Source organism: Psychrobacter sp. NPDC078409 (genome assembly GCF_050268505.1).
Classification (GTDB): Bacteria; Pseudomonadota; Gammaproteobacteria; order Pseudomonadales; family Moraxellaceae; genus Psychrobacter.
The window spans coordinates 173,015-288,357 of record NZ_JBNNGW010000002.1; the positions used below are offsets into that span (position 1 = coordinate 173,015).

Sequence of the window (115,343 nt, forward strand, 5' to 3'; positions counted from 1 at the left end):
TTTTGAGAGACGTTGGAATGGCATTAATGATTGCTTCACGAATCTTGAATAGACTCAGTAGTACGAAGATACAACCAGACAAGAACACCGCACCTAGCGCTGTCTGCCATGCATAGCCCATACCAAGCACCACACCATAGGTAAAGAAAGCATTAAGACCCATACCTGGTGCCAGCGCAACTGGTAGTCGGGCGTAGATACCCATAATGAAACAACCCACTGCTGCTGCTATACAGGTCGCTACAAATACGGCCCCTTTATCCATACCCGCATCGGCTAAGACGTTAGGGTTGACAAAGATAATATAAGCCATCGTCAAGAACGTGGTTATACCAGCGATGATTTCTGTTTTGATCGTGGTATTTTCACCATTAATCCCAAAATAGCGTTCAATTGCATTCATAAGTGTCGCCCCCGACTGGCTAATAAAAAGTCATCATTACCTAAAATTAAACATGACCTCAGCGAAAAAATAACGATGCCACAATAAAAATAATGTAGTAACAAAGCGTAACATATTAGACCAGTTATCTTACAAACTCAATCGTTGATAATGTCTATCTCGTACAAAATAGAATTTTGAGAGACTTCCACACTATCGGTCAAAAAAGCTATATATAGTCATGCTGCCCTACGCTATTCGAAAAACTACTTTCTATTCGCTGTTAATTTAACATTCGGTTTGAGTCATGAGTTTTAAGTAGTAAGTTTTTGCTCTGTCATTATTCATGTTATCCAACTAACTATTGAATGAATCAGTAGCAGCCCAACTAAATAGTCGTTTAACACATTAATAATGACCTTTCTCTCATTTAGAAGTAAACTAGGGGGTTATTATACCGATACCTAAATCGCGATACTTACTGTTGCAGCATTTTTCTAAGCACAGTTACAAATTTTTAGTGAAGAAACGTGCTGCGTATTAATAATAAAAAGTAAATAGTGTTTGTTTAGAGGTTGTCTGGTTCGGATATCACTATTCCAGCCAGCTGTTATCAATTATTCGTGAGTCCATTACATGCCTGAATCATTAAATATTGTCGATCTTATTACCCAAGCCAGTCTATTGGTGCAGATTGTGATGGCACTATTGTTATTAGCCTCTTTGCTCAGCTGGGTTATTATCTTTCGCATGAGTGCGCGACTTGGTACAGCCAAAAACTTTGATCAACAGTTTGAGACTTGGTTTTGGTCAGGCGAAGACTTGGCCAAGCTATACCAAGGCATTCAGGGCTCTCCTGATCGTCAGGGGCTAGAGCAGATTTTTTATGTGGGCTTTTCAGAATATCTGAGAATGCATAAAAAGCGTCAACCTAAAGACGACATTATCGATGGTGTTGAACGCAAGCTACGCGTCGGCCTAGGTCGCCAGCAGCAATTACTAGAGTCAGGACTGACGACGCTAGCCAGCATTGGCTCCGTTGCTCCGTACATCGGACTGTTCGGTACAGTGTGGGGCATTATGAATGCCTTTTTGGGACTGTCCCAAACTGAGCAAGCTACCCTCGCCTCTGTCGCTCCCGGGATCGCTGAAGCACTGATTGCCACAGCCATGGGTTTGTTTGCCGCTATCCCTGCGGTATTGGCATACAACCACTTCACAGCAAAATCGAGCCGCTTGTATGACTCGCGTGCCTTATTTTGTGATGAGATGACAGGCATGCTACAGCGTGAGACCAGCGTACAAGCACCTATTAGCAAAGAAACCCAAGTTAATGCAGGTCAGGTGACAGGGCTATGAAACCAAACCCCTACGGCCGTGAGAAAAAAGCCCTTAATGCAGAAATGAACGTCGTGCCTTACATTGATGTCATGCTGGTGCTACTGGTGATATTTATGGTAACAGCGCCAATGCTAATTACAGGTGTCGATGTTGATCTGCCAAAAGAGCAAACCAATACCATGAGTCAAAGCCAATTGCCTGTGATTGTCTCGTTGACTGACAAGGGTGATATTTTTATCAGTTATGAAAGCAATGTCGACGTACCAGTAAGTGAGCCTGAGCTAATTAATACATTATCTAACCTGCAGTCTCAGAGTGATAATAGTAATGCTGAACCAGTACAGGTAATGATCAATGCCGATCAAAACAATCAGTACGGTGCCATCATGACGCTCATGGCAACCTTGCAACAAGCAGGTATCGAAAAAGTTGGATTACTGACTGGTGCACCACTACCCACGCCTTCTTTATAGTGATAAATGTTTCTTAGTAAATGTCTTATATCATAATAGCCAATCCTAGTAATCATTCTGACAAATCACGTTCATGAGTATCCTTACCATGCATAATGCTCCTGCCGTCTATGTACCTACCGAACCAGAAAGCAACGGCCTAACACTGCCGACATTGCTAAGCCTACTAGCGCATGGTCTTGTCATCGGCATACTGGTTTACAACTATCAAACCACTGAGGTTGAGACTGCTGGTAGTATCGAAACGGTCATGGTATCTCCTGAGCAGCTTGCTGAAATGCAAGGACAAATATTGGCCAACCGTGCAGCAGCCAGTGCAATGCAGATGGATAGTAGCACTAGCGACTCGTCCAGTAGTGCTCAACCAGAAGTGTCTGGCAGTAGCGTCGGTGCGCAAAATTCAAGTCAGTCAAGCTCTCAGCGCGTGCCTGTATTTACACGATCTGAGGAGCCAGCTGGTCAACCCATACTGATGAGCGAAGACCATCAACAACGTCTGCTTGAGCAAAATCAAGAGTATGAGCGCAAAATGGCTGAGTGGGCAGCACAACTAGACGAGTCAGCCATGGAAGAGCTTGACCAAGTCGATCAAAGCAAACGCGATCAGCTCATAGAAGAACAAAAAAGGCTGGGAGAGTTTCGTCAAAAGCAAAATAATCCACCAAAGATAAAACGTCCTACTGCTACTGATCGCAATATTGAGATTGATACTGCTGGCTCTGGCAATGCAGGAAAAAACTTTAGCCTATCAGATGGGCAGTCTACTATGTCTGGTGATACGTCAACCTCTAGTACATCCAAGGGCAGTAGTCGTTCTGCATCCAGTGGCAGTCGCGGTGCCAGCAACAGTGAAATCATCAACTTAATCAAGCGCAACTATACGCCGCCTACTGCTGCGCGAGGCTCTACTCAACGTGCCACCCTGACCATCACTGTCAATGCAAATGGCGATGTGATCAATGTGACCGCCTCTGGACCTGATAGCACGGTCAACGAAGCGGCCAGACAAGCGGTACTCAATACTGGCAGTCTCCCGATTGATGCTGATGACCCTAAATACCCGACTTTTACCATACAGTTTAAAGGCAGCAATTAATCAGTTGCTAGGTCCTTATAATGTTGGTAACGTGACGTTAAGCGGCTTGTCTCGCATAGGTTGCTGCCTCATCTAGATGCTTGTCTCATTAAATAAAAAATGAATATCATACTAATTTTAGGAGCTCCCTTTACTCATGCGTACCCACAAAAAATTACTAGTATCATTACTCGTCAGCACTTCAGCATTGCTGGTATCGCAAAGCGTGCTCGCTGCACCTGTTGTACTAGAACTGGACTATGAAATTCCTGTTCAGCAAAACCAAGTTGCGTTTGTGCCGTTTGCGGGTGACTCTGTCTTATCACCTATTATATTAAATGACTTGAGTAAAACCGAGTTAAAAGTAACCAATCAAGATCTGCCGCAGCAGCCGCACAGTAGTAAAGAGCTGACAGGTACATTACCTGTTTGGCAAAGCATGGGCATACCGTATCTGGTCGTCGGTAGCACGCGTACCAATCGTGGCAAAATAATCACCGATTATGAAGTCATCGATGTCAAATCTGGTCGCGTGATAGAAGGCAAGCAAAGCCTAACTGCTGACAACAATAGAGAAAGCATGCGTTATGCCGGTCATGTCATTGCAGACAAAGTATACGAGCTGATTACTGGTATTCCAGGAGACTTCTCAGGACGCATTGCTTATATTGAAGAAACAGGAACTGGCAAGCAAAAGATCTCGCGTCTCAAAGTGATGGATGCTGATGGCGAAAATGCTAGAACCATTACTGAAGTGACAGGCTCTATTTTTTCACCAGCATGGTCACCTGATGGCAACCGTATCGCCTACTCAGTACAACGTGAAAAATCATATCCTGTCATCTACGTGCAAAACGTCAGTGGCGGCGGCGCAACTGCCCTGACGCCTTTTTCAGGTAGCAACCTAAGCCCCTCTTTCTCTCCTGATGGCAGCAAGATATTATTCTCTAGCAGCTTTGAAGGTAGCGCTGATATCTATGAGATGAGCGCCAGCGGCGGTACACCTAGAAGGCTCACTAATTTACCGAGCAGTGAAGTGCAGCCAAGCTATGCACCAGACGGCAAATCTTTCGTTTTCGTCAGTGATAAAACTGGCTTTAACAAGCCGCAGGTATATCGCTACGAGTTTGCCACAGGACAAACAACTAAAGTGTCAAACGGTGGTTATGCGACCAGCCCGCAGTTTAGCAGTGACGGTACACAAATTGCCTTTTTGAGTGGGCGCTCAGCGGCTATTATGAATAGTAATGGTGCTGTTACTACCAATCTTGGCAATACAGGTATCGATGAAGCTCCAAGCTTCTCACCAAACGGTAAGCGCGTGGTCTACGCATCGACCCAAGGCGGCAAAGGCGTGCTGACCATCAAATCTCTCAATGGTGGCGAAGCGTTTGGTAAATCAGGGCAAGGTGTTATTCGCTCACCCGTATGGTCATCAAGTCCAAAATAACTGGTCGTCCACCAAAGTAGCAATTTTGGTTATAGTAGAATAAATATCAAGTAAGCAAAATTGAAATGCCCCAATCATAGTCGTTATGGTTGGAGCTTTTTTTTGTTTAAAAAACAGCAATAGAGCTGCCGATAGATCTTAGTACTTATTCGTTCTCAATGGTCAGTCAGTACTCCTCGTTTTTTCGATCTACTTTTCAATGTTACCTAACCCTCCCTATTTCGTAACAAACCTGTAAACGCACTAGTACCAAAAAAAACATTGCAATGACTTGTATTTTACCTATACCCTAAATAGACCTGACTAATTGGTCAGGTTGTTCAAATATTAGCCGACATATATTAGTTATTTTCATTGTTTATCTTACAGACGGATGCGTATCCCTATTGTTTACATCGATAAAAAAACAAATCAAAGATTAGGTTAAAACTTTGATCTCGTGATCTACCACATTGTCTGATATCTACAGTTAAGCGGGTACTAAGCAGTTATTTTAGGAGGAAACCACCATGAGTGAAAACGTTCCAGCGAATACCGATTTACTGTATAGACTGCATGACCGTCCTACCCCCATTAAAGCATTTTTAGGTGCTATACAGCACGTACTTGCAGCGTTTGTAGGTATCATCACACCCTCTCTTATCATAGGTGGCACATTAGGTTTAGGAGAGCATATCCCCTACCTTCTCAGTATGTCATTGATAGTATCTGGGGTCGCAACCTTTATTCAGACTCGTAAAGTAGGCCCTATTGGGTCTGGCCTCATGGCATTACAAGGCACCAGTTTTGGATTTTTGGCAGCGGTACTGACGGCAGGGTTTGTGGTAAAAAACCGCGGCGGTGGTCCAGAAGAGATTTTATCCGTTATTTTTGGTGTTTCATTTCTCGGTGCATTTGTTGAGATATTTTTGAGTCAGTTTATTACCAAACTCAAATCTTTTATGAGCCCTATTGTTACAGGCTGCGTGATTGTCACGATTGGTTTGTCATTAACCAAGGTAGGTCTGACCGACTTAGCGGGCGGGTTTGGTGCTGAAAATTTTGGTAGTATTCCGAACTTGCTTTTGGGTGGTGGTGTGCTGGCAAGTGTCGTACTGATTAGCATCATTAATAATAAAGTCATTCGCTCAAGCGCCATCTTTATCGGTTTGATGCTCGGCCTTGTCGCTGCCGTATTTATGGGACGTATCGATTTCTCACTGGTTTCTGAAGCCGCCTTTTTTACAGTGCCAATCCCTTTTAAGTATGGCTTTGGTTTTGACTGGCAAGCTTTTATTCCTATTGCCTTTATGTACATCATTACCAGTATCGAGACCTCAGGCGATCTGACGGCTACCTCGATGATATCAGGTGAACCGATCAAAGGCCCTCTCTATGAGAAACGCATTAAAGGCGGCGTACTAGGAGATGGTGTTAACTCGCTGATTGCTGCGGTATTCAACACCTTCCCTGTAACAACCTTTAGCCAGAACAACGGTGTGATCCAAATGACAGGTATTGCCAGTCGCTACGTAGGTTTCTATGTGGGCGGCATCCTATGCCTGATGGGACTGTTCCCTGTCCTTGGTGCTGTTTTTACGCAATTACCCAAGCCTGTCGTTGGCGGCGTCACGCTACTGATGTTTGCGACGGTGGCAACTGCTGGCATTCGTATTTTATCTACCGTGCAATTTACGCACCGAAATGTCTTAATCATTGCCACCTCACTGGGTCTGGCAACGGGTATCGCCTTTGTCCCTGACGTACTGTCACAAACGCCGCAGTTTTTTCAGAATATCTTTGGCTCAGCGGTGACGATGGCAGGGATTGTGGCTATCACCCTTGATATGATTTTACCCAAAAACTATGGCATCGAGTTTGATACCAAAGCACAGCATACTGACGACGGTTTAGAACCAACGCAGGAAGTCGCTTAAGACTAAACGCAAGCTAGGGTTAAATATATCGAAGTATTTAGCCGTAAACGAGGTGTGATAGACAAACAAATAGCAACAGTCTATGCACCTCACTTATCAAACAGCCACCATATCATCATTCAAGGCCACAGCCCTTTAAAATAAAAGGCACCAGAAAGTCTGCCGCACGCGCTTCATCTGCTGCGTCATAAGCGGTCTTATCCATCAATCCAACGATTTCAATTTCAAATTCAGCATAACGTTGGGTAGTCGCCCAAATCAAAATCAGTAGTTGTAGAGGATCAGTAATCCCAATTTTTCCTTGCTTGTGCCACTCTTTCATTACCTGTGCTTTATCGTGTACCCACTCCTTCATCGTGGTGGACATAAATTCATGCAAATGCGGTGCGCCGCCGATGACTTCAATCGCAAATAGTTTATGGCGACTTGGATTGACAAAGGCTTGATGTAGCTTGGTACGGACAAATTTTTCGATGACCGTTTTTGGGTCGCTATCTACCGTCATGGTTACCAAGCCTTCATTCCATTCTTGAATGATTGAGCGCAGCACTGCCATGTAGAGATTCTTTTTGTTTTTAAAATAATAGTGAACATTGGCTTTAGGTAAGCCTGCCCTATCGGCAATGCCCTGCATCGTAGCGCCGCGATAGCTCTGAAGCACAAACTCTTCTTCAGCTGCCGCTAAGATAAGCGCTTGATTCTGTGCGCGAATGGCTTGTTGGCTACGGTGCGAGGGCGTATCAGTCACTGAGGTTTCTTCCTTTTGATTGTTTTGAGTCATAGCAGTAGTATCTCACTCTAAGAGACAGATTCGACAAAATAGTCGCTATATTTCGCTGTGTATTCTTATATAAACACATAGATGTGATCAGCATAACCTGTTAAATAAAAATATTTCGCATAAAACAGTTGACCAATTAGTCAGGTTTTAGCAAAATGGGAACTGTAAATCAATCACGCTGTCATTAATCACTTCTTGCCAGACGTTTTGGACGGTCAAAATATCAGTGTTTCCTTAGCAAATCTGTTTCATATTGTCAGTTCACTATAACTTGAAATTATGCAAAGCGTATATAAGCGCCAAAGGCCTGACTACGAACACATCGATTATCGACTTTTGATTTTAAGCAAATTAATAGCTGCTAGCTTAATTAAATCAGCCATAAAGCTGAAGCAACCGCTACTTATCAAAATTACTGCTTATACCTATAAGTTTATGCAAATAATCATAAGGTATAAACCTTTATCAAACATTTATCGCCCAATACAGATAACGGGTTGTCATATTAGAAAAGGATGTCATCGTGAGCTTAACCTTAGCGCAATTCAACGATTTATCACAAGAAGTCGCCATCGCCCAATTATTGACTTGTTGCACCAGTAAAAACTGGGCCTATAAACTTGCAGACGCTCGCCCTTTTGCAGACTTTAATGCACTACTAGCAAGTAGCGACGCTATCTGGAACAAAGTACAAAATGATGAGGCTAACTTATTAGAAGCGTTTGATGGGCATCCACAAATCGGCAACGTGGCATCTCTAAAAGAAAAATACCGCAACACACAAAGTAGCGCTGCACACGAACAATCAGGCGCTAACGATGCAGCAGATGAGGTGCTCGAAGCACTTGCCAAAGGCAATCAAGACTATCTCGATAAATTTGGTTTTATTTTTATTGTCTTTGCGACGGGTAAAAGCGCGCAGCAAATGCTAGATCTGCTATTAGCGCGCCTACCTAATGATCGCGCCACAGAGCTTGCCAATGCAGCCACTGAGCAAAATAAAATTACGCGTTTACGTTTAAATAAATTGCTAGGTAATGCTTCGACAACCAAATAGTAGTCGCAGAGTTAGACTAGCATTTTCACCCAATTTATATTTTTCACAAATTTAAAGGAAGCATCATGTCTGCCACCCTATCGTCACATATCCTAGACACTCATCTTGGCAAACCTGCCGCTGATGTCGCCGTTACCTTACACCGCGTACAAGACAATGGTGTCGCCACATTACTAGCGCATGGTACAACCAATAGTGATGGCCGTGTCACACCATACGCTTGGCAGTTTGATACAGCCATCGATAGTACTGACCGTCAGCTAGATACCGGACGCTATACCGTAACGTTCGATACTCAGTCTTATTTTGATGCTCAGCAGCTGACAGCATTTTACCCGCAAGTGGTAATCGACTTTGTAGTAAACGATGCCAGTCATTATCACGTGCCGCTCCTGCTTAGTGCGCACGGTTATAGCACCTATCGCGGATCGTAGCTCTAGCGTTGTTTAGCTCTCTGCTTGGTTATTAGCTTACAGGAAATACTATCAAAAGAAATTACCAAGACATTTTATTAAGACACTGTCATATTAAAGGACATTTATTACATGGGCGCCTATCTTCTCGAATGGTTGAGTTTATTTTTCCGCTGGTTTCATGTTATCGCTGGGGTAGCATGGATTGGTGCATCGTTTTATTTTGTGTGGCTAGATCTAAGCCTACGCAAACCGCCACAGTGGAAAACAGACAAAGGCATTTCGGGTGATCTTTGGGCCGTTCATGGCGGCGGGTTTTATGAAATTGCCAAATACAAACTCGAACCAGAAGAGATGCCAAAGACGCTACATTGGTTTAAATGGGAAGCTTATACCACTTGGCTGACGGGTGCGGCGATGATGTCTATCGTCTATTATGCCAATGCAACTGCCTACCTAATTGACCCAAGCAAAGTGCCGTTTACTAGTATCGGTGCCATTGCCACCAGCTTGCTTTTCTTATTTGGTAGTTACTTCATTTACGAAGTGATCGTACGCAGTCATTTGGGTAAAAACGCCTTTATCTTTAGTACCTTGATTTTTATCTTGCTAGTCATCGCGAGCTGGGGTTCTTACCAGCTGTTTAGTGATCGCGCCTCATTTATACATATCGGTGCTATCTTGGGCACGGTGATGGTAGGTAACGTATTCTTTGGTATTATGCCGGCTCAGCGTGCACTCGTTGACTGTGTGCGGCGCGGTGAAAAACCGGGTAAAGAAGTGGCTGAATTGGCATTACAAGCCAAAAATCGCTCACTGATGAATAACTATTTTACCCTACCGCTCATCTTTACCATGATCAGCAACCATTACCCAATGATGTATGCTCATGAGAAAGGTTGGTTGGTATTGGTCTTCGTCGGTATCATTACCGCGACTGCCCGTCATTACTTTAACCAAAAGCACTTAGGTCATAAAAAACCACGCTACTTGGTCATTCCAGCCGTATTAACCGTATTGTTGATTATTTGGATGCGACCTGAGCCGATTGATCCATTGCCTGCAATGCCTGCTACTGCCTCCGTAGCACCTACAACGACTGATAGCACGCCGCCAGCTACAAGCGCGACTACTGACTCAAGCACTGATACCGTTGCTAATGCTAATAACAGTTCTAATAGTAATGCTACTAACAGTGCTAATAACAGTGTTAGTAATGATGCAGCTACTGCTGAAGCCGTACCCGTGAGCGCATCAGCAGATGACGCTATGATGGATGTCGTGCATACGCGCTGTAGTACTTGTCATGCGGTACAACCGACGCAGCAAGGCTTCGCCGCGCCGCCAGCAGGAATCATTTTGCAGACACCAGAAGACTTAAAAATTCATAAAGCGAAAATCGTCACTGCGGTACAGACTGGCTATATGCCGCTTGGTAATATTACTCAGTTGACGGATGTCGAGCGCCAACAGCTTGTGGCATATGCGTCATCACTTTAATTTTTGATAAAAAATAACTGTCCTTTACGAGCAACATTCAAATAAATATTTAAGGCTCTAAGCGATATAGGAATATAGATAATGAGCAAAAAAATTACCAGTGACTTTGATCTGAGCACATATCCCCGCGACCTAAAAGGCTATGCTGGAAATCCACCAAAAGCGAACTGGCCAGGCGGCGCAAAAATCGCCATACAGTTTGTATTAAACATCGAAGAAGGTGCAGAAAATAGCGTCATCCACGGCGATGGACAATCAGAGCGTTTCTTGTCTGATATCTTAGGCACACCAGAATTTAACAACCGTCACCAGTCTATTGAATCTGCATTTGAGTACGGTAGCCGTGTCGGTGTGTGGCGTGTATTAGATGTATTCAAAGAATTTGGCGTGCCAATCACCACGTTTACCTGTGCCGCCGCTGCTGAAAAAACACCGCATATTATCGAGCGTGTATTAAAAGACGGTCATGAGATTGCCAGTCATGGTCTACGCTGGATTACTTATCAGGATATGTACCGTGAGACGGAGCGTGAACACATTCGCTGCGCCACCCAGATATTTAAACGTATGCTAGGCGGCCAACCTCTCGGCTGGTATACAGGACGCGATAGTCCAAATACTCGTGAACTGGTCGCCGAGCAAGGCGGCTATACCTATGACTCTGACTCGTACGGTGACGAGTTACCATATTGGCTCAATGTAAAGGTCCAAGATGGCAATCTGATCACGCGTAAACCACATTTGGTCATCCCTTATAGCCTAGAGACCAATGACATGCGTTTTTCTTCTAGCCCAGGATTCACCCACGCTGAACCATTTTATCAGTATCTCAAAGACAGCTTTGATACCTTATACGAAGAAGGCGCACATACCCCTAAAATGCTGACCATTGGCTTGCATTGCCGCATTATTGGGCGTGCAGGACGTATCAAAGCGCTAAAGCAGTTTTTGCAATATATCACCAATAAGCCCGACATATGGATATGCCGCCGTGATGATATCGCTAAACACTGGTACGAAAACCATCCTGCTACGTCAGACAACACTGCTAACTGGATGTAAGCTAGGCTATCGTCATAGCACTCGCTTTACTTAGCTAAGCGCGTACGAATTAGCATAGATTAATATATAAAATAAGCCATACGTTATTAATAAACACCATTATTAAAAAAGGAATCATTGTGAGTCAAAACACTTCAGAAGTTGGACAAATTATCTCCGCAAATAATCTACCTGATACCCTGCCAGCGTTTACCAAGAAATCAAACGTCGCTGACAGTCGCTTGGGCGCAAAATCGCTATTTGCTACCGATGACTTCTTTGCGGATAAAAGCCGTATTCTAAATCCTGATGCACCTATATTTGTGGTGGGTAAGTTCGATGACAACGGTAAGTGGATGGACGGCTGGGAAACTCGTCGTAAACGCCATTTGGGTTACGATTATTTAGTGATTCAACTGGCTCGCCCAACCAAAATAGCTGGTCTCGATATTGATACCAGTCACTTTACGGGTAATTTTCCCTCTTCCGCCAGTGTCGATGCTTTATACGCGCCCGAGCTGCTGCAGCAAGATGAAGCTGAACTTACTAGTCTAAGCAAAGAAGATTGGGACAATAAAAACTGGCAGGCACTAGTGGGTATGACCCCGCTTCAAGGTCACAATCATGAGCTTGTCGAGATTCATCATGAGCAAACAGTGACCCATATTCGTTTGAACATCTATCCAGATGGCGGCGTTGCCCGACTACGTGTCTATGGTGATATCCAACTTGATGCCAGCCTAAACATACAAGGCGAGACGCTTGACTTGGCGGGCGCGTTAAACGGTGGTCGTGCGATTGCTAGTAACGATGCACATTTTGGTGCGGCTAGTAATTTACTACTACCAACTAAAGCGCCTAACATGGGTGATGGCTGGGAGACTCGTCGTCGCCGTGAGCCAGGCAATGACTGGTGCATCATCGCGTTAGGTAAAGCAGGTATCGTTGATTCCATCGAGATAGATACTGCTCACTTTAAAGGCAATTATCCTGATAAAGTATCGATCCAAGCCGTCTACTCACCAAATACACCAGAGCAAACTTTAGTGACTCAGAGTATGTTTTGGGAGACCTTGCTTGAGCCGCAAAAAACCAATGCTGACGACGTTCATCACTTTGGTAAAGATAAGCTCCAACTTGATAAACCTATCACGCATATTCGGGTCAATATCTTCCCAGATGGTGGTATCAGCCGTGTACGCGTGTATGGCAAAATTGCTAAGGCTAATATTGACACTGGTACTGATGTTGATAGTAAAGAGGCTAAATAATGGGTGTCACTTTAACAGCTAAGCCTTTAACCAAGGCAAACTTTGCCCCCTATGGCTCGGTTATCGAGCGCTATAGTGATAATGAGCAAACAGATGACAATACTTATGAGATCAATAATGGCTATGCGGTTCGTCATCATGCACTTGCCGAAAGTAAGCTCGTCGGTGGCTCAGTTGGTATGAGTATTTTCCGGGCCAAGAAACGTGAGAACCCTATTGCACTCTCGGTCATGGAATACCATCCGCTTGGGACACAAGCATTTGTATCTATGGAAGGCCAAGACTATATCGTCGTTGTCGCAAAAGCTGGTGTGCCGCCGCAGTCGCCTGATGACTTAGTAGTGTTTTATGCAAAATCTAATCAAGGCGTACAGTACGATGCCAATGTCTGGCATCACCCACTACTCGCGCTTGGACGTGACAGTGATTTCTTAGTTATTGATCGTATCAATGGCGAGGGTGATAACTGTCATGAGATTGATATCACGGATTGGCATGTGTTTATTGAGTTAAAAGGCGAATGCAGTTAACTCAATAGAAAATAGTCGCATCCGACATGTACAAACTTAACGCCAGCTAATTTCTATTAGCTGGCTTTTTTATGTTTATTGAGTTGTTAAATCATATGCCTATCAATTGATTAAAGTCCGTCAGACGACCCAATTTGGGGCACATGGATATCCATTTTGGTGCTTTTATGGCGCATCTGATCCTTCGAAAAACATTGTTTGCCACATATATTTAAATGCACGGAAATTGGCCCTCTCATTTGAGAATAGTTAAGGACTATTTTGCTTATTTCTACCCTTACTAATGGCTAATAAGACTAAAAATTAGAAGACTCTGTAGATGACAGCCCTCTAGGTCATTTGTGGCACAGTTATTGAATGCTCTTTAGTAGTAAGCATTTAAGCACTATCAATCAACCGTTGTCTAAGAGCATTGGATTAATAGTTTGTTTACTAGCCAATAATAACGATACAGTTTTGGGGCAATCAACAATCAATTGTACATAATGGGGTCATATTTTGCGTTTTGATTTATTAACGAGCTTATCCTGTCATACCAAATCATCTAGCCAAAAGCTAGCTTTACTCAAACCTTTGTCGATGGCAGCTGTTGCTATCGCTGCTTTAGGTAGCATGTCGAACATCCATGCTAAGACCTTCTTTACTGATACGAGTGTCTCCGTACTTTACGGTGACGACTATGAACTTGTAGAAGACGGAGAGCTGACGACAGTTACATTAGAGCATGCCTCTGCGCATGACTGGGGCGGCGTATTCTTCTTTGTCGATCGAAACCAAGGTGCCGATGACATTGAAAACAATAGATTTAGAGAAACTTATGGCGAGCTGTCTCCTACATTCAAAATAGCCACTTTTAATGACAGTTTTATCAAGCAGGTTAATTTAGCCGCTACGTATGAATTTGGTTCGAACAGCACTGGCTTTGATCAAGATAATTATCTAGTTGGTATTGGTGCAGATCTCAATGTACCTATTCCAGGTACGACATTTGCTTCCGCGACGCTATATCATGCTTTTAACGACAATACTGACGACGATCAGCAAATTACCTTAACGTATGGTTGGGAGCGCAACAACTTCGTGGTGGATGGTTTTATTGATTATTCATTTAATAATGATGATATTGAAGATAATATTCATATCAATCCGCAAATTAAATACAACTTACAAGAAGTGCTCGGTATTGATAACCGTTTAGAAGTCGGTATGGAGTATAGCTATTGGAAAAATAAATACGGTGTTGATGGCGTGAATCAAAACTCCCCTAGTGCATTGGTAAAATTCCATTTTTAATACTAAATAGAAACTCACTTGGCAGTAATAAACCCTTGTTCCTACAATATAGGAACAAGGGTTTGTTTTTTATACCTGAAAGAAGTCTCACTTGTTCCTGATTTAGGTACAGCGTTTATTTACACCTATAAAGTTGATTTACGATAGCGACTTACGCCTGCGATGACTGTCTGATCAATTACTCTGTCATCGCCTAGCATCATTAGTACAAACAACTGCTCTTCCAGTGTTTTGGTCTGCGCCATACGTCGCTCAAGCAATTCCGTTGCACCCATATCGATGATCACAAAATCCGCTTCTTTATTTGGCATAAAGTTACCGATTTTATCGTCCAATAATAGCGACTGGGCATTACCCAACGTAATTTGATATAGCCCTTGATGAGCGGATAGTTGATTGCTTTGTAGTTGTTGGATTTTATACGCTTCTGACAGAGTCGTCAGCATCGACAGACTTGTCCCTGCTCCAACGTCAGTGGCGATACTGACACCGGTATAACTTAACGTCTTGGGTAAATCGAACAATCCACTACCCAAAAATAAATTGGACGTCGGACAGTGTGATATTTGTGTGCCAGTCGCGCGCAGACGCTCATACTCAGATATTTCAAGATGAATACCATGTGCCAAGGTGGTGCGTCGACCCAGTAATCCCATATCGTCATAGACATCGAGATAGCCTTTGTGATTGGGATACAGTTGTTTTACAAACGCAATCTCATCATGATTCTCTGCCAAATGCGTTTGCAGATAAACACTCTCGTAACTGGCATATAACTCGCCTGCCATGCGCAACTGTTTCGGTGTTGAGGTAATGGCAAATCTTGGCGTAATAGCCACATGTTGGCGGCCGCGCTCATGCCAATTATCAATGATGTTTTGGGTATCTCGAATGCCTTGCTCAGCAGGTACACATAAATTATCAGGCGCATTTTGATCCATCAGCACATTGCCTGTGATCATACGGGTATTGAGCCGATGACTTTCTGTGAAGAATGCTTCTGCAGATAATGGATGGCTGGTAGAGAACACCATGGCGCTCGTCGTACCATTGGCCAGCAGCTGATTTAAAAAGAACTGTGCCGTATCATGTGCTACTTTCGGATCGCCAAAATTGGCCTCAGTGACGAAAGTATAATTATTAAGCCAATCAAGTAATTGCTCACCGTAAGCAGCAATCATATCTACTTGCGGATAATGCACATGGGTATCAATAAAGCCTGGCATGATCAATTTATCGCGATAGTCGTGCACTTTGACTGCTGGCTCACCCTCTTCATTGGAATACTTTGACAGTATAGTTTCACTACGACCATACTCTACAATGCACCATGTCACATCATCTACAACAAGCGCACCATCAGCGATATATTCAGGATAAACCTGTACATCTTCAATCACTGGTAGCAACGTAATGTCTCGTTCCACAGCTAATGTCTGTGAATGATCAGAGGTTGCACGCTCAGTACGATCGCTTTCGGTCAAGTAGTGCAGCAGTCGAGCTTGATAAATATGTAGGGTCATTCGTAGATCTCACAATGGCTTGGTAGTCCTGAGCGTTTTGATAAATAGTACTGAGCGCTTTAATGATTTAATAAAAAGTATAAAAGTTATATAGAATGAGCCGTTCAAGAAATAGCCTGATGATACTGCTGTAAGAGCTGCGCCACGATAGAAACTGCCACTGCCATCGGCTCTTTTCCGCCAATTTGCAATCCAATTGGCATAACCAGTTGATTTACTAATTGCTCACTGTAGCCACGCTGAATCAAACGATCTCTAAAACGCTTAGCCTTAGTTGCTGAGCTAATGCAGCCGATGTAAGGTGCTGAAATATCTGAGCACTTATCATGAGGTGAGCTAGTATCAGAAATAGTATCTAATGCCGCCCGTACTAACTCAAAATCAAAACTATGGTCATGAGTCATAACCAGAATAAAACGCTGACCACCCTGCTCGATAAATGGGCGCACAAAATCTACAGGCTCATCATCGATATGCGGACGGATATGCGCTGGTAAGCTATAAATTTTGGATTGATTAGTAGTAGATTCATCAACTAAATAACGCTCAAACATCTCTGGGCGACTGTCCACCCAATCTACCTGACAAGGTAGCTCAGCGAGTATGGTCATTAGCGCTGATGCCACATGCCCTGCACCAAACACTAGTACTGACATCGGCGGCGTTACATTGAAGCATTCGAACATAACGGTGACGCTACCACCGCAACACTGTGCCAACTTTGCACCCAATGGGTAATGCTTGGTATAGACAGCATCACGGCGCACTGCTTTAGAAGATACTGACGCGCTTTCACTGTCAGTTTCAGAAACTTTTGGTTTGACTTCTTTTGAGACAGTTGATGCTATTTCACCGTTCAGTAGTTGCCGTGCCGTGTTGATAACATCATGCTCTAGACCGCCGCCGCCCAGCGTATCCACGATATTGTCTTGCGTGATGATCATCTTCGCCTGTAGCGCTCGAGGAGCAGATCCATTTACGGCTACGACCGTCGCCAACACGTGAGCGATACCTCGCTGCTGATATCGCGCTAGACCTTCATACCAAACGACTGGCGGTGCTAACGACTCATTCACTGTGCGCAGGACCTCTTGCCCCTGCTACATTTGGATGCTCTATCGCATTAGGCTGGTCATCGGTTTGTTTGCCTTCGACTTCTTTTGGATCGATATCTTTAGCATGACGTACGTCTTGCGGCATGGCTTTTTCGTTGTAAAGGTCGCTATTTTCTTTAGCGCCTTTGACTAAACTATCAACCGTATCTGTGTCTGCTTCAGTTGTTAAATCCCACGACGTGCCTTGCATACGCATGACTGCTTTTAACACTGCTTCTGGCGTCGCAGGCATGGTCAGCTCTGGATTCTTCTTATACTCCCCGAGACTAGCCACTGCATTATTGAGAGCGCACCAGACACTGGCTGCCAACATAAACGGCGGCTCACCAACGGCTTTAGAGTTATAGATAGTTTGTTCTTCGTTTTTGCGGTCGTACAGTTTGACATTCCACTGCTTAGGCAAGTCATGCGCCGTTGGAATTTTATAGTTGGCAGGACTATCAGATGCGAGCTTTCCTTTATCATTCCAGATCAGCTCTTCTGCTGTGAGCCAACCCATGCCTTGCACGAAACCACCTTCAATCTGGCCAATATCAATGGCAGGGTTGATCGACTGCCCTGCATCATGCAGCACATCACAGCGCAGCACTTTGTACTCACCTGTCAACGTATCAATCTCAACCTCAGCGCAGGCAGCGCCTAATGCAAAGTAAAAGAACGGACGTCCCCATGCTTTAGAGCGATCATAAAATATCTTCGGCGTTTTATAGTAGCCAGTAGACGACAGACTAATACGGTTCTGATACGACAGTTGAATCATTTCAGAAAAAGTGAGCGTTTCTTTATCACCGATATAGACGTGGTTTTTTTCAAAACGTATGTCTTCTTGTGCTACGTCGAAATGCTCAGCAGCGAACTCAAGTATGCGCGCTTTGATACTCAAGCAAGCGTTCTGTGCTGCCTTGCCATTAATGTCTGTCCCTGATGACGCGGCAGTTGGTGAGGTATTAGGTACTTTGTCTGTACGTGTCGCTGATACTTTAACTGTATCCAGATCAACGTCAAATTCATTGGCAACAATTTGGGCAATTTTGATATATAGCCCTTGTCCCATCTCCGTACCACCATGATTGAGATGGATACTGCCATCTGTATAAATATGTACCAATGCACCTGCCTGATTGAGCGTTTGCACTGTAAATGAAATACCGAATTTTACTGGCGTTAAAGCAAGACCCAAACGTTTATCACTGCCTTCAGCGGCAGCTTTTTGGTTTGCTTCTAGAATTTGTTGACGGCGATTGTCATAATCACAATCGTCTGCCAACTTAGTCATGATGGCGGCCAAATCGAAATGCTCAATCGTCTGACCGTAATGGGTACTTTGACCATCTTGATATAAGTTTGCCAAACGCACTTGTAGCGGATCTTGCCCTAATGTATAGGCGATATGATCCATCATATATTCAGCAGTCATTAACCCTTGTGGCCCACCAAACCCTCGATAGGCTGTATTGGATACCGTATGCGTCTTGCAGCGATGACCCGCTACATGAGCCGCTGGATAATAATAGGAATTATCACAGTGGAACATCGCTCTATCGACGATGGCATCAGATAGATCTGGCGCGTAACCACATAAGCCAGCCAGTTGCATATCGACGCCCAATATACGACCAGACTCGTCTAAACCAACCTCATAACGGTTGGCAAACTCATGACGTTTACCGGTCACCACCATATCGTCTTGGCGATCTAACCGCATACTGACGGGGACATTGTGACGTTTGGCAACGATACCGCACAGACACGCCCACGCCGCCGCTTGTGTTTCTTTACCACCAAAGCCGCCACCCATACGGCGCACCACGGTATTGACCGCATGAAATGGCAGATCTGTTACTTCGGCGACTAGTTGCTGTACTTCGCTTGGATGCTGTGACGACGTGTATACTTCTAGCCCACCATCGTCACAAGGCACGACATAAGACACTTGGCCTTCGAGATAAAAGTGCTCTTGCCCGCGCATATGAATATGGCCTTCAATGCGAATCGGTGCGTTATCAAGCGCAGTCGCCGCGTCACCACGCTTCATAAAATGACTCGGACGCACAAACAACTCTTGCTCTAACGCTTTATCAATACTAAGTACTGCTGGCAATGGCTCATATTCTACCACTGCCTTGGTAGCCGCTTTTTTGGCAGCGCGATGACTACTCGCTACTACTACAAATAACGTCTGACCCACATACTCTGTGATGTCATCCACCATCAATGGCTCACCGTCGAACACCGCACCGATATCCGTCTGCGCAGGCAAATCTTTAAAACTTAAGACATCTACCACCCCATCCGCATCTCTAACAGCGCTCAAATCCATACTCAATACACGTGCGTGAGCGTGGCTGCTTTTACCTACTGCTAGATGTAGCGTGCCTTGCGGTTTTGCAATATCATCCACATAAGTTGCCGTCCCCATGACATGGCTGATCGCACTATCATGCTTAGCCGAGGTGCCAATTTTGTTTTTTGGCGGACGCACGCGGCGGATACTATAACTGTCAAATAAGGACGAATGATGGCTCATGGCAGATCTCTTCTATTAGGACGCTTTGATTAATGCTCTTTTGTTCTTGGCAAATATAACGATAAGGCGGTATTAGCAAACAACTCTGCTAGTTAAGCGGTCTCGGTCTGTCTACCTGCTACCAATTGCTTGCCACACTTTGCCAGTAGGCGCTGTACCACATGTGAGCGATATTCACGGCTGGCTCTAACATCAGTCATGGGCGTAACGTCTGCAGACAAGACTTGTGCTGCTTGCTCAAAACTCGCAACTTCAGCTGCTTGCCCAATGAGCGCTTGCTGACAGGTTGTGGCTAACAATGGTATGGCAGCCATGCCGCCAAGCCCAAGCCTTGCATTCTCTATCGTCATGCCATTTGCTGATACATCGATTCGCGCCGCTAGTAGACACGCTGAAATATCATCTTCGTAGCGTTTGCTAATTTTATGAATAAATAAGTGCTGATTGTCATGCATCAGAGGAATATGGATAGCAACTACGTAACTGCCTGCTTGCAGTTTGGTCTTTTTATAATCTAAGAAAAATTCTGATAAAGGTATGATCTCATCCGTATAAACCGAATCACTACTATCTAAATCGTTACCTGATTCTTCACGATTAGGCGCGCAATGACGCAGATGAATTGACGCATCTAACGCTAATAAAATCGGTGGTAAATCACCAATTGGAGAAGCATTGGCTATATTGCCGCCGATGGTGCCCATATTACGGATTTGCGGAGAAGCAATACGCTCAAATACTTGCGCAAAGCTTGGAAAATACTGCTCAAGCACAGGCAACATCTGCTGATAGCTCATGCCAGCACCCAGTATTAGTGTTTGGCTAGGAGCTTGCTCGTTATTCGAGTCTTCATGGCTTAAGTCAGACTTTGCGTCAAATAGTGACCATGATTTTAATGCCTCAACACCTGAAAGCTGGATAATCACCTCATGGTCGACTAAGTGCTGCGTCACGCTCAATCCTAAATCCGTACCACCTGCCCAAATCGTAGCCTGCGGATAGGCCGCTAATACTTGATTAAGTTCATCTAATGACTTAGGCATATACAACTGTCGCCCAGCATCATTAAGTGCAGGTGCAATCGTTTTCAGCTCTTCATTGTTCAACTTAGCTTTAGCTGGCACATGCTCAGATACTACTGACTCCTTTGTACTGCCCATCGCATCTGTCGCTAGACTGATCGTCAAGTCTTTCACCGCCGACTGCTCTGCTTCTCTCTGCTGACCGATATCGCTCATCAGTAGGCCCGCCTCGATAATCGGACGATAACCTGTACAGCGGCATAAGTTGCCAGATATTGATGCAACCACTTCATCGTAACTTAATTGCTTGGCATCGTTCTGACTTGCTGCTTCTGGACTTGTCTGCATACGATTGTTTTCGTAAACACAAGCCAGCGACATCACAAACCCAGGCGTGCAAAAACCGCACTGCGACCCGTGACATTCAACCATCGCTTGCTGCGCTGGATGCAGCAGAGCACGTTCTGGATGATGCTCAGGATTATCTGCCAAATAAGAAGCCGTCATCAGATGATGACCATCCATGAGCGACACTAGCGTAATGCAGGAGTTGATCGTATAGAACGGTGGCGTAGCATTTTTTTCGTCGCCATTTTCATCATTAAGCGCTGGCTGGCTAGCGTTAGGCAGGCGCTGAACCATCACAGTACAGGCACCGCAATCACCACTACCACAGCCTTCCTTCGTATCCGTCTGGCCTTCATGCAATCGTAGATACTCAAGCACCGTCGTATTAGGGTTAAGCTGGGTTAGCTCGTGGCGTTTCCCATTTAAGTAAAAACTAATCATAGCAAGACTCGGCTAAAATAAAATAATGAAGATAAGCATAAGGCTTAAGGAGTTTGTCGGCTTAAATACTGAAAGTAAGCACTTGGTTTACATCATGCTGCAACCGTTTAAGTACGGTCATTCTGTCTTATTTTCTAATACATTCTAAGAGATAAAAAATCAGGACAGCGCACTTTTTATATCAGGTAAATCGGTTGCAAATATCAGCAAGTATCAAACAATTTTGTTAGAAAACTCGTACTATAGGATACTTGACTATTTGGTCAGCTTTCAACATATTATCACTATTCTTATTTATAACACAACCCGTTAAAATGCCTATAGATACTATCAAACAGTTGGCGAATAATTGGTGAATAATTTAAATCTAAGTAAATACTTATACGTTTTGTAGATTTTATTCGTTACTCAGCCACTCAAAATCAGACACTGTTTTTATAAATATTTCTAATTTTATACATGACAAATCAAACGAAGCGTTAGATAAGCCATACTATAAACAGCGAGATAGCCTGCGTAAAAACAGTACCGAATACATATATCGCCTTTAAACTGCTATCAGCAGCTGATTTTTATATATAATGTCTGCAAATAAGCCTGACTCTTCACTGTTGTGACTTCTAATGATAAGTAATCGTGACATATCGTTGGGCTAAAATCGTTTTTGAGATATTACTATGAAGTCATTTGCCTTTACCTATTTGCTAATAGCAACGATGCTGTTAGGAGGTTGTCAATCATTTCAATTCGTTGACAGTCCTATCCCCGTGAAGCCTGCCCCTACTAAGCTTGTTGCTCAATAAAAGCCTAGCGCTTAATAGCACTTATCGTTCAATAAAAACTGGCACAAAAAAAGCAGACATCAATAATGTCTGCTTTTTTATTCGATTGCTCTGTCGGTTCTAGCTGCTTTTATAGCTTAGCATCAGCTGGTTGATGCTTAATAATCGTTTTGGCTAGATGATCACCAAACCAAATAGCAGTATCAATATCGCCCGAACCTGGTGTCTCTTCAGGTGGGCCATCAAGCGACTGAGTCATCAAACCCAAAAAGCTAGACAGACGGTTTAAGTCGTGAGCCTCATGACCTGTCGGCATCAATGGCAGACCAATCCAATTCATACCATGTTGCATCGCATATAGGGAAATCTGCTGCAATACAGCAAGTTTATCACCACTCAGGCCGCCCGAATTGGCAAACGCTGCTGCCCATTTACCCTCCCATTTGCGATGATACCAACGCTTGGATGTCTCATCCATAAAGGTTTTAAACTCAGCTGTCACGCTACCCATATACACTGCACTACCGAAAACCAGCAAATCTGCCTGATCTAAATAGTCCCAATCAACATCATAAACATCGACAGCCTTGGCTTGCGCTTCTGGCAATTGCTGATGCGCACCTTGTACTATCGCCTCAGCGACACGCTTGGTATGACCATAATTACTATGGAAGATAACAGCGATTGAGACATTAGGCGTGTTATCAGTAGGTGTAGAAGTGTTAGACGATTTAGCAGGTGTATTCATACGTACTCTAATAATAAATAATTGGTTGAATATAAAACTTACAAAATATTGGATACTTAGCCACAGTCGATAGCTAGTGACTTCACTTTCACTAATAAGTACTTATCGATAGCTCAAGCCCTTAAACTATCAGGCGATATAACAGAATCAAGAAATGCTTCTTTGAGTGAATTTAACTGGCAGAAATATCAATGGTGATGGAACAATCGCATAGTCTTTAATTACACTGTCTTTAACTGCACAGTCTTTAATTACATAGTCTCTATACGGCAGCATATACATACCAGTATATATGCGATGAACTTCATTGAATTCAAGCCCATTGTATCAGACGTATTTTCGTTTTTAAGTTATTTATTAAAGTCTGACTAATCAGATCACATATACTTTTAATATATTTTGTATAAATGGGTAAGTCGCGTTAACTGATAATATGAAACAAACAACTTCCTAATAACTGATAAACCTATAATTATCAGCTCCATAGATAACTATTAATATAAGCTCATATACATAGCAGTCCATTTATTCCATATAATCATATACTAATTCTATTTCTTCTAATCTCTCCGTATTTACATTAATGACAATAGGATTATGATGTAACGCTTCTTACTGCTTAACCAAATCAATCGAATTAACAGAAATACAGTTTCCAATTCTGCAAACCTGCGTAACTATACTCATATAAATTCTTATAAAAATGATATCTGATAACATCATCGGATAAGGAAGCTATTACCTTGACTACTCTTGTTCAACCTGTAAACGACACAAAAGATCCTATCATTAGAGATGATCTGGCCCTAAATGCACCACAAAAACCCTTAATTATGGGTGGTGGCATCGTAGGATTGATGGTGCTTGCGTATCTATTAGCCACTCAACATATCTCCCAATCATTGCTACTTGGGATAGGTCTTTTGTTAGGCTATACCCTTTTTCATGCCCGCTTTGGCTTTACCTCTGCTTTTAGACGTATGATGGCAGTGGGCAACGGTCAAGCGATGCGCTCTCACATGCTGATGTTGGCAGTTGCTGTCACGCTGTTTGCGCCAATACTTGCTTATGGCACGACGCTATTTGGCGGTCCTGTCGCAGGTTATGTCGCGCCGTTAGGGGTCAGTCTAGTCGTAGGCGCATTTGTATTTGGTATCGGCATGCAACTGGGTGGCGGCTGTGCCTCTGGTACGCTCTATGCGGTAGGCGGTGGACGCTCTGTTATGTTCATCACCTTTATTTTCTTCATAGTGGGCGCCACGATTGGGGCTTATCATTTGCCATTCTGGACAGAAGAGATGCCCGCTTACGCACCTTTCTCTTTGGCAACCTCTACAGGTCTTGGTTATACAGGGGCGTGGCTGGTGTCGCTTGCTATATTCGGCATTATCGCATGGGTAACATTAGTCGTTGAGAAAAAAAGAAACGCACCAAAGATGGCACCCGTACCTTCTGAGTCTGGCTGGAAACGAATCTTTCGTGGTTCTTGGCCGCTATTTGCTGCCGCAATCGTCTTAGCTTTACTTAACGGTCTGACATTACTTACACGTGGTCAACCGTGGGGCATTACGTCAGCATTCACATTGTGGGGCTCTAAAATTGCAAGCGGCTTTGGCATGGATGTGGCTAGCTGGGGCTACTGGCAAGGGGCTAATGCAGCGGCGCTTGAGGCTTCTATATTTGCAGATTCGACCACTGTATTAAATATCGGCATTATCATTGGCGCGTTTATCGCCTCTGCTGCGGGTGGTTTGTTTAAGTTTACTAAGATTACTGCCGGTAACTTTGCAGCATCAGTCATCGGCGGATTGATGATGGGGTACGGTGCACGTCTCGCGTTCGGTTGTAATATCGGCGCTTACTTTGGTGGTATCGCTTCTTTTAGCTTACATGGTTATATCTGGGGCATACTGGCAATGGCAGGTACGTTCTTGGCACTATATTTACGTCCTCTATTTGGCCTATCAGTACCAAAATCTAGCGACTCCGTTTGCTAATACAAATTTCGTGTTAATACAGACCTTGTGTTAATAAAAATGTAGCACTCAAACAAAAAAACAGCAGAATAATCTGCTGTTTTTTTATTGTTTATCACTTCGTTTCCACTACCCATTATTATATAGCCAAAGAAATCTAAAACAGCTACAAGGCAGCCGACCGTAGATTGTACATATAGTACATCTAGGGAGGGTAACACCGTAGCGGTTTAGTAGTTCGCTGACTATAAAGCTGCTAACGACGGACGATGACTAGTGCCATCCGACCTGTGGCAGGCTGCTGCATATGAGTCTGGCGGCGATACGAGTAATAGTGAGTATCAGCGTAACTACAATCAACAGGCAAGTCATTCACAACTGTAGCACCAGCAGCTTCTAATTGCATGGCAGCAAGCTTCGGTAAATCCAACTTTATCTTGTCGTCATAAAACGATATAGAAAATAACGACACAAAGTTATCGATATGCTTCTGTGACAACGTCTGATTCGTTATACACCCAGCCAATAGCTTATCGCGAACGTCTGTATTTACTTCATAGTTTCCCTGACTGATACAAACGCCTATCCAAGCTTGTATAGGGCCTGAATCAGTAAAGCGATTAACAGTCTCTTGTATCACACCACAGGCCAATCCTTGCCAGCCTGCATGAATCGCTGCGATTTTGCCACTGGTTGGCTGATATAAGACAATCGGTACACAGTCCGCCGTCATGATTGCCAGACCGCGACCACTTTGTTGACTGACCATCGCATCAGCAGATAGTGGCGCCATATTCAACGTAGTAGCATCGACATCATGAATATGTTTACCATGAACCTGACTGACCCAATGTAAGCGATTAATGGCCGCATGCTGCTCGTTCTGTGCAGACTTATCGATCAGCTGCTCATTGATAGCAGCCAATAGACTCATGCGGTTATCTAATACTTGCAGTGCATTATCATTGACATGCAGACCTAGATTCAGCTCGCCGTAATTTGACTGACCCTCAAACCCTGTACGCTGGTTTTTGGTAGCAGAATCATCCATATCACCATACGCAAAAGCAGCCGTCTGAAAAACAGCCACATCATCAATTTGCGCAATCATTGTCATCGGGAACGTGTTCGTCATGGCTGCTCGCTCTCACCTCTCATCTAGTAGACATTAGCGTTTACTCTTCATAATAACCATCGCTTAGTACGGCCATCAGTTTTTGCATATCTTCAGGTAGTGGCGTCGTCACCTCAATGTCCTCACCTGTCGTCGGATGCACGAATCCTAACGTATAGGCATGCAGTGCTTGGCGCGGGAAATTATTGATAGCTTGGCGCTGGGCTTCTGTCAATCCAGAGCGTAGCTGACGACGGCCACCATAGACACGGTCACCGACTAGTGGATAAGTAATGTGACTTAGATGCACACGAATTTGATGCGTACGTCCAGTCTCAAGTCCGACATCTAGTAGACAGTAATTTTCGTTCAATGGCGTGACATTTAGCAGATGCGTTACCGCTTCGCGACCAGCGGTCATCACCGTCATCTTAGTACGCTGATTGCGATGTCGGCCAATCGGTGCATCGATACGACGATGACGAGATAGGCTTGCTTGGTCCCCTGCTACCACACACTTATAGTGACGATAAACAGACTTGTCTTTTAGCTGCTCCATTAGTGCCATCTGAGCAGGTTTGGTTTTGCCAATCAATAGCAATCCAGAGGTGTCTTTATCAATACGATGCACGAGACCTGCACGCGGTAAATGATGCTGCTGAGGATAGTGATATAGCAATGCATTGACCAAAGTGCCGTTTTGATTACCTGCGCCAGGATGAACCACCATACCGACAGGTTTATTGATTACTAATACGTCATCATCTTCATAGACAACATCGATATCTATATTTTCTGGTTGGTCTTCGCCATGCTGCTGTAACGTCGTTGATAGATGCAATACGTCATCTGCTTTGACACGAACTTTTGGTTTTTGGACACTGCCGTTATAGAGTAGACTACCATCAGTAATCCAGTTCTGGAGTTGCACCCGCGAAAAGTCTGAAAACGCTTGTGAGGCGACCTTATCAATACGCAGACCAGCTTGATCTTCTGTGACTACATGCGTCATATCTACAATCACTGGTACAGCTTGACCCGCTACTGGGGCTTCATCGTCATCGCCGTCCATGTCGCTGTCATCAATATCATTATCATCAATATCGCTATCGTTCAGATCATTACCATCATCGATGAGCAACTCTTCATTATCAAGCGCATCATCATGCACTTGATCACTCATCATTGGTTGATTATCAGGTAACTTATTATTGTTCAAAACATCATTTGGCATTGGTGACTCTTGTGCTGATGAATCAGTATCTGGAGATTGATTCGGTGATAAATTGGTAGTCATGGCATCATTATTCATAGCGGATTGATACATTGATACGTGGCAAAGTTCCTGACAGTGTTTTGTGAGGCGACTTCGAAGATAGTATTATAAATAGCAGTATAAAAAATTGTCGTTTTTTGATTATAGTTTTTTGCCTATAAATGGCAGATAACCACCTTTAAGGTACAAAAAAGCAAAGACAATACTACTCTAGTGTATCATGTCGCACGCATAAGCCCTATAGAAGCTGCATGCTATCTGTTAATTTTTGAGCATACCTTTGGGCTGTAAGATGCCTCGCTTAACTCTCTAGAACATGACATTGCTGTAATTTACTGTATATTTACTCATGCTAGCGACATTCGATATCGCTCGTAACAGCCGCTCATGTTAAACTGCCTATACAATATAGATGGCGAAAAAATAGACGTAGCAAATGTTATTCTATAAAGTATAGCCATGTTTTGCTGTATGCTATGGCACTGTATGCGAATGCCGTATTTAGATACAGTATGAAAATAGCACTGGGTTTCGTTGACCGTGATTGCCATTTAAACCGTTTGATTATGGCTAAATGCATGTGGTCTATGACTGGCTTACTATACAAGCGCTATGCATCAAACCCAATCTATCAGTACAATACGTCATAACAAAAACTGCATTCGATAAAAAATTTTTGCTGGTGGACCGCTGACTATTTAGCGTCGTTTTTTATCACTAACCTTTTATATAGCATGATAGCGCCGCTGCTATTATGCGTCTTGTGTCGGAGAAGAAGTATGCAAGCTGTTGGCAATACGTTTATCAAACTGTCCTCAATAACCCTACTGGCGCTTAGCGTCAATCTAGTGGGTTGCCAGACTTTCAAAAATATAACTGGCGCCAAAGATGGTGAGGCAGTAGAAACAGCTGAAAAATCAGAGCAAGGGTATTATAACGAGGCCGTCAATCAGATTGACAAAGGTCACTATATCCAAGGCATCGAAGAGCTGACCAATCTGCGCACATTTTATCCAACCGGACAGTACGCTGAGCAAGCCTTGCTTGACATGATGTATGCACAATACGAAGGCGACAAGTATGAAATGGCGGCAGCAAGTGCTGAGCAGTTTATCCGTCTGTATCCGTCTAACCCACAAGTCAGCTACGCCTACTATGTGCGCGGTGTTGCTAATATGGAAGGCTCATCTGAAAGCCTAAAGCTATTTAAACTAAACCAAGCTGAGCGTGATACTGCGTATTTGCGTATTGCCTTTGCCAACTTCCAAGAGCTTATCAATAAATATCCAAACAGCCCATATGCACCAGATGCCGCTCAACGTATGACGTTCATCTACAATCAGTTTGCTGAGAGCGAAATGAGCGCAGCCAACTGGTATATCGAGCGTGAAGCTTATGTAGCAGCGGTCAACCGTGCCAAATGGGTATTCCAGTACTACCCGCTGAGTGAGTCAACCCTAGATGCTCTTGCGGTACTAGCTTATAGCCATGAAAAACTTGGTCTAACCGATTTGGCTAATGAATACAAAACGCTGTTGCAGATCAACTACCCAGAAATGCTAACCAGCAATGGTAGTGTGAAATTGAGCACCAAACGTGATCGTACTTGGCTCAATAAAATTACCTTTGGCAAGCTTGGTCGTTCGAACACAACTGACAAATCAGTCGCATCTGGTGAGTATAACGGCGCAACCAAGACACAAATAATTCGTAACGCAGCCCAGTTGAGACTAGCAGGAACAAACACGACGCCTGTTAATACTCCAGTCGCCAATAATGCTGCTGCACGTAATGGTATTAGCGTAGGCTTAGGTCTGCCTGAGGCATCAGCTGAGCGCGTGACCAGCCAATCAAGTACTGGCTCGACTGCAAGAGAAGCCAACGTCGATCCTCTAAATACCAATCCAACACGCCGCACTACGTTAAATGACGACAGTGTGAGTGATATGGATAATAATTGATTACGTGAAGTCTCTTCTTAGCTTAGCCTAACTAACACAGTCTGTATTCATTGATAATAAGGCCAACATTATGTTGGCCTTATTTTTCTAGCAGTACCTTATTACCTCTGCCCCAACATAATCGACCTATGGTAAACTGTTTTTTGTATGAGCATTCCTAACCATATTCTTGAACAACTAAATAGCCAAGCTGACCTGATCAGCATCATTGGCAAACACACCACGCTTAAACGCGCTGGTAGTGAATATAAAGGCTGCTGCCCTTTTCATGGTGAAAAATCGCCTTCTTTTTATGTCAATCCACAAAAAAACATCTATCACTGCTTTGGCTGTAGCGTCGGTGGCAATGCCATCAGTTTTTTGCGTGATTATGAAAATTTGACGTTTATTGAAGCGGTCAATGAACTATCAAAGCAAACAGGCATCGAAGTACCGAAAGAAGAGCAGCAAAACGTTAGTTATCAACGTCACGCACCCAAACCTATTGCGCCGCCTGTGCACAATGTGCCTAGCCCAACTGTAGAACATAACAAAGTAAGCCAAGACGGTGCAAATCAAGACAACCATCAAAATAATCGTCAAGACAGTCATCAAAACAATGTCGCCCAAAGTGACCAAAACTGCATCGACCAGCCCATTTATGATGACAATCAAGGCTACGAGGATTTTCCACCGTTAGAGGCGTATGATTCAGCGTCCTATTCGATGGACTCATATTCCTCAGAGCCGTATTCACCAAACCATGCAAATGACAGTGGCTATCCGCCAGCATGGCTAACAGATACCGATACTAGCGCTGGTATGCAGGACGCTCATGGTATTGACCAAAACGATGATAAAGATGGCAATCTATATGAGCTGCTAGAGCAAATCCAACAGTTTTATCAGCACAATTTGACCACGCATCCCCATGCCAAGCACTACTTTTTATCACGCGGTATCACCGAAGACATCTTTGAGACCTTTGGTCTTGGCTATGCGCCATTTGGTTGGCAGCATCTTGAGCATCAATTTCCGCAGGATATTGAGGGTCTAAAAGCCTTAGGATTGGTACGTCAATCAGAGTCTGGCCGCGACTACGATCTATTGCGCGACCGAGTCATCTTCCCAATTCGTGATAATCAAGGCCGCACCATTGGCTTTGGTGGCCGGGCGCTCGATGACGAAGTAAAGCCTAAATATATCAACTCCTCAGACTCGCCCGTCTTTCATAAGCAGCATGTACTATACGGCTATTATGAATCACGTCAGCAGCGCGCAGACAGCTGGCTGGTGGTCGAAGGCTATATGGATGTGATCGCCCTTTATCAAGCGGGTATCTATGGGGCAATCGCCTCGATGGGTACAGCGATTAATGAAAGCCAAATATCGCGTCTACTGACACTCAATCCAACGCTTACTTTGAGCTTTGATGGGGATAGTGCAGGACAAAAAGCCGCTTGGCGTACACTTGAAGTTGCGCTGCCTGTACTAGCCGATGACAAAGAGCTGCGGTTTTTAACCCTGCCGAACAATCATGATCCTGATACTTTTATTAAGAGTCAGGGCAGCGATGCCATGCGTGAGCAAATCGCTAATGCCATGCCACTATCACAGTATATTTTTGCGTATTTGAGTGAGCGTTATGACATGAGTCTGGCTGAAGGCAAAGCCAAGCTCATGTCCCAAGTACGCTCGTTGACGACCGCCTTACCCAAAGGCAGTAGCTTTCGCTATTTGCTCAACAATGACGTTTATCAAAAGCTTGGCGGTAAACGCAGTCAGAATGTCGAGGCCAAAGATGCGCTGCTAGATTTTGATGGTGATATGACCATCAGTCAGCAATTGCAGCTGTGCTTTTTGTTTCAGCCACGCGCGTTAATCGATGACCCTATTGAGTCGATTTGGCAACAGTCAGGGATTAATGGCTTACACCTACCTGCTCATATCAAACAAAAAGCATCGCCTGATACGCTACGTCCGCTTGCGTGGGAAGACTTGCAAGATGCTGCTCTGCTAGATATCGTAAGCACCATCAAGCGCTGTCTTAACTACCTACCAAAAGATGTCAATGCAGCGGCGCATTTTATCTTATCAAACGTAAAACCTGCGACCCAAGACATGCTTAGCCGTAATTGGGGCGGCTTCTATAAAGCGCTAACCGCACGCAATATTTTGGGGCTTGATGGCCTAATCGAAGAACTAGTCAGTCAGCTACTTGAGCGTAACATGAAGAAAAAAATACAAGAGCTGATACAGAACCCAGATCATATTAAGCTTGCGATCGTCCGTAAACAAACCCAATTATTAAATGATTGGCTACGCGCACAGCAGGCAGAGCAATCTGCCCAGATGGTCACTGTGCAGTCTTAATGTTTAATTTCAAATGTTGACCCTTTAAAAGTCTAGCAGCTGCCCCCACTACTAATGATTATGCCCAGTAGCATGAGTCGCTCCTAAATCATTTAGCTGATGGCAGATAATCAGTAAAAAATGGTTGGTAGCTATCACTAGCTCGTGCTTGACCACTGTGGTCTGTGTTAAACTGTGTCGCTGTATATTGACAGCACTGCTTGGTGAATGATTGTGAGCATGCATCGTTAAGCACAAACTTTAGGTATTATTTTTACGTATCCGCTTTTAGATACTATTTTTGAGTATTAAATTTTAAGTACTATATTTTTTTAGGTACTGTATTGAAGTCTTTTTAGCTTTTCTAATTTTTAGCTGTTTTTCAGCATTGTTATTGTAGTGTTTTGAGCCTTTATTCATATCAACTCATTTTTGATATTATTGACAACCTCTACGCCATATTTTGATCAATCGATTGATAAGATCAACGCAAAGAGCGAGCGATAGCGAGTCACAATATAAAAATGTCCGATGCAAGTAAGCGAGTATTTATGAACGATAAGTCAGTTTCTAAGTCCACATCTCAACTGGCCACCTTAATCCAAATGGGCAAAGAGCAAGGGTATCTTACCTACGCTGAGGTGAATGACCAGCTGCCCGACTCTATTACCGAAAGCGATCAGATCGAAGACATTGTGCAAATGCTGACCGATGTCGGTATCAAAATCTTTGAATCAGCTCCTGATGCCGATGACATCTTGATGAACGATGATTCAAGCGATGATGATATGGCAGCAGATGAGGCAGCGGCAGTACTCGCCTCTGTTGAAACTGAGCCTGGTCGTACCACTGACCCTGTACGTATGTATATGCGTGAAATGGGTACGGTTGACCTATTAACTCGCGAAGGCGAGATTGCCATTGCGAAGCGTATCGAAGAAGGTATTCGTGATGTGCAGCATGCTATGTCTTACTGGCCTGGTACCGTACAATTTGTCCTTGACGAGTATCAAAAAGTACAAGATGGCGAAAAAAAGCTATCTGACGTCATCACTGGTTTCTTAGACCCTGAAACCGAAGAAGACAAAATCGCAGCCCAAGAAGCAAAAGAAGCGGCGAAAGAAGAACGTGAGCGCATCAAAGAAGAAAAAGAAAACCCACCAGTTATCAAAGCTAAAGTCAATGCGAAAGCAGCTGCGCTTGATGATGACGACGAAGACGAAGATGACGTTGAAGACGAAGCTGAAGAAGAAACCAGCGGTCTTGATCCAGAAGAAGTTCGTTTGCGTCTAGAAGAGATCGAGCATCTATTTATCAAAGCCAAGCAAGCATTGCTTGATTATGGCCGTGGTAGCGTACAAGCTGATACAGCGTATGCTTTACTTGCTGAACGCTTTATGATGTTAAAGCTAAACAACCGCTTGTCAGATCAGGTCATGGCCATCATGCATGACGTCTATGACGACGTGCGTAAGCAAGAACGTCAGATTATGCGTCTGGTGATTCGCCGTGGTCGTATGCCGCGTGAAGAGTTCCGTAAGACCTTCCCTAGCAATGAAACCAATGTTGATTGGTTGATTGAACGTATCAAAGGTAAGCCTGCATTTGCTGGTACGCTAGAAAAAGTTACTGATGACGTCATTTTACTTCAACGTCGTATCCGTGATTACGAGCAACAGCTCGACATGAAAATCCACGACATGAAAGATGTGGCACGTCGTATGGCGGTTGGTGAAGCAAAAGCTCGCCGCGCGAAAAAAGAAATGGTTGAAGCTAACCTACGTCTAGTTATCTCTATCGCCAAAAAATATACTAACCGTGGTCTACAGTTTTTGGATCTTATCCAAGAAGGTAACATCGGTCTGATGAAAGCCGTTGATAAGTTTGAATATCGCCGTGGTTATAAGTTCTCGACGTACGCCACATGGTGGATTCGTCAGGCGATTACCCGCTCTATCGCTGACCAAGCACGCACCATCCGTATCCCTGTGCATATGATTGAGACGATCAACAAGATAAACCGCGTTTCACGTCAATTGCTACAGGAAATGGGTCGCGAGCCAACACCTGAGGAATTAGGCGAACGCTTAGAGATGGACGAAGTTAAAGTCCGTAAAGTGCTGAAGATTGCTAAAGAACCGATTTCTATGGAAACCCCTATCGGTGATGATGAAGATTCGCACCTAGGTGATTTCATCGAAGATGGTACGATCTCAAGCCCTGTCGATGATGCAACAGCTGCTGGTCTGCAAGAAGCGACGCGTGATGTATTGGGTAACCTGACTGAGCGTGAAGCGCGTGTCCTAAAAATGCGTTTCGGTATCGATATGCCAACGGATCATACTTTGGAAGAAGTCGGTAAACAGTTCGATGTAACGCGTGAGCGTATTCGTCAGATTGAGGCAAAAGCATTGCGTAAATTGCGTCATCCATCACGTTCTGAGCACTTGCGCTCTTTCCTTGAAAATGACTAAATTTTCAGAGAAATACTGAGCCTAGCTAATAGGTTTCAGATAGCTGTTAAAAATAAAAAAGCTGAGTATATCTCAGCTTTTTTTGTGCCTGCTTTTTAGTTCTAGAATTTATTAATCACTGTGTTTATTAATTACAATTTTTTTAATTGCAAAGCTGTTTAATTATAAATCTTCTTAATTACAAAACCTCCTAGTCATAAAACCATTCAATCTAAGAGCTCCTCGTTCAATATATCCCTATTTTCTTGACCCTCTACTGTCTTATCTTATTCAAAATTATCCAAGTTTAGATAGACACACTCCTTCAAAAACCATTTTATAGTTGACACTGTCAACCTTATTCTATATAGTTGCTTCTATCAACTATATCAAAGAGTTTTTATGTCTAACAATTCATTGAGCGAAACACTACATCAATTGATGCATACCTATACCAATCTACTGCTAGAAGGCATTCGTCAGCAAGGTGTCGAGTTGTCCGTGACCAATATCAGAACCTTAAAAGGTGTCTGTTATAACCCAAATAGCACTGCGCTATCTATCTCTAAACACATGCAGCGAGACAAAGCGCAGATTACCCGTGCCTTAAATGACCTATTGGCGGCTGAGCTAATCTTAAAGACAGACAACCCGCTTGATGGTCGTAGCCAATTACTACAGCTGACCTCTAAAGGCGAAGAAGTTATGACAAAGCTTGATGCAGCGGAAGAATGGACAAGACAGCAATTAACGAAAGATTTAAGCCTCGTAGAGCTTGCGTTATTTTTCCGTGTCAGTCGCACCATGATAGACAACGTTAGCAGCAGCAAGACTACCGATAAATAAGTAAGGACAGATCCATATGAATAACACAATAAATCAAAAACCAGTACGCGAGATCATGACCTTGGCTCACAAGCAAATGATTACTCCGCACTACATCCGTATATACCTCACAGGGCAAGCAGATACTATTGCCAATATTGCGACCATGACAGTTGGCGCAAACAATAAAGTACTTATCCCTGTCGATAAAGCTCAGCCAATTGACCTAAATGACAATACTACATTCGTTGTCCGCACTTATACTCACCGCGGCGCTGATGTGGCAAAACAACAGATCTGGATTGATTTTGTCGCTCATGGTGACGAGGCGCCTGCTTCAGGCTGGGCCACTCATGCTGAGGTTGGCGACGAGATTGGTATCTTAATGAAGCCTAAAACCAAAGCGCTTTGTCCCGATGCAGATAATTTTCTACTGATTGGCGATGCCACAGCGATACCAGTGCTCGGCTCGATATTAGAAAGCTTGCCCGCCAGTGCGACTGGTCAATGCATCATCGAAGTGCACGGTGCAGAAGATGAGCAAGAATTGCCGACAGCAGCCAACATCAACATGACATGGTTACACAACCCAGATCCAACCCAAGGCAGCCAATTAATCGACACAGTAAAATCTCTCGATTTGCCAACTGCAGAGCAGAGCCGTTTTGCTTATATTGCTAGCGAATTCTCATCTGTCAAAGCCCTTCGTCATTATCTAAAGGTCGAGCAACAGTGGTCTAAAGACGAACTATATGCTTTTTCTTACTGGAAAGCAGGTGTTGCAGAAGACCAATCTGTAAGCGATCGACAGGCAGAAAAAAACACCGACTAATTAAACGCTCTTTATGATGATAGGAAAATAACTATGGCTCCAAATACTATGCCGGCAAATACTAAGACCCTGCTCATTGATGGCTCTAAAAGTGGTGGCGCTAAGAATGATGGCACTAAAAAAACACCGTTGCTCTACAAAGTGTTGTTAATACTTGCCTTAATGACTGTCATAGGTGGTCTCTTAACAGGTGTGATGACCTATATGAATGTCGGATATTCCGATACATTTTTTATAGACTGGTCTAGAGCGCTACTGGCAGCGTATGCGATCATGCCGATTGGCTTCTTACTGATGGGTCTGGTCACAAAATTTATTAATCACAAGTTACCTAATACCAAAGAGTACAAGCGTAATCTCATCACAGGTATATTGATGGCTTGTATCATGGAGTCTATGCTGGCCTTTAGCACCGCCTCGAAGACGATTGGTTTTGCCAATCAAACAGCATTTTTGAATGGCTGGTTAGAAGGGTTTCTAGTTGCATTACCAGTAGGATTGACGTTAATGGTCATCATTTCTATGACTATCAAACCAAAAATTGAAGCATTTCTAAAAAGCTAAAATATCACGACGATGTTTATTAGATTTTTTGGCACTCTGACGCGACGCTAACCAGATTAATAAAAAAGCTTAATAAAATTGAAGAACATAAAGCATCAAGGGCGTGTTGAATATTCAACACGCCCTTGTCATGTCAGAAGCTTTCTAATACTATTTTACTACTGGTTCGGCAAAGAAATAACGTGTATTTAATAAGTCAGTCGTAACAACGTTTGGTGTTAACTTCGATTTGAAACAGTCTTTTTTACCCGTCATATATTGTTACTATTCGACAATATTCCGATGACTAGACAGTACAACTGTCATAATTAATCTAGTTTTGGCTGTATACTCTACTGTTATAGCAACGTATAGTCAGAAGATAAACGCTAGTTATAAGCAGGATGCTACTAGTAGCCGTTTATTTGTATATGGTTGACACATTAGCGGTAGATAGACTCTACTCATCTATGGTGTTTATACTCATAATGAGTAAGCTAAAAATCTAATGTTCCACTCTGACAGTTGTTGATTATTAACTAGGTATCGATATCACACATTTTATGAATACAGAAAACATAATATCTGCACTTAACAACCCCATGCGTCGTCAAATCATAAAGTGGTTGAAGGACAGGTCGAACTTTCCAGCGTCATTACCAGAGCATGCTAATCTGGATGGGGTATGCGTCAGCTACATCCAAGAAAAAGCTGGATTGTCGCAATCAACCATTTCAAACTATATGGGTGTGTTAAAAAAAGCAGGATTGGTTACGTCCGAACGCCATGGACAATGGACGTTTTATCAGCGTCATGAAGCTAACATCGAAGCATTTCTCAATGAAGTTGAAAAAGAGCTGTTGAAACTTTAAAAAATTCTCATAATCTTTAGAGTTATTTTCCTTTGTTACAAAACATCTAGATATTTCAATATAACGATTAACTATCTCAATATCACACCATTTTCTAAATTATCATCCTCTTCTCTTCTAGCTATCCCTTCTCTTCTGCCATCCTATTAGCTTGTAAAATACTTATCCATAATAGAATATAGTCTTCTAATCAGTTTTTAATTTGCATAAAAAAAGCCAAGGTACACTCAGCTTTTTTGTATTTATCAATATGACACTACTAATCCATAGCTAACTAATGCGCGCCTAAGCTTTGCTCAGCATCTGGCTTATCATGCACACCGAAATTGTCTATCATCGCTTGGCTCGCCTCGTTCAAACCTATGAGCTCTACTTCAGTGCCTTCGCGGCGAAATTTAATAATCACTTTATCTATGGCAGCGACTGCTGTCACGTCCCAAAAATGCGCGCGCGACACGTCAATGACCACGTTAGAGACAGATTCTTTAATATCAAAGGAGTCAATCATACGCTCTGCTGATGAGAAAAATACTTGGCCATCAACTTGATAATAACGCGTTTGCACTGCTTCATCCATGTGACTATGCACACTCATATAGCGCTCAATCTTATTGGCAAAGAACAATGCTGATAGCAGCACACCAATCAATACGCCATAAGCCAAGTTATGCGTCGCGACCACCACAGCAACGGTCGTAATCATAACCACATTACTTTGCAGCGGCTTGGTTTTTAGCTCTTTAAATGAACCCCAGTTAAAAGTACCGATAGACACCATAATCATCACAGCGACCAATGCGGCCATTGGAATAATCTTTAGCCAATCGCTTAAGAACACAACCATCAATAATAAAAACACGCCTGCTACTAAGGTAGAAAGACGTGTATAACCGCCTGACTTGACGTTGATGATCGACTGCCCAATCATCGCACAGCCTGCCATCCCGCCAAAAAAGCTACTAACCACATTGGCAATACCTTGGCCTTTGCATTCTTGCGTACGGTCGCCTTTGGTATCAGTCAAATCATCTACGATTGTCATGGTCATCATAGACTCAAGTAAGCCCACTATCGCCAAACTGATAGAATACGGAAAAATAATAATCAACGTATCTAAGTTCAACGGGATATCAGGTATCAAAAACATCGGCAGGGTATCAGGTAGCTGCCCCATATCATTGATGGTTCGAGCCTCTGCACCCAATAAAATCGCTATAGCCGTGACCAGTACAATACTGACCAATGGCGATGGAATCACTTTACCAATCTTTGGAATATATGGATAGCCATAGATAACGACGAGACCTAGCGCTACAAGACCGTAAACATGTACTAGGTTTGAACCTGCCTGCGGCATCAGCTCAGGAACCTGCGACATAAAAATCAAAATAGCCAAGGCATTGATAAAGCCGAGCACTACGGATTGCGATACATATTTCATCAGATTCCCCAGCTTTAAGAAGCCAAAAATAATCTGTATAACACCTGTCAGCACACTGGCTGCTAACAAATACTGCAATCCATAATCCTTGACCAGCGTCACCATTAGTAGCGCCATCGCACCTGTCGCCGCCGAAATCATCGCTGGACGACCGCCGACAAACGAAATCACTACCGCGATACAAAACGAGGCATAAAGCCCTACTTGGGGATCGACACCGGCAATGATAGAAAACGCAATCGCTTCAGGGATAAGCGCCAAAGCGACGACCATGCCAGCCAAGACATCGCCGCGCGCATTGGATAACCAATGCTCTTTAATTGTATTCAACATATTTAACTCAGTTTTGGGGAACTGCTATAGTCTGTCAATAAACGAGGTATCTGATAGTTATTTGGAAAGTATCCAATGGTTACTTAGGAAATATCTAAAAAGTAGTTAAAAACCCGCTCACATCAAAAGTCTGACACATCTCTATCTAGGTACCTTGCCCATTACCTGTCAGGTAATAAATATAAGGATGTGAACGATCATAGTTAGCGAGTTATCGTCATAACATACTTTTAGTGGGATAATCTTTAGGATCCACTAGATATATCGAATAGTGATACAAACGTTAAAGCAGTGCGTGCGCACAAGAAAAAGCGTTAGACGCTTTATGAGAGTAATTGCTATAGGAAGCAATCATTACTGAGGAGGGGTACAGCTAGGGTGGCATATTCATCTTTGTGGTGGCAGCTTTTATAGAGTTAAGAAGTGATATTTTGCGTCATTTTAACATACATAAAGTAAATTAATAAAAACATCTCCCTTTTGGCGAGGATTTAACTTTTTGGCTATCCCAATTACCGAGCTCAAGTAACCACCCTACGCTTCTGTTTGAATAAATTTATAGTCTTTTGGGCTTTACAGAACTCGATTCTATATTAGAATCACATGGGACATTGAATAGTGTCCCCATATACCCCATCGCTAGGAAACTGACATGATTGTCCGGCAAACACCCAATGCCCTTAAGATATTTTTTACCCTACGTGGATCAATCATTCCAAAAATCTATCCGCAAATTTTGCTGATTACTATTCTTAGTACGCTTATCACGATTATTCAGCACTGGCTTCCTGACTCGTTTCCCTATTATGGTATGGCAACGTTTACCTTGCTTGGAATTGCGTTATCATTGTTTCTTGGGTTTCGAAACAACGCCAGTTATCAGCGTTGGTGGGAAGCGCGCGGACTATGGGGTCAGCTGGTATATGACTCTCGTAGCTTAACGCGCCAAGTGCTATCCTTTATAGACGAGGACGATGCGACTGGTATAGAAGATGACGAGGATAACAATGCAACTGGACGAGATACTCAGCGAACAATGGTATATCTGACCATTGCTTTTGCCCATGCGGTGCGCCACCGATTGCGTGGTACGCCACCTTGGACGGATATCGAGCCTCTTGTCGCAGCAATACATTATGACCGTATGCGCCAAGCGAAAAACGTACCTGATTATATAATGCGCCTGATGGGTAAGCAGCTTGGCGATATTCGGCGTCAGGGACTGGTATCGGAGCAAGTCGTACAAAACATGGACGAGCGCCTGACCTCTATGACAATTGTACTGGCAGCTTGCGAGCGTATTCATAACACCCCGCTACCCTTTGCTTACATGCTGCTGGTACATCGCACCACCTATCTGTATTGCATTATGTTGCCCTTTGGCTTGGTGGCATCACTCGGTTGGGCGACCCCGTTGATTTGTGCGGTAATTGCTTATACCTTTTTTGGTTTGGACGCGCTTAGTGAAGAGTTAGAAGAGCCTTTTGGCTTGGCGGCTAACCAGTTACCTCTAACTGCCTTGTCACGCACTATCGAGATTAATCTGCGAGAAGCATTGGGAGAGACGGATATTCCGCCTGATATCACTCCTATCAATGGTTATTTGCAATAGCTTCTATTAACAGCTATTAATAAAAGCCATTTGGCTTACTGTTTCGCGATAAACCTGACTAAATACAGACTTCACTTGAATAATCGTCCATAGACCACTATAAACAGTGCATATATTCTCTGCCTAATATAGCCATTCCACTATAAAAGTATGACAGCGTTAACCTCGCTTGAAGTATCACATGTACATCTACACTCGGTTGCCTTGTACTACTTTTGAATTGAATCGACTATAGCTTGACTGATTTAAATGCCACTTACGACCATACTGAGCCTGTCTCAGATTTTGGTGTTATGCTTTTGGCATCATTAGAGCAAATGTCTGACTAACTAAATGTCTATAGCAGCGATTTTCGAATGACTTAATGTTAGTTACTTACTACTAATGACTGATTAACTTTTACCTATTTACCTATAAAAGCGAGGCTCATATCATGAGTGATGATTCAAAAGACAACAATGATAACAATTCAAATAACCCAACTAGCAATCAGCCATCAGTCAAAGTAACTGACCTGACGCCAAATAAAGGCGCATTGGTAGGCAAAAAGACCGATATTCAAAACCCAGAGCTTTGGGAGTTCCCAATGAACTACCCATTAAGCATTATCGGTCATGAAGGCGAGCGTGAGAGTTTGCTTAATGAAGTGAAGCTAATTTTGGGTAGCCAGTTCCCTGATTTTGATTTGGCGTCTATCGAAGTTAAGCCGTCTAAAACAGGTCGTTTTCACTCAGCACGGGTTAATTTGTACCTAACGGCTGCTGAGCAAGTAAATGCGCTTTATGCCTCACTTGATAATGCAAAAACGGTTCGTATTGTTTTATAAGTCGCATAAAAAACTTTAACGCCTTTTTGGTCCAAGTCGTCACTCGCTAGTAATAAGTTATGGGTGGCGATTTTTTGTGGTTTGATGTACAATCTGCGCCCGCATTATTGCCGCCATGACTCGCAATATCAGTCGACAATAACCGAGAGAATGAAAAGTAAATCTCACGATATTTTTACAAAAATTTTATTATTGACCGCATTTGCGTCTAACCCTTATCCCATCGTCCTTTGCCAAAATTTGGACTGCCTACAACCTTGTAGCAACATAGTTTTATTCTAAAATCAATATAGTATTTTCAAAATTTTCCCGCTATATTGTGCCTACCAATTAACAAACACGCTATATGTAGTACTCAGTGATTTTAACCGTCACTATGAGTAGTGGTAGCTTTTTGCCCAAAAAAACCAGCTAGCACAACCCCGCATAATAGCGTTATAAAGAATGTCTGCCGCTGATTCAGCGCGCAGCATCACAATAAGCAATCAAAATAGAGGCCAGCATGACACATATTGACAAAATCCAAGTAACCAAACGTGATGGACGTTTAGAGCCTATTGATTTAGACAAAATCCACAAGGTAATAGCGTGGGCAGCTCACGGCTTGGACAACGTGTCTGTGTCTCAAGTTGAGCTAAAGTCGCACATCCAGTTTTATGAAGGTATCAAGACTCGTGACATTCACGAAACCATCATCAAATCTGCCGCCGACCTAATCTCTGAAACCACGCCTGACTATCAATATCTGGCTGCGCGCTTGGCTATCTTCCATCTACGTAAGATTGCTTATAACAAATTCACCCCGCCGCATCTATATGACCATGTCAAAACTTTGACAGACGCTGGCAAATATGATCAGCACATCCTAGCTGACTATAGCCGTGCTGAATTTGACGAGTTGGAAGAGTATCTTGATCACTGGCGCGATATGAATCTTGCCTATGCAGCTGTTGAGCAAATGGCAGGTAAATATCTAGTACAGGATCGCGTGAGCAAAACTGTTTATGAGAGCCCGCAGTTCTTATATATGCTCGTTGGTATGTGTTTGTTTAGTCAATACGACAAGTCAGATCGTCTTGATTTCGTCAAACGCTTCTATGATGCGACCTCAGAATTCAAAATCTCACTACCAACGCCTATCATGTCAGGTGTGCGTACCCCGTCGCGCCAGTTTAGCTCGTGCGTATTGATCGAATGTGGTGATAGCCTAGACTCTATCAACGCGACCACCAGCGCCATCGTACGCTATGTGTCACAGCGTGCTGGTATCGGCATCAACGCAGGTCGTATCCGCGCCCTTGGTAGCCCTATCCGTGGCGGCGAAGCGCAGCATACTGGTTGTATCCCATTCTACAAACTGTTCCAAACGGCGGTGAAATGCTGCTCACAAGGTGGCGTCCGTGGCGGTGCTGCGACCCTGTTCTACCCACTATGGCATTTAGAAGTTGAGTCATTACTGGTACTGAAAAACAACCGCGGCGTCGAAGACAACCGTGTCCGTCATATGGACTACGGCGTACAGTTAAACAAGACAATGTACACGCGCCTCATCAAAGGTCAAGACATCTCGCTATTCTCACCAGGCGACACGCCAGGCCTATATGATGCATTCTTTGAAGATCAAGACAAATTCGAAGAGCTATACACCAAGTACGAAAATGATCCTAACGTTCGTAGCCGTCAAATCCCAGCTGCTGATTTGTTCAGCCTAATGATGCAAGAGCGCGCCAGCACAGGTCGTATCTATATCCAAAACGTCGATCATTGCAACACGCACAGCCCATTTGACGCGACGGTTGCGCCGATTCGCCAGTCAAACCTATGTATGGAAATCGCGCTACCGACTAAGCCACTGGATAACATCAATGACGAAGAAGGCGAAATCGCGCTTTGTACGCTATCAGCGGTCAACTTGGGTAAAGTTGAAAACGTCAGCGATATCGAAGAGCCAGCCGAGCTAATCGTCCGTGCGCTTGATGCCCTGCTCGACTATCAAGACTATCCAGTAAAAGCGGCTCAAAACGGCAGCATGCGTCGCCGTACGCTCGGTGTTGGCGTGATTAACTATGCTTATTACTTAGCTAAGAATGGCGCACGCTACTCTGACGACAGCGCGCTTGGTCTGACTCATCAGACGTTTGAAGCGTTGCAGTTCTATCTCTTGAAAGCGTCAAACAAATTGGCAAAAGAGCAAGGCGCGTGCCCTGCGTTCAATGAGACCACGTACTCACAAGGTATCTTGCCGATTGATACGTACAAAGCTGACTTGGACAAAATCTGCCAAGAGCCGCTACATCTCGATTGGGAAACGCTACGCGGCGAGATCACTGAGCACGGTCTACGCAACTCTACCCTAACCGCCTTGATGCCGTCTGAGACCTCTAGTCAGATCGCCAACGCGACCAACGGTATCGAGCCACCACGTGGTCTGGTCTCTATCAAAGCGTCAAAAGATGGCATCTTAAAGCAAGTCGTGCCTGAGATTGATAAGCTAAAAGATCAGTACGAGCTACTATGGCAAATGCCAAACAATGACGGTTACCTAAAGCTGGTCGCTATCATGCAGAAATTCGTCGATCAAAGTATCTCTGCCAACACCAACTACGATCCAGTTCGTTATGCAGGTGGCCGTGTACCGATGAAGATATTGCTAAAAGATTTGCTAAACGCTTATAAAATGGGTGTGAAGACGTTGTACTACCATAACACTCGTGATGGTGCGAACGACGCCCAAGCGGATATGGAAGATGATTGCGCTGGCGGTGCGTGTAAGATCTAAGTTTTGTTGGATGGCGGGTTTGGCTCTTGGGTTAAGCTCGCTATTCGAAATTGGCGATAAGACAGTGTTTTATCTAATATATGAAATGATTTAGGTTTAGTATTTTTCTGAACTAATATTTAACCAGCTTTTATCATTCAATAAGAATAGGTAAGTAATGTGACTACTGATAGTATAATTACAATGGTTGGTTCATTAGTAAGTGTCATATCTATGGTAGTAGCTATAATGCAAGCTTCAAATGCGAAAAACTATCGTGAACAAATCAAAGCAGACATAAGAAAAATAAACTTAGCCAAATGTACTCAAAAAATTGATCGTATCTTAGAGATTTGCAACCAATTACCAACTAGCCTGAATCAGCAGCCTAGAGGTAATAAAGTTCCAAACATAGTTAAAGATATTAATAATCAATTAAGTCACTCAATCAGTATATTGAGTGAACTCGGAGCAGACAAAGAAATACGTGAGAATCTAGTAAATGCCCAAAACAAGCTTCATTTTTATGAGAAAAAATATACGCAGGGTAGTATAGATAGTGACGACGTTCTGAAAATTAGATCGTATATTCAAGACTCAATATCTACCTCAAATACTATACTATATGGAATTGGAGAAAAATAATGAATTTAGAAGAAAAGGTTAATCTACTTCAGTATCATGTAACCCTTCTTGCAAACTGTATTGATTCTGATGAACATCCTGTAGAAAATTTAATACTGACTATGAACTGGAATGAAGAACAAATCGAAAAGGCTCACGATATATTTCAAAAATATGATGAATTAATTGATCTTAAATCAGATATTGTCTGGAGTAGGTTTGAGCATGAATTAAGAGATCAATTTTCAATAGGATATCAAACTGTAAAGCGAATTGTACTCGCATTTTATAGGAACCATCAATGGGTAGATGTTTGCTATCAGTACGCAATGAGCTTTGAGCCAACTACTCCGATAGAATTTCATCAAATTACTCGTCGTAATAATTTTTAAATTTTAATAAAATAGCTATACTAAAAATGTATTACGTATTCAAGGTGAAATTATGATCTTAGATGCTGCTATTATTTCTAAAGCTATTATAGCTGTTATATCTCCTATTGTAGCAGCAGCTATAAAAATAATTTACAAGCCAAGAAAAAGGATATCTTGTGTAATATTTCTTGATAAAAACCTTAAAAATACAGAGTTAGAAACTGAATCGAAACAGTGTATTACTCTTGAATTTCATAATAGTGGTAGTAAATCACTTACCAAAAAAGACTTTCACAAACCAGTAGTTTTAGATTTTAAGAATGGTTCTAAGATAATCAGCTATCAAATTTATGATAAAAATCCATCCAATGTAGAAGTATATACTCGAAAAGAAATTAACAAAATTCTAATCTTACCCGATCTAATGAATAAAAATGAAAGTTTTAAATTAAATATTACTTTGAAAAGATTTGAAGAAAACAGTTTAATTATTTTGCATAGAATGATTGATGTAGAACTTAAGGTATCTAAAAAATCTGATACTAATTTTATAGACTTTATAAGAATCTTATTATCTCTTATAGTCTTTTGTCTGATTATGTTCTGGATATACAACTCTATAGGAATACTGGAAAATAACTCAGATATATTCAAGGAATTTGTAATTGCACTTTCCAAGTCTTTATTTATATTACCTATAGTTTACTTTATCATTCACATTCGTTTGCCTAGAAAGAAAATTGAGTATGTATTTTGATTTTAAATTTAACAATTTGTTGGGTCTCATTCTTCGACACCAACCTACGTTTAGATCGTAGCGGATGTTGTAGGCTGGGTTTTTAACCCAGCCTTTTAATTCTGCAAAAACAGGATGCTGGGTTAAAAACCCAGCCTACGCAAAAACATAGCCAACTTTATAGCTTATGTTGGCTCGTGATGTAGGGTGCGCCCCGCGCACCAACAGTTTGAAAGTGTTTAACGGTGCTTAAAAAGCACCCTACGCAATAAGCATAAATAGCGATACTTGTAGGCAAGATCAACCATGTCCTAACAAGGTCGTTTAGCCCCGACTATAGCGGTATCCTGCTGACGACGATGGCGATGCAGTCCGTGACTGAACGTAGTATCGAGGCAACAGGAATGCGGTCAGACACAATAGACTGCACGCCAGCGGCAAGGCAGATACAAGCGGTAGGCGGGATTAGCTACTGTTATAATTAAAACATACAGATAGAACTAAAACGACGGAGGTCATGTGCAATATACCGCAATCATCAAAGACGGTGGTTTGTTTATCCCAAACGTATTTTCAGACCTAAACGATGGTGGCTCGCATATCGTACAAGTCGAGGTTGATATTGCAGAGGTGCGTCAGCAGTTAGGTATGGATGAAGCACCAAAGACAACTGTCGCCAAAAAAAGCGTGGCAAAAGCAGTCAAAAAACCAGCATCGAGAGCGGCTAAAAAAGACTTAAAAATAGCAGCAGAAGAGTCTGATGTGAGTACCCTACGCAAAAGCGCACTTGATGAACTAGAAGCACTCGATGATAGTGAGCTGAGCGAAATATTCAAAGCCTATATGAACGATGGGCAAGAGTCGTCGCAGATATCGCTAGAGAACCTCTAAGCTAAAACGCTATAATCCAAAAACGTGTCATAACCTCAAATCAAAACCAGTCAAACCCCTATAAATTAATAACCGTATCAATTATAAAGGCAGTCCCATGACTTACTCGATTTTTTCTCAAACGCCAAACAATGCGCTAAAAGAGCCGATGTTCTTTGGTCAGCCCGTCAACGTGGCGCGCTATGACCAACAAAAACACCCTATCTTTGAGCAATTGATTGAAAAGCAGCTATCGTTCTTTTGGCGTCCAGAAGAAGTCGATGTATCACGCGATCGTATCGACTTTAGCAATCTGTCCTCGCATGAGCAGCATATATTTTTGAGCAACCTCAAGTACCAGACCCTACTCGACTCTATCCAAGGTCGTAGTCCAAACGTGGTGCTACTGCCGCTGGTGTCTATCCCTGAGCTTGAGACGTGGATTGAGACATGGTCGTTCTCTGAGACCATTCACTCACGCAGCTATACGCATATCATTCGTAATATCGTCAATGACCCAAATATTATCTTTGATGACATCATGCAAAACGAGCACATCTTAGGCCGTGCCTCTGATATCGCCCAGTACTATGATGAGCTGTACCGCAACTCACAGCTATATAGCCTGTATGGGCCAGGTACGCACAACATCAATGGCGAGCAAGTGACGGTTGATTTAAGATCATTGAAGAAACAAATGTACCTATGCATCATGGCGGTCAACGTCCTAGAAGCCATTCGTTTCTATGTGTCGTTTGCCTGCTCGTTTGCGTTTGCTGAGCGCAAATTGATGGAAGGTAATGCCAAAATCATCAAGCTAATCGCTCGTGATGAAGCGCTGCATCTGACGGGTACGCAGCATATGCTAAACCTCATGCGCAATGGTCGTGACGACCCTGAAATGGTCGAGATTGCCGCAGAGTGTTATGAAGAAAGCATCGAAATCTTCCGCAAGGCTGCTGAGCAAGAAAAAGAATGGGCAGGCTATCTGTTCAAAGATGGCTCGATGATCGGCCTAAACAAAGACATTTTGTGCCAATATATCGAATACATCACCAACTTGCGTATGGAAACGGTCGGCTTGCCAGCGGCGTTCCCGAACTCAAAGTCAAACCCAATCCCGTGGATCAACACGTGGTTGTCGTCTGACAATGTGCAAGTAGCACCGCAAGAGACTGAGATTAGCTCGTACTTGGTCGGTCAGATTGACTCTGATTTATCGGATAGTGATTTTGATGACTTTGAATTATAAGAGCTGAGTTGTAAGAGATTTGAGCTATAAAGGTTTGAACTATAAAAATCTGAATTAAAAGAGCTTGGAATGATAAAGGCTTAAGCGGTAGAAATTTGAAGCTATAAAATTTCTACCGCTATAATCGTCTTATGGGTTAATAGTAGGGATAGTAATAGCATAGACATATCCCAATAGGATTAACGATGACTTGGGTAATGACCAGTAAAAAGCAGTTCTATCTACATGATGACGAGAGTCTGCTAGATGGACTGCTACGCACCGGACACGATGTAAACTATCAATGCCGCGAAGGCTACTGTGGTAGCTGCCGAGTCAAACGTATTGCTAGCTCGCATACAGTCGATTATCCATTTGACCCACTGGCGATGATTGAAGAAGATGAAATCCTGCCTTGCTGTTGCCGTGTGCAAGGCGTTATTTATATCAATCATGACCCGATTCAGAAGTTATAGCAGGGTTATATATAGATAAAGTTAGCCTTTAAAATTTAGAAAAATCAGCTCCAACAAAAAGCGCGCTCCTCTAGATAAGGAGCGCGCTTTTTTATGTTATCAGCCAAATAAAAATGCTGACTCATATATACATTATGAGTCAGCACATAGTGGTAACAGTAACTACGACTTACTGCGACGCAGCATCTTGTTCAAACAGTTTCATCAGCTCTTCACGCATACGATCACGCTCTGCCTTTGACATCATTGGCGTTTCTTCATCACCTTGAATGTTTGGTTGCTCCATTCCACCCATGCTCTCATTTTGTAGTACGACAGGACGCTCAAGCGGCTCTTGTGCTGGACGCTCTTCTAGCGTGATTTTTACTTGGGCGTTTTTACCTTGACGTAGTATCTGCGCATCCAGTTCAGTGTTTGGTGGCTTACGAGCAACATACTGAATCAAAGTATTGGCATCTGTCATCTCGACATCATCGATGGTTAGGACGATATCACCGACACGTAGACCGCTTTTTTCCGCTGGACTGTTATCAATGACGTTTAGCACTTCTACACCTGTTGACGTCTCTAACTGTGTTGGGTCACGTAGCTGTGACTGAATCTCGATACCTAACCAACCACGACTGACACGGCCGTCTTTGATCAAGGCATTCATCACTTGCTCAACCAGTGCCGTTGGAATCGCAAAGCCAATGCCCATTGAGCCACCAGAGCGCGAGAATATGACGGTGTTGATACCGACTAGCTCGCCATGAGCATCGACCAGTGCGCCGCCTGAGTTACCCGGATTAATCGCCGCATCGGTTTGGATAAAATCTTCAAACTTATTAACGCCCAATCCAGTACGTCCAGTCGCTGAGATAATCCCCTGCGTCACTGTCTGACCCACACCGAACGGATTACCAATTGCTAAGGCCAAATCACCCACACGAATCGGATCTTCGCGGAAGCCAAGTGGTGTCAGCCCTGTCATATCGACCTTGATCACAGCTAGGTCACTATCAGGATCTGTACCAATGATTCTGGCACGGCTCTTACGACCATCATTGAATGCGACTGTGATTTCATCAGCTTTTTCGATCACATGAGCATTGGTCACGATATAGCCATCTTCTGATACGATCACACCAGAGCCTAAATTGGTATTGCCCTGCTCTTGTGATGGGCCACCATGATATTCAAAAAACCGGCGCAGTACGGGATCATCCATATAAGGATGCTCGGTCATCGTTTGCGTCGTATAGATATTGACTACAGACTGCGACGCGCGCGCCACCGCATTATGATAAGAAGAGATAGGCGCTGGCGTGTCCGACACTGGTTCTGCTGCTTGCTGCTCAGCAGGCGGGGTTCTCGGCGGCTCCCATGTAGCCTCCGATGTCGACTTCATACTCGTGAACAACCAGATAAACGCTGCCAACACTAGCAGCAATAAGACCCAAGGTAACCATTTTAATAAAGACGCCTTGTCATTGGTGTTCCGGGATGACGACATATAAAACCTCTATAAATTTATTGCAAACAGACAGTGAAAAACGAAGTGAGATAATAGCAACCGCTTAGCTAGTCTTGACCCATTCATAGGATGGTCAAATGCTATACAGCTAGGCAGACTCACGTGTATAAATTATAACCGCAATACCAGTAAATAGTAACGTATCGTGTACCATTTCAGTTATCCAGCTTGTCTGCTTGCTTACAACGACATGTTAAAATAGCTTTTACGATACTCGACACTTAAGCATCTTGAGAATTGAACATAAAGCTAGAAGCTAAAAATTAAACATTCTCAAACATGACAGATAATACATAATTTTTGCTTAGTTAATCTATAGCACCTTACGACATACATTTTATTAATGACAGGAAAATATAATGACTGCAAATCATACGACAGCTGAATCCAATACTCAAAGCATTAGCGCTCAGGCGTTGACACAGTTCTGTGACGACTACTTATCTACCAGCGCGTTTAAAGACTATGCGCCAAATGGCCTACAAGTCGATGGTGGACGCCCGATTCAGCGTATCGTCACTGGTGTCACGGCTTGTGAAGCCTTGATAGATGCTGCGATTGCTAACAATGCCGATGCGATTATGGTACATCATGGATATTTCTGGAAAGGTGAACCTGCTACTCTCACTGGGATGAAAGGTCGACGCGTGCGCAAGCTGATGCAACATGGTATCTCTATGCTTGGCTATCATCTACCGCTTGATGCACACCCAATCTCTGGCAATAATGCGAAGCTTGCTGACGTACTCGGCATGACAATCACTGGTGGGCTATATCCTACTGAATCCCATCCTGTGGGCAATATCGCTACTTGTACACCGCAAAGCGCTGACGATCTTATTGCCACCATTACTCAAGCTTTAGGTCGCGCGCCATTACATATCTCAGCTGAGTATCATGCAGACTCATCTGCTCAGACAAATGGTAGGCTGATCGAACGTGTGGGTATATGTACGGGCGGTGCACAAGATATGATTGAGCAAGCGGCTAGCATGGGCTGTGATGCGTTTATCTCAGGAGAGATATCTGAGCGTACCACGCATAGCGCGCGTGAGCTTGGGATTGACTATTTTGCTTGTGGTCATCATGCGACGGAGCGTGGCGGTATTCAGGCGTTAGGAGAGATAGTCGCTCAAAAATTTGGTCTGCCAGTTACCTTTATCGATATCGAAAATCCAGCATAAACTAGCCACTTAAAAAGCCATTTTAAACGGTGGTCATTTATAGAGAAAAAATTGTAGAGAAAATGATAGTTTAAAAGCCAAACTAGACTTGCTAACAGCTATAGTCACACCATAAGCATAAAGTCTAGTTTGACTACCATTTGAACTTTGTTATTCTATTTTTGATTATTATGTACCAAATATCTGGAAAATTAACCGTTTATATCTTAATTGTTAAGTTTTATCGCTTTTTTCTTAACTCCACTTGAATAATGCAATTAGTAACCGCATATTACTACCCGTAAGAAAGAACGTTTTGTCATGAAACTTCCCATTATTACAGCTTCCGGTTATGGCACTAAAATAATGCTGGTAGTTATTTAAGACTTTATCACGCTATATCAGTGATAAGGTTTTAAACCGCTACCCATTGAAATACTATGTTTGCACTATATATGTTAGCGGCATAGTATTTTTTTATTTTTGGTGTCGCGATGACGATATGACATAGTCAGTTTGATAGACAGCTATAAACTATCAATTCTGGTTATTTTGCTTACCCTCATTGCTGGACAAACAACTTTAGTAGCCAGCTATCCTATTACTAGTAACTTAATATTAGTGATTCAAAGTATAGCCAGCCATCAAAGTTAGCATAGTTAAAACAGATGAATGTATTTGCCTCATTGGCAAAACCTTACATCAATGTTTCAAGCTATGCCTTTGTCTCAATAACTTAATCATGACCTTACCTATGTTTGACATATAGTTGTTTGGCCACTAGCCATATTTAGTTATCGATGAAGGAATCATCTGATTTATATCCTTCACGTCGTTGTGCGTTCAGTATTTTAAACCAGTACTTATAAATACTATTTAGAACGTTTTTATGACATATCGATAGCTAGCTGACGACAAACTATCCCACTAACTCTTAGAGAGAGTACGCTAGTGGCGCTATAGTCAAACAAGATAGAGCGGCATTTATCCTATTAAAAATGCCACTTTATTTAAGACACGATATCGATATATGTCAATATTATGCACATATATTTATGCGTGTTTTTGCGGTAAGAAGGATGGCTAAAATCAGGAGACATCCATGCAGCGTATTACTTATCGTGTAAAAGTATCTGCGCAAGGGGCCAAACGCCGTATTTCTTATTTACTGCGTCCATCTAAACGCCTACTGAACACCAAAAGTAACATCGTTTCATCCGTTACCCCTATTGCGTCTAATCGTTTTGCCAGAACCAAGAAGCTGGCACAAATCTCTAGCATCGCTCTACTCTCGTTGCCCGCTGAGAGTTTGACGACCATGAACACATCGGTACCAGCCTATGACAACGTCATGCTGGAGAACACCTTGACCATTGCTGCGGTACCAGGCGATAGCACTTACTTTGCTACCGATGGCTTCCAACATGGTTTTGGGTTTGATCTGGTGCGCACTTATGCTGACGAGCTCGGTGTCGATATCAATCTAAAAGCCTACGCCAGTGAAGAAGCGGCGCTAAAAGCATTAAGAACCGGCAACGCTGACATGGCGCTGACTACGGCTAGCACTAAGCTAAAAAGCCAGTTGAACCTATCTTCTATCAATGTCAGCTGTGGTTATGATTCTAGTCTGACTAAAAATGGTCTACATCCTAAGGTAAGTTGGACATTTAGCTCATCCAATGATCCACTATCAAGAAAGGCCAGTTACTTTTTGTGCGATAGCATCAAGCTAAAAAACACACAAAAACTTGCCGCGTTCTACAATCAAAACTTGCTTAAGGATGCCTATAGTCAGGATCATTTCCAGAAGACGTTGACGGAAAAATTACCGGACTATCAGTCTTCGTTTGAAGAGCAAGCACGCAATTATAATCACGATTGGGAACTATTGGTCGCGATGGGTTATCAAGAGTCACATCTTGATGCCAACGCTGTCTCGCCGACTGGCGTACGCGGATTAATGATGCTGACCAACAACACTGCAAAAGCGATGGGCGTCTCAGACCGTGTTGATCCTTACCAAAGCATTGGTGGCGGTGCACGCTATCTAGAGCAAGTGAAAGCGGACTTCTCTGACGTGCCAAAAACTGACCGTATCTGGTTTGCCCTTGCAGGTTATAACATGGGTCCCAATGCGGTAAAAAGAATCCAGCGCGAACTACGAGCTCAAGGTATCGATGATAAGAGTTGGGCGAACGTCTATGCTTATTTAGCAGATAATAGAGCGTCGAATAGCCGCTATGGTCAAGCCATGCATTATGTCAGTAATATCAGAAGCTATCTTGAGACGATCAAAACCCAGACTGTCTAATTCGTAGCTATTACTAGACAGTTCGCAAGCTGACGTCTCAAAATAAGTTATTCTTGTTAAATAAAAAAAGCTGCTCTTATAAAGAGCAGCTTTTTTATGCGTTACGATTAACAGTTAATATCAATGACGTCTCGTTTAAACGGTATCCATTAATATTTTATTCATTAGCGATTTGGAACTGTCAGACGCTGACCACGCTGCAACATCGTATCCGCGGCAATATTATTCATATCAGCCAGCTCTTGCGTTGATACGCCATATTTACGTGCTAGACCAATCAAGCTGTCGCCCGAACCAACCGTGTAGCTTACTGTCGCTTTTGGTACTTTAAGCGTTTGGCCGCGTTGTAGCTGAGCATTGGTCGCTAGATCATTTGTCGCTGCCAAGTCCTCTACTGAGATGCCAAACTGACGTGCCAAAGCAATTAAGCCATCGCCAGATTTAACTTTGTAGCTTTCAGTATTACCTAATTTCGTACCACTGCTTGCTGAGCTACTACTGTTACTACTAGCAGAGCTGCTGCTTTGACTGCTACTAGATGCGCTTGCCACACTACCGCTCGCAGGGATAGTGATAGTACGACCCAGTATCAGATTCGAATTGGTATTTAAGTTATTTGCTGATGCCAAATCACTTAAGCCAATATTGTAGCGTTTGGCGACACCCGTTAGCGTATCACCTGATTTTACTTTGTAGCTGACCGCTTTGTCATTTAACTGACGATCAACCAACTCTTTAGTAGCAGGAACTTTAATCGTTTGACCACGTTGCAGGCGAGCTTTTGCATCAAAGTTGCTGTTTACCGCAGCCAATTCCGTTGCACTCACTCCGATGCTGTTCGCAATACCAATCAGCGTATCACCTGATTTCACTTTGTAATTGGTGGTCGCGACCGAGCTTGAGCTGTTACTAGCACTTGTCGTACTTGCAGCATCAAAATCAACACTGGCTGGCACTTTAAGCGTCTGACCAACATACAGCGAGCTTGTGCTGTTGATGCCGTTAAGGCTGGCTAAAGTATCTGTCGAGACGTTGAATTGACGTGCCAATGCAATTAAGCCGTCCCCTGCTTTTACTTTATAGTTTTTGGTCGCAGTGCTTGATTTACTCGGCTTGGTAGAAGGCGCTGCAGGTGTCGTCGCAGGGGCAGTCACTTTACCCGGTATGAGCCATAGTTTTTGACCTCTGAGCAGATCAGCACGGCTGCTCAGATTATTGTAGCTGGCTAGTTGGGTAACTGATAAGCCAAAACGATTAGCCGTACCGATAAGCGTATCACCACCTTGTACAACATAACTATCAGGCTGACTAGCGGCTGCGTTGTTAGCAGTACTCAATGGCTCGATAGTCTTGGCATCATATAGATATAACGTGCTGCCAGAGAGCAAATTGGCACTGGCATCTATCTGGTTCCATTCTGCGATATCACGCCAGCTAACCCCTGCTCGACTCGCAATGTTCGAGAGCGTATCGCCACGTTTTACCGTATAAGTGGTACGTGCGCCCTGTGGTTTTGGCTTACTTACCGAGGTTTTAGCAAAGCTAAGTTTTTTCTCTGCGCCACTCGCTTCTAAGATAGACTGCTGCGTCTGTACAGCTGATAGATTGATGTTGCCGTCAGCATTGATAACATTGGTCTCAGAAGTATTTCTACGGATTTGATTAGCAATAAAATCACGCTCTTCTTTGCTAAGCGGTGGCTCTTGGACAATCGTATTGTTCTGAGTAATCTGAGCTGAGGTTGTCGGTAAGCTGTTACTGCTCTTAAGCTCAGCATTGATCTTGTTAGTCTCTGCGGTGGTCAGTGGTGGCTCAGTACGAGCTGAGGAATTGCCGCTGTATACCGAGCTGCTAGTCGGTGTCGCAGATGGTGAGATATAGCTCGTGGTCTGCTGAGGTACACTTGCGCTAGCGGCATAATCGGCCAATGCGCTACCAGTAGATGGCAGTGATGAGGCAGTATATGGTTTGTTATTGTAGCTTGGCGTCGTGGCTGTTGTACTTGAGCTACCTGCGTTGTTTGAAGCGAGTACATTGCCTGTACCATTACCTCTGAGCCCGCTTAGTTTGGCGTCAGCATTGAGACTGACGTCGTTAGGAATGATGACACGCTGTGGACCTGAAGAATCAACGCGGCCTGATGTCAGTGCGGTATTTAGACGCTCTAGCTCATCATAGCTAACGCCAGTTAACTGCGATACTTCTGCCAAGCTCACACCATAGTTAACAGGTACACTACGGAAATGCTGACGGTTAGCAATAGCTGGTAGATACACACCATACTGCTCAGGCTTGGCAACGATTTCGGCTACAGCTAAGAAACGCGGCACATAGTTCATCGTTTCAGTCGGTAATTGAAGTGACCAATAGTCTGTTGGTAGTCCGCGCGCTGCATTGGCATCGATTGCTTTCTGTACACGGCCAGGGCCAGCGTTATAGGCAGCCAATGCTAGCTCCCAACTACCGAACTGATTGTGCAGTGCTGTCAAGAAGTCATAGGCAGCACGTGTCGATTCGATAACATCGCGGCGACCATCATAAGTACTGCTTTGGTTCAAGCCATAGATACGGCCTGTACTCGGGATAAACTGCCATAAGCCCGCAGCTGCCGCACTACTCGTACCACTTGGATCGTAAGAGCTTTCGATAACTGGTAACAAGGCAAGCTCTGTTGGGATATTGCGACGCTCTGCCTCTCGTACCGTATGATAGATATAACGACTGGCACGTGCAGTTAGGCGATTTAGATAATCCTGTCTACTGGTAAACCAGCTTTTTTGACCTTCAATACGCTGATTATAGATTGGCTTACCCCCATTCATACGGTAGCCTGCGCGTAGACGATTCCACAAATCACCATATTGCTGAATAGCAAGCTGGTTACCTTCTACCATGGTCATGTCAGTGGCTTCTAACAAGTCAGCCAACTCATCTAAACTCTCTGCGTCCAAAAACGCAGTTGAGTAATCTGCACTACCTGTATTAGCCCCTTGATTGGCAGGACTTTTAGTGATGACAGATGAGCTATTGGTCGCACCTTTGTTTTTTACCGCTGATGTATTGCTACACGCACTAATCAGTAAAGTGGATACCGCAAGCGTCAATGGCAACGCAATAAATGAGCGAGAGTGTGATAGCACAGTAGACATGATATTGGAGGTTTCCTAACGACAGAAATTAATAAGATAAAGTTGATGGATAGTATAGTATGCAATGTAAAGCAAAGACTAGCCTAATATAAAAGATAATAATAGACGCTCAAGTAGCCTATAAAACTAAGTAATAACTGTTTAACCAACTAAAACCCTTTATAGGTTAGAATCTCAGCCAGTTAGATTAGCTATTGCTTATATGACCTATTGTATTTCGAGTCTTGCTTAGTTAATGGCGACTTAATTAATAGCCACCTGAGATACTGCGCGCAAGAGCACTGCATTACCAGTAGACAAGGTCAAGGTCACACGAGATGTGGTGACAAATGATACTTGCTGACCATTTTTTACCCAGCTCTCATTGGTCGTCACATTGGCTTTGGCTTGTGAACCAGTAATCACCACATTATCTACCGAAATATCATAGCGATAATTAGACGTATCATTCCAACTGTTTTGAAGCAGCTTTAAATACGCGTCTTTGTCTAAACTGGTAGATTTACCTTTTCTAGATAAAGAAATAAGCGCGTCATCTGATACAAGGCGCGATACCTGATTGATACTTTGGCTATTCGCTGATGCTTTCATTGCAGCGGCATAGTTCTGTACCAAGTCCTCGGTCATAGTTGCCGCTTGTGCATTGATACTGATGGTGCTGGCTACTGCTACGATTGCAGTAATGCTGGCGCTTTTCACCAATAGAGCTAATAGCCTATTTCCCAATAATTTTTTCATGATAATCCTTAGCGATATTTTTTTCGTTAGTGTCATATAGTGACGATTAACGCTCTTTTATCATTTATTTCGGCAGTGTATCTGTATAGATATATCTATATAAGTATACTCATATCATATGCCGAGCCTATCATCGAATTCTCACAGCCATGTGACACCCTGTGTAATTATTGCGAATAAAAACCCAAGCTATCAAATCAAATGTTCTTAACATTTTATGCTGTAAATCCTAGCTCAAACGGTTAGATGCTTCGTGGCTCTATTTGTATAGTCAGCCCATAATGAGCTGACCATTGTTAAACCATCAATCTGTAGAACCGTCAATACTATGGTTAAGCTATTAACGTTAGAGTTTGGCATCGTTAAGGCATAGTTAAGGCTTCGTTAAGACTTGGTTTCGTTAGTACTTAGGTTCGCTGTTACTGTCTTCATACTGTTCATCATCGCTGAGCTTCATGCCCAAACGCTCTACCCGTCTATCCATCATCTGGCGAGCCAAGGCCTGCATGTCTTCGACGCGGTCTATCTCATCGACAATCTCAAGACCTAACAATGTCTCAAATACATCTTCTAACGTGACAAGTCCTTTAACTTCACCATATTCACCGACTGTAATCGCAATATGAATACGGTTTTTTAGCATCAATTCTAACAAGTCAAACAGCTTCATTTTAGAGAAAACAAAAGTGATGTCGCGCTGAAACTGCGTCAACGGCTTATGCATAGCATGATTAACTTTAGCCAGTAGCATATCCGTTTTTAGAACAAAGCCAGTAATGTTATCCAAGTCACCATCGTAGATCGGCAAGCGAGAAAACGTCAGCTTTGGACGATCAACCAATAGCTCAGCAACAGTTTTATTTTCTTCGAATGCAAGCATCACTGATCGCGGGGTCATGATGTCTTCGACTTTAATCGCGCCAAACGCGAGCAAGTTACGAATGATACGCGACTCTAGTGGGTCAATTTGACCTGACTCTTCACCGATACTAGCAAGAGCAGCAAATTCGCGGCGGCTAAATGTTTGCGGTTCTTTACCACGTACCAATAGTTTTGTCAGACGCTCTGAGAACCAGATTAATGGGTATAGCAGCAGGATGATGCCACGAACGAAATAAGCAACCAAGCCACTTAGTTGACGCCAGTAAACTGTACCTAATGTTTTTGGGATAATCTCAGACAAGAATAAGATAGCAAGCGTCATGAGGGCAGAAAACAGACCAAACCACGCACTACCAAAGACGATCGTAGCCTGTGCACCCGCACCGATAGAGCCGAGTGTATGGGCAACCGTATTTAACGTTAAAATAGCGGCTAGTGACTGATCAATATTATCCACTTTCAGGCTTTTAAGCATTTCTGCTTTTTTGGGACTGGTCTCTTGCACATCTGCAATAAACGATGGCGTCATGCTTAGCAAAACAGACTCTGCTAATGAACAGACAAAGGAGACACCAATAGCGAGTAAGACAAAAAATATCAATAAAGAAACGCTAAGCGCAGTTGGTGCTGCCGCCTCGCTAGATGCTGATACAGCACCAGCTGCCCACACTGCCTGCGGTAGCATAAATATTGCTAATGCAGATAGTGCCGAAAAAGAAGTATAACCAAATCGAGAACTAGTAGTCATTCTCGGGGGAGGTTCTGCAGATGCGTCTTTACGATGAGCGCGCGGACGACATAAACGAGGTACAAACATAAAAGTGGTGAACAAGTTAGGTAACCTAAAAAGAGAAAAAGGAAGATAATGTCATGAGCAATTTATATCGATTTTCAGATTACTATTAATAAAGCAATAGAATGCATCTGTCTATCGTATAAATAGTTACTCAAAGCTGATTTAGCTGATTTAATCGCTATTTCAAAGTCATACTATGCTTTAAAAAGCGTAATATGGTTCAATATGTAGCATACTAAATACAGGCAATCATTGCCATTTGATAGTAGCATTGATGATACCATTTCACAATAAGTCGCCATTTTTAAGTTTTTGTTTTTTGATGACTTTTATTGCCCTACTATTAACGGTTGTATGACGACATCTTTACTAGCCAATTCATGACAGCTATTTAAGCTGAGGCTTTATATAGGTTATCTGAATATAGTAAAAACATTGTTGTCCTATCCGTTGGCTGATAGTATGCCTTACGCTAAGAAAAACACGCTCAGCCTATGATTAACAGTTACCAAGTCTGGGATTTTTTGTTACTATGCGTCTAATTTTATTATTGTCTATGACTTACTGAGAGATATTATGAGCTTATTTATTCAAGCTGCCCATGCTGCGCCAGAGACTGCAGGTGCTGCAGGTCTATTCGGTCAGATTTTACTGCCTGTTGCGTTTTTTGCGATTTTTTACTTCTTGGTCATTCGCCCGCAGTCTAAGCGTACTAAAGAACACCGTGCCATGGTTAACGCATTGACCGTGGGTAGTGAAATCATTTTCGCTGGTGGTTTAATGGGCCGTATCAAAGCAATCGAAGGCGATTATGCCGTTGTGAGCCTAAACAACAATACTGACGTGAAAGTACAACGTGCTTCTGTTATTTCAGTATTGCCTGCTGGCACGATCGAAAGCGTCTAATTAGAATGTTCACTAGCTTTTATTAGTGAACATTCAATAGTCGTCACATTAACGAATGTAATGACTAAAAAATGACCGTATATGATTTACGGTCATTTTTCGCTATTAACACAGTAAGGTAAAATTGCTATATAAATTAGGCTTACTGTTTAGATGTCCTATCTTTATCCAAGTCAGCCATATAATTTTTGGTGACCGGATAAATAGACATCTGTATTATTTGCTTTACTGTTTTATGCGTTACTATCATCGCGGATGATCGCAATGGTGCATGATGACGGCTGCTGAACATAGCACTCAACCGTTGCTATCGCTAACTTCCCATCTGCTAACTTGTGGCCTACGTCGCCAGTCGTTTATCAACTTAAAGAAGTGATTATGCAATATCCCGCTTGGAAATACTTACTAATTGCCGTCGTGCTACTCGTTGCCGGTCTATATGCTGCCCCCAACCTTTACCCTGACGAACCTGCTGTGCAGATTACGAGCGCAGCAGCAGGAACTCAGCTATCTGAAGGCATCTTAACTGAGTCTCAAAGCTTACTCGAAGAGGCAGGTCTAGATAACCACGATGGTACGTTTGAGGGCAACAGCGCACTTGTACGCCTCAACAACCCAGTCGATCAGCTAAAAGCGCAAGAAGTGCTACGTCAAAACTTGGGCGAAGACTATGTCGTTGCCCTTAACCTAGCACAGACAACCCCGCAGTGGCTACGCGATATCGGTGCAAGACCGATGAAGCTTGGTCTCGATTTACGTGGTGGTGTACGCTTTGTACTCGAAGTCGATATGGACAAGGCGCTTGAACAGCGTTTGACCAGTGCCAGTCGTGATATGCGACGTGAGCTACGTGCTGAGCGAGTAGCAATCAAAGGTATCAAAACCGAAGATCGCGGCGTGGTATTGCATTTTGCTGATACTGATACTCGTAACCGTGCACAGAACGTATTACAAGGCTCGATGAGCAATACGTTCAACTTGCAGTCTTCTATTGATGATCAAGGTCCTGCATTGGTCTTATCGTATAACGATGCGACACTTGACGAAATCAATAGCTACGCGGTCAACCAGAACTTGACGACTCTACGTAACCGTATTGCTGAGCTGGGTGTTACCGAAGCTTTGGTACAGTCGCAAGGCGCTAGCCGTATCGTCGTTGAGCTACCTGGTGTACAAGATACCGCTGAAGCGAAACGTGTACTTGGTCGTACTGCAAACCTTGAGTTCCGTATGGTGGCAGAAGACGCCGACACCTATACTGGCGGCATACCTCCAGCAGGCACAGAAGCATTCCCATTCGAAACACTTGATGGCCCGCCTGTATTGTTAGATCGTCAAGCGATCGTCACTGGGGACAAAGTAACCAACGCGCAAACTGGCTTGGATGAAAGCGGTCTACCTGAAGTAAGTATTACCTTGGACAGTGCTGGCGGCAAGCTCATGCAGAACGCCACACGTACAGCTGTTGGTCAACAGATGGCTGTATTGTTCATTGAAAACAAACAGAGAATCACTTACGAAGAAGATCCAGCGACTGGTGAGACGACTGAAGTACGCACACCTTATGCTGAAACCAAAGTCATCAACCGTGCCAACATTCAAGCGGTACTGGGTTCATCGTTCCGTATTACTGGTCTAGATAGTAGTGCTGAAGCAGCCGAGCTTGCGCTATTGCTACGTTCAGGCGCACTTGCTGCACCGATGTACTTCGTAGAAGAGCGCACTATCGGTCCATCACTCGGTCAAGAAAACATCGATAAAGGATTGTTCTCTACGCAGGTCGGCTATCTATTAGTCTTCGCGTTTATGATTATCTTCTATCGTTTGTTTGGGGTAATTGCCAACGTTGCGCTAGCTGTTAACGTTATTATTATCATTGCCATTATGTCAATTTTGGGTTCATCACTTACCCTACCTGGTATCGCAGGTATCGTTTTGACCATTGGTATGGCAGTTGATGCCAACGTACTGATCTTTGAGCGAATACGAGAAGAGATTGCCAATGGTGTCCGGCCAAAATCAGCCATCGTGGCAGGTTTTGACCGGGCATTTAGTAGTATTTTTGATGCCAACATTACAACCTTATTGGTCGCGTTTATCCTATTTGCGATTGGTACTGGTCCGATTAAAGGCTTTGCGATTACGCTAGCTATTGGTATTGTCAGCTCGCTATTCACTGCAATTTTGGTGACACGTGCACTGGTACAAATTGCTTATGGTAAGCGTAAATCCATCAAAAGTCTGAGCATCGGTTAGGAGAATATTATGGCGATCGATAATAACAACCCTTTAGAACAGCAGAATAATCCTGATCGAAATGGCTCAAACGGTGACACGACCAATGCAAGTACGCGTCGCCGTAACAAACCGCGTCGTGATGGTAAAGGTAGCAATACTAAAACCAATAATCCTACTACTGCAAAGTCAGGTAAAAGCCCTAGTCATCGCGGCGGTAAAGGTCAAAATGCCAAGGACAGTCAAGCGCTGTCTACCGCTGTTGATTCTGACGTAATATCAGGTGACGCCGCTGATGATGCCGCAGCTGTCGCTGAAGGTGGCATCAAAGCGGTTGGCAACCAGCGTATCATTCCATTTATGAAGATAGAAAAGCCGATGGCACTACTATCTTTATTTATGGTGATCGGTAGTATCATTGCTATCGCGGTAAACGGTCTGAACTTAGGACTTGATTTTACTGGTGGTGTCTCAGCAGACGTTCGCTATGAGCAGCCTGTTGAGCAAGTTGCTGTTGTACAAGCATTGGCAGACAATGGCTTTGATGATGCGGTTGTACAGTATCTAGGTACTCGTGAAGAGCTATTGGTACGTCTACCTCCTCAGTCTGATAACGTCGATGGGCTAAGCGCAAATCTAACGCAAGCATTGGCATTACCTAGCAACACCGCTACGATTAGCAACGTAAATATCATCGGTAGCCAAGTTGGTAATGAGGTTTATCTAAACTCAGTCATGGCATTGGTATTGGCACTGGTATGTATGCTCGGCTATGTTGCCCTACGCTTCCAGTTCAAATTGTCTCTAGGTGCTGTACTGTCACTGTTCCATGATGCTGTCGTAACCATCGGTGTATTTGCACTATTCGGCTTTCCGTTTGATTTGACGGTGTTGGCTGCGGTATTGGCATTGATTGGTTATTCATTGAACGATACCATCGTTGTCTATGACCGTATTCGTGAAAACTTCCGCCGTGTTCGTGGAATTACGCCAGAACAGACGATTGATTTGTCATTGACCGAGACGCTACGCCGTACGATTATGACCATTTCAACTGTTTTGTTGGTCGTACTAGCCATGCTCTTCTTGGGCGGTGATGGATTATACTGGTTCTCAGTAGCTCTGTTTATTGGTTTACTTGCGGGTACTTACTCATCGACTTATATCGCCAGCTCGATTCCGCTACGCATGGGTCTGTCGCGTGATGACTTTATCGTAAAAGTAAAACCAGAGTTTGAAGAAGAAATCGTTACTTTCAATGATCCAAAAATGTTTGAGCAAGACAACGTCTAGTAAGGTATATTAGATGGATTGATACGTTGAAATAGCGTGTCATCAGTCTTTATAGACCTACTGATTGCACAGCTACAACGTTTAAATAAGAGCACCTGACTCATGAATAATGAGTCTAGGTGCTTTTGTCTTTATAGCTATTTTGTCTCTTATATTAAATGTCCTGCCTTACGAACTTATTATCATTTAACGAACATATCTCTTTATCGTTCACGCATAAACGAGTCACCCATGTCAGCTAATGCCGCAACTTCTCACGCGATGCCACCTATTGACACAAGCTATAAACGTATTGTCGCGATTGCACTGCCTGTGCTACTGGCCAATTTGGCCATGCCATTGCAAAGCGTGATTGATACGGCCATTGTAGGCAATATGAATGACACGGCGAAACTTGCTGGCATGGGTTTGGCCATACAGCTACTATCGCTATTGCTTGTTAGCTTTAACTTTTTGCAGTATGCATCATCTGGGCTTGCTGCGCAGGCATTGGGACAATTAGCTAATAATAGCAATACATCAACCATATCAGTGCCCACGCCTTTACTATCTATCTTACAGCGCGCTTTATTATTGGCATTTGTTATCGGAGCAATATTACTACTCGCAAAGCCATGGCTGATTGATTTTGGCTTACAAGCACTATCAGCCAATCCTGAGAGTGGCCGCGCAGCGAAAACCTACTTAGACGTACGCTTTTGGGGCGTGATCGCGGAGCTGATGAACTTTGCATTTATTGGTTGGTTTGCAGGACAAGGCAAGACACGTTATATGCTGTATCAGCAGGGTTTTATTGCCGTACTTAATATCGTACTGACTCTGTTTTTTGTATTTGCAATGCAGATGGGATTAGCTGGTGTCGCACTAGGAACCACTATTGCATTTTGGTTTGGAATACTGCTGGCACTGTGGTTGAGCCGTCAACACTTAAAAATATCGTGGTCTGTATTATTTAAAGCAGATCGACAGTATTTTACGAAAGAAAAAATGCTTAGGCTATTTTCTTTGAACAAAGATATCTTTGTACGTACTCTTATCTTAACGCTAAGCTTTGCTTGGATTACTCGACTATCTGCCCAAAGCGGTGATGTCATACTGGCTGCCAATGCTATTTTATTGCAAGTATTAAGCATATCTGCCTTCGCTTTAGATGGCGTCGCTGTCTCTGCTGAAACGTTAAGTGGACAAGCTGCAGGACGACGTGATTGGCCACGGTTTCGTATTATCGTCAAACGTACAGGCGTGGTTAGTTATGGCCTTGCTATCGTGTTAAGCGCTATTTGGTGGCTTGCAATGCCTACGTATTTGGGATTTATGACCAATATTGAGTCGGTGTTTACCCTCGCCTATGACTACCATTTATATGCCGTATTATTGCCTCTGGTTGGTGTTGGTGCCTATTGGCTGGATGGGATATTTTTCGGTTTGACGGCTGGTAGCGTGATTCGTAATGCGGCGCTGATACTGGCTGCTATTTTCTTCCCTTTGAGCTGGTTGCTCTATCAGCAATGGGATATGACAGGTATTTGGCTTAGCGTGTGGTGTCTATTATTATTAAGACTAATCATTCTAGGTGGGTTTTTGTACCGTGCTAATCAGACTGGCAGTTATGAGAAACTACAACCTGAAGCTTAGTTAATTTTATACTATGTTTGCTCTATCAATTTTCGATAGATCATTTTTATTAAGCTCGTTTTTCATTTTTTAATTTTACAGTAATACCGTTTGAATCAATAATTTTTATATCGATAAATTTATAAAAATATCATAAGAAAAATTTAGGATGTCATGTGAATACTCATTCAAATGAATTAAGCCACCAACATAAGAGTCATTACAACTGGGCTGAGGGCTTTAAGAAAAGCTTGCCCGTTGCTATGGGCTATTTGCCTGCCGGTATTGCCTTTGGTGTACTTGCACAGGTAGCAGGTATCCCGATATGGGCAACGATTATGCTCAGTATCGTTCTCTATGCTGGTGCAGCTCAATACGCTTGTCTGCCAATGCTGAGCGCTGGCCTACCGATTGGCAATATCGCCACCAATATTGCCGCGATTAATCTACGCCATGTATTCTATGGTATGCCGTTGCTACAGTATCTACCAAAAAATAAGCTGGCCAAAACATATTGTCTTTTTGCTTTGACCGACGAGACTTTTTCGATCATGACAAGCTTACCAAATGAGTCACGACGAGCGCTCATACTTCCTATCAGCCTCTTTAACCAAAGCTGGTGGGTACTCGCGAGTACGGTTGGCGTCATGATTGGTAGTACGCTCAGTGACTTGGTACCAAATTTAGATTTTGCTTTGGTTTGTCTGTTTGCGATTCTTGCTTATGAGCAATTTCAAAGTATCAAACGCTACTTCCCGATTGGTATTGCCGTGCTTGGCTTAATCATTGCCTCGCTATTTACCAGTGACTGGTTGCTACTAGTAGCCATCACTATCTGTATGTTTATGATTTTGGTACGTGGGTTTTGGATAGAGCGTCAAAAGACGGGAGACTCTTATGACCAGTAGTTATCTTATTTTTGCTATGCTTGCCATGGCAGCAGTGACCTTTATCACTCGTGCGCTACCCGCACTGATACCTAGAAAGCTGCTAGACACACCTTGGCTACATCGATTAAATGAGAGTTTACCATTATCAGTGATGGTGCTTCTAATTTTGACTAGCCTCTCTTATCAAGACATATCGACGACTGTTACTTTAAGTGATATCGAATTACATCTATTAATGGCACAAATCGGCGCACTTATTTTGGTATTATTTATTTATCATATCAGCCGTCAGCTTTTGGTCAGTATGGTTGTCGGTATTGCAGCAATCAATGGTCTGTTTTGGCTATTTAGCAGTTTTCTAGGCTAAAGCTGTTTTGTCCATTTATATAAACGTCAGTACCCTTAGCGATATTTTAAACATAAAAAAGCTAGATTCCATTTAGAATCTAGCTTTTTGTTATCTGAAAACAATGGCTTTAATAGGAATTAAAGCTCTTCTACACCCATCATATCAACTGGGGTATCAGCCACTATTTGTACGCCTTTTTTACCAGTTTTGGCAGTATCATTACGCTGCTCTTGCAGGTGATCAAGATACGCTTCATTGATCTGGCCAGTGATGTAGCAGCCGTTAAATACCGCACAATCAAAACCTTCCACTCGGCTATGTTTGGTATCTTTTACTGCGTCGATCAAATCATCCAAATCTTGGAAAATCAAACGATCGGCGCCGATGATATCACGTACTTCTTCGACACTATTACCTGAGGCAATAAGCTCGCTACGTACTGGCATATCAATGCCGTATACGTTTGGAAATTTCACTGGTGGCGCAGCACTGGCAAAAAACACCTTATTAGCACCAGCATCTCGTGCCATTTGAATAATTTCATGACAGGTCGTACCGCGAACGATAGAATCATCAACCAACAGTACGTTTTTGCCTTTGAACTCTAGCGGCACAGCGCTGAGTTTCTGGCGAACTGATTTTTTACGCTGCTGCTGACCTGGCATAATGAACGTACGACCGATGTAGCGGTTTTTCATAAACCCTTCACGATACTTGACGTTCATTTTTAACGCCAGCTCCATCGCTGAAGTACGCGACGTATCTGGAATTGGAATGACCACGTCGATATCATGATCCTCACCCCATTCAGCAAGGATTTTATCTGCCAGTTTTTCACCCATGCGTAGGCGTGATTTATAAACTGAGATATTGTCCATAATCGAATCTGGACGAGCAAAGTAAACATATTCAAAGATACAAGGCGTGTATTCTTTTTGCTCGACGCACTGATGCGTATGTAGCTTATGGTTTAAATCAATGAAAATTGCTTCGCCTGGTTTTACATCACGAACGATAGTAAAGCCAGAACCTGTCAATGCAACTGATTCAGAAGCGACCATATACTCAGTGCCGCCATTCGGTGCCATACGCTTACCAAAGATAAGTGGACGGATACCATTTGGATCGCGGAACGCCAGTAAGCCATGACCCGTGATTAAAGCGACAACGCCGTAAGCGCCTTCACAGCGTTTATAGACGGCTTTTACTGCTTCAAAAATATCATCAGCAGTTGGATGTGTTTTGCCTAGATTCTGCATCTCATGTGCCAATACGTTTAACAGTACTTCAGAATCTGAGTCAGTATTAAGGTGGCGACGATCTTCAATGTACAAAGATTTGGCCAAACTCTCAGCATTGGTCAAGTTACCATTGTGCGCAAGGGTAATACCATATGGTGAGTTAACATAAAATGGCTGCGCTTCAGCGCTGCTAGAAGTACCAGCTGTCGGGTAACGAACGTGACCGATACCGAACTTACCAACCAGTTTCATCATATGACGATTCATAAATACGTCACGTACCATGCCATTTTCTTTACGTAGATAGAGTCGCCCATCTTGCAAAGTGACAATACCTGCTGCATCTTGCCCGCGATGCTGTAGCATCGTCAAACCGTCATAAAGAATCTGATTGACTGGTTCGTGAGCTGCAACTCCAATGACTCCACACATAATAGCTATATCCTATTTTGACTCATACATTAGTACGACAATAACGGCAAACTTAACGACAGTATATTGCTAAAATCATTCACTGTCGCACGCCGCTAACCTGATGATATTGTAAGAAACTTAACGAGATTTTTCGATAATCTGTTTTTGATTATCAGTGACACGTGCAAACATTTAGAAGTATAAAAAGAAGTAAAATAATAGGCATTTAGATAAAATAATAGGCAATTAAACAATTACGACTGATTGACCTGATCCCAAGCCATGCCTAATACGTCCGATACTAGAGCCTTGCCCATCGGTGCATATGGCATTAGCTCAGGCGCTAGTACTGAGGTTTGCCACTGCGGCATCTGTACTAGCAATGGTGCACTGACGCTGAGTACAACCAAGACCATTAGTACGTTTTTGGCCGCACCTAATACGCCTCCCGCCATTTTGTCCAAGACGCCCAAACGTAAGGTTTTAAGCACGCCTGAGAATACAAACGCCATCAGATGCATGATTGCCAATATGGCAATCACTACCAATAAAAAGGCCATGGCCATCTGTAGTACAGGGTTTTGTACGATACCCGTTAATTGGGGCGACACCACTCCTGCCAGTCTAGTAGCAGCGATAAGGGCGATAAACCAACCTACCAAGCCTATTGCTGTTTTAATCAGTCCTACTTGAAAGCCGCGCCATAAGCCAATCAAGACAACGATAGCAATCACAATATCTAAACCACTCATGCTTTACGCCTTATTACCTTATTTATTGGATTAGCTTTCCATGGCATCGTAATAGCCACCGATTGCCTGAATGCAAGACTGCACCAGCCCAGGACCACGATAGATAAGCCCTGTATAGAGCTGTACCATGTCTGCGCCTGCTTCGATTTTTTTGACGGCTTTGGCACCACTATCAATACCACCTACGCCTATCAAAGCGACTTTACCATCTAACTGATCAGAGAATTGTTGCAAAATCTGGGTACTAATATGACTCACAGGACGACCGGATAGACCACCCATTTGATCACCATCACGCAAGTCTTCGACACCCACGCGGCTTAGTGTTGTATTAGTCGCTATCAGACCGTCAATCTCAAAGTCTATTAATTGCTGCGAGATATAATCAACTTGTAATGGCTCTAAATCTGGAGCAACCTTAAGCACTAATGGGACATAAAAACCATATTCAGTAGCTAACTGACTGTGACGGTTTTTGATCGTATCCATCAGCTGAGTCAGCGCTTCACCACTTTGCAAATCACGTAAGTTTTTGGTATTTGGCGATGAGATATTGACCGTGATGTATGAGGCATGCGGATACACACGCTCTAAGCAATACACATAATCATCAGCGGCTTGCTCTACCGGCGTATCGGCATTTTTACCAATATTGATACCGATATTGCCTTTATATTTGCAGCGTTTGACATTGTCGATTAGATAATCAACGCCTTCATTGTTAAAGCCCATACGATTGATAATCGCGTCTGCTTGCTTGATTCTAAACAGTCTGGGCTTGTCGTTGCCTACTTGCGGTCTTGGCGTGACGGTTCCTACTTCTATAAAACCAAATCCCAACTCAGCCAGCGCATCAATATAATCGCCGTTTTTGTCCATGCCTGCTGCCAGACCAACTGGGTTAGAAAACTGCAAACCCATACAGTCTGTTGGTTGCATTGACTGACCATACGCCAAGCCTAAAACACGCGCTTTATGCGCCTTATCCAATAAAGATAGCGTCATCTCATGGGCGTGTTCGGGATCCATATTAAACAAAAAAGGACGAAGTAAGGCATAAGACATAGTGATGGCAGACCCTGCTTGGAAGAAATAGTGAATAAAAAATGCGAATGAAATCGGGCGCAGCGATTATATCAGCTTAACAGAAATAAGAGCAAAGTTTCAGTCGCTAAATTTCTACATTTAAGCGGTAACCAATACTGATGAATCTCTACTAAATAACGATAAGCTGCAGCTTTCTAAGCTAAAGACATAGCACAAAGGTACTCTTAAACGTCTACGGTACTGGACGCCCATCAGTCAACGCAATCCAACCACGTATAATGCGATATAAATGCCAGATAAAGGTAAAGGTCATAATCAGTAAACCAAGCCCGGCCAATAATATTGAACCAATAGCGATATTGCCACTATCCGCCAACACGCTAACGCCAAAGCCGCCTAATGCAAAGGTAATCAAAATAATGCCAATGACGAACCAAACGATACTGTACCAAAAGGTCTTGATTTGCCAATCGAAATGCGTGGCTAACCATGAACCATTAGCATCATGGCGCTTGGCATAATTCATTACAATCGGCACAATCCACAACAGACCCGCAGTAAAGTAACTGATCACATATAAGAAATAAGTGATGTGGTTATAAGTAATCAAAGAACGGCGCTTATTGTTGCTCATACTGTCCCGCATTATGTGAGGTTTTCCTTACTGGTAATATTTTTATTCAATAGTCATATGATTAACTATTTAATGGAGCCGGATAAATGGCTTTTCAATGATACCAACGATAAAGCAGTATTTTGCTGTCGAGGATTGAGTGTCGAGTACTAAGCACACAGTGATATAAGTACTTAAAATTTCTATCACAGTCTGACGCGTTTTAGGAAGTAACCGTTGCTTGTACCTGAATAGATTTATTGGTCAGATCTTGCTGCATAGATAGCTGTGTAAATTGCCAACCTTGCTGTTCAAGCTTACCCAGTGCAGTGCTGACGACCGCTTGACTAGGATGCGTAAAGCTCAATTGCACTGCATCGCCAGTCGCAACCACCTGAGCACCTGCTATACCTGAGTTATTGAGCAGCGCATTGATACGACTAGCAGGCGGCATATCAGCCTCTCCAGTAGCGTTATTCCCAGTATTCAATGCACTACTATCAATATTACCTGCTTGAGCACGCAACCAAAAATAATCCGCCACTTGCTCCTGATAGTCGTCTTTACTATCGCTTGCTGCTTGATGAACGCTATAGCCACCATAGCCGCCAATAAATAATAGTAAAAATATAGACAATATAGCTAGCGCTAGTTGATCACGGGGAGGTAATGCTTGCCAGCGCGTCGTGAGTACATTTTGATAATTATTCATACGCTCTGACAATACATGAGCCTTAGTACTGGTTGCAGAGACAGCTGCATTACGTTTGGTACGGCGTTGTAATCGTTTCATGTTTTGACCTTTATTACCAATACCTTGATGAGTTACGACGCTGCCGCATTGCTTGCCATGTCGCTGCTTTCTACAATATTATTTTCTATCACCTTGACAGTGACTTGACCACTAAACCGACCTTGCTCATTACTATTCACTTGCGCAAGTTTGGCATTTAAGCCTTGTGCTACCAGTGTGCTCGTAAATTTATCAAGACTACTACGATCTGGGGCAATCAAGGTAAAACTGAGCGCTGATGGTTGCATTATCAGTGATTGTGCATGCAATGAAGACTGTTTAATTAATGGTGATATGCGTGATAGTGTGGCCATATGCGATGCAGGCGCTTGGCTATCGCTACGCAGTTTTGGTTGCAGCTGTACTTGCAGTTTAGTGCGCGTACTCAGTGGCTCATCGGCGAACCAAGACTGATACTGTGCTGCAATTGCAGTCTTGGTTGCTGCGGTCGCTTCATTATACTTATACCACTGCACACCATCGGTTGCCATTTGCAGCACTAACGCTGATAGCGCAACCATCATCGCCACTCGCAAATATGGTGATAGTTGTGAGTCAGTAGATTTCATAAAGAAATTAAGTGTGTGACGTTCGGGACTGTCAATTGGCTTAGGTACTGTAGGCAGGGTCGTCAGCAATAGCTGATGATCAGCGATCAGCGCTTTAGTTTGCGCTACTAAATCCATGGACGATGATGAATCTAGTGAATCGAGCGCTGCGTCAACAGGTGCCTCAATAGACGGCAGTACCATTACCTCACTCAAATGCGGGAAACGCTCAAACATTAGTGGTAAATAGCTGACAGCCATACCCTGACGCAATGATTGGCGCAGCAGCATAGTCTGCGAATCTTGATAAAGGGTCACTTGTTGACCTGCGCCCTCTTCTGGCGGTGGCAACAATAAAAAGTCTGGCAGTAACGCTACTATATTCATACCGGCTAGCTGCGCGCTTTGTTGCCATGCCTCAATATCGCTTTGTGCCAGTGCGTACAGTTGCGTCGTATCAGCATGGCTCAGTTGGCGGATGTTTAATTGCTCAATAGGCGTTAGTGAGGTTTCTTCAAATAGGTATTGCTTGCCGCTATTACCAAGCTGTTTAAGCTGAGTAGTATTGAGCGATGTCTCCACTTGCAACGCATGACTTGAGGGAAAATATAGACAAAGCGTCTTTTGGCTACTGGACTTATAGTTACCATAAATTGTTTGCAGCTGTTGCCAACCGTCAACCATTTGCCATTGCTGTACATCTTCGTGCCAGACAGCTAGCGGGCTATGCTGCGCTCGTAACCAAACATGTAACACTAAACGTGTCCTCAATTATTGCTGCGGTTATCAAAATATTGTTAATGACTGATGCGGTTTTTAAAAGCATTGGATGATTTTATATGATTGATAAAGGGCTGAACTTTGTATCAATACCATTTTAAATCCGTTATATTCAATCAATTATGCTCTAGTAAAACGTTCCTAATCAAAATATTAGAATGTCTAGTCTAATAAGGCTGGTCAGGAACAAAACGATCAACTTCCGTTGCCATGCCAGTCATCACAAACTCCATGTCAAACACTCTGGCTTCTGCTAAAGAGAACGATTCTGGATAATCACCTGTCAGCAATCCCGCGATATAGGCGACGATAGACATATGACAAACAACAACCAAACACTCAGCTTCAATATTGGCAATATCTATCAGAGCTTGGCGAGCATCGTCCGATGGCGTGATATTTTCCTGCACAGATGAGGCTACTTGCGGCGCGCACGACTGGAACGCAGATAAAGTCTGCTGCGCTCTAATATAAGGGCTAACCACAAAACGATCTGGGCTATAGTGAGTGGTCACATACTCTGCCGTTTGTGCTGCTTGCTGCCGACCAAAGTCCGTCAGCTGACGCGCGCTATCTGGGCATGTCTCGTCTTCTGCTTGACCATGACGTACTAATATAATTTTCATAACCTTCCTTGGAGCGCTAAGTTCGACTCTCTTAATACTTATTTTTAACGGTGTGTCTTACTTATCAGCATCGCTGTCTTTGCTTTTGGTATTACTGCCAGAGGTTTTCATATGAGCCGTAAGTGCTGCATTGCTATGATCATGCGCCATGACAAACTCAACATCGCTACGGAATCCTGCTTCCATTAAATGTAGCGCAACGCCTAGAGCCGCTTTGTCTTCATAAATGACTGCATAGAGCGCATGAGTAATTGGCATATAGATACCCGCTTTGGTCGCCTTTTCATGTACTTGCTGAATGGTGTTCACCCCTTCAGCGGTCTGTCCAAGCTTTTTGACCGCGGCATCAATACTCATACCGCGTCCAAGCATATTACCGATACGATAGTTACGACTTAGCTCTGAGCTACAGGTGGCGTACAAATCGCCCACCCCTGACAGACCTAAGAAAGTCAGTGGATTGGCACCTTCTTCAACGCCAAAGCGGCTCATCTCTGCCAAAGCACGAGTAAGAATCATCGCTTTAGTGTTCTCACCTACTTCATAAGCTGCCGCCATACCCATGGCAATTGCGTAGATATTTTTGAGCGCGCCGCCAAGCTCGACGCCGCGTATATCATCACTAGCAAATACTCTAAAGAAGGCACTATGTAATGCTGCTTGTACAGCATGACGCAATGGTTCCGACTCACTTGCGATAACCGTAGCAGACGGCATATTTTTCATGATTTCTATAGCGAGGTTCGGCCCTGACATGACGCCAAAGTTCACTTCTGGCAGCACTTCTTTGATGATATCACTCATCATGGCGAAGGTATCTTTTTCCATACCTTTAGTCAACGACACAATGGACTGACCACTGATAAAAGGCGCGATGTTTTTTAGCGTCTCGCGAAAAGCTAAACCTGGCACAGCAATAAAAATAATGTCTTTATCTTTGACACTTTCCGCTAAATCATGGCTGTATTTCAGTCGGTCATCAAGCTTATAGCCCGGTAGATACTTTTTATTGGTCTGTGTTTTGGCCATCGCTTTTACGGTACGCTTATTACGTACCCACAGCGTGGTATCACAGCCATTACGTGCGGCTAAATTTGCCATTGCCGTACCGAAGCTACCACCACCTAAAAACGCCAAACGCAGCTTGGTTGGATTGCTATGAATGTCGGCCATATCCTTTGCCACAGCTGATTCAACAGGGCTAGGGTTTGATTTTTTACGGCCGAGACCTGACTTGGTTGCTCGCTCAAGAATACCTGCAAGCATACCGTTCTGCTTTTCAGACGACTCTTTGTCCGTCTCATTGTTAGCACTGCTGTTGTTTTTATTACTATTGTTAGGGCTTGTCATGTTCTTTTATCCGTGTTGACTGACGTATTATCAATAGAATCTATCGGGCTCAGCTACTGGCCTTATTATCTTTGAATTACAACTTTGTGCAATTATAATCTTATTAATAGACAGCACTGAGCTACATTACGACTCGAAGCGAACTAACGGTTCGATATCGATAGGTTTACGTTTGGACTCATCCTTGGGACTTGTGCCAGTATAAACAAAAGCGGTCACATAATCATCTTCGCCTACACCGAAATACGCTTTTACTGCAGGCTCATTACACAGCAGCCCAGTGCGCCAAACCGTACTAAATCCTTGGGCTTTTAATGCCAAAATTAGATTTTGCACAGCAGCACCCGCACTTAGCATTTGCTCAAAAGGTGGCACTTTTTTGTGTTCTTGCATTTGAGTCACAGCCGTTATGATCAGCGGCGCTCGCAGCGGCATGTTTTGAGTTTTAGTGACGGTTTTTTCAGACAACTCTTCGCCATCTTCTAGCGCTTTTGCTTGGGCAGCTTCGAGCAAGGCACGGCCTAACTCGTGGCGCGCCTCACCTTGCGTCACGATAAACCGCCACGGACGCAATTTTTTATGATCTGGCGCAGTTGCTGCACATTCAATGGCAGACTCAATCTGCGCACGCGTCGGGGCTGGCTCATCTAGATTGCCCATGCTGCGTCTTGAATTTATCCAGCCTATCAGCTCATCACTGGTAGAGGAGATGTCATTTGCCGCTACGTTCTTCACAGACAGTTTTTTGTCTTCTACTTCTTGGCTTTCATTATCAGCATTGTCAGTTGTAGTCATTGTTTTATCCTTATTTATTATTATCTGTCACTACTTATTATTAATAATATCATTTTCTTATTTTTTAACAGTTATAGAGCAGTTGAGAGCTACACATAAACAGTCTCAACTCAGCGATAAACTACGCAACATCTTCGACTCGGTGGTCCATGCGTAGGTAGTCCTCTGACTGCATCTCAAGCAAGCGTGAACGAGTACGTTCAATCTCAAACGCCAATTTTTCTCCTTGATACAAGTCTAGAATCGGCTGCTCAGCCCGTACCAATAGTTTTACACGGCGATCATAAAACTCATCGACGAGATAAATGAAACGGCGCGTTGGATCACGCAAGTCGTCATCTAATGCTGGTACAGAGTCAACTAAAACGGTGCTAAATCGTTTGGCAAGCTCAATGAAATCAGCGGCTGATCGCGGCGCCATACAGAGATGACGGAAGTCACAGAATAAAATATCTTCGGTACAAGCGTTGATTTTTACTTCCCGTCCATTGATAGTAATGGGCTCTTTACTGATTTTCTGATTGTTCGACAAGCTCGCAAAACGGTTGGCTAACCAATGGTAGTTCGCCTTAGTAAGCGGCGCTTCGTATAGCTCAGCTTGTTGCAATACGCGCAGACGATAATCAATTCCAGAGTCGATATTCATGACCGTGGTATGACTCTCAACTTCCGCAATGGCAGGCATAAAACGGTCACGATGTAAGCCATCTTTATACAGTCCAGCTGGCTCAATGTTTGAAGTAGCAACCAAAGTAATACCGCGATTGAACAGCATAGTGAACAAATCACCTAATATCATGGCATCAGAAACATTAGAAACAAAAAACTCATCAAAACAGATGATAACCGCTTCTTTATAAATAATATCGGCGACTTTTTCGAGTGGATCGCTCTCACCTTGCAGTTTGTTAAGCTCTCTATGAACACGCTGCATAAAATGATGAAAATGCAGACGCATCTTGCGCTCGATGGTCAACGAGTCATAAAACATATCCATCATCCACGTTTTACCGCGGCCCACGCCGCCCCACATATAAAGGCCTGTTGGCGCGACTGGCTTAGATTTCAAAAAGCCAAAAAAACCTTTCTTTTGCGGTGCACTATTGATGAGCTGATGGTATATCTCATCAAGATAGCTCATGGCCTGAAATTGCTGCTCATCCCGAGTAAACTCATCTGTACTGACGGCTTTCTCGTAACGTTGCAATGGAGATAAACTCATAATACGACTCATCGTTGGATTAAATAAATATCAAAATAGTAGGGTAATTTAGCATAACGCTGGTGCTGCAAAGCAAGCCATGCTAAACCATATCAAAACGGAAACCATCAAGCTGAGTTAGGTAACAAATAAATCTAGCTGTCCTGCCCAAAGCTATGCTTGTCTAATAAACCCTTGAGCTCTGATAAGCGACCATGGAAGAAATGACCCGCGCCATCGACCACGCTGATTTCAATGCCTAATCGGTCTGCAAATGCCTGCATATTATCAGGTTCAATTACTTCATCCGCATTACCATAAATCTCAAAAGTTCTATCCGCAGGCAAATTAATATCAGTACTGTCGTTTTTTTCGACTGATGGTGCGATAAGGGCGATTTTCGTCACTTCAAAGTCACCCAGCCCCCATATATGTGCGGCCTCAAGCACTTGTTCAGCCACGCGTGCCGTGACATAGCCACCAAAAGAAAAACCACCTAACCATAGCTTTCGAGCATTGGTTTGTTCAGCAATCCATTGTAGCACGGTCATTGCATCGACCACTTCACCTTCCGCATAATCATGCTCGCCTGTCGATTGACCAACGCCGCGAAAGTTAAAGCGTACCACATGCATACCATTGTCGCGGGCAAAGCGATACATGGTGGTGACCACCTTGTTATTCATCGTACCATCAAACAACGGATTGGGATGGCACAGCAGCGCCACCGTGTCTGTATTTGGGTCATTAGGATTGTCATTTTGCCACAGTGCGTCAACCTCTAGCACGCCAGCAGGAGCAGGAATTAATTGCATAGTATTACTTATTAATAAAAAATGAATGACTCAATTATCCTAGATACAATTTATATTTCAAGTGATTTGCTGTGTACGGATGCGACTTGTTTTATTTTTAGTCAATAACGGTTGTCTACAGTTTTGCAATATTGCTGTTCTCAAGATATTAAACTGGTTTATATCTGGGGCAAGGTTCATCGGCAATATACTGGTAATACAGCACACAATAACTGTCTAGACAGGTAATATCTAGATAAGCTACATTCATAAAGCTTTGCCTATAGCTAAGACGTTCTGCTTATATAAATCAGGAATTATTTATGAATACTTTTAATAAAACTGCCAGTTTGACGGCAACGTTAGCGGCTGTACTTGCGTTGAGCGCTTGTCAAAGTACGCCTTCTTCACCAGTGATCCAGCGTGCCAACTCTATCTATGAGACAACCGGTATCGCTGATACCAAAGTTAAGGCACAACAAAATGCGATCGATAGTGCTCAAAAAACTTGTCGAAGCAAGCAAGTGATTATCGTTGATGATAATGTAAAGTATAATGGTATCTTAAACGAACGCACTGGCCGTATGGTTGGTCAAGTAGGTGCTGTCGTCGGCTCAATATTTGGCACGGGTACACCAGATTTGTCACGTAACGATGATTACGAATACACCATTAACTTCCGTTGCCAATAAATATCGTCAATACCATATAAATCAGATACAGTGTCAGGCTCACTCAGTCTACTATTTGTAGCAATTTCACTTGCCTTCCTTGTATCTGAATTATCTCAAACCGACTATATCTAGCTAAAAATATCTATCTACTTTTCTCTGCACGACAATCTCTTTTAGACGCAAACAGGTTTAGATCTAACCGCTAACATTAAGTGACATACAATTCTTCTCTGATTAAACAGCCAACAAACTACGATATAGATAATATATCAATCAAAGCTTGTTGGCTTCGCTTTTTGTGCTCTCCTTTTTAAGTTAAACTATCCGCTATCGTATTCAGCACATCCTCATCAGTCTTTATATTTTCATTATCTTTGGTCTAATATTATGCGCAAACCCAATCTTTCAAATATTAAACAGGCCAAAGTATTAGCACCTGCCAAAGATTTGGCCACTCTAGAGGCAGAACTCGCTGAGCAGGAAGACCATCTAGAGGATACAGTCCTACGCCTAAGTGATTACTTGTCAGCGGTTGAGATGGTCATTAAACAAACTTTTGACCATCGTGTCTGGGTAAAAGCTGAAATCCGTAATCTGTCGAGTAAGGGTGGTCACTATTATTTTGAATTGGCAGAAAAAGACGATGATGGCAAAGTAGTCGCCAGTTGCCGCGGCAATCTATGGCGTTTTAAAGCGGCTCGTGTATTAGCCAAGTTTGAGCGCGCGACTGGTATGCCGCTCGAGCGTGACTTGACCGTACTTCTTAAAGTATCGGCAGGATTCCATGCCCAGTACGGTTTTTCAATCACCATTGAAGATATCGACCCCAGCTATACGCTAGGCGACTTGGCACGGCAGTATGCAGAAATGGTCGATCGCTTAACAGGCGAAGGGCTATTACACCTTAATCAGCAGCTACCCGCTCCTTTTGATATCGAACATGTGCTGGTCATCGCTCCTGAAAAGGCAGCCGGACTGGGTGATTTTCAAGCAGATGCTGATCGCTTAGCCAGTACAGGTGCGTGTCAGTTCCACTACCATAATGCGACTTTTCAAGGCAATCATGCACCCGCTGAAATCCGCCAAGCCATCGTTAGCGCCCAGCAGCAGTTTTACGATACTTATCAGCGTCTACCAGACTTGTTGGTTATTATTCGCGGCGGCGGTGCGGTTGGTGATTTGGCTTATCTCAATGATTATGAGTTGGCCGCTCTGGTTGCTGAGCAGCCCGTCCCTGTCTGGGTGGGCATCGGTCATGAACGTGATAAAGTCATCTTAGATGAAGTAGCGCATACCAGTTTTGATACGCCTTCAAAGGTGATTGCTGCTATCCATAGCCATTTGGCCCAGCTCATCACTCAGACGCTACAATATCAAGCACAAATTAAGCAAGCGGCTCAGCGTCAATTGAATACTGCTGAGCAACAAACCGCACGCCAGTTAAGCCAAATGCAGTCACAAACGATTGGGCAGCTCACCGCTCTACGAAAAGACAGTGATTATGCATGGCGCAGTATTCAACAAAGTGCCCAGCGCCAAGTAAAGCAAGCAGTCAGACTGACGGCTGAGCAATACACACAAACGCAAACCTTAGCGCATCAACAGCTCGCAAAAGCCGCTACCAATAGCAGAAATCATCAAGAGACAGTAATGCAAAACGCACAACAGCAAATTGTGCAAGCACAGCGCGATAGCGAACATCTACGTGACATCGTGCTATTACATCGACCTTCTCGCGTACTCAAGCAAGGCTACACCATGCTCACGGATGCTCAAAACAAACAAACCCTCACTAGTAGTACCCAACTGTATCCTGAGCAAACCGTTAATATTATTTTAAAAGATGGCAACGCAAAAGCGCAGATTATCGATGTCAATATGGATAAAGAAGCGATAGAAACCTCAGGTACTCCAACTTGACCACGTAATAATATCTAACGATTACTCATCTACTTACCTTTAAAAATTAGGAAATTTTATGACTACCCCTACTCGCCGACGCAAAAAATCCGCCCCAAAAACCTTTAAGGCGGCTTACGATATCTTAAAAACCAATGCGGCGGAACTGCAACAACAAGACGAGCCTGATATTGATAATCTGATGACAACGGTCGAAGAATCTATTGCCGCTTATCGCGTTTGCGAGACTCGTATCAATGCTGTACAGCAAGCACTGGATGCGGCCTTTGCCGAAGAAAAATCTACCAGCAGTGTTGATAGTTAAACGAAAAACAGCCACTAGATAGCAGCTGTTTGGCCAAGCCAAGCGCATCAATCTCATTTGGCACATTTGGCAACGCAACAGTTTGATATTCTGTTTACTCTGGTTCATCAACTTCAAAAACTTGGCGCAGATAGGCAAGATACGTGTCGTTATTGATCATGGTCTTGCCTGGGCTATCAGACAGCTTGGCGACTGGCTGACCATTACACTCTACCAACTTGAGCACGATATTAATCGGCGTAATGCCCATGTCATTGGTCAGATTGGTGCCAATACCAAAGCTAGTTCTAATGCGACCTTTAAAGTATTGATGCAGCTCCCACGCCTTCTCTAAATCCAACCCATCGCTAAAAGTTAGAATCTTTGTTTTTGGATCTATTTTTAACTTTTCATAATGGGCAATCGCCTTATCGCCCCAGATGTAAGGGTCACCGCTATCATGACGCAGACCGTCGAATAGCTTAGCAAAATACAAATCAAAATCACGTAAGAACGCATCCATGCCGACTACGTCTGTTAATGCAATACCTAAGTCGCCACGATACTCATGCACCCACGCTTCAAGTGCAGCCTTTTGTGAGTCACGCAGACGCACATCTAATGCCTGAAACGCCTGCATAAACTCGTGCGCCATCGTGCCTATCGGCGTCATTCCTAGTTGCTTGGCCAAATACACGTTAGATGTACCACCGACTATTTTTGGCTCGGCTTTATGTAGTGTTTCCACTACATGTGCTTGCCAGCGTCGACTAAAGCGTCTACGTGTGCCAAAGTCAGCAACGATAAATGGCGGCGTATCCTGACCGTACTGAGTTTGCGCATCGGCATACTGATGTAATAGCGCTACTTTTGCATCGAGGCGACGTTGCCCTTCTTCTATCACGCTGTCATTAGATAGCGCATTAAAATACAGCTCATTGACAATAGCCAGTACAAATACTTCAAAAAACATCGCTTGAATCATTGGCCCTTCGATGTCGATAAACAGGCGACCTTTATCGTCTGTATTTACCGTAATAAAACGACGTTTTAGCTTAAACAATTCTAGATAATCAACGAAATCTGAGCGAATAAAGCGTAAGCTACGTAAGTACTCGAGCTCATCTGGCAAAAAGCGCAATTCGCATAAACTGTCTAACTGCTGCTCTAGATCTTTTTGGATATCAGCCAATGGATAGGCTGTATCTTTGTTATTACGGCAGCGAAAGCGATAAACACCATGGGTTTGCGGGAACTGATGCAGCATGGCTTGTAACATCGTAAATTTGTACAAATCATTATCAAGCAATGAAGTAATAATAGGTGCATAAGAAACGGTCATGCTATGGCCTTAAAAGTGCAAAATAAGAAACAAACGTCATTTGATAGACAAAGCGACATCATATGTGGACGATAAACAATACACGCTCATTCATTATGAGCCATCGATAAACCGTTCAGTATAACGAAGTTTGGTATTTATTTCAGAGTTCACTTTTGATTACCGTAAAATGATAGTGAAATGATTGCGATTAATAGTGACTGCCAGCACCACATTTGTATGTTCAACAGATCCTAAAACCATTCATAAAAATATCGTATAAGTCTATCCAGACAATCCATTCATAGGTGGTTATTACAGCTTACGCTTTTGCACTCATAAACTGCTCCACATAGTCATCAGCAGGATTGTGCCGCAACTCGCTTGGCGTCCCCGTTTGTATAAGTCGACCGCCATTTAGCATACTGATACGCTGACCTACTTTGACAGCTTCATCAATATCATGGGTAATAAATACAATGGTTTTGCTCAATCGTTCTTGCAATTCAAGTAGTTGGTCTTGCAGCTGAGCGCGAATGAGCGGATCAAGTGCAGAGAACGCTTCATCCATTAGCAAAATTGGATTGTCCGTTGCTAAAGCACGAGCCAGACCAACACGCTGCTGCATACCGCCTGAGAGCTCATCAGGGTAACTGTTTTCCAGATTGGATAGCCCTACTTCATTGAGCCAATGTTGAGCCGTTTCATGTCGCTCGTTTGCGCTCATCTTTCGGACACGCAGCCCATAAGCGACGTTTTGTATGACCGTCATGTGCGGCACTAAGCCGAAATGCTGAAAAACCATACTGACTGTCTGCTGACGATAATGCTGCAACTGCTTATCGTTGAGCGCTAAAATATTAATAGCGGTAGCAGAACTTTCTTTTACTGCCGTACTTGTATTATCTGTCGCTGATTGCCTATCAGCTGTTGTGTGAATTGTATGATCTCTATTCAAAGCAGTATCTACCCATATCTCGCCACTGGTCGGATCGATTAAGCGGTTAATATGGCGTATCAGCGTTGATTTTCCTGAGCCTGACAGACCCATGATGCAATGCAACTCGCCTGCCTTGATATCTAGATTTATATCATAAAGACCCACTGAATAGCCCGTTTGCTCTTTTACCTTGATACTATCCATACCCTCAGCCAGCAATGCCAATGCAGACTGTGCTTGCGTGCTACTGGCATTATAAATCTTACTGATATTTTTCAATTGGATATGATTCATCGGTGCTCTCACTATTCACGTGGTTTTTATCATTATGGCTTCGGTCGATTACCATGGGTTCAGTCGTATACCACTAGATAATTTTCTATCCAATCGGACGTCTGCCTGCTTCGATGGTTTTTTGACGGGTACGCTTACCTTGACCAAATGCTTGCGTAATACGGTCAATGATAATAGCAACGATAACGATGGCCGTACCTGCTTGTAGACCCTGACCGATATTGAGCGTTTGGATAGACTGCAATACATCTTCACCAAGCCCAGGAGCACCAATCATTGAGGCCAATACCACCATGGCAAGCGACATCATCACAGCCTGATTGATACCTGCCATAATACTTGGCAACGCTTGTGGCAATTTAATCCAGAGAAGTAGCTGTAAATGCGTACTACCAAAGGAGCGTCCTGCTTCGACCATTTCATGATTGACTTGTGTAATCCCTAATGTCGTCAGACGAATCAAGGGTGGCAGCGCATAAATCACGGTCGCGAATAACGCAGGCACTTTACCAATACCAAACAACATCAGCACTGGTATGAGATATACAAAACTCGGCATGGTCTGCATGATATCTAGCACTGGCGTCACAATCTTGCGTAGCAGTTTGCTACCTGACATAGCGATACCAATAGGAATACCAATCACCACCGTGACCAGTACCGATACGATAAGCAGCGCTAAAGTATCGATCAGTGCGCCCCATAAACCAAAAGCACCTATCAAAAATAGCCCTGCACCGCATGCCAGCGCGAACCAAATCTTGCGGACACCAAGCCAGCCAAGCACAGTCACAAATGCAATAATCAGCCAAGGTGGAATAACCGTTAATAATCGTTCAATAGGTAATAGCAGATAAGTAAGCGCCATCGTGCTAATAGTACGAAATACGTCACCATAGTTTTGGACAACATTTGCTAAAGCGTTATTGAGTGGGGTCTCAAGCGACCATGAAGGAAAGCTTGATGCGAGCGCTGACGCATTGATACTAGATGTAGTTGTACCGGTAGAGGTAGCACCCGTTGAGTTAAGACCTAACTTGGTAGCGAGATTGGTAGCGGCTTCATCGGATAACCATGCTTGCCAAACCTCTGGGTTGTCACGCAAAAACACCATGGCTTGCTCATCGCCAGTACGTTTACTTTCGCTCATCTCCAAGATAGCACCGTTTAGCTCATCAGAGGTAAATTGCACCTTTTCAAAGACATTCGCTAGTGCAGGATTGGATTCGACAAACGGGGTAGAAACAGCAATACCTAACGGTGATACTGGGAATCCTGAGACGCAATCCATCTTACCATCAGCGAGCAGCAGATTTTGCCAACAAGCATCTTCATAAGCTGGGAACTCTAATGGCGCAAGGTCATATTTTGCCATTAGCCCAGTGGGTTGCCAGTAGTAAAACAACAGTGGCTTATGCTGCTCGAAAGCGGAGGCAATTTCGGCATCGAGAGCAGCACCCGTACCAGGATGTGCGTTGTTAAAAAGACTGTCTAGACCAGTGGTTTTTAGCAAACGTGTGTTAAAAATCTCACATGTCCAACCAGAGGGGCAGTTCATAAAGCGAGATTTACCAGGGTCTTCAGGGTCTTTAAATAGCTCAGTATATTTAGGCAAATCTTGATAGCTGCGTAGTCCTGGATTTTCTTCCAAGACGTATCGCGGGACATACCAGCCTTGAGTTGCACCACCTTTCAGCGTATCGCCGATGATGGCCACTTTATTTTGCTCAATGGCTTTTTCCATGATTGGCGAGCGACCAACCCACTGCTCCCCGATGACCTGAATGTCATTCTGTGAGAGCGCCGTATCAAGGGCAGGCCCTGCTCCTGGTACTTCTTCTACTGTGCAGCCGTACCCATCTTCTACGATATGTCTGAGTATGCCGGAGGTGAACTGCCCACTCTCCCAAGTTAGCGCCCCAAACTTGATCGGTGACTCACATGCTGCAGATGCCGATACTGGCAGTAGTAACGCGCTCATACACAGTAAGCTTAATGCAATCCATTGGCGCATACTCTTTCCTATTATTATGTTGTATCGGCATGAAATCACTATAAAAACAATAGAACTAAAAAATAGCCGAACGTCGCTATATCAAGTTTACCAATGCTAGCCATAGACCATTCAGCTACTATCTACTGTTGTTTAGACTTACTACAAAGTGTAGCGATTTATAGAAGTGATGACAAACGCTTATTTGTCGATTAACGCAGTATATAAATTTACGATAATCTTGATAAAGCTCTTAAGATAAGTCGCTCTTAATTTTAGAAATCTATATTTGAGAAGTTATATTTTAGACAAAAAAATAGCACCTATCTGGGTAGGTGCTATTGGTTATGGTATCGATTAAAAAAGGTCACTATTACTTTCTATAGCTACTATAAAATGTCTAACTCAAGAATTGTTATTTTAAAAACAGCGCCATCGCCTTTTTAAACAGTCCACCATACGGCGGCAATAGTAAATTCAGGCCATTGAGCTTGGTTTGGACAAAAATTGGCTTCATATGGCTGAGGCGTTCAAAACCAGCCTTACCATGGTACGCGCCAGTACCAGAATCACCCACACCACCAAATGGCAAGTCATGCTGAGCCACATGTATCAGAACTTCGTTGATACACAGACCACCTGAGACCGTATTATTACGCACGTTTTCGATACTGCTGTAGTTGTCACTAAACACATATAGCGCCAATGGGCGTGGACGCGAATTTACAAAATAAATGGCATCATCAAGCGTCTCATAATGCATCAGCGGCAAAATCGGGGCAAAAATCTCGTTTTGCATAAGGTCGCTGTCAGGCGCAGGTTCGCTGACGATGACTGGCGGCATTAGACGGTTTTCTATATTGGGTTCGGCGCCAGTTAACGCATGTACCTCGCCGCCTGTTAACGCATCTAGATAGCCTTTTACCCGTTTGAACTGCTCACCATTAATAATGCGAGAATAATCTGGGTTTTCTTCAATATTAGGATAATGCTTGGTCATCCACTCTTTTGCGAGTTGGATAAACTGGTCATGGTATTGACGTTGAATCAAGACATAATCTGGCGCAATACACGTCTGTCCCGCATTTAGTGTCTTACCCATCATCACTCGATTGACGACAGACTCTAGATTGGCATCATCTAGTACGATTACTGGTGATTTACCACCAAGCTCAAGTGTCACTGGTGTTAGATTTGGCGCAGCGGCAGCCATGACTTTTTTGCCCACCGCAGTCGATCCGGTATATAACAGGTGATCAAATGGTAACTTACTAAAGGCGGCGGCAATCTCAACTTCACCGAGTACCACACAGATCATATCTGGCGAAAAATAACGAGCAATGGCGTCAGCAAACGTCTGAGCAAATTGCGGCGCAGCTTCACTCATCTTGACCATGATACGGTTACCTGCGGTGAGTGCATCAATCATCGGGCCAATTGCTAAAAATAACGGATAGTTCCAAGGCACCATAATACCGACCACACCCAATGGCTGAGGCTGGATTTCATTATGGGCTGGCATATACAGCGCTGAAATAGGCGCACGATGGGCTTTCATCCATTTTTTGCCGTGTTTTTTGGCGTGGCTAATACCAGTAAAGCTAGGAAACAACTCAGCAAACTGCGTCTCTGACTGGCTACGATAGCCAAAGTCTGCACTAATCGCCTTTGCAAAACTTTCTTGGTTATCACTAAGCATCACTTCTAGATTGTCTAGCTGCGTCGTACGAGTGGCCCAATCATTGATTGGCTGGGTACGGCTTAACATTTGCAAGCGTGAAAATTGCGCTTTCATCTCATCGATAGTCGTCGCCGTACTTAGTGCTTCAGGCACACGCTGCAGCGCAAAACCTGTCTCGGTCACTGCCTGATCATGGGCGCTTTGGTTGCTATCTGTCATTTGTCTTCCTTGTCATAATCATAGTAATAGTCATAAGGTTTGTAGTCACTATACTATATTGGGTTAGAGGCTCCATCTTTCTAGTCAGGTGCACTCTTTGATAACCTACTCTGACTATAAATTTCATCAGATTCCATTCATCACACTTTAATGTAGCGCATCGACTGAGCAATGAACAGCACCTTTGGTTGACTACTGCGTCTGTACTAGCAGTACCTTTATAAGCGACTTACCACTGTTCTATACCTATTATTTCATCATCAATTGCTAGCTGTTTATTATTAGCATTTACGCCACTTACAGACATTGCGACAGTATATATCTTTGGGCGATAGTCGCCAAAACTGCTACACTACCGATGAGCATTATTTATTTTAAACTTGATAATAATAAGACAGATACTCTCATGCAAAATGACACACAACTCCTTAATGATACGCTTGTCAGCAAATCTCTCTCAGCGGCCGATTATGTCCCTACTCTCGATGCGATGCTGGCACGCACCCTTGAACGTATCGATCTAAAGAAACGACAAGGGCTGCGTACGCCTGATGAATTATGGATTGTAGATCATAACGACGTCTACACGCTTGGACAGGCAGGTAAAGAAGAGCACATATTACAGCGTACTGATACACCTATCATCAAGACCGATCGCGGTGGTCAAGTGACATGGCATGGTCATGGGCAGCTGGTTATCTATTGGTTGTTTGACTTGGACAGCCTCAAATGGAGTGTGCGCAATCTTGTCTCCCATGCTGAGCAAGCGATAGAAGACGTCATCAATGACTGTTTGCGTAGCTCACCGTCTAATAGTGACAATATCAGTGCTCATGCGCGCCGCGATGCCCCAGGTGTCTACCTATATGCAGATACTGTTGCAACAGATGACCGCACCGCTACAGATGACAGTTCTCTTGATAATAAAATTATGCTTGGAAAAATGGCTTCACTAGGCTTTAAGATTAAGCATGGCTTTAGCTACCATGGTATTGCGATTAATTTAAATTGTGACCTGTCCTCATTTAACGCCATCAATCCTTGTGGCTATGCCGGCATGCAGATGTTGCGACTGTCTGACTTTGTAGCCATGCAAACAGATTCAGAGCAAACAGAGCTAGAGGCGCAGTCTAAACAGCAAATGAGCGATTCATTCAGCTATGAGACAGTCACTCAAAAACTTATTGATAACATCGCCAAGCGCCATGCTGGACTGATTGAGTTGCGAGCTATCGCACCCAAGTAAGTTTTGAGCCCATTTTTGCATAATCTTTTTTTGCATAATATCTTGCACGCTTAGACTTAAGCATTAAGAGAAAATTCAGTACAAACTTGCTATAATCGCATGCAGTACAAATCGGACGCAGCAACTATCCTTGCTGTATCCCTAGCTCAACCCCTTATTCAAACATTTAAAACAAAAGCAAATTGGAGCATTTTATGGCAGATTTTAACAAAATTTTGGACGCAGGCGACGTAGACGGCGGCATCATCAACGTAGTAGTAGAGATCCCAGCTGGTAGCAGCCATAAAATTGAGTGGAATCGCGAATTAGCAGTATTTGAGCTTGACCGTATTGACCCACAGATTTTTGCCAAACCTTGTAACTATGGTTTTATCCCGCAAACACTTGACGAAGATGGTGATGAGCTTGACGTATTGCTATTGACTGAGCAGCCACTACCGACTGGTATTTTCTTAAAAGCAAAAGTCATCGGTGTGATGAAGTTTGTTGATGATGGCGAAGTAGATGACAAAATCGTTGTTGTCCCTGCTGACGACCGTGACACAGGCAATGCTTACAACAGCTTAGAAGACCTACCAAAGCAGTTGATCAACCAGTTAGAGTTCCATTTCAGTCATTATAAAGACCTGAAAAAAGCTGGTACGACGGTTGTTGAATCTTGGGGTGATGTTGCAGAAGCGAAAGAAGTCATCAAAGAGTCTATCCAACGCTGGAAAGATCTATAATTATCAAATATTGGCAAAAATACCAATAACGATAAATAAGAAAATACCGCAGTCACCATAGTGGCCGCGGTATTTTTTTGCTTGAACATTGCTTATTTAACATGGTTATAATGAGCATATAACTCATTCACACTTATACGCCGTAATAAGGACAGTCATGTTTAACCCCGACCCTAGCGCAAAACCGGTCAATACCAAGTTGCCAAGAGACGTCATTATGATGGTCGAAAAAAACAACCTAGTAATGGCCATCAAAACTTTGGCGGCAGACGAAAACATCAGTATGGATGAAGCCAAAAGTAGAATTGATGCTTATGAGACCCAACTGAAAGTAAAGCAACAACAGAAGCTCAATACCATCGCTAGTAAACAAGGCATTCCAAATCAAGCCATCAGCTTTGATAGAGAGCAAGAAGAAGACGAGCCTGGGCCATTGGTAAAAAATCGTGTTAAAACCACCAAACAGAGCCAAGGGTTTAAGGGGCTACAAGATGGTGTCGATAGTCAGTTGAATGACTTAGGCTATAAGAAACCTCTACTACCTTATTGGCTAAAACGACTGCTCGTGATTGCTGTCTTGATGATAGGAATATTTTGGATACTGTGGCGAGTATTTGGTTAAGTGATTTAGCTAAATAAGAAACTGGCTCGACATGTTCCCCATACAGCCACATACCGACTAGCTATAATTTAAGAATGTAGCTAGTCGATATGCTAATTGAAAACCTGCCCCTGAATCCTTTCAAGCGTCCATTAATCTCAAATTACTTAGAGCAATCCTTTATATAAAAAGTAACAGCCTACGACGGTCAACAGTACTGCAAAGCATTTTTTCAGCAACTGCGGCGATAATGCGTGAGCGACTTTTGCGCCTAGCTTGGCGGTAAAAAAGCTCATGATACTAATACCTAAAAAAGCATAGATATGGACAAAGCCAATCGTATTGGGCACGTCGACTTGCGCTTGCATGCCAAAGAACATAAATCCTAGCGCACCTGCAATCGCGATAGGCAATCCACAAGCGGCTGAGGTTCCAACGGCTTTTTGCATCACTACACCGTAACGCGTGAGATAAGGTACGGTTAAGCTACCACCGCCAATCCCAAAAATAGCAGAAGCGATACCGATACCAGCTCCTGCTGCTAGTTGCTTAGGCTTTGAAGGCAAGGCTATATGGACATTACCAGCATCGCTATCTGCTTTCTTTTTGCCACCCATAAACATTTTATAAGCAACCCAAAGCAAAAACACACCAACAATCAACTGCAGATACAACCCAGATATCTGTCCTGCTATCCCTGCCCCTAAAAAGCAGCCTATTGCTAAGCCTGGCGTCAGATTTTTAAAGACAGGCCACATGACTGCGCCTTTCTTGTTATGCGCCATGAGCGAGCTTATGGACGTAACAATAATAGTCGCCAGTGAAGTACCCAAAGCCAAATGCATAATAGTGTCAGGACTGTAACCCATTTGCGTAAAGACAATAAATAGCAGTGGTACGATAATAGTGCCACCGCCTACTCCGAATAGCCCTGCAGCAAATCCTGCTAGCGCCCCTATTATTAAAAAAGTTATTAATTCCACAGGATAGTTACTTCTTATTTAGATTTAATGAAATGATAATTATAGTTAAACGACTGCTCAATATTGAACGAGCAATATTCCATAGGCTTAGGTATTGGATAATAGGTATTAGATTAAATAAGCTCTACTTGCCCAACTCTAGAATAGGCACGGTTAAAGTAAACCAACCCTTCATCAGTGCCGCCTTGTGGCTCAGCCTGATTGATTGCGACAACGCGGCACATAAAGACGCTATGCGTGCCGACTTCTTGAATTTGTTCAATCTCACAATCAAAGCTGACCAAGGCATCTGCTAACACAGGAGCACCTGTTTGTAATTGTGTCCAAGAACCATATGCAAACCGTTCTTCTGAACACAGTTTAGAGGCAAAAGCATTGGACAGCTGCTCATGTTGCGCGCCTAACACATTGACACTTAAAACCTTATTTTCCAGAAAGTAGCCATGTGACCGAGACGTTTGATTCATACAGACAAGCAAGGTCGGCGGTGTGTCTGTGACACTACATACTGCTGATGCAGTAAACCCATGCATGCCCGTCGCGCCTGATGTAGTCACCACATTGACCGCAGTCGTTAGCAAAGACATGGCATCTCTAAAGTCGGTCGCGTCAATCCTATCTTTAATCATTGCTTCAATCCTGAGAAACGTTAAAAAATAACGTTAAAAAATTGTGCTTCAATTTTAGTTTTACAAGGGAAGTTCTCTAAATAAAATTTCCTAAACGGCTAGACTCTAAGCAGTCAGTTCTTGGCGAACGATTTGAGCACCAGCGCTTAGTGCTGCGAGCTTACCACGTGCGACTTGGCGAGACAAAGGTGCCATGCCGCAGTTGGTCGCAGGATATAGCTTGTCAGCATCGACAAATTGTAGCGCTTTGCGTAGCGTATCGGCCACCTCTTCTGGTGTCTCGATAGTGTTGGTTGCCACATCAATGGCACCGACCATCACCTTTTTACCACGAATCAATTCAATCAAATCCATAGGTACACGTGAGTTTTGACACTCCAGTGAGATGATATCGATTTTTGATTGTTGCAGTTTAGGAAATGCTTTTTCGTATTCGCGCCACTCTGAGCCCAGTGTCTTTTTCCAATCGGTATTGGCTTTGATGCCATAGCCATAGCAAATATGCACAGCTGTCTCACACTTTAGACCTTCAATGGCGCGCTCTAAAGTTGCAATACCCCAGTCGTTCACATCATCAAAGAATACGTTAAATGCGGGCTCATCAAACTGGATAATATCAACACCAGCCGCTTCTAATTCTTTTGCTTCTTGGTTCAGGATTTTAGCAAATTCCCAAGCCAATTTTTCACGGCTTTTATAATGACCGTCATATAACGTATCAATCATCGTCATCGGCCCTGGCAACGCCCATTTGATTGGCTGATTGGTTTGTTGACGTAAAAACTTGGCATCATCAACGAATACGGACTTCGGACGGCTCACCGCACCAACGACTGAAGGCACGCTCGCATCGTAGCGATTACGGATTTTGACCGTCTCACGCTTCTCAAAGTCAACACCATCAAGGTGTTCGATGAATGTAGTCACAAAGTGCTGACGGGTCTGCTCGCCATCACTGACAATATCAATCCCTGCATGCTGCTGTTCTTGCAATGATACGCGTAGCGCATCTTGCTTGGCTTCAAGCAACTGCTCGCCCTCTAACGCCCAAGGTGACCAAATTTTCTCGGGTTCTGCTAGCCAAGATGGTTTTGGTAAGCTGCCAGCGGTAGACGTCGGTAATAGTAGTTTCATACGATTTATCTTCTAATTAATTTATTTTTTATTATGTTGATGAGGGATGCTCAGTTAAGCGGCTTGCTTCCTAGCCGTTTTATTGTCAGCGGCTTCTTTTTGAGCAATCTCGCCTGTTACATCATAGCTTGCAGCCCATTCCTCAAGGATTGTTTGATACGGCTTAATAAAATGCGTCTCGGTAAATCTGCCTTGGGTCACTGCCATTTGACTACGTTCGGCGCGATCATAGACCACTTGAGTCAATGAATAGTCTTGGTAGTTCAAGCTCGGTTGATATACTTGTCCAGCGCTTGAGTTGGCGTTGTAAATCTCAGGACGGTAGATCTTCTGAAAGGTCTCCATGGTGCTAATCGCACTAATCAGCTCAAGATCGGTGTAGTCACTGAGCAAGTCCCCTGCAAAATAAAAGGCTAATGGCGCGGCGCTACCTTCAGGCTTAAAATAACGTACCGTTAAACCCATTTTATGAAAATAGTCGTCGGTCAACGAGTATTCATCTTGCTTGTATTCAATACCCAATACAGGGTGCTGATTGACAGTACGGTAGTAAGTCTTGCTAGTTGACACGCTCAGGCAAATCACTGGTTTTTTGTGAAAATGAGCGTTGTAAGCTTCTGAGTTCAATAAGTATTGAAACAATTTGCCGTGCAACTCACCAAAATTATCTGGTGTTATGGATGCTAGGTTTTTGTCGCGATGCTCTGGTAACACAATACTAAAGTCATAATCACGCACGTAAGAGGAGAAACTGTTGCCAACCATGCCGTCGATACGCTTGTTTTCTTTGTGATCCACAATCGTGGTTTTTAGCGTTTCGATAATAGGGAATGTCTGACCATTGCCTTTAACATCTAGATCGACAGAGATGATATCAACTTCAACAGAATAACGATCTGCTGTCAGATTGTCCCAATGCGCCAATGCATTAAAGCGGTTATTAATCATGGTTAACGTTTTGCGTAAGTTCTCTTGGCGGTGCTCGCCGCGTGCCAAATTTGCAAAGTTAGTCGTCAAACGCGTGCTATCTGCAGGTTGATAGTTTTCGTCAAAACGAATGTGCTTAATTGAACAATTGAATTCTTTACTCATGGTGATCCGCTACCTTATTTATCTGAGATAAAACCAAATCTGTGTATGAGGTGAATCATACCGAAATCTAAACATGAATAAAAACGATACAATCTAAACATAAGATGAATTTTATTCATCTTATTAGAAATTAGAGATACAAAGGAAATTTAACAGCGGAAGTTTTAAGAGTTCATTTAACGTATAACTAAGCCTTTCACGCACTGGCGGCGAAGAAGGCTTTTGTACTGCTTAAGCATATTTTTAAGGCATAAAAAAAGGATACCGTAGTATCCTCCTTATCCAAATTCGAGCCTGATAACAAATCGATTCTAGTGATGCTCACCAGGAAGGATTTTGGCAAAGGCGCGTTGAGCAAGATTAGGCTTGCTATCAGTCGTTTGCGCAGCAGTCGAACTTGGGAAAATACGATAGCCAATGGACTGAACACCAACGTTAAAGGCTGGTACCAGTGAATAAGTCGCCGAGGCAAATTTACCCATATTACTCGCAATGCTATTTGGCTTATGAACGATAGCTTTTGCGACCATCATCGCTGCTTCATCGGGCATCAGTGCTGGCATATAACGGTATAGCTTGGTTGGCGCTATCATTGGGGTACGTACAAGTGGCATAAAAATATTGGTTACTTTGATGTTATCGCCTTTGACTTCAGCAGCCAGACAGCGACTAAATGCATCTAAGGCCGCCTTTGACGCGACATACGCTGAAAAACGAGGGCTATTAGCCAATACCCCAATTGAGGATATGTTCACGATTTGACCAGTTTGACGACCAATCATCGTTGGCAAGAAACCAAGAATGATTTTGACCGCGCCAAAATAATTAATCTCCATAGTACGTTCAAAATCATGAAAACGGTTGACCGATTCATGCACTGAACGGCGAATCGAACGTCCTGCATTGTTGACTAGTACATCGACATGTTTAAAGTCAGCCAAAATCTTTTCACTGGTTTTTTCAATCTCATCCATATTGGTAAGATCGCATGGATAGTAGCTAGCCGCGCCGCCAAGTGTTTCAATATTTTCTTTGACCATTTTTAGCTTATCTTCAGTACGGGCCAGCAAAATAACATGCGCGCCACATTCACTGAGCAAAAAAGCCGTACGCTCACCGATACCACTTGAAGCGCCTGTGATGATAATATTCTTGCCCTTGACGGCTTTGGTGATTGCTTTTTTCGAGAGATTGGCCATAAAAAGTCCTTTTCGTTTATTCTATAGTTATTGGTATTCGGTTATAGCATAGCAAAAAAATGTCGTATGGAGTGAACAAAACCACAGTGGGCGTTAGCTAACGGGATCTTTACAAATTTCGTCGTCTACATAAATATTTATAAACATATTTTTAGCTTATTGTTAAGTCCTAAGTGTTAAATGCTAAGCTTTTTTTTGATTAATTATGAGGAGTACCTGCTTTGATAGACACACTAACTCACTATATCGACTTAATTGCCAAAATGATCGAAGTCATTGGCGTCCTCATTATGTTTTTTGGGCTATTTCTTGCCTTGTATAAAGCTTTTCGAGCGTCTGGCCATTTCAACAATGATACTTATGTCGAGATCAGACAGACCGTAGGCAAATCTATATTGTTAGGGTTAGAGGTGCTAATCGCCGCTGATATCGTGGCTACTGTCGTCACCGAGCCATCGCTACGCAGCGTACTGGTGCTAGGTTTTATCGTACTGATTCGAACCTTTTTAAGCTTATCGCTACAAGTTGAACTAGAAGGTCGATTCCCTTGGCAAAATAGAAAACCTGCGCCTGATAAACAGTCTGATACTGACAATCATACTGTGCCAATTGATAAAGCATAGCTGTTATATAAAAGAGCTATCAAAAGGCAAGACGTAAAAAGTACTATGAAAAGTAACTAGCACGAGTTTATAAAACAAGATTTAAGCGATTACTACTCGTGCGCCTGCAAAAAAGTCTCGACCACTTTAAATTGTCCAGCCGTGCTTTCTTCACCATACATCGCCTGTCTAAAGGCGTTAGAGTTTGGAATACCTGTCGTATACCATGCAATATGTTTGCGAGCGATACGGCAGCCTGAGTACTCGCCATAAAAATCATAGAGCTCTTGCAAATGGGCCAGTACGATCTCTTTTATCTTACTGACGCTCGGTGACTCCAGACACTCGCCTGTACGCAAAAAGTGCTCAATATCGCGAAATATCCATGGTTGCCCTTGTGCAGCACGCCCAATCATCACTGCATCACAGCCTGTCATCTCATAGACGTGTTGGGCTTTTTGTGCGCTATCGATATCACCATTGGCAATGACAGGAATACTGATGCTTTCTTTGACTTCGCGTATTAGCTCATAGCGTGCATTACCTGTATACATGTCTTCACGCGTACGTCCATGAATAGCAATTGCTGCAATGCCTGCCTGCTCAGCACGCTTGGCGACTCGTAAAATGTTTTCACGACCATTCTCAAAACCTAGACGTGTCTTTAGCGTGACAGGTGCATTCACCGCATTGACCGTTGCATCTAGCAATCGCGCGACCAAATCTTCGTCTTGCAATAATGCAGAACCTGCCAGCTTACGACAGACCTTTTTGGCCGGACAGCCCATGTTGATATCGATAATCTGTGCACCATTATCAATCTGATATCGTGCCGCTTCAGCTAATTTGTCCGGCTCAGCACCTGCTATCTGCGCCGAAATAGGCGCAATCTCATTATCAAAATTGGCACGGTACAAGGATTTTTTGCGCGCATAAAGGGCCGTATCAGCGATGATCATTTCACTGACCGCATGACCTGCGCCAAATGACTTGCACAGTCGGCGAAAGGGGTTGTCCGTCACGCCTGCCATTGGTGCGACCATTAAACGGTTTTCAATCGTCAGGCCACCGATATTCAATGGCTGCAACAATGGATGGTCAGACACTGGCACAGATGTGGGTACAACAGGAAAGTCTATAGACATAAGAAAACGGCTTGCAGTTGATTGAAGTAAGTCAATGAAAACAAGCCGTTATTCTAAGGATTCGTGCACATAATGCAAGCTATTCACGTGAATAACTTGCATACATGATGTTTGATTTCAAACAATTACTCTAATTATTTATCAAGCACACTGCCCTGCTCTAGCGTGATGTCATCATCATGCTCTTGCATACGCCACGGTAGACTATCAGGCGATACATTAAGGAAATGTAAATACTTCTCAAACTGATCAATGATGTCATTAATCACTGATTCAGATTTGTAGCCGTATAAGTCATAGGTCTGACCACCACGGCGTAGATACACCTCAGCGCGATGATGGTGCTCTTGTGGCAAGGTATCTGCGCTGTCTTCAGTATAATAATCAGGCGCATCATGTTCAGATAAGCGAACTTCATACCAAAACTCGACATCGTCACCACGTTGCAACTCTAGCACCGCACGGTTATTGACCGCGTCATAGTTGACCTCAGTCGTCCAGCCAGTTTCTGCAAATTTGGACGACACCTCCATCATCGAAGGCATAACCACTTCTTTGATATAGCTAAGAACCTTTTCACGCGTTGGCTTATCGGTCATATAATCAATACGCTCGCGCCATGCAGACGGTTTGAGTAAATGCGGCGGCAGTCTGTTGTCATTACCGAGGCTCTGATTACGATGTCCTTCGATACGCAGCGCACGCCACATACCAAACATTGAAATAAGAATAATAATCGCAAATGGTAACGCACTAACGATAGCCGCTGTTTGTAGGGCTTCTAAACCACCTGCAAGTAGCAATACTGCTGCGACAGCACCTTCAGTCACTACCCAAAAGCTACGCTGCCACCATGGTGTATCACTGCGACCACCTGCCGCTAGCGAGTCGATTACCAATGAGCCAGAATCCGATGACGTCACAAAAAAGGTAATAATCAATAAAATGGTCAACGACGACACAAATTCAGTAAACGGTAGATTCTCTAACAGTTTAAACAAAGCGATCGCTTGGTTGTTTTGTACTTCACTGATTAATGAGGTATAACCATCGACCATAATCATGTGTAGCGCGGTATCACCAAACACCGAAAACCAAAAGAATGTAAAGAAGGTCGGTACCAGCATGACACCAAGTACAAACTCACGAATAGTACGACCACGGCTGATCTTAGCAATAAACAGACCCACAAAAGGCGCCCATGCAATCGTCCATGCAAAAATAAATAAAGTCCAGCTGCCGATCCAATTGCTATTCTCGTATGCTTGCAAGCTAAAGGTACGTTCAACGATATTACCCAAATAGCTACCCGTATTTTCCATGAAGGCATTTAAGATAAAAATGGTCGGACCGACAACAAATACGAACAGCATCAGCGCAGTTGCCAACAGCATATTTAAAATAGATAAGCGTTTTACACCCTTATCCATCCCTGCTAATACCGATACCAGTGCCGCGGCGGTCACCAAGGCAATAGCAATCACCTGTATGGTCGTATTCACTGGAATGATATCTGGCAATAGATAATTGAGTCCCGCATTGATTTGCGACACCGACAAGCCAAGACTGGTCGCAATACCAAACATCGTACCTAATATCGCAAACACATCGACTGTATGACCGATAGGGCCATGAATCCTGTCACCAATAATCGGATACAGCGTCGAGCGTATTGATAGTGGTAGACCATGACGAAACGCAAAATACGCTAGTGATAAACCAACGACACCATAAATTGCCCAAATATGAAAACCCCAATGAAAATACGCAATTTGCATCGCTTCTTTTGCCGCGGCGATAGTCTGCGGATCCGACATTGGCGGACTAGAAAAGTGCATCACTGGTTCCGCTACCCCATAAAACAGTAGCGCAATCCCGTAACCTGCCGAAAACAGCATGGCAAACCATTCAAGGAATCCGTACTCTGCCTCAGCATGATCAGGGCCCAGCTTGATACTGCCATAAGACGAAAACGCCAGTACAATAATGAACATCAAAAACAGTGCAACTGCCAGCATATAAAACCAGCCAAATGTCTCAGTCGTAAAACTAAGCACATCACTGAACAGAGCACCCGCTGCTTCAGGATTGATCGCAGTACCGATGACCAATAGCAGCATAATAATTGCTGCAGGTACAAAGACTGGCAATAAAATAGTCGAACGAGGTAATTTACTCATGAAAGATAATATCCTCAAAAGTTAACAATGCCTTTTTATGAAAATTTTTAATTAAGGCAAAGATTAGAAAATGTGTGTGAATGGTTATAATAATTATCACACTCTTTTCCAAAACCCTAGACAAGCGTTCAACTCGTAACATGACTTTAACGAATGTTACATGACTATTACCAAGAAAATAAAAAAGGCAGCTTGCTAGCTGCCTTTTGATTGTATATGGATTCTACTTTGGTAATTTATAATCTATAAATGCTCGCTAATTCGTAAATACCAATATTTTGTACCTAAATAGAAGCACTCTGTTTCCTAACTAGGCATCAATCACTGCCGCCAGTTTCTGAGCAATATCTGCCAAATCATTATTATCAGCTTGGGTCACCGCATGACGACCCAATTCATGGATACTTGATGGAATGAGATGCACATGATAATGAAAGACTGTTTGACCTGCTTGTGAACCATTTAACTGCATTTGGATAACGCCTTCACGCTCAAAAACTTGACGCTGGGCTTGCATTACCTTTTTAGAGGTCATTAATACCGCAGCAGCGTACTCTGGCTCAAGATCGGCCAGATCTACCGCTTTTTGCTTTGGTATCACCAATACATGGCCTTCTGCTTGCGGCATGATATCCATAAAGGCGAGCGTTTTATCATCTTCATATACTTTGTGATATGGAATATCACCATCTAGCATTTTGGCAAAGATATTATTGTCATCATAAGTGGTCTGTTGATTCAATTCAGTCATTATTTTTCCTTTAAGGGTTTTATTATCAGTTAATTAATAGCTTAATAGCTATCCAAAATAGATAAAAGCATCTGTCATATAGTGGACGAAATATAGCCTTAGTACAAGTCAGTATGACAATCGAATTTGAAAAATATCAAGCCATATTCCAACCATACTAGCTCACTAATTTATTGGCGGGCCATGCCCTTAAAATGTTATATTAACCCTCTATTTTAATAACGCTATGCTTATGGATTTGCCTACTTTGCCGACCAATAGATCAGATAGCCTAGATAACGGCGACCCGTCTTCAACACTCAATGACAATGCCCAAACGTCTGGATCAAATGTCTCTGTGCCTGATAGTACTGGCTTAGAGCAACTTAGTACTGAGCCTGACAATAGTACTCAAACTATCGATCCGAACGCTATCATATTAGCAGAAGCATTGACTGATAAAGCCATCAGCTGGCAGATACACAATTGTAAAATTATAAAGAAAACTGTCACACAAGATTTGCCACTGCCCTTTTTGTATCACTATGACAGTTTAGATGATGCGATCAAACAAACTCACCCGCTCACTCCTGAGTTACTGCTTCAATTTAACACACCTATGTCGGCTCATGAGGCTGCCAAGTTAATTGGTATTGACGATGAGCTGCTGACCAGTCCTTGGCATGTGAAAATTATCGGCTCGTTGGTCGTATTTAGTGAGGCATTGCAATTGGCCGTACGACTACACTGGACCAATACGGGTAAAGAGACGCAGCAGGTATATACCAAGGATGCTGCAGATGCAATTACGGCAGCGTTCAAAGACTGGCAGTTTTTTGGTCGTGTAGACGTCCTTTATAAAAATAATAAACAAATATTAATTAGTATTGACGAGCAAAACCCCAATACGCAAGCACTACCTGTCGAATCATTGCTGACGATTGAAGCTAGTGGCGATTATCAACAGTTACTGGCTACTCATGCGCTTGCAGCCATTGTAAAATTAGAAGCAGACAAAGCTGATCTTCCTTGGTTTGACAAAGCCATATTAGAACGTATTGAGTAGCTATTTTGAATAACTGTTTTTTCGTTCATCGCTTGTGATTATTAATTCACTGTTATTAGCATATTGTTTTTAATTATTCATATCTAATGGTATGGTAACGAATTAGTATTATTCACTAGTACTCACTCTCTATAAAAAGCACACTATCCCTATTAAAACTAAGGGTGCACATTTTTATAACCCCGCCTATTTGTAAGGAATATCACATGGATTATCGCTCAAAAACCTCTACCGGCGGTCGTAATATGGCAGGCGCGCGCGCATTATGGCGTGCAACCGGCATGACTGACGGCGACTTTGGCAAGCCAATCATTGCGATTGCTAACTCTTTTACCCAGTTTGTACCCGGCCATGTGCATCTAAAAGACCTTGGACAGCTGGTCGCCCGTGAAATTGAGCAAGCAGGCGGCGTTGCAAAAGAGTTTAATACCATTGCGGTCGATGATGGTATTGCGATGGGCCATAGCGGTATGTTGTACTCGCTACCAAGCCGTGATTTGATCGCTGATTCTGTCGAGTATATGGTCAATGCCCACTGTGCAGATGCGCTAGTTTGTATTTCTAACTGTGACAAAATCACTCCGGGTATGTTGATGGCCGCCATGCGCCTTAACATTCCAGTGGTGTTTATCTCAGGTGGCCCAATGGAAGCGGGCAAAATCTTAGCCAGTACCGTTGGTAAGAGCCACAATACCGATAGTAGTGACAGCAGTGCTGTTCGCAAACTTGACCTAGTCGATGCAATGATGGACGCGGCTGATGATAGCATCAGTGATGAAGACGTCGCCGCTATCGAGGCTTCAGCCTGCCCTACTTGTGGTTCGTGCTCTGGTATGTTTACCGCCAACTCGATGAACTGCTTGACCGAAGCTTTAGGCTTAGCTTTACCAGGTAATGGCTCACTGCTAGCTACTCATTCATTGCGCCGCGAGCTATTCTTAGAAGCGGGTCGTACCATTGTGTCGCTTGCTAAGCGTCGTTATGAGCAAGATGATGACTCTGTACTACCACGCTCTATCGCTACCAAAGCCGCTTTTGAAAATGCCATGAGCTTAGATATCGCCATGGGCGGCTCAACCAATACCATCTTGCATCTACTTGCTGCGGCTAATGAAGCAGAAATCGACTTTAAGATGGCTGATATCGACCGCCTAAGTCGCGGTGTGCCTTGTCTGGCAAAAGTAGCCCCTGCCTCACAGAAATACCATATGGAAGACGTGCATCGTGCTGGCGGTGTCTTTGCATTACTCGCTGAGCTTGATCGCGCTGAGTTATTAAAAACTGATGTGCCAACTATCCATAGCGCAACGATGAAAGAGGCGATCGATAAGTGGGACATCATGAACCCTGACAATCATGAAGCTCGCGCACGCTTCCTTGCAGCACCTGGTGGCGTACGTACCACAGAAGCATTCTCACAATCAAAAGAGTGGTCAAACCTCGACGTCAACCGTGAGTCAGGCTGTATCCGTAGTGCCAAACACGCCTACTCTACAGATGGCGGCTTAGCCGTACTATATGGCAATATCGCCGAGCGCGGCTGTGTGGTCAAAACCGCAGGCGTCGACGAAAGCATCTTGACCTTTACTGGTCGCGCGCGTCTATTTGAATCACAAGATGATGCGGTTGCTGCGGTATTGGCTGATCAAATCGTTGCAGGCGATGTGGTCATCATTCGCTACGAAGGCCCTAAAGGCGGCCCTGGTATGCAAGAAATGCTGTACCCAACGACTTATCTGAAGTCAAAAGGATTGGGTAAAGAATGTGCTCTACTTACCGATGGTCGTTTCTCTGGTGGTACATCAGGTCTATCAATTGGTCATGCCAGCCCAGAAGCTGCTGAAGGCGGTGCGATTGGTTTGGTTGAAGAAGGCGATAGTATTCATATCGATATCCCAAACCGTACCATCAACATGAAAGTGAGTGATGCAGACTTAGCCGCTCGCCGAGAAGCTATGGAAGCGCGTGGTCGTGATGCATGGAAGCCTGTCAACCGTGACCGTCATGTCTCGCCAGCATTACGTGCTTATGCTGCTATGACTACCAGTGCTGATACTGGTGCCGTACGTGACGTGAGCCAAGTCGAGCGCTAGTCTGTAAGCTATTAATGATACAAACATACTGATAAAAACATATTAAGCCTGCGCAACGCAGGCTTTTTTTTCACCAAAAAACAACGTAGCGGTCGTTTTGATAACTATTTTCTGCGGTAATTATTTTATTTTGGCGTCATGATAAAGAGTATCAGTGATTGACTATCAACTATTGCTGTGAATTGTCATCAATATCTAAAATTACTCTCTTAAAATTGACCCTTAAAACATAACGACGTGCGTAAACCTTATGATTGAAAAATATAACTTATTCTTATTAATCTGCGGGATTGCCTTTTTACTCGGGGCCTTGTTTCCTGTTATTTTTAAGCGCACCTCTATCTCATTACCGATGCTCCAAGTCAGCTTCGGTCTGATGATGGGCTACTGGTGGACGTCTTTATCCTTTTTAGACCCACTTGATAACGGTTTACTCATCGAAAAACTGACTGAGATTGTTGTACTGGTCTCATTGGTTGGTGCTGGTATTAAAATCGATACAGAGCTGTCTTGGCGATTGTGGCGACCAACAGTAAGGCTACTACTTATTACCATGCCTATTGGTATTTTTGCGATGGCAGTCTTGGGGTATTACGCGTTTGGTTTGAGCCTTGGTGCAGCTATCTTATTAGGTGCAGTGTTAGCGCCCACTGATCCCGTGTTAGCTTCGAGCATTCAGGTGGGACCTCCCAATACAGGAGGAGAAGACACACCGCGCTTTACCTTAACGTCAGAGGCCGGGTTGAACGATGGCCTGGCTTTTCCGTTTGTATATCTAGCGATTAAGATCGCAGAAGCATTCAGTGAAGGCAAAGCCTTTACTTACGAGATGCTATGGTCGTGGTTTACTCATGATGTCTTATGGAAGATTGGCGCAGGCGTAGTGGTAGGTGTATTGGTTGGTAAAATGTTGGCCAAAGTCGTGTTTTCTAAACACACTCGCGAAACTACCATCTCGCAAGGCTATGTGGTTATTGCGTTGACGCTACTAGCCTATGGTCTTGCTGAGTATGTACACAGTTATGGCTTTATCGCTGTATTTGTGGCCGCATTTGCGTTTCGTCGCTCGGAGTGTGAGCATACTTATCACCAGAAACTGCATGATTTCGCTGAGCAATCAGAAGGCTTACTAATGTCATTAGTGCTGGTTATCTTTGGCATGTTCCTTGGTCAAGGGTTGCAAGCAGGTGTCGAGCTGACATGGCGCGTCTATATCGTCAGCTTTACCTTCTTACTACTTATACGTCCAATTGGTGGATTTATTGCCTTATCAGGATTGAACTTACCTCATACCGAGAAATACGCAATATCGGCTTTGGGTATTCGCGGTATCGGTACTTTGTATTATCTGTCCTATGCGCTCAATCAAGGTTTCTTCGCGGATGAAGATGCGCTCAAACTGTGGATTGTCTGTTCGATTGTCATCTTGACTTCTATCTTTATACACGGTCTTAGCGCATCAAGACTGCTTAAAATGACACCAAACAAGCAGCATTAAAATTAATGCTGCTTATATTTGAAACAGAATCAATTCGCGATTGAAGTTGGCATTATTAAAGTATCTCTTCTACCCAGCTCAAGACGGCTTCTGTCAGCGCAAACTGACGAACGTCATTGAGCATAGTGGTATCAAAATTATGAATAAAAGCAAATGACAATTGGCGCTCAGGGTCGCACCAAGCAACCGAGCCGTTATATCCCATATGCCCAAATCCTGATAAAGCAGGACTCATTCCCTTATCCGTATCCTCGTTGTTAGCATACAAGCTAAATAATCTATGGTAGCCCAATCGCCATTTCATGGCCGCTGGCATAACCGCATCTAAACCCTTAACTTGCGGAGTAGATAACTGCTCAAAAGTAGCACTATCAATCAGCGTTTTCCCTTGCCATATACCGCCATTAGCGAGCATTGCGTAAATTGTTGCCAATGCTTTGGCGGAAGCGACACCATTTGCCGCTGGAATGACCGCCTGTAGCGTCTGACGATTATAATAGTCAAGGGCATGCTTGCCAGCAGGTATCAGCGCTGCCTTATAGTTTTTTAGATTGAGCTGACTGGTATTGAAATATAAACTATTGATACGCGCCGTATTTAAGATAGGTTGTACGTTATCAATATCAGGGCTATCTAGATTTTCATCAAGGCTGTCATTAAGGCTACTTTGCGTCTCAGCTGCACGCTTATCATTTAGCATTTTCTGTTGCCAACAATGATAACTAGGCAAGCTTGCATAAGTACGTAAAGTCTCTTGAGAGTCTACTTTTAAGGTTGGTTTTTGGCGTCTCGATTTCAATTGAGAGCTTGTATCCTCTGTTTCTTCAAAATCTTTGGCTAATTTTGCCACCTGATCTACTTTACTATCTGGCACACCAAAATAGCAGCTGTCGGCAATACCCAGAGGCTCTGTTAGAGACTGGCTCAGTGCTTCAGCGAACGATAGATTCGTGACCGCCTCTACTACGCCGCCCAATACCCAACCGTAGACCAATGCACTATAAGCGCTGTCATACTTGGTCGCATCTTCGGGAGAAGTAATAGGCATCGCTGCAATGTGGCGCAGCATCGTATCCCAATCGAGTACCGTCTCGCTATCAACATCAATACTTTGAATCGAAAACAGATCGGCCTGATGTGACATGATTTGTCGCAACGTAATTTGGTCTTTGCCGTTTGCAGCAAATTCTGGCCAGTAATGGGCAATAGGTTTGTCATATTCGATCAGTTGCTGCGAAACCAGCACATGAACCAACGTTGCCAATACTCCTTTACCAGTAGAAAAATTAATGGCCAACGTATCAGGCTGCCACGACATATCAGGACGTGCCATACCTGTACTGGCTTGCGCTATACATTGACCTGCCTGATACACGGCCACGGCCCCGCCAGCGGGTGCATCATCAAGCTGCAAATCTGTCAGTAATTGCTGTAATTTGTTTTGAAAGTCAGCGTTTATGGGTGTATTAGAATTCTCTGTATTATGATCCATTATTATTACCTTGCTCCAGTGATATGAATTATTCTATTTTTAAAATGATAGTAATACACAAGCTACATAAAATATTTGAACCAGTATAAATGAATTGTGAGCCAATAAAAAAGGCCACCTATTGGTCGCCTTTTTTATTATTTATTTCGATGATATTTTTAGAGTTTGTTAACATCTAAGGCAGCGTTCACATTCGATGCCATAAATATAGTTAACGCGGTACTAGCAAACGATTATGAACTTCTTGTTCAAGCTTGGTCAAACCATGACTGCGACCACGTTCCATCGCCGTATCCATCTTACGTCCACGCAACCATCCTGCCCGCAGCGCTATTGCAGCTCCTACTCTATTACCCGACCCACAGTGCATAGCGACTTTTTTGCCATGATGTTGGCGTAATACATTATCAAACGCCAAGATTTTAAGCTGCTTTAGCTCTTTAGCACCGCTGATAGGCAGCTGTTCGTAGTGCATACCTGCTTGCTCAACTGCTGATGCCTCATCAAAGCTTAACTCGTCATCAAGCTGCAAGTTGATGACCAGCTCGACACCTGCTTTCGCTAAAGCCGCAACTTTTCCGTCATCTAATGCACCGCACACGATAGTGTTTGCATCTGGACGAAAATAAGGCTCAAAGATATCGGCCAAATCAACGCCATTATCGGCACTAACATGAATGTTAGCGCCGCTATCGTTAGCAGCGGCCGTATTGGTTGCTATCGAGCTATTTGATTGATCTACGTCTATCGCGTTTTCTTCTGAAGGCATGTTTTGTGAAGTCATAATAATAAATATGTACGTTAAATATGGCTGTAAAATAGAAGCTTTATGATGTTTATATTACTTGCTGTCGCTCTTTAAGGTTACAACACCCGCCAAATGCGGTTTATTGTTTTTAGAGCTATATAATCCAAACTCACAAGTATCATCTACGTTTGTAAGTTGGGCTACTGGCTCAGCAATCAGCTCTACTTCAGCTGGCAAAAAGATAGGCAGCTTAAATGAGACGTCAATTGTGTAAGCATCAGGCAAGTCACCCATCAGAGCAAGACACTTAGCCTTTGACCACATACCGTGTGCAATCGCTTTAGGGAAACCAAACGCGCGTGCTGATAGTGGATGCAAATGAATCAAGTTAAAGTCGCCTGAGACAAAAGCATAACGACGACCGATATCTTCTGGCACTTCAAAAATGCTATGAACACCTTCTTCGTTTACTTCAGGCTTGACCATAACCGGACGCGGCGCGCTCTTCTTATCTTTACTGCTAGGTTTTTTGCTACGTGATAAATAAGTCGATGTGCCTTCCCAGATGACTTCATCTTCTGACTTTACAATAGTGACAAAATCAAACTGCTGACCTTGGGCATGATCGCGCAGGTTGTCAAAAGTGACCGACATTGCTACCGTTTCACGCTCTCCAATCGGACGATACTGGGTGACGCTATTATCAACATGAACAAGACCTAACATGGCAAATGGGAATGGCTCTTTGACCATCATGTTCATCTGCAGCGTCTGTGACAATACCGAGAAGTAAGTCGCTGGTACTTTGCCATCATCAGCAAAACCGCAAATTTTGCGATAGTCGTCTAGGTTTTCTTGATCGATATGCAAGTCATCTACATAGTAAGTAGATTGTGGCAACTGGTCTCTACTGACCTTGCCACCATTACCGATAGGCAATAAGCTTTTGACAATATTGGCATAAGTGGTGTGCGCTTTTGGCAACGCATCATAATGTTTGTCTGACATAAGTACATCCTAAGTGTGGCTTGAACAAGTTCTTTAACGTATATAAAGACAATCTGCAGTCATTGACTAAAGCCTACTATTAAATCATCTAATAAGCATTAAATTTAATCAACCTCATGAGTATCTTTAATAGCAAAAAATAGTTTGGCTATTGGTTCTTGTGTTTTTATCATAAAAAAGCCACCCTTGGGCAGCTTTATTACACTTTATCAGAGATTATTTCGTAAGCATATGTGATACAAACGAGAAATAATAGCTCATATGATACAACTACTGTCTCTATCTGTACCTTATTTCTCACATATACCTATCAATTAATCAACATTATGCACCAAGTAAGCTTTGACCACAGACGCGAACCGTGTTGCCATTTAGACCGCCAGACGCAGGTGAAGCGAACCATGCGATAGTCTCAGCCACATCTACTGGCAAGCCGCCTTGGCTCATCGAGTTCATGCGGCGACCAGCTTCACGAATAGCAAATGGAATGGCTTCTGTCATTTGGGTTTCGATGAAACCAGGAGCGACTGCATTGATCGTCATGCCTTTAGCATTGTCTTCTAATTGCTTGGCAGTTGCGTTAACCAAACCAATCACACCAGCTTTAGAAGTGGCATAGTTGGTCTGACCCATGTTGCCAGCGATACCTGAAATTGATGATACACATACGATACGTGCGTTTTCTTTCAACACATCGTTATCTAACAAGTAGCGGTTCAATCTAGCGATACTGCCCAAGTTGATATCGATGACCATGTTCCATTTTTTCTCATCCATCTTAGCCAACGTCTTATCGCGAGTCACGCCAGCATTATGGATGATTGAATCTAGACCACCACGTTTTTGAGCAGCGTCAGCGATTTCTGCACCAGCGTCTTCACTAGTGATATCTACTGTCAAAGCAGAACCACTGATTTCGCTAGCAACTTTTTGTAGGTCAGCTTGCTGCTGCGGTACATCTAGACATATAACATGCGCCCCTTCACGAGCCAATACACGAGCGATAGCTTCGCCAATACCGCGACTTGCGCCAGTCACTAGCATAGTTTTGCCGCCCAAAGGTTGGTTCCAGTCAACATCGACTGAGCTGCCTTTACTGACACGTACTACTTGTCCTGATACATAAGCTGAACGAGCTGAGGTAAAAAAGCGTAAGGTTGAATCTAGGTTTTGCTCTGCGCCTTCTTCAACATAAATCAGCTGCGCTGTGATACCACGTTTAAACTCTTTACCCACTGACTTCACAAAACCTTCAAGCGAACGTTGAGCCATTGCAGATTCAATATCAGTGATGTTCTCTGGCGTACGACCAACCACAACCACACGGCCTGATTTTTCTACGCGGCGTGCAACTGTATGGAAAAACTCATAAAGTTCTTTTAGCTGTTCAGCATTACTGATATTGCTGGCATCAAAAAGCAGTACTTTGAATTGATCATCGCCGCCCGTGTTGGCTTTTGCCTCTACGCCTGCATCAGCAAGTGCGTCTTTGATGTCATCACTGCTGTTTACATATACTTCGGCATGGACGTCTGACAGGATACGGGCAACAGACTCACTGACGCTCTTGTCATCACCAGTAGCACGGCCAACCAATACACTACCACGCACCAAACGCTCACCGCTTTCGAAACGATCAAGCGTCGTTGGCATCGGCAAACCTAAGTTTTTTGCTACTTTTTTGCCAATAGAAGATTGAACAAAATCACCATAACGGTCTGACATAATATAATCCTTATAATTAATGATTCGTATAATAATAAAAAATGCAATGAATCTATTATATAGAGACATTGACATCGTAATTATTTAAATTTAGTAAATCGCCTCAAAACCAGCCTAACTATACACTTCCCTTATAAACAAGTCCAAAAACAGATAATGTCTACAACATTCTGTAAACAAGTCAGTATACAAGCCAGTCGTTTTTAGCAGCGTTAAGCGCTACTATAACATGTTAAAATCTGACCTATAGGTTATGGCATACTTAATTATTGATAACAATATATTATCAAACGTACTGTTATGCAATGCTAATATTTCTTACTAGCCAGTCTATTAGAGCGATGCGTCATGGTCATGAATCTACTACCGACCTCATACAAGCGTCACATAGTTTGCTAAAGAGATACATTAAGTGAATAAAAACGCCTTATGATAAACAGCTGTATTGCGTAATAAATGATAATATTTGCTTGTATAAAATAACTTAACTATTTTTTATTGTTACCTATCACTTTTTACTTCTACCCATACTTTTTAAGGATAATATTATGAGTAATAAAAACAATCATCCAGATAGCCCTGTTGTTGAAAGTACAGTTGTTAAAGCAACGGATACAAAATCAGATACAGCAAAAAAAGAAACCGCTGCAAAAAACACCTCGACTAAAGACACCAGCGCTAAAGAAACTGCTAGCAAAAAAGCGGTCGATGAAAAAGTAGAAACCGCTGCTGCCAAAAAACCTGCTCCAGCTAAAAAAGCCAGCACAACCAAACCAGCTTCAAACCTGAATCGTGTTGCGATCTTAGGTGGTAACCGTATTCCATTCGCGCGCTCAAATGGATCATACGCTGATGTTAGCAACACAGACATGCTAACCGCTGCATTGGACGGTTTGGTTGAGCGTTATAACTTACAAGGCGAAACCGTAGGTGAAGTGGTATCTGGCGCAGTTATGAAACTTAGCCGTGATATCAACCTTACTCGTGAAGCGACATTGAATACTGCGTTAAACCCACATACGCCAACTTATGATATCTCACAAGCTTGCGGTACTGGCTTACAAGCGACCTTTGCTTCTGCTAACAAGATTGCACTTGGTCTGATCGATTCGGCAATCACTGGCGGTGTAGATACTACTTCTGACGCTCCTATCGCTGTCGGCGATGGCTTGCGTAAAGTACTTATCAAACTTGGTGCAGCAAAAGACAACAAACAACGTTTAAAAGCACTAATGGGTCTAAATCCAAAAGACTTAATCGATTCACCGCAAAATGGTGAGCCACGTACTGGCCTATCAATGGGCGATCATCAAGCGATTACTACGCTTGAGTGGAATATCAGCCGTGAAGCGCAGGATGAGCTTGCATTTAACAGCCATCAAAACCTAGCACGCGCTTATGACGAAGGTTTCTTTGACGACTTGATCACGCCATACAAAGGCCTGACTCGTGATAACAACTTGCGTCCAGATACTACATTAGAAAAACTGGGTAAATTAAAGCCAGTATTTGGTAGAAAAAATGCCAATCCAACGATGACAGCTGCCAACTCTACGCCGCTTACTGACGGTGCTTCTTGTGTACTACTAGGTACTGATGAGTGGGCAAAAGAGCACGGCCTAAAGCCACTTGCTTATATCGTCCATCAAGAAACCGCAGCGGTAGACTTCATCGGTAAATCTGGTACCACAGAAGGCTTACTAATGGCACCAGCTTATGCGGTACCACGTATGCTTGAGCGCGCTGGTCTGACTCTACAAGACTTTGACTTTTATGAGATTCATGAAGCCTTCGCTTCACAAGTACTATCAACCTTAGCTGCTTGGGAAGATGAGAAATTCTGTGAAGAGCGCTTAGGCTTAGATGCACCACTAGGGTCTATCGATCGTAGCAAGCTAAACGTAAACGGTTCATCACTAGCGGCAGGTCATCCATTTGCAGCCACTGGTGGTCGTATTTTAGCCACTGCTGCTAAATTATTGGATCAAAAAGGTTCAGGCCGTGTACTTATCTCTATCTGCGCAGCAGGTGGTCAAGGCGTGACTTGTATCCTAGAAAAATAAGCTTGGTCTCTTTTAAGTGAATAAGATACGCTGACTTATTGTTTTAATCAGTACATATCTATCAATAAAAAATGCCCTTTAATTTATTTAAAGGGCATTTTTTATTGTCTGTACTTTGCTATGATAGAAACGACCTAGATAGTAGCCTCTTAAAAAAGCCGATACGCAAAACAAAGGTAATATTTATGGGTAAGACAAAAATTTTATTAAGAAAAATTAGGCAAGTCATTTTTGGCTCTGAAAAACTGGTGATGACAGAACCGCTTGCAACCGCTGATTTTCAATCTCTAACGACTGAGGAAGATGTAGATCGGTACCATCAGGAACAAGCCATTCTTACTGAACGCATCGAAAAAGACATTCTTGATGATGATTTACGTCGAAAAATGCACCAAGACTTAATCGATACATATGATGAAGAACTAGAAAATGAAATAGATGACTATGCACGTGACTTTCGTTTTAACGGACGTGAGATGAGCGAGCAAGAAAAACTGGATCGACGCACCTACTTTCAAGAGTTGGTACGACTACAGCGAGAACTGATAAAATTACAAGATTGGGTCGTTGATCGCGGTGAGCGTATCGTCGTTATCTTTGAAGGGCGGGATTCTGCTGGTAAAGGTGGTGCCATTAAACGCATTACCCAACGATTAAACCCACGCGTTTGCAGGGTAGCTGCCCTGCCGGCTCCCACTGAGCGCGAGCAAACGCAGTGGTACTTCCAACGTTACGTGGCCCACTTGCCTGCAGCAGGCGAAATCGTACTGTTTGACCGTAGTTGGTACAACCGCGGAGGCGTTGAGCGTGTCATGGGGTTTTGTACTGACGCGCAATATGAGGAATTTTTTCAATCAGTACCAGAATTTGAGCGTATGCTCGTACGCTCAGGCATTCGCTTAGTAAAATACTGGTTTTCTATCACTGATGATGAGCAACATGCTCGATTTATGAGCCGAATATATGATCCGCTTAAGCAGTGGAAACTCTCACCAATGGATCTACAGTCGCGCCGACGCTGGGAAGATTACACCAAAGCAAAAGAAACCATGTTTGAGCGTACTCATATTCCTGAAGCACCCTGGTGGGTCGTCGAAGGCAATAATAAAAAACGTGCTAGGCTGAACTGTATTGCCCATTTGCTCGACCAAATCCCTTACAAAGAAGTGCCTCGTGACGAAATTGAGTTACCCAATCGCAAACGCGATGATGAATATTACCGCGAACCTATTCCCGATGATATGTATGTACCGCCTCGTTATTAAGCGACTAGCGCCTACTACTATAAAAAATTAAAGAAAATTGATCTAAAAAAGCAGCCTTACTAAATAATAAGACTGCTTTTTTTATATTAATAAGTTCAAAACCACAGCCAAACTTATTAAAGATACAGGTGTGATTTCTAGATACTACCTAGTTATTAATAGATACTACATAGTATAAGTCGATTGCAAGCTATCGATTTTTCCCGCTAGTAGGCGCTCAACTTCATTCTTAATTCTTTGGCCAGAGACATCACTACCAATTTGCACAGCAAACCCTGCTGGGCGACTGCCTTGACTCTTAGAGTTAATCCAAACAACCTTACCATTCATTGGTAGGCGTTCACTAGAGTTAGGTAGCGTGATAGCAATAAACACCTCATCACCCAATTGCTGAGGTTTGTCAGACGGTACAAACAAAGCGCCATTACTGACAAATGATAAATAGCTGGCATATAACATTTCGATACTTTCATAATGACAGGTTAGAATCCCGCCACGTCCTGGCATTGCCATAGTCAGCTTCCTTTATCAACTGGGTTTAATATGTTTATATAAATAATTGATAGTATATAGTTAAGAACAATTGCAAATTTTCGAACACTAATTAAGCGTTAAAACATGGTTCTATAAGCTTGCCAACTCTTGCATTAGCTTATCATAGGCAAATTTTTCTTGCACATTTTGTTGCAGCGCAATTTTGGTCTGCTGCACGCTGTTGGCAAATGCCTCTAACCCGCTATCGGTAGGCTGATAAGTAGCCAATATCGTTGATAGATTGACATCCTTTTGTAGTTCAACAAGGCCCAAACAGACACGGCGTATATCAAGGAGCATCAGCTCAGACAGCTGTATAAACTCTTTAATATTGAGCTGACCTTGCCAATAATCACTTGCCGCCACACCACTACGTTTGCCGCTACGTAGCGCCTGCCATGTGGTCAGCCATAGGCTGCGCTTGCTATACCATGGTGCTTGTGCCAAAGCTATAGCAGCTAACGGCGCACCATTGGCTAGTTGTATTAACTGTTCAATCGCAGCGCTACCGACGGCTTCGTGGTTAATCGTATGACCTAGCGCCTGCGTCACATAATCGACAGCAACAGTCGGCTCAATTGTCTGTAATGCTAACTGTTGCACACGACTCTTAATCGTTGGCAATAGCTGAGCAGGCGTATCACTAATCAAAAACAGATGCACCTGCGCTTGCGGTTCTTCCAATGTTTTAAGCAGCGCATTAGCAGCGGCTACTGTCATTTTTTCAGCGTGATCTAATACACAGATGCGCATCCCTTGCCCGCCTTGATAAATAAAAGGCTGCAAAGCACGAATATCATCTACTTTGATCTTAAGTGCGCTATTGCTAGTAGCTTTAGCGCCTTTTTTATCTTTTGTACTGCTTGATTTTTCTTGAAGCGCATCGCTCTCGACACTGATAGGCATACTAACGAGTGGTAATACTTGTAGGCTCGGATGAGTTCCCGACTTGAGCCACTGACAACTCTCACATACTTCGCAAGCACCTAATGGGTGTGCGCCACGCTCACGGCATAATAGCCAAGCGACCAATCGCCATACAAAGGCGCGTTTACCCATACCTTGCATACCAGCAGCGAGCAATGCATGCGGCAAAGACTGCTGCTTAAGTACGCGCTCGGTCAACTGTAACCACAGTACTTTTTGCCATGGCAGTAGTGGCGCAAAATACATACGGTCTGTGTTATCTAGTGCGTCCATATTTCCTGTCAAATTATTCATGGTTATGGCTCTGTCACATTGATTAGGTATTTCAGGTATAGCCACAACAACGATACTTTAGCGTTGTATGAAGCTTAGAATTGTACGCAACTTTGCTCAGACTATTACTTAGTAGATTTCTGAAAGTTATCTAAGCTCATCGCGTTTAGACGGTCTAAATCTTCTTGTGTATCGACACCAGCTGGTAGCTGACAGGCAGCTTCTGCGATTGCGATATGCTGACCATTTTCTAAAACACGTAACTGCTCTAAGCTTTCAAGTATCTCAAGTGGCGTTTGTGGCCAGTTTACGAACTGCTGTAATAGACTGACACGATAAGCATATAAACCCAAATGGCGATAGGCGTTCTTTGGTGGGTGCATCTGGTTATTATCAGCTAATACAACGTCACGATCACAAGGCATCGGTGCGCGGCTAAAATAGAGCGCACGCTGTAAGTTATTAGCAAATTGGCTGACCACTTTTACTACCGATGGTCGCTGGAACGTATCATAGTCATCGATAGGCTCACAAAGTGTGGCCATCACGCTATCCTCATCCGCTACCAAAAGCGCCTGTACTTGCTCCAAAAGCAATGGCGGTACAAGTGGCTCATCACCTTGCATATTCACCACAATATCGTGGTCAGCCCAACCTTTGATAGCTGCTACTTCTGCCAAACGATCCGTCCCTGAAGCATGCTCGCTACTGGTCATAACAACATCAAAGCCTGCATCGGTGCAAACTTTTGCGATTTGCTCATCATCAGTCGCTATACACATGTCATCAGCAAAACTTGCTGTCTGCGCTTTTTCTGCTACCCAAAGTATCATCGGCTTACCATGAATAGCTAGCAATGGCTTACCGGGTAAACGCGTACTTTTAAAACGTGCAGGAATCACGATGTGGGTCTTGGCAGGTGTGGTGGCGAACGACATGGCGTATTCCTATAAAAATTATACGGCGATTTAAAATATTAGCTGATATTTATAATGAGGCTGACGTGTTCATATCATGGTCGATACGAACCCCTAGCGCCTTTAGCTGCGCATCTAGATTGTGATAACTATTCTCTGATAATACAGCCGTCACTGGCAACACCCATAGTCTACTAACAAGTTCTACATACTCATCGTTGAGTGCTTGTGTCGCTGCATATTCCGCCAATAATACGCTGATTTTTACCGCATCTTTACTGGTTACGATGATAGGATAGTCACCATATTGTAAAAGCTCAGCCAAACTAAAATCATAGTGATCAGGGTAAGGATGCCCTATGACCTCAAAGCCAATAGATTCTAAGGTATCAAAAAACCGCTGCGGATAGCCGATACCACTAACAGCATGGACGCGGCTATTATTAGTAGGCTTCACACTATTGAGTTGAGCTGCACTCGATGTAGGATTCCATAGACGTTGCAACTCAGCTGGTTGCAAATGCATGGTCAAACGGTCAGCAGACTGTATCTTATTACCGCTTCTAGAAGTCTGAGTTAAATCAGTACTTGGCTTTTCATGATAGATAACATTTGCACCCTCTAATCGTGACATCGGCTCACGCAAAAAACCTGTTGGTAATAACTGTTTGTTGCCAAACCCACGAGCGACATCTACCACAATCCATTCGATATCGCGATTAAGTGCATAGTGCTGTAAACCATCATCCGCAATAATCAATTGTAAATCAGGCTTTGCCTTTAACAGAGTAGCAATCGCTTGCTGGCGATTGGGACACACTGCCATAGCAGCGCCTGTCATATGAGCAATCAAG

The 115,343-nt window shown here is 43.3% G+C and carries 94 protein-coding genes (2 of these 94 running past the window's edge); 49 read left to right on the plus strand and 45 right to left on the minus strand.

Annotated features, from left to right (window positions below; genetic code table 11):
• Nucleotides 1-403: the beginning of an NCS2 family permease gene (locus tag ACQKC9_RS03830; protein ID WP_101204806.1), read on the minus strand. The gene continues 893 nt to the left of window position 1, outside the view; the window shows 403 of its 1,296 coding nt (coding positions 1-403); it begins with the start codon at nucleotides 401-403; the stop codon falls past the left edge of the window.
• Nucleotides 404-1,018: 615 nt separating this feature from the next.
• Between ACQKC9_RS03830 and tolQ the strand changes: the two genes are divergently transcribed.
• The 5 genes from tolQ (at nucleotide 1,019) to ACQKC9_RS03855 (ending at nucleotide 6,637) form a co-directional block, all read left to right on the plus strand.
• Nucleotides 1,019-1,741, plus strand: coding sequence for a protein TolQ (gene tolQ / locus ACQKC9_RS03835; RefSeq protein WP_057759620.1), 723 nt, complete (start codon nucleotides 1,019-1,021; stop codon nucleotides 1,739-1,741).
• Nucleotides 1,738-2,196: a protein TolR gene (gene tolR, locus ACQKC9_RS03840; protein ID WP_101204804.1), complete on the plus strand. Its 459-nt coding sequence runs from the start codon at nucleotides 1,738-1,740 to the stop codon at nucleotides 2,194-2,196. The genes tolQ and tolR overlap by 4 nt, the downstream gene beginning before the upstream one ends.
• 88 nt (nucleotides 2,197-2,284) lie before the next feature.
• The gene (locus ACQKC9_RS03845) at nucleotides 2,285-3,292 is read left to right on the plus strand and encodes a cell envelope integrity protein TolA (protein ID WP_427620933.1); all 1,008 of its coding nucleotides are present in this window, start codon (nucleotides 2,285-2,287) and stop codon (nucleotides 3,290-3,292) included.
• A gap of 136 nt (nucleotides 3,293-3,428) precedes the next feature.
• The gene (locus ACQKC9_RS03850; RefSeq protein ID WP_427620564.1) at nucleotides 3,429-4,721 is read left to right on the plus strand and encodes a translocation protein TolB; all 1,293 of its coding nucleotides are present in this window, start codon (nucleotides 3,429-3,431) and stop codon (nucleotides 4,719-4,721) included.
• Nucleotides 4,722-5,230: 509 nt separating this feature from the next.
• Nucleotides 5,231-6,637 carry a nucleobase:cation symporter-2 family protein gene (locus ACQKC9_RS03855; RefSeq protein WP_427620565.1) on the plus strand — a complete coding sequence of 469 codons (1,407 nt, stop codon included), beginning with the start codon at nucleotides 5,231-5,233 and terminating at the stop codon, nucleotides 6,635-6,637.
• A gap of 115 nt (nucleotides 6,638-6,752) precedes the next feature.
• On the opposite strand, the gene ACQKC9_RS03860 is transcribed toward ACQKC9_RS03855, so the two are convergent.
• Entirely contained in the window at nucleotides 6,753-7,418 is a 666-nt protein-coding gene (locus ACQKC9_RS03860) for a TetR family transcriptional regulator C-terminal domain-containing protein (protein WP_057759606.1), read from the minus strand.
• A 523-nt stretch (nucleotides 7,419-7,941) separates the two neighbouring features.
• On the opposite strand from ACQKC9_RS03860, the gene uraD reads away from it, so the two are divergent.
• From uraD to ACQKC9_RS03895, 7 genes are all read left to right on the plus strand, one after another.
• Nucleotides 7,942-8,475, plus strand: a complete 534-nt coding sequence (gene uraD / locus ACQKC9_RS03865; RefSeq protein ID WP_427620566.1) for a 2-oxo-4-hydroxy-4-carboxy-5-ureidoimidazoline decarboxylase — start codon at nucleotides 7,942-7,944, stop codon at nucleotides 8,473-8,475.
• Between the two features lie 65 nt (nucleotides 8,476-8,540).
• The gene (gene uraH, locus ACQKC9_RS03870) at nucleotides 8,541-8,909 is read left to right on the plus strand and encodes a hydroxyisourate hydrolase (RefSeq protein ID WP_427620567.1); all 369 of its coding nucleotides are present in this window, start codon (nucleotides 8,541-8,543) and stop codon (nucleotides 8,907-8,909) included.
• A 111-nt stretch (nucleotides 8,910-9,020) separates the two neighbouring features.
• Entirely contained in the window at nucleotides 9,021-10,388 is a 1,368-nt protein-coding gene (locus ACQKC9_RS03875) for a urate hydroxylase PuuD (RefSeq protein WP_427620568.1), read from the plus strand.
• A gap of 81 nt (nucleotides 10,389-10,469) precedes the next feature.
• Entirely contained in the window at nucleotides 10,470-11,450 is a 981-nt protein-coding gene (gene puuE, locus ACQKC9_RS03880; RefSeq protein ID WP_427620569.1) for an allantoinase PuuE, read from the plus strand.
• Nucleotides 11,451-11,569: 119 nt separating this feature from the next.
• Nucleotides 11,570-12,700, plus strand: a complete 1,131-nt coding sequence (gene alc, locus ACQKC9_RS03885; protein ID WP_427620570.1) for an allantoicase — start codon at nucleotides 11,570-11,572, stop codon at nucleotides 12,698-12,700.
• A complete protein-coding gene (locus ACQKC9_RS03890) occupies nucleotides 12,700-13,230 on the plus strand; it encodes an ureidoglycolate lyase (RefSeq protein ID WP_427620571.1) in 531 nt (176 codons plus the stop codon). The genes alc and ACQKC9_RS03890 overlap by 1 nt, the downstream gene beginning before the upstream one ends.
• Nucleotides 13,231-13,728: 498 nt before the next feature.
• Complete coding sequence (locus ACQKC9_RS03895; protein ID WP_414558559.1) at nucleotides 13,729-14,523, plus strand: DUF5020 family protein; 795 nt, start codon at nucleotides 13,729-13,731, stop codon at nucleotides 14,521-14,523.
• 125 nt (nucleotides 14,524-14,648) lie between these two features.
• Here the strand turns inward: ACQKC9_RS03895 and guaD are convergent, their stop codons facing one another.
• From guaD to ACQKC9_RS03920, 5 genes are all read right to left on the minus strand, one after another.
• The gene (gene guaD / locus ACQKC9_RS03900) at nucleotides 14,649-16,046 is read right to left on the minus strand and encodes a guanine deaminase (RefSeq protein WP_427620572.1); all 1,398 of its coding nucleotides are present in this window, start codon (nucleotides 16,044-16,046) and stop codon (nucleotides 14,649-14,651) included.
• 104 nt (nucleotides 16,047-16,150) lie between these two features.
• On the minus strand, nucleotides 16,151-17,122 hold the full coding sequence (locus ACQKC9_RS03905; protein ID WP_427620573.1) for an XdhC family protein: 972 nt from the start codon (nucleotides 17,120-17,122) through the stop codon (nucleotides 16,151-16,153).
• Nucleotides 17,115-19,688, minus strand: coding sequence for a xanthine dehydrogenase molybdopterin binding subunit (xdhB, locus tag ACQKC9_RS03910; protein WP_427620574.1), 2,574 nt, complete (start codon nucleotides 19,686-19,688; stop codon nucleotides 17,115-17,117). The genes ACQKC9_RS03905 and xdhB overlap by 8 nt, the downstream gene beginning before the upstream one ends.
• Nucleotides 19,689-19,780: 92 nt before the next feature.
• The gene (locus ACQKC9_RS03915; RefSeq protein ID WP_427620575.1) at nucleotides 19,781-21,499 is read right to left on the minus strand and encodes a xanthine dehydrogenase small subunit; all 1,719 of its coding nucleotides are present in this window, start codon (nucleotides 21,497-21,499) and stop codon (nucleotides 19,781-19,783) included.
• Nucleotides 21,500-22,411: 912 nt separating this feature from the next.
• Nucleotides 22,412-23,029: a flavodoxin family protein gene (locus tag ACQKC9_RS03920; protein ID WP_427620576.1), complete on the minus strand. Its 618-nt coding sequence runs from the start codon at nucleotides 23,027-23,029 to the stop codon at nucleotides 22,412-22,414.
• A gap of 743 nt (nucleotides 23,030-23,772) precedes the next feature.
• On the opposite strand from ACQKC9_RS03920, the gene ACQKC9_RS03925 reads away from it, so the two are divergent.
• Complete coding sequence (locus tag ACQKC9_RS03925) at nucleotides 23,773-25,026, plus strand: YeeE/YedE family protein (RefSeq protein ID WP_379544150.1); 1,254 nt, start codon at nucleotides 23,773-23,775, stop codon at nucleotides 25,024-25,026.
• Nucleotides 25,027-25,261: 235 nt separating this feature from the next.
• On the opposite strand, the gene ACQKC9_RS03930 is transcribed toward ACQKC9_RS03925, so the two are convergent.
• Both ACQKC9_RS03930 and ACQKC9_RS03935 read right to left on the minus strand, forming a co-directional pair.
• Nucleotides 25,262-26,140, minus strand: coding sequence for a polyphenol oxidase family protein (locus ACQKC9_RS03930; RefSeq protein WP_427620577.1), 879 nt, complete (start codon nucleotides 26,138-26,140; stop codon nucleotides 25,262-25,264).
• A 40-nt stretch (nucleotides 26,141-26,180) separates the two neighbouring features.
• Nucleotides 26,181-27,416 (minus strand): RluA family pseudouridine synthase, encoded by a 1,236-nt coding sequence (locus ACQKC9_RS03935; protein ID WP_427620578.1) that lies wholly within the window; start codon nucleotides 27,414-27,416, stop codon nucleotides 26,181-26,183.
• Nucleotides 27,417-28,174: 758 nt separating this feature from the next.
• Here ACQKC9_RS03935 and ACQKC9_RS03940 point away from each other — a divergent pair.
• The 7 genes from ACQKC9_RS03940 to ACQKC9_RS03970 all read left to right on the plus strand — a co-directional run bounded on the left by ACQKC9_RS03940 (nucleotide 28,175) and on the right by ACQKC9_RS03970 (nucleotide 37,212).
• Nucleotides 28,175-29,356, plus strand: a complete 1,182-nt coding sequence (locus ACQKC9_RS03940) for an outer membrane protein assembly factor BamD (RefSeq protein ID WP_427620579.1) — start codon at nucleotides 28,175-28,177, stop codon at nucleotides 29,354-29,356.
• A 147-nt stretch (nucleotides 29,357-29,503) separates the two neighbouring features.
• Nucleotides 29,504-31,708 (plus strand): DNA primase, encoded by a 2,205-nt coding sequence (locus tag ACQKC9_RS03945; protein WP_427620580.1) that lies wholly within the window; start codon nucleotides 29,504-29,506, stop codon nucleotides 31,706-31,708.
• Nucleotides 31,709-32,238: 530 nt separating this feature from the next.
• Nucleotides 32,239-34,161 carry an RNA polymerase sigma factor RpoD gene (rpoD, locus tag ACQKC9_RS03950; RefSeq protein WP_191115137.1) on the plus strand — a complete coding sequence of 641 codons (1,923 nt, stop codon included), beginning with the start codon at nucleotides 32,239-32,241 and terminating at the stop codon, nucleotides 34,159-34,161.
• A gap of 381 nt (nucleotides 34,162-34,542) precedes the next feature.
• The gene (locus tag ACQKC9_RS03955) at nucleotides 34,543-34,986 is read left to right on the plus strand and encodes a MarR family winged helix-turn-helix transcriptional regulator (RefSeq protein ID WP_427620581.1); all 444 of its coding nucleotides are present in this window, start codon (nucleotides 34,543-34,545) and stop codon (nucleotides 34,984-34,986) included.
• 16 nt (nucleotides 34,987-35,002) lie between these two features.
• Nucleotides 35,003-35,797, plus strand: a complete 795-nt coding sequence (locus ACQKC9_RS03960) for a siderophore-interacting protein (RefSeq protein WP_427620582.1) — start codon at nucleotides 35,003-35,005, stop codon at nucleotides 35,795-35,797.
• Nucleotides 35,798-35,830: 33 nt separating this feature from the next.
• On the plus strand, nucleotides 35,831-36,361 hold the full coding sequence (locus tag ACQKC9_RS03965) for a DUF2798 domain-containing protein (RefSeq protein ID WP_427620583.1): 531 nt from the start codon (nucleotides 35,831-35,833) through the stop codon (nucleotides 36,359-36,361).
• A 542-nt stretch (nucleotides 36,362-36,903) separates the two neighbouring features.
• Nucleotides 36,904-37,212 carry an ArsR/SmtB family transcription factor gene (locus ACQKC9_RS03970; RefSeq protein ID WP_101204781.1) on the plus strand — a complete coding sequence of 103 codons (309 nt, stop codon included), beginning with the start codon at nucleotides 36,904-36,906 and terminating at the stop codon, nucleotides 37,210-37,212.
• A gap of 274 nt (nucleotides 37,213-37,486) precedes the next feature.
• Here ACQKC9_RS03970 and ACQKC9_RS03975 read toward each other — a convergent pair whose 3' ends face one another.
• Entirely contained in the window at nucleotides 37,487-38,986 is a 1,500-nt protein-coding gene (locus tag ACQKC9_RS03975) for a SulP family inorganic anion transporter (RefSeq protein WP_427620584.1), read from the minus strand.
• 652 nt (nucleotides 38,987-39,638) lie between these two features.
• Here ACQKC9_RS03975 and ACQKC9_RS03980 point away from each other — a divergent pair.
• The 9 genes from ACQKC9_RS03980 to yfaE all read left to right on the plus strand — a co-directional run bounded on the left by ACQKC9_RS03980 (nucleotide 39,639) and on the right by yfaE (nucleotide 48,493).
• Nucleotides 39,639-40,598, plus strand: a complete 960-nt coding sequence (locus ACQKC9_RS03980; RefSeq protein ID WP_427620585.1) for a bestrophin family protein — start codon at nucleotides 39,639-39,641, stop codon at nucleotides 40,596-40,598.
• 535 nt (nucleotides 40,599-41,133) lie between these two features.
• Nucleotides 41,134-41,424 carry a YbeD family protein gene (locus ACQKC9_RS03985; RefSeq protein WP_057762424.1) on the plus strand — a complete coding sequence of 97 codons (291 nt, stop codon included), beginning with the start codon at nucleotides 41,134-41,136 and terminating at the stop codon, nucleotides 41,422-41,424.
• Between the two features lie 502 nt (nucleotides 41,425-41,926).
• On the plus strand, nucleotides 41,927-44,203 hold the full coding sequence (nrdA, locus tag ACQKC9_RS03990) for a class 1a ribonucleoside-diphosphate reductase subunit alpha (RefSeq protein WP_102090443.1): 2,277 nt from the start codon (nucleotides 41,927-41,929) through the stop codon (nucleotides 44,201-44,203).
• Nucleotides 44,204-44,362: 159 nt separating this feature from the next.
• Nucleotides 44,363-44,827, plus strand: a complete 465-nt coding sequence (locus tag ACQKC9_RS03995; protein WP_427620586.1) for a hypothetical protein — start codon at nucleotides 44,363-44,365, stop codon at nucleotides 44,825-44,827.
• Nucleotides 44,827-45,198: a hypothetical protein gene (locus tag ACQKC9_RS04000; protein ID WP_427620587.1), complete on the plus strand. Its 372-nt coding sequence runs from the start codon at nucleotides 44,827-44,829 to the stop codon at nucleotides 45,196-45,198. The genes ACQKC9_RS03995 and ACQKC9_RS04000 overlap by 1 nt, the downstream gene beginning before the upstream one ends.
• Nucleotides 45,199-45,250: 52 nt before the next feature.
• The gene (locus ACQKC9_RS04005; protein ID WP_427620588.1) at nucleotides 45,251-45,937 is read left to right on the plus strand and encodes a hypothetical protein; all 687 of its coding nucleotides are present in this window, start codon (nucleotides 45,251-45,253) and stop codon (nucleotides 45,935-45,937) included.
• A 498-nt stretch (nucleotides 45,938-46,435) separates the two neighbouring features.
• The gene (locus ACQKC9_RS04010; protein ID WP_427620589.1) at nucleotides 46,436-46,807 is read left to right on the plus strand and encodes a hypothetical protein; all 372 of its coding nucleotides are present in this window, start codon (nucleotides 46,436-46,438) and stop codon (nucleotides 46,805-46,807) included.
• 97 nt (nucleotides 46,808-46,904) lie between these two features.
• Complete coding sequence (nrdB, locus tag ACQKC9_RS04015; RefSeq protein WP_057759544.1) at nucleotides 46,905-48,038, plus strand: class Ia ribonucleoside-diphosphate reductase subunit beta; 1,134 nt, start codon at nucleotides 46,905-46,907, stop codon at nucleotides 48,036-48,038.
• 185 nt (nucleotides 48,039-48,223) lie between these two features.
• Nucleotides 48,224-48,493, plus strand: coding sequence for a class I ribonucleotide reductase maintenance protein YfaE (yfaE, locus tag ACQKC9_RS04020; RefSeq protein ID WP_427620590.1), 270 nt, complete (start codon nucleotides 48,224-48,226; stop codon nucleotides 48,491-48,493).
• Between the two features lie 169 nt (nucleotides 48,494-48,662).
• Here yfaE and ACQKC9_RS04025 read toward each other — a convergent pair whose 3' ends face one another.
• Nucleotides 48,663-49,988, minus strand: coding sequence for a S1C family serine protease (locus tag ACQKC9_RS04025; RefSeq protein WP_427620591.1), 1,326 nt, complete (start codon nucleotides 49,986-49,988; stop codon nucleotides 48,663-48,665).
• Between the two features lie 380 nt (nucleotides 49,989-50,368).
• On the opposite strand from ACQKC9_RS04025, the gene ACQKC9_RS04030 reads away from it, so the two are divergent.
• Both ACQKC9_RS04030 and ACQKC9_RS04035 read left to right on the plus strand, forming a co-directional pair.
• Entirely contained in the window at nucleotides 50,369-51,193 is an 825-nt protein-coding gene (locus ACQKC9_RS04030) for a Nif3-like dinuclear metal center hexameric protein (RefSeq protein WP_427620592.1), read from the plus strand.
• Between the two features lie 1,081 nt (nucleotides 51,194-52,274).
• Nucleotides 52,275-53,483, plus strand: a complete 1,209-nt coding sequence (locus tag ACQKC9_RS04035) for a transglycosylase SLT domain-containing protein (RefSeq protein ID WP_427620593.1) — start codon at nucleotides 52,275-52,277, stop codon at nucleotides 53,481-53,483.
• Between the two features lie 164 nt (nucleotides 53,484-53,647).
• Here ACQKC9_RS04035 and ACQKC9_RS04040 read toward each other — a convergent pair whose 3' ends face one another.
• From ACQKC9_RS04040 to ACQKC9_RS04050, 3 genes are all read right to left on the minus strand, one after another.
• The gene (locus ACQKC9_RS04040) at nucleotides 53,648-56,632 is read right to left on the minus strand and encodes a LysM peptidoglycan-binding domain-containing protein (RefSeq protein WP_427620594.1); all 2,985 of its coding nucleotides are present in this window, start codon (nucleotides 56,630-56,632) and stop codon (nucleotides 53,648-53,650) included.
• A 243-nt stretch (nucleotides 56,633-56,875) separates the two neighbouring features.
• Nucleotides 56,876-57,370 (minus strand): hypothetical protein, encoded by a 495-nt coding sequence (locus ACQKC9_RS04045; RefSeq protein WP_101205368.1) that lies wholly within the window; start codon nucleotides 57,368-57,370, stop codon nucleotides 56,876-56,878.
• Between the two features lie 400 nt (nucleotides 57,371-57,770).
• Nucleotides 57,771-59,069 carry a CNNM domain-containing protein gene (locus ACQKC9_RS04050; RefSeq protein WP_427620935.1) on the minus strand — a complete coding sequence of 433 codons (1,299 nt, stop codon included), beginning with the start codon at nucleotides 59,067-59,069 and terminating at the stop codon, nucleotides 57,771-57,773.
• Between the two features lie 555 nt (nucleotides 59,070-59,624).
• On the opposite strand from ACQKC9_RS04050, the gene yajC reads away from it, so the two are divergent.
• The 6 genes from yajC to ACQKC9_RS04080 all read left to right on the plus strand — a co-directional run bounded on the left by yajC (nucleotide 59,625) and on the right by ACQKC9_RS04080 (nucleotide 66,353).
• Nucleotides 59,625-59,954 (plus strand): preprotein translocase subunit YajC, encoded by a 330-nt coding sequence (yajC, locus tag ACQKC9_RS04055; protein ID WP_057759529.1) that lies wholly within the window; start codon nucleotides 59,625-59,627, stop codon nucleotides 59,952-59,954.
• 378 nt (nucleotides 59,955-60,332) lie between these two features.
• Nucleotides 60,333-62,210: a protein translocase subunit SecD gene (gene secD / locus ACQKC9_RS04060; protein ID WP_101205370.1), complete on the plus strand. Its 1,878-nt coding sequence runs from the start codon at nucleotides 60,333-60,335 to the stop codon at nucleotides 62,208-62,210.
• A 9-nt stretch (nucleotides 62,211-62,219) separates the two neighbouring features.
• Nucleotides 62,220-63,482 carry a protein translocase subunit SecF gene (secF, locus tag ACQKC9_RS04065; protein ID WP_290176124.1) on the plus strand — a complete coding sequence of 421 codons (1,263 nt, stop codon included), beginning with the start codon at nucleotides 62,220-62,222 and terminating at the stop codon, nucleotides 63,480-63,482.
• A gap of 231 nt (nucleotides 63,483-63,713) precedes the next feature.
• Complete coding sequence (locus tag ACQKC9_RS04070) at nucleotides 63,714-65,117, plus strand: MATE family efflux transporter (RefSeq protein ID WP_427620595.1); 1,404 nt, start codon at nucleotides 63,714-63,716, stop codon at nucleotides 65,115-65,117.
• 155 nt (nucleotides 65,118-65,272) lie between these two features.
• A complete protein-coding gene (locus ACQKC9_RS04075) occupies nucleotides 65,273-66,004 on the plus strand; it encodes an AzlC family ABC transporter permease (protein WP_427620596.1) in 732 nt (243 codons plus the stop codon).
• Nucleotides 65,994-66,353, plus strand: a complete 360-nt coding sequence (locus ACQKC9_RS04080) for an AzlD domain-containing protein (protein ID WP_427620597.1) — start codon at nucleotides 65,994-65,996, stop codon at nucleotides 66,351-66,353. Before ACQKC9_RS04075 ends, ACQKC9_RS04080 begins: the two co-directional genes overlap by 11 nt.
• Nucleotides 66,354-66,472: 119 nt before the next feature.
• On the opposite strand, the gene purF is transcribed toward ACQKC9_RS04080, so the two are convergent.
• The 11 genes from purF to ACQKC9_RS04135 all read right to left on the minus strand — a co-directional run bounded on the left by purF (nucleotide 66,473) and on the right by ACQKC9_RS04135 (nucleotide 77,310).
• The gene (gene purF / locus ACQKC9_RS04085) at nucleotides 66,473-68,008 is read right to left on the minus strand and encodes an amidophosphoribosyltransferase (protein WP_101205374.1); all 1,536 of its coding nucleotides are present in this window, start codon (nucleotides 68,006-68,008) and stop codon (nucleotides 66,473-66,475) included.
• Nucleotides 68,009-68,244: 236 nt separating this feature from the next.
• Nucleotides 68,245-68,742, minus strand: coding sequence for a CvpA family protein (locus ACQKC9_RS04090; RefSeq protein WP_057759516.1), 498 nt, complete (start codon nucleotides 68,740-68,742; stop codon nucleotides 68,245-68,247).
• Between the two features lie 30 nt (nucleotides 68,743-68,772).
• On the minus strand, nucleotides 68,773-69,807 hold the full coding sequence (locus ACQKC9_RS04095) for a quinone-dependent dihydroorotate dehydrogenase (RefSeq protein ID WP_114700991.1): 1,035 nt from the start codon (nucleotides 69,805-69,807) through the stop codon (nucleotides 68,773-68,775).
• 214 nt (nucleotides 69,808-70,021) lie between these two features.
• The gene (locus ACQKC9_RS04100) at nucleotides 70,022-70,423 is read right to left on the minus strand and encodes a DUF4870 family protein (protein ID WP_427620598.1); all 402 of its coding nucleotides are present in this window, start codon (nucleotides 70,421-70,423) and stop codon (nucleotides 70,022-70,024) included.
• Between the two features lie 202 nt (nucleotides 70,424-70,625).
• Entirely contained in the window at nucleotides 70,626-71,195 is a 570-nt protein-coding gene (gspM, locus tag ACQKC9_RS04105) for a type II secretion system protein GspM (RefSeq protein ID WP_427620599.1), read from the minus strand.
• A 32-nt stretch (nucleotides 71,196-71,227) separates the two neighbouring features.
• Nucleotides 71,228-72,499: a type II secretion system protein GspL gene (gspL, locus tag ACQKC9_RS04110; RefSeq protein WP_427620600.1), complete on the minus strand. Its 1,272-nt coding sequence runs from the start codon at nucleotides 72,497-72,499 to the stop codon at nucleotides 71,228-71,230.
• Nucleotides 72,500-72,690: 191 nt separating this feature from the next.
• Nucleotides 72,691-73,149, minus strand: a complete 459-nt coding sequence (gene sixA / locus ACQKC9_RS04115; RefSeq protein WP_427620601.1) for a phosphohistidine phosphatase SixA — start codon at nucleotides 73,147-73,149, stop codon at nucleotides 72,691-72,693.
• Nucleotides 73,150-73,206: 57 nt separating this feature from the next.
• The gene (locus ACQKC9_RS04120) at nucleotides 73,207-74,499 is read right to left on the minus strand and encodes an NAD(P)H-dependent glycerol-3-phosphate dehydrogenase (RefSeq protein WP_427620602.1); all 1,293 of its coding nucleotides are present in this window, start codon (nucleotides 74,497-74,499) and stop codon (nucleotides 73,207-73,209) included.
• 126 nt (nucleotides 74,500-74,625) lie between these two features.
• The gene (locus ACQKC9_RS04125) at nucleotides 74,626-75,294 is read right to left on the minus strand and encodes a nitroreductase family protein (protein ID WP_427620603.1); all 669 of its coding nucleotides are present in this window, start codon (nucleotides 75,292-75,294) and stop codon (nucleotides 74,626-74,628) included.
• Between the two features lie 121 nt (nucleotides 75,295-75,415).
• The gene (gene zapE, locus ACQKC9_RS04130) at nucleotides 75,416-76,516 is read right to left on the minus strand and encodes a cell division protein ZapE (protein ID WP_102094775.1); all 1,101 of its coding nucleotides are present in this window, start codon (nucleotides 76,514-76,516) and stop codon (nucleotides 75,416-75,418) included.
• 134 nt (nucleotides 76,517-76,650) lie between these two features.
• Complete coding sequence (locus ACQKC9_RS04135; protein ID WP_427620604.1) at nucleotides 76,651-77,310, minus strand: alpha/beta hydrolase; 660 nt, start codon at nucleotides 77,308-77,310, stop codon at nucleotides 76,651-76,653.
• Nucleotides 77,311-77,612: 302 nt separating this feature from the next.
• Here ACQKC9_RS04135 and ACQKC9_RS04140 point away from each other — a divergent pair, with 302 nt between their 5' ends.
• From ACQKC9_RS04140 to xseB, 3 genes are all read left to right on the plus strand, one after another.
• On the plus strand, nucleotides 77,613-77,981 hold the full coding sequence (locus ACQKC9_RS04140) for a hypothetical protein (RefSeq protein WP_427620605.1): 369 nt from the start codon (nucleotides 77,613-77,615) through the stop codon (nucleotides 77,979-77,981).
• Nucleotides 77,982-78,350: 369 nt separating this feature from the next.
• Entirely contained in the window at nucleotides 78,351-79,883 is a 1,533-nt protein-coding gene (gene xseA / locus ACQKC9_RS04145; protein ID WP_427620606.1) for an exodeoxyribonuclease VII large subunit, read from the plus strand.
• 58 nt (nucleotides 79,884-79,941) lie between these two features.
• The gene (xseB, locus tag ACQKC9_RS04150) at nucleotides 79,942-80,187 is read left to right on the plus strand and encodes an exodeoxyribonuclease VII small subunit (RefSeq protein WP_427620607.1); all 246 of its coding nucleotides are present in this window, start codon (nucleotides 79,942-79,944) and stop codon (nucleotides 80,185-80,187) included.
• Nucleotides 80,188-80,281: 94 nt separating this feature from the next.
• Here xseB and pncB read toward each other — a convergent pair whose 3' ends face one another.
• The 4 genes from pncB to ACQKC9_RS04170 form a co-directional block, all read right to left on the minus strand.
• The gene (gene pncB / locus ACQKC9_RS04155) at nucleotides 80,282-81,508 is read right to left on the minus strand and encodes a nicotinate phosphoribosyltransferase (RefSeq protein WP_427620608.1); all 1,227 of its coding nucleotides are present in this window, start codon (nucleotides 81,506-81,508) and stop codon (nucleotides 80,282-80,284) included.
• A 301-nt stretch (nucleotides 81,509-81,809) separates the two neighbouring features.
• On the minus strand, nucleotides 81,810-82,721 hold the full coding sequence (locus ACQKC9_RS04160) for an ATP-binding cassette domain-containing protein (protein ID WP_427620609.1): 912 nt from the start codon (nucleotides 82,719-82,721) through the stop codon (nucleotides 81,810-81,812).
• A gap of 85 nt (nucleotides 82,722-82,806) precedes the next feature.
• Nucleotides 82,807-84,735 carry a glycine betaine ABC transporter substrate-binding protein gene (locus ACQKC9_RS04165; protein WP_427620610.1) on the minus strand — a complete coding sequence of 643 codons (1,929 nt, stop codon included), beginning with the start codon at nucleotides 84,733-84,735 and terminating at the stop codon, nucleotides 82,807-82,809.
• Nucleotides 84,736-85,129: 394 nt separating this feature from the next.
• Nucleotides 85,130-86,614: a coniferyl aldehyde dehydrogenase gene (locus tag ACQKC9_RS04170; protein ID WP_427620611.1), complete on the minus strand. Its 1,485-nt coding sequence runs from the start codon at nucleotides 86,612-86,614 to the stop codon at nucleotides 85,130-85,132.
• Nucleotides 86,615-87,020: 406 nt separating this feature from the next.
• On the opposite strand from ACQKC9_RS04170, the gene lipB reads away from it, so the two are divergent.
• From lipB to ACQKC9_RS04185, 3 genes are all read left to right on the plus strand, one after another.
• Complete coding sequence (gene lipB, locus ACQKC9_RS04175; protein ID WP_427620612.1) at nucleotides 87,021-87,860, plus strand: lipoyl(octanoyl) transferase LipB; 840 nt, start codon at nucleotides 87,021-87,023, stop codon at nucleotides 87,858-87,860.
• A 194-nt stretch (nucleotides 87,861-88,054) separates the two neighbouring features.
• Nucleotides 88,055-88,585 (plus strand): inorganic diphosphatase, encoded by a 531-nt coding sequence (locus ACQKC9_RS04180; protein ID WP_057759479.1) that lies wholly within the window; start codon nucleotides 88,055-88,057, stop codon nucleotides 88,583-88,585.
• Between the two features lie 157 nt (nucleotides 88,586-88,742).
• Complete coding sequence (locus tag ACQKC9_RS04185) at nucleotides 88,743-89,207, plus strand: hypothetical protein (RefSeq protein ID WP_101205393.1); 465 nt, start codon at nucleotides 88,743-88,745, stop codon at nucleotides 89,205-89,207.
• 146 nt (nucleotides 89,208-89,353) lie between these two features.
• Here ACQKC9_RS04185 and ACQKC9_RS04190 read toward each other — a convergent pair whose 3' ends face one another.
• The 5 genes from ACQKC9_RS04190 to ACQKC9_RS04210 all read right to left on the minus strand — a co-directional run bounded on the left by ACQKC9_RS04190 (nucleotide 89,354) and on the right by ACQKC9_RS04210 (nucleotide 94,223).
• A complete protein-coding gene (locus ACQKC9_RS04190; protein WP_427620613.1) occupies nucleotides 89,354-90,169 on the minus strand; it encodes a sulfite exporter TauE/SafE family protein in 816 nt (271 codons plus the stop codon).
• A 113-nt stretch (nucleotides 90,170-90,282) separates the two neighbouring features.
• Nucleotides 90,283-90,798: a flavin reductase gene (locus ACQKC9_RS04195; protein ID WP_427620614.1), complete on the minus strand. Its 516-nt coding sequence runs from the start codon at nucleotides 90,796-90,798 to the stop codon at nucleotides 90,283-90,285.
• 105 nt (nucleotides 90,799-90,903) lie between these two features.
• Nucleotides 90,904-91,932 carry a methionine synthase gene (locus ACQKC9_RS04200; protein ID WP_427620615.1) on the minus strand — a complete coding sequence of 343 codons (1,029 nt, stop codon included), beginning with the start codon at nucleotides 91,930-91,932 and terminating at the stop codon, nucleotides 90,904-90,906.
• Nucleotides 91,933-91,986: 54 nt separating this feature from the next.
• A complete protein-coding gene (locus ACQKC9_RS04205; RefSeq protein ID WP_427620616.1) occupies nucleotides 91,987-93,024 on the minus strand; it encodes a DUF1852 domain-containing protein in 1,038 nt (345 codons plus the stop codon).
• Between the two features lie 311 nt (nucleotides 93,025-93,335).
• Entirely contained in the window at nucleotides 93,336-94,223 is an 888-nt protein-coding gene (locus ACQKC9_RS04210; RefSeq protein ID WP_057759469.1) for an SDR family NAD(P)-dependent oxidoreductase, read from the minus strand.
• A 221-nt stretch (nucleotides 94,224-94,444) separates the two neighbouring features.
• On the opposite strand from ACQKC9_RS04210, the gene ACQKC9_RS04215 reads away from it, so the two are divergent.
• On the plus strand, nucleotides 94,445-94,846 hold the full coding sequence (locus ACQKC9_RS04215; protein WP_427620617.1) for a DUF1622 domain-containing protein: 402 nt from the start codon (nucleotides 94,445-94,447) through the stop codon (nucleotides 94,844-94,846).
• A gap of 92 nt (nucleotides 94,847-94,938) precedes the next feature.
• Here the strand turns inward: ACQKC9_RS04215 and dusB are convergent, their stop codons facing one another.
• From dusB to ACQKC9_RS04230, 3 genes are all read right to left on the minus strand, one after another.
• Complete coding sequence (dusB, locus tag ACQKC9_RS04220; protein WP_427620618.1) at nucleotides 94,939-95,970, minus strand: tRNA dihydrouridine synthase DusB; 1,032 nt, start codon at nucleotides 95,968-95,970, stop codon at nucleotides 94,939-94,941.
• Between the two features lie 134 nt (nucleotides 95,971-96,104).
• Nucleotides 96,105-98,150, minus strand: coding sequence for a BCCT family transporter (locus ACQKC9_RS04225; protein ID WP_427620619.1), 2,046 nt, complete (start codon nucleotides 98,148-98,150; stop codon nucleotides 96,105-96,107).
• Nucleotides 98,151-98,460: 310 nt separating this feature from the next.
• A complete protein-coding gene (locus ACQKC9_RS04230) occupies nucleotides 98,461-98,901 on the minus strand; it encodes an HIT family protein (RefSeq protein ID WP_427620620.1) in 441 nt (146 codons plus the stop codon).
• Nucleotides 98,902-99,133: 232 nt separating this feature from the next.
• On the opposite strand from ACQKC9_RS04230, the gene ACQKC9_RS04235 reads away from it, so the two are divergent.
• The 3 genes from ACQKC9_RS04235 to ACQKC9_RS04245 all read left to right on the plus strand — a co-directional run bounded on the left by ACQKC9_RS04235 (nucleotide 99,134) and on the right by ACQKC9_RS04245 (nucleotide 103,537).
• Nucleotides 99,134-99,946 (plus strand): hypothetical protein, encoded by an 813-nt coding sequence (locus ACQKC9_RS04235; protein WP_427620621.1) that lies wholly within the window; start codon nucleotides 99,134-99,136, stop codon nucleotides 99,944-99,946.
• A gap of 206 nt (nucleotides 99,947-100,152) precedes the next feature.
• A complete protein-coding gene (gene ilvD, locus ACQKC9_RS04240; RefSeq protein ID WP_134292494.1) occupies nucleotides 100,153-102,039 on the plus strand; it encodes a dihydroxy-acid dehydratase in 1,887 nt (628 codons plus the stop codon).
• Between the two features lie 250 nt (nucleotides 102,040-102,289).
• Nucleotides 102,290-103,537 (plus strand): cation:proton antiporter, encoded by a 1,248-nt coding sequence (locus ACQKC9_RS04245; protein WP_427620622.1) that lies wholly within the window; start codon nucleotides 102,290-102,292, stop codon nucleotides 103,535-103,537.
• Nucleotides 103,538-103,592: 55 nt separating this feature from the next.
• Here the strand turns inward: ACQKC9_RS04245 and ACQKC9_RS04250 are convergent, their stop codons facing one another.
• The 4 genes from ACQKC9_RS04250 to ACQKC9_RS04265 form a co-directional block, all read right to left on the minus strand.
• Nucleotides 103,593-105,029, minus strand: a complete 1,437-nt coding sequence (locus tag ACQKC9_RS04250; protein ID WP_427620623.1) for a serine hydrolase domain-containing protein — start codon at nucleotides 105,027-105,029, stop codon at nucleotides 103,593-103,595.
• 211 nt (nucleotides 105,030-105,240) lie between these two features.
• Nucleotides 105,241-105,813: a beta-lactamase hydrolase domain-containing protein gene (locus tag ACQKC9_RS04255; RefSeq protein WP_427620624.1), complete on the minus strand. Its 573-nt coding sequence runs from the start codon at nucleotides 105,811-105,813 to the stop codon at nucleotides 105,241-105,243.
• A gap of 57 nt (nucleotides 105,814-105,870) precedes the next feature.
• Nucleotides 105,871-106,785: a MaoC family dehydratase gene (locus tag ACQKC9_RS04260; RefSeq protein WP_102090945.1), complete on the minus strand. Its 915-nt coding sequence runs from the start codon at nucleotides 106,783-106,785 to the stop codon at nucleotides 105,871-105,873.
• A 324-nt stretch (nucleotides 106,786-107,109) separates the two neighbouring features.
• Nucleotides 107,110-108,510, minus strand: a complete 1,401-nt coding sequence (locus tag ACQKC9_RS04265) for a 3-oxoacyl-ACP reductase (protein ID WP_102090944.1) — start codon at nucleotides 108,508-108,510, stop codon at nucleotides 107,110-107,112.
• A 548-nt stretch (nucleotides 108,511-109,058) separates the two neighbouring features.
• On the opposite strand from ACQKC9_RS04265, the gene ACQKC9_RS04270 reads away from it, so the two are divergent.
• Nucleotides 109,059-110,573: an acetyl-CoA C-acetyltransferase gene (locus ACQKC9_RS04270; protein WP_427620625.1), complete on the plus strand. Its 1,515-nt coding sequence runs from the start codon at nucleotides 109,059-109,061 to the stop codon at nucleotides 110,571-110,573.
• 185 nt (nucleotides 110,574-110,758) lie between these two features.
• The gene (gene ppk2 / locus ACQKC9_RS04275; RefSeq protein ID WP_427566735.1) at nucleotides 110,759-111,838 is read left to right on the plus strand and encodes a polyphosphate kinase 2; all 1,080 of its coding nucleotides are present in this window, start codon (nucleotides 110,759-110,761) and stop codon (nucleotides 111,836-111,838) included.
• A 165-nt stretch (nucleotides 111,839-112,003) separates the two neighbouring features.
• Here ppk2 and ACQKC9_RS04280 read toward each other — a convergent pair whose 3' ends face one another.
• From ACQKC9_RS04280 to lpxK, 4 genes are all read right to left on the minus strand, one after another.
• Nucleotides 112,004-112,351, minus strand: a complete 348-nt coding sequence (locus tag ACQKC9_RS04280; protein WP_101205408.1) for a PilZ domain-containing protein — start codon at nucleotides 112,349-112,351, stop codon at nucleotides 112,004-112,006.
• A gap of 111 nt (nucleotides 112,352-112,462) precedes the next feature.
• A complete protein-coding gene (locus ACQKC9_RS04285) occupies nucleotides 112,463-113,593 on the minus strand; it encodes a DNA polymerase III subunit delta' (protein ID WP_427620626.1) in 1,131 nt (376 codons plus the stop codon).
• A gap of 104 nt (nucleotides 113,594-113,697) precedes the next feature.
• Complete coding sequence (gene kdsB / locus ACQKC9_RS04290) at nucleotides 113,698-114,510, minus strand: 3-deoxy-manno-octulosonate cytidylyltransferase (protein ID WP_427620627.1); 813 nt, start codon at nucleotides 114,508-114,510, stop codon at nucleotides 113,698-113,700.
• 49 nt (nucleotides 114,511-114,559) lie between these two features.
• Nucleotides 114,560-115,343: the 3' portion of a tetraacyldisaccharide 4'-kinase gene (gene lpxK, locus ACQKC9_RS04295; RefSeq protein ID WP_427620628.1), read on the minus strand. 347 nt of this gene lie beyond the right edge of the window; only the last 784 of its 1,131 coding nucleotides appear in the window; its start codon lies off the right edge, out of view; its stop codon occupies nucleotides 114,560-114,562.

What these genes read in the sequence shown, in the direction of transcription:
- tolQ (WP_057759620.1), top strand. Translation starts at nt 1,019, where the DNA reads ATGCCTGAATCATTAAATATTGTCGATCTTATTACCCAAGCCAGTCTA.
- tolR (WP_101204804.1), top strand. Translation starts at nt 1,738, where the DNA reads ATGAAACCAAACCCCTACGGCCGTGAGAAAAAAGCCCTTAATGCAGAA.
- ACQKC9_RS03845 (WP_427620933.1), top strand. Translation starts at nt 2,285, where the DNA reads ATGCATAATGCTCCTGCCGTCTATGTACCTACCGAACCAGAAAGCAAC.
- ACQKC9_RS03850 (WP_427620564.1), top strand. Translation starts at nt 3,429, where the DNA reads ATGCGTACCCACAAAAAATTACTAGTATCATTACTCGTCAGCACTTCA.
- ACQKC9_RS03855 (WP_427620565.1), top strand. Translation starts at nt 5,231, where the DNA reads ATGAGTGAAAACGTTCCAGCGAATACCGATTTACTGTATAGACTGCAT.
- ACQKC9_RS03860 (WP_057759606.1), bottom strand. Translation starts at nt 7,418, where the DNA reads ATGACTCAAAACAATCAAAAGGAAGAAACCTCAGTGACTGATACGCCC.
- uraH (WP_427620567.1), top strand. Translation starts at nt 8,541, where the DNA reads ATGTCTGCCACCCTATCGTCACATATCCTAGACACTCATCTTGGCAAA.
- ACQKC9_RS03875 (WP_427620568.1), top strand. Translation starts at nt 9,021, where the DNA reads ATGGGCGCCTATCTTCTCGAATGGTTGAGTTTATTTTTCCGCTGGTTT.
- puuE (WP_427620569.1), top strand. Translation starts at nt 10,470, where the DNA reads ATGAGCAAAAAAATTACCAGTGACTTTGATCTGAGCACATATCCCCGC.
- ACQKC9_RS03890 (WP_427620571.1), top strand. Translation starts at nt 12,700, where the DNA reads ATGGGTGTCACTTTAACAGCTAAGCCTTTAACCAAGGCAAACTTTGCC.
- guaD (WP_427620572.1), bottom strand. Translation starts at nt 16,046, where the DNA reads ATGACCCTACATATTTATCAAGCTCGACTGCTGCACTACTTGACCGAA.
- xdhB (WP_427620574.1), bottom strand. Translation starts at nt 19,688, where the DNA reads ATGAGCCATCATTCGTCCTTATTTGACAGTTATAGTATCCGCCGCGTG.
- ACQKC9_RS03915 (WP_427620575.1), bottom strand. Translation starts at nt 21,499, where the DNA reads ATGATTAGTTTTTACTTAAATGGGAAACGCCACGAGCTAACCCAGCTT.
- ACQKC9_RS03920 (WP_427620576.1), bottom strand. Translation starts at nt 23,029, where the DNA reads ATGAATACACCTGCTAAATCGTCTAACACTTCTACACCTACTGATAAC.
- ACQKC9_RS03930 (WP_427620577.1), bottom strand. Translation starts at nt 26,140, where the DNA reads ATGACGAACACGTTCCCGATGACAATGATTGCGCAAATTGATGATGTG.
- ACQKC9_RS03935 (WP_427620578.1), bottom strand. Translation starts at nt 27,416, where the DNA reads ATGACTACCAATTTATCACCGAATCAATCTCCAGATACTGATTCATCA.
- ACQKC9_RS03940 (WP_427620579.1), top strand. Translation starts at nt 28,175, where the DNA reads ATGCAAGCTGTTGGCAATACGTTTATCAAACTGTCCTCAATAACCCTA.
- ACQKC9_RS03945 (WP_427620580.1), top strand. Translation starts at nt 29,504, where the DNA reads ATGAGCATTCCTAACCATATTCTTGAACAACTAAATAGCCAAGCTGAC.
- rpoD (WP_191115137.1), top strand. Translation starts at nt 32,239, where the DNA reads ATGAACGATAAGTCAGTTTCTAAGTCCACATCTCAACTGGCCACCTTA.
- ACQKC9_RS03955 (WP_427620581.1), top strand. Translation starts at nt 34,543, where the DNA reads ATGTCTAACAATTCATTGAGCGAAACACTACATCAATTGATGCATACC.
- ACQKC9_RS03960 (WP_427620582.1), top strand. Translation starts at nt 35,003, where the DNA reads ATGAATAACACAATAAATCAAAAACCAGTACGCGAGATCATGACCTTG.
- ACQKC9_RS03965 (WP_427620583.1), top strand. Translation starts at nt 35,831, where the DNA reads ATGGCTCCAAATACTATGCCGGCAAATACTAAGACCCTGCTCATTGAT.
- ACQKC9_RS03970 (WP_101204781.1), top strand. Translation starts at nt 36,904, where the DNA reads ATGAATACAGAAAACATAATATCTGCACTTAACAACCCCATGCGTCGT.
- ACQKC9_RS03975 (WP_427620584.1), bottom strand. Translation starts at nt 38,986, where the DNA reads ATGTTGAATACAATTAAAGAGCATTGGTTATCCAATGCGCGCGGCGAT.
- ACQKC9_RS03980 (WP_427620585.1), top strand. Translation starts at nt 39,639, where the DNA reads ATGATTGTCCGGCAAACACCCAATGCCCTTAAGATATTTTTTACCCTA.
- nrdA (WP_102090443.1), top strand. Translation starts at nt 41,927, where the DNA reads ATGACACATATTGACAAAATCCAAGTAACCAAACGTGATGGACGTTTA.
- ACQKC9_RS04000 (WP_427620587.1), top strand. Translation starts at nt 44,827, where the DNA reads ATGAATTTAGAAGAAAAGGTTAATCTACTTCAGTATCATGTAACCCTT.
- ACQKC9_RS04005 (WP_427620588.1), top strand. Translation starts at nt 45,251, where the DNA reads ATGATCTTAGATGCTGCTATTATTTCTAAAGCTATTATAGCTGTTATA.
- nrdB (WP_057759544.1), top strand. Translation starts at nt 46,905, where the DNA reads ATGACTTACTCGATTTTTTCTCAAACGCCAAACAATGCGCTAAAAGAG.
- yfaE (WP_427620590.1), top strand. Translation starts at nt 48,224, where the DNA reads ATGACTTGGGTAATGACCAGTAAAAAGCAGTTCTATCTACATGATGAC.
- ACQKC9_RS04025 (WP_427620591.1), bottom strand. Translation starts at nt 49,988, where the DNA reads ATGTCGTCATCCCGGAACACCAATGACAAGGCGTCTTTATTAAAATGG.
- ACQKC9_RS04030 (WP_427620592.1), top strand. Translation starts at nt 50,369, where the DNA reads ATGACTGCAAATCATACGACAGCTGAATCCAATACTCAAAGCATTAGC.
- ACQKC9_RS04035 (WP_427620593.1), top strand. Translation starts at nt 52,275, where the DNA reads ATGCAGCGTATTACTTATCGTGTAAAAGTATCTGCGCAAGGGGCCAAA.
- ACQKC9_RS04040 (WP_427620594.1), bottom strand. Translation starts at nt 56,632, where the DNA reads ATGTCTACTGTGCTATCACACTCTCGCTCATTTATTGCGTTGCCATTG.
- ACQKC9_RS04045 (WP_101205368.1), bottom strand. Translation starts at nt 57,370, where the DNA reads ATGAAAAAATTATTGGGAAATAGGCTATTAGCTCTATTGGTGAAAAGC.
- ACQKC9_RS04050 (WP_427620935.1), bottom strand. Translation starts at nt 59,069, where the DNA reads ATGTTTGTACCTCGTTTATGTCGTCCGCGCGCTCATCGTAAAGACGCA.
- yajC (WP_057759529.1), top strand. Translation starts at nt 59,625, where the DNA reads ATGAGCTTATTTATTCAAGCTGCCCATGCTGCGCCAGAGACTGCAGGT.
- secD (WP_101205370.1), top strand. Translation starts at nt 60,333, where the DNA reads ATGCAATATCCCGCTTGGAAATACTTACTAATTGCCGTCGTGCTACTC.
- secF (WP_290176124.1), top strand. Translation starts at nt 62,220, where the DNA reads ATGGCGATCGATAATAACAACCCTTTAGAACAGCAGAATAATCCTGAT.
- ACQKC9_RS04070 (WP_427620595.1), top strand. Translation starts at nt 63,714, where the DNA reads ATGTCAGCTAATGCCGCAACTTCTCACGCGATGCCACCTATTGACACA.
- ACQKC9_RS04080 (WP_427620597.1), top strand. Translation starts at nt 65,994, where the DNA reads ATGACCAGTAGTTATCTTATTTTTGCTATGCTTGCCATGGCAGCAGTG.
- purF (WP_101205374.1), bottom strand. Translation starts at nt 68,008, where the DNA reads ATGTGTGGAGTCATTGGAGTTGCAGCTCACGAACCAGTCAATCAGATT.
- ACQKC9_RS04090 (WP_057759516.1), bottom strand. Translation starts at nt 68,742, where the DNA reads ATGAGTGGTTTAGATATTGTGATTGCTATCGTTGTCTTGATTGGCTTA.
- ACQKC9_RS04095 (WP_114700991.1), bottom strand. Translation starts at nt 69,807, where the DNA reads ATGTCTTATGCCTTACTTCGTCCTTTTTTGTTTAATATGGATCCCGAA.
- ACQKC9_RS04100 (WP_427620598.1), bottom strand. Translation starts at nt 70,423, where the DNA reads ATGAGCAACAATAAGCGCCGTTCTTTGATTACTTATAACCACATCACT.
- gspM (WP_427620599.1), bottom strand. Translation starts at nt 71,195, where the DNA reads ATGAAACGATTACAACGCCGTACCAAACGTAATGCAGCTGTCTCTGCA.
- sixA (WP_427620601.1), bottom strand. Translation starts at nt 73,149, where the DNA reads ATGAAAATTATATTAGTACGTCATGGTCAAGCAGAAGACGAGACATGC.
- ACQKC9_RS04120 (WP_427620602.1), bottom strand. Translation starts at nt 74,499, where the DNA reads ATGACAAGCCCTAACAATAGTAATAAAAACAACAGCAGTGCTAACAAT.
- ACQKC9_RS04125 (WP_427620603.1), bottom strand. Translation starts at nt 75,294, where the DNA reads ATGACTACAACTGACAATGCTGATAATGAAAGCCAAGAAGTAGAAGAC.
- zapE (WP_102094775.1), bottom strand. Translation starts at nt 76,516, where the DNA reads ATGAGTTTATCTCCATTGCAACGTTACGAGAAAGCCGTCAGTACAGAT.
- ACQKC9_RS04135 (WP_427620604.1), bottom strand. Translation starts at nt 77,310, where the DNA reads ATGCAATTAATTCCTGCTCCTGCTGGCGTGCTAGAGGTTGACGCACTG.
- ACQKC9_RS04140 (WP_427620605.1), top strand. Translation starts at nt 77,613, where the DNA reads ATGAATACTTTTAATAAAACTGCCAGTTTGACGGCAACGTTAGCGGCT.
- xseA (WP_427620606.1), top strand. Translation starts at nt 78,351, where the DNA reads ATGCGCAAACCCAATCTTTCAAATATTAAACAGGCCAAAGTATTAGCA.
- xseB (WP_427620607.1), top strand. Translation starts at nt 79,942, where the DNA reads ATGACTACCCCTACTCGCCGACGCAAAAAATCCGCCCCAAAAACCTTT.
- pncB (WP_427620608.1), bottom strand. Translation starts at nt 81,508, where the DNA reads ATGACCGTTTCTTATGCACCTATTATTACTTCATTGCTTGATAATGAT.
- ACQKC9_RS04160 (WP_427620609.1), bottom strand. Translation starts at nt 82,721, where the DNA reads ATGAATCATATCCAATTGAAAAATATCAGTAAGATTTATAATGCCAGT.
- ACQKC9_RS04165 (WP_427620610.1), bottom strand. Translation starts at nt 84,735, where the DNA reads ATGCGCCAATGGATTGCATTAAGCTTACTGTGTATGAGCGCGTTACTA.
- ACQKC9_RS04170 (WP_427620611.1), bottom strand. Translation starts at nt 86,614, where the DNA reads ATGACAGATAGCAACCAAAGCGCCCATGATCAGGCAGTGACCGAGACA.
- lipB (WP_427620612.1), top strand. Translation starts at nt 87,021, where the DNA reads ATGCAAAATGACACACAACTCCTTAATGATACGCTTGTCAGCAAATCT.
- ACQKC9_RS04180 (WP_057759479.1), top strand. Translation starts at nt 88,055, where the DNA reads ATGGCAGATTTTAACAAAATTTTGGACGCAGGCGACGTAGACGGCGGC.
- ACQKC9_RS04185 (WP_101205393.1), top strand. Translation starts at nt 88,743, where the DNA reads ATGTTTAACCCCGACCCTAGCGCAAAACCGGTCAATACCAAGTTGCCA.
- ACQKC9_RS04195 (WP_427620614.1), bottom strand. Translation starts at nt 90,798, where the DNA reads ATGATTAAAGATAGGATTGACGCGACCGACTTTAGAGATGCCATGTCT.
- ACQKC9_RS04200 (WP_427620615.1), bottom strand. Translation starts at nt 91,932, where the DNA reads ATGAAACTACTATTACCGACGTCTACCGCTGGCAGCTTACCAAAACCA.
- ACQKC9_RS04205 (WP_427620616.1), bottom strand. Translation starts at nt 93,024, where the DNA reads ATGAGTAAAGAATTCAATTGTTCAATTAAGCACATTCGTTTTGACGAA.
- ACQKC9_RS04210 (WP_057759469.1), bottom strand. Translation starts at nt 94,223, where the DNA reads ATGGCCAATCTCTCGAAAAAAGCAATCACCAAAGCCGTCAAGGGCAAG.
- dusB (WP_427620618.1), bottom strand. Translation starts at nt 95,970, where the DNA reads ATGTCTATAGACTTTCCTGTTGTACCCACATCTGTGCCAGTGTCTGAC.
- ACQKC9_RS04225 (WP_427620619.1), bottom strand. Translation starts at nt 98,150, where the DNA reads ATGAGTAAATTACCTCGTTCGACTATTTTATTGCCAGTCTTTGTACCT.
- ACQKC9_RS04230 (WP_427620620.1), bottom strand. Translation starts at nt 98,901, where the DNA reads ATGACTGAATTGAATCAACAGACCACTTATGATGACAATAATATCTTT.
- ACQKC9_RS04235 (WP_427620621.1), top strand. Translation starts at nt 99,134, where the DNA reads ATGGATTTGCCTACTTTGCCGACCAATAGATCAGATAGCCTAGATAAC.
- ilvD (WP_134292494.1), top strand. Translation starts at nt 100,153, where the DNA reads ATGGATTATCGCTCAAAAACCTCTACCGGCGGTCGTAATATGGCAGGC.
- ACQKC9_RS04245 (WP_427620622.1), top strand. Translation starts at nt 102,290, where the DNA reads ATGATTGAAAAATATAACTTATTCTTATTAATCTGCGGGATTGCCTTT.
- ACQKC9_RS04250 (WP_427620623.1), bottom strand. Translation starts at nt 105,029, where the DNA reads ATGGATCATAATACAGAGAATTCTAATACACCCATAAACGCTGACTTT.
- ACQKC9_RS04255 (WP_427620624.1), bottom strand. Translation starts at nt 105,813, where the DNA reads ATGACTTCACAAAACATGCCTTCAGAAGAAAACGCGATAGACGTAGAT.
- ACQKC9_RS04260 (WP_102090945.1), bottom strand. Translation starts at nt 106,785, where the DNA reads ATGTCAGACAAACATTATGATGCGTTGCCAAAAGCGCACACCACTTAT.
- ACQKC9_RS04265 (WP_102090944.1), bottom strand. Translation starts at nt 108,510, where the DNA reads ATGTCAGACCGTTATGGTGATTTTGTTCAATCTTCTATTGGCAAAAAA.
- ACQKC9_RS04270 (WP_427620625.1), top strand. Translation starts at nt 109,059, where the DNA reads ATGAGTAATAAAAACAATCATCCAGATAGCCCTGTTGTTGAAAGTACA.
- ppk2 (WP_427566735.1), top strand. Translation starts at nt 110,759, where the DNA reads ATGGGTAAGACAAAAATTTTATTAAGAAAAATTAGGCAAGTCATTTTT.
- ACQKC9_RS04280 (WP_101205408.1), bottom strand. Translation starts at nt 112,351, where the DNA reads ATGGCAATGCCAGGACGTGGCGGGATTCTAACCTGTCATTATGAAAGT.
- ACQKC9_RS04285 (WP_427620626.1), bottom strand. Translation starts at nt 113,593, where the DNA reads ATGAATAATTTGACAGGAAATATGGACGCACTAGATAACACAGACCGT.
- kdsB (WP_427620627.1), bottom strand. Translation starts at nt 114,510, where the DNA reads ATGTCGTTCGCCACCACACCTGCCAAGACCCACATCGTGATTCCTGCA.